This is a genomic window from Pseudomonas sp. P1.8 (assembly GCF_001269805.1).
Lineage (GTDB): Bacteria > Pseudomonadota > Gammaproteobacteria > Pseudomonadales > Pseudomonadaceae > Aquipseudomonas.
The window spans coordinates 114,263-229,605 of the sequence record NZ_LHVM01000013.1; the positions used below are offsets into that span (position 1 = coordinate 114,263).

Sequence of the window (115,343 nt, forward strand, 5' to 3'; positions counted from 1 at the left end):
GCGATCCAGTTGGCCGTCGGGTGTGAAGCGATGAATCAGTCCTGCGTCGTTGGCGCAAATCCAGTAGCAGCCATCGGCATCGACAGCCGCGCCGTCGGGGCGTCCACAGAATTGATTCATGTCCACGAACACGCGGCGATTGGAGGGCGTGGCGCTGTCGATGTCGTAATCGAAGGCCCAGATCTGCTGGACTTGCGGATGGGAGTCGGAGAGGTACATCGTGCGACCGTCCGGGCTGAAACCCAAACCGTTGGGCACGATGAACCCGCTCAACTGTGCGTCGACCGGGCCGCGTTGCCCGGCGCTGTAGCGGTAGAGGGTACCGTCGGCCGCGTTGTCGCCCATGTTCAACACCATGCTGCCGGCCCAGAAACGCCCCTGACGATCGCATCGGCCGTCGTTCAGACGCATGTCGGGTCGGGCGTGGTCGACGTGAGCCAACAGCTGAATGTCGAGGTTGCCGTCGTCACGCGGGTGCAGATGAAAAAAACCGGTCTCCATGCCGGCGACCCAGCCGCCGTCGCGATGCCGAGTGATACAGGCGAGCATTTGCGGGGCTTTCCAGGCATCGACCTGCCCGCTGTCGGCGCTCCAGCGTTGCAAGGTGCCCGCCGGGATATCGACCCAGTACAGAGCGTTTTCTTCAGGCACCCAGACCGGGCTTTCACCTACTGCGTTGCGGGCATCGACGATCAGTTCGGCTTGCATGGCAACTCATTCCCTTGGTTTGTGGTGGGGATCAAGCGAGACGCGCAGGCTTAGTCGCCGAACGGCCCGGCTGTGCAAAAGGCGCCGCCCTGATAGATCCGCGCCGGATCATCCGCCGCCGGAAACGGCTGGGCTTCGATTTTTTCGCGGAACACTTCAGAGCTGTCCTGTGCGACATAACCCAAGGCCGAGGCGTAGCGGTTGTCCCACCAGATGTCCTTGTTGTCGGACATGCCGTACACCACCGTGTGGCCGACATTCGGCGTGTACAGCGCGCGTTCGAGCAGTTGGGTCAGGTCGCTGAAACTCAGCCATGTGCTCATCATCCGGCGGTTGTGCGGTTCCGGGAACGAGGAGCCTATGCGCACGCTGACGGTCTCGATGCCATACCGGTCGAAGTAGAACGTGGCCATGTCTTCACCGTAGGACTTGGACAAGCCGTAGTAGCTGTCCGGGCGGCGAGGAGAGTGGGCGTCGATGACTTCGTCCTGCTTGTAGAAGCCGATGACATGGTTGGAACTGGCGAAGATCACGCGTTTCACGCCATGGCGGCGCGCGGCTTCGTAGATGTGGAACACGCCGCAGATGTTGGCGCCGAGGATCTCTTCGAACGAGCGCTCGGTCGACGCGCCGCCAAAGTGCAGGATCGCGTCCACGCCTTCGACCAGTTGATGCACCGCTTGCTTGTCGGACAGATCGCAGGGGACCACTTCTTCACGGTCATCGATGGCCGGGGCGATGTCGGCGATGTCCGACAGGCGAATCACATTGGCGTAAGGGCGCAGGCTTTCTCGCAAGACTTTACCAAGGCCACCGGCGGCGCCGGTCAGCAGCAGGCGATTGAAGGGCGTTTGGGCGGTTGCAGTGGTCGTCATGGGAATCCCTGGAAGCGGTTATTGTTCTTGATTTGTTGTAGGTTGTCGTATGACTTGAGCGAAGTATTGTTAAGCATTCCGGTTCTTGTCAACGCGACATTGGTGGAAATTGACGGAGGGTCGTTTTCTGCCCCGCAGACACAAATCTCCAGACTGACCCGCACCCTGTAGAGCGAGCCTGCATTTACAGCAGGCTGATCGGGTAGCTGATAAACACCCGGTTTTCATCGAACTCGTTCGTGCTGAAGCTCTTGCGGATGCTCGCGTTGCGCCATTTGACGTTGAGGCTTTTGAGCGGACCGCTCTGCACCGTGTAGGCCAGTTCCGATTCACGGCCCCATTCCGTGCCGTCGGTGATGGTCCCGGTGTGCACGTTGTCGCCGCTGATGTAGCGGTTCATCAGGGTCAGGCCAGGCACACCGAGGGCGGCGAAGTTGTAGTCGTGGCGCACTTGCCAGGATTTTTCCCGGGCGTTGTCGTAGCTGGAGTTGTAGCTGTCGTTGGCCAGGGTGCCGCCGCTGGTGCCATTGACGCGCATCCACACATCGTCGCCGCTGAGTTTCTGCAGGCCGACATAGAAAGTGTTGCCGCCGTACTTGGCCGAGAGCAGCGCGAACGCGGTCTTGTTGTCGAGGTCGCCGGCCAGGGCACTGCCGTCTTCCTTGCCGATGAAGTAACCGAGGTTGGCGCCCAGGGTCCAGTCGCCGATGGGCTGGCTGTGGCTCAGGTTGAAATACTGCTGCTGGTAGATGTCGCTGAGTTCCGCGTACCAGACGCCAACCTGAGTGCGCTTTTCGTTGAAGGCGTATTCACCGCCACCGAAGTTGAAACGGTCCGAGCTGAAGGCCGCCGATTTGCCGTTCATGAACATGTCTTCCATGCTCGCATCGTTGCGCGGGCTGTTCTGGCGGAACTGGCCGCCGTAGAGGGTCAGGCCGCTGATCTCGGTGGAGGTCAACTGGCCGCCCTGGAAGGTTTGCGGCAGCGAACGGCCGTCGTCGGAACGCAGGATCGGCAGCACCGGCATCCACTCGCCGACCTTCAATTCGGTCTTGGAGATTTTGCCTTTCAGCGCCACACCGAGGCGGCCGAAGCTGTCGGCAGGGCGGCCATCATCATGAATCGGCAACAGCTGCGTGCCGCCGGTGCCTTTGCCGCCATCGAGCTTGACCGAGACCAGCCCCAGCACATCGGCACCAAAGCCGACTGGGCCTTGGGTGAAACCGGACTTGGCGTCGAGGATGAAGCTCTGGGTCCACTCTTCGGCCTTGCCCTGGGGGTAGGCCGGGTTGGTGTAGTTGCGGTTGAAGTAGGCGTTGCGCAGGTTCAGCGCGGCTTTGGCGTCATCGGTGAAACCTTCGGCGTGGCAGGTCAAGGGCAGGGCGAGGGCCAGACTGCCGCAACCGATCAGGCTTAGCGTCTGCAAACGGGCGAAGGTTGGGCGTGGGGTACGGGCGGACGAATTGCGGACGAGTTGGCTCACTGTGACGCTCCCTTGCTGCATTTTGTTTTTATTTTTGTCATACGTCGTCGTACAACGTTGGCGCGAATATTTGCGGGATTTTCGAGGGATGTCAATCGGAAGTTATACGATGACTAACCCATGAGTGGAATTCGAGGAAACCCCTGAGCTTGCTCCCACAGGGGGCCGGGCGTGTCAGCTTGTTTCGTTTTCCCTTGTCGCCGCGATCCAGAGCGGATGCTAGTCTTGTTTAACGCTGTCGTCAGGGAGCCCTCATGGGCAATCACAAGATCGAGATTCGTCGCAGTAACGTCGAGAAAATCCTGCTGGGGGCAGAAAAAGTCTTCGCTGAAAAAGGCTTCGGCAGTACCGCCATGGCCGACATCGCGGCCGAAGTGCAACTGCCGCGCTCCAACCTGCATTACTACTTCAGCACCAAGACCGAACTGTACAGCGCCGTGCTGTTCGATTTGCTGGAGGTGTGGAAACAGGACGCGATGTGCTTCGAGATGTTCGACGATCCGCGGGTGGTGCTCAGCAGCTATATCCGCGCCAAGATGAACCACTCGCGCAGCCGGCCCTATGGGTCGAAAGTCTGGGCCAACGAAATCATTCACGGCGCGCCGACCCTGGGCGAAGCACTGGACGCCAGCCTGTACGACTGGGCCAAGATGAAAGAAGCGAAGATACGCCAGTGGGTGGACGACAAGCGCATCCTGCCGGTTGAGCCATCAAGCCTGCTGTACATGATCTGGGCTTCGACACAGCACTACGCCGATTTTGATCATCAGGTGAATATTCTCAATGATCATCAGCCGCTGTCGGACAGGCAGTTCGAGAAAGCGGTGCAGACGGTGACGAGTGTGATTTTGCGGGGGATCGGGCTGGAGCCTTGAGTTTTGTGGTGGCTGTTCGGGGCCCATCGCTGGCAAGCCAGCTCCTACAGGAGTATCGCTATCCTTGTAGGAGCTGGCTTGCCAGCGATGGCGTCAGTTCAGACACCGCCGAAGTCAGACGACAACGTGATACGGATTCCTCGGATCATGATTCCAGTCCAGAAACGGCTTGCCGTTCTCCATGGGCACCATCTCGATACAGTCCTGCACCGGGCAGGTGATCTGGCACAGGTTGCAGCCCACGCATTCCTCTTCGATCACTTCATAGCGGTGGGTTCCATCCGGTTTTTTCAGGCTGGCCACGGCCTGGTGCGAGGTGTCCTCACAGGCGATATGGCAACGGCCACAACCAATGCACGCCTCCTGATCGATTTTCGCGATCACCTGATAGTTGATGTCCAGGTACTTCCAGTCCGTGGTATTGCCCACCGCTCGCCCGGAAAATTCCGAGATGCTGGCGTAGCCCTGGCTGTCCATCCAGCGCGAAAGCCCGTCCTTCATCTCCTCGACAATCCGGAAACCATGCAGCATTGCTGCCGTGCACACCTGTACCGAACCGCAGCCCAGCGCGATGAATTCCGCGGCATCGCGCCAGTTGCCGATGCCGCCAATCCCGCTGATCGGCAGGCCTTGTGTCTGCGGGTCGCGGGCGATTTCGGCGACCATGTTCAAGGCAATCGGTTTGACCGCTGAGCCGCAATAACCGCCGTGGGTGCTTTGGCTGCCGACCATGGGGTTGGCGACCATGCGTTCCAGGTTGACGCTGGTGATCGAGTTGATGGTGTTGATCAGCGACACCGCATCGGCGCCACCGCGATGGGCCGCCCGGGCGGCGACGCGGATGTCGGTGATGTTCGGTGTGAGTTTGACGATCACCGGCAGCGAGCAATACGTCTTGCACCAGCGGGTGACCTGCTCAACATACTCCGGCACCTGACCGACTGCCGCGCCCATGCCACGTTCCGGCATGCCGTGGGGGCAACCGAAGTTCAGCTCGATCCCGTCGGCACCGGTGGCTTCCACCAGCGGCAGGATGTTTTTCCAGGACTCTTCGACACACGGCACCATCAACGAAACAATCAGCGCACGGTCCGGCCAGTCTTTTTTCACCTGGGTGATTTCCCGCAGGTTGATTTCCAGCGAGCGGTCGGTGATCAGTTCGATATTGTTGAAACCGAGCACTTCCCGGTTAGGTCCGAAATGAGCCGAGTAGCGCGACGACACGTTCACCGCCGCCGGGTCTTCACCCAGGGTTTTCCAGACCACGCCGCCCCATCCGGCCTCGAAGGCGCGGACCACGTTGTAGGCTTTGTCGGTCGGCGGCGCGGAGGCCAGCCAGAACGGATTCGGGGATTTGATGCCAGCGAAGACAATCGACAGATCGGCCATTTACGCAGCCTCCACGTTGAGCATCAGTTGAGCATTGATCGCCTCGGCGGCGCGTTTGCCGTGCTGTACCGCCTGCACGGTCAGGTCTTGATCGAGGCTGGTGCAGTCGCCGCCGGCATACACGCCGGCAATGCTGGTGCGCAGGTTCTCGTCGACCTCGATTCGTTCGCCCTGGCGCTTGAGTTCCCGGGCCAGCGGGTCGGCGAGGGCGCTGCTGTCGAAGGCCTGGCCGATGGCTTTGAAGATCGCGTCCGCCGCCAGCTCGAAGGACTCGCCAGTGGTTTGCAGACGACCGTCAACCAAATGTGTGCGCGCAAAGCGCATGCCGCGAACCCGCCCGTTGGTGTCGAGCAGGACTTCTTCGGGTTGGGCCCAGGTCAACAGGCGCACCTGATTGGCCTTGGCGATGTCCTGTTCATGATGAGTCGCGCCCATGTCCTCGACGCCCCGGCGGTACACCAGGTTGACGTCGCGCGCACCGAGGCGGGCCATTTGCACGGCCATGTCGATGGCGGTGTTGCCCGCGCCGAGGACGATGCAGTGATCGGCCAGTGGCAGTTGCGTCAGGTCATCGGCCTGGCGCAGTTCGCGGATGTAATCGGTGGCAGCGAGCAACCCGGGGGCGTCTTCGTGGTCCAGTCCCAGTTGTTTGCTGGCGTTGAGCCCGAGCCCGAGGAACACCGCGTCGAATTGTTGATGCAAATCGCTGAGGGTCAGGTTTTTCCCGAGCTTTTGCCCATGACGGATTTCGATACCGCCAATTTCCAACAGGAAGTCGAGTTCCTTCTGGGCGTAATCGTCCACCAGTTTGTATTTGGCAATCCCGTACTCGTTGAGGCCGCCAGCTTTTTCCCGCGCCTCGAAAATCACCACGTCATGCCCATGCATGGCGCTGCGGTGGGCGCAGGACAATCCGGCCGGGCCGGCACCGACGACGGCGATGCGTTTTCCTGTCGCAGCCGCACGTGCAAACGGGTGCTCGCTGAAATGCGCATTGTCCACGGCATAGCGCTGTAACAGGCCGATCAACACCGGCGCGCATTCGTGGGCGTTATTGCGCACGCAGGCCTGCTGACAAAGGATCTCCGTCGGACAGACCCGGGCGCAACTGCCACCGAGGATGTTGGCCGAGAGGATTGTCTGCGCCGCCCCCTGTACGTTGTCCTGATGGATGTTACGGATGAACGAGGGAATATCGATCTCGCTCGGGCACGCATTCACGCAGGGTGCGTCGTAGCAGTACAGGCAGCGCGAGGCCTCAAGGTGCGCCTGGCGGTCGTTGAGCGGTGGCGCCAGATCGGTGAAATGGCCGGCGAGGGCGGCCGCATTCTCGTAAGGATGCGGGAGGTGAGTCAGGGTCTTGATCACGGTATTGGCCTCACGGTTATTTGAGGTGCTGCCTCTGATGGGCATTGGTTTTTCGTTGCCTGCGAGGACGCCTTCGCTGGCAAGCCAGCTCCTACAGTTTGAAATGCGATCCCTTGTAGGCGCTGGCTTGCCAGCGATAGGCCGAAGGCCGATCTCAGCGTTTCACGGCAACCGGCTGATTCAACTCGGCCCGCTTGCTCAGCAAATCGAACACCGCCGGATACGCCGGCCGTTCTATGTACCGCCCGGCACCGCGCTCGGCCCGCAGATCGCCATCGGCCCAGACAACCTTGCCCTGACTGATGGTATGGCTCGGAACACCGCGCACGGTCTTGCCTTCGAAGATGTTGAAGTCGACCTGCTGGTGATGAGTCTTGGCGGAAATGGTTCGCGTGCCCTGCGGGTCCCACAGGACGAGATCGGCGTCGGCACCGACACGGATCGCACCTTTGCGCGGGTAAAGGTTGAAGATCTTCGCGGTATTGGTCGACGTCAGCGCCACGAATTGCTGCATCGAAAAGCGCCCGGTGTTGACGCCTTCGTCCCAAAGCACGGCCATGCGGTCTTCGATACCGGCGGTGCCGTTGGGGATTTTGCTGAAATCGTCCTTACCGGCCGCTTTCTGCTCAGCACAGAAACAGCAGTGATCGGTGGCGGTGGTGTGCAGATTGCCCGCTTGCAGACCATGCCAGAGTGCCTCCTGATGACCACGGGGACGGAACGGCGGGCTCATCACGTAACCGGCGGCGGTCTGCCAGTCCGGATGCTGGTAGACGCTATCGTCCAATAGCAAGTGTCCGGCCAGCACTTCGCCGTAGACCGGTTGCCCCTTGGCCCGGGCATAAGTGATTTCGTCGAGGGCTTCCTTGGTCGAAACGTGCACCAGGTACAGCGGCGTGCCGAGGGTTTCGGCAATACGGATCGCCCGACTCGCCGCTTCACCTTCAACCTGGGATGGGCGCGACAGTGGATGCGCTTCCGGCCCGGTCATGCCCTGGGCCATCAGTTTGCGTTGCAGGTGGTAGACCAACTCGCCGTTTTCGGCGTGGACGGTGGGCACGGCCCCCAGTTCAAGGCAGCGCTCGAAGCTCGCCACCAGCGTGTCATCGGCGGCCATGATCGCGTTTTTGTAGGCCATGAAATGCTTGAAGCTGTTGACCCCGTGTTGGCTGACGAGCTCGGCCATCTCTTCGCGGACCTGCTCGCTCCACCAGGTGATCGCCACATGAAAACCGTAGTCGGACGCCGACTTCTCGGCCCAGCCACGCCACTGATGGAACGCCTCCATCAAAGACTGCTGCGGGTTGGGAATCACAAAATCGATGATCGACGTGGTGCCACCGGCCAGTCCTGCCGCTGTGCCACTGAAGAAGTCTTCACTGGCCACGGTGCCCATGAAGGGCAGTTGCATATGCGTGTGCGGGTCGATGCCGCCGGGCATCAGATACTGGCCGCTGCCGTCGAGTACTTCGGCACCTGCGGGTATGTCCAGGTTTTCGCCGATAGCCTTGATCACGCCCTCTGCGCAATACACATCGGCGCGATAACTTTCATCATGGGTAATAACGGTAGCGCCACGGATCAACAGAGACATTCCGGATTCCTCGCAGGCAGTGACCGGCTGATGCCGGTTCTAGATGTTTTATATGAAGCGAGTGTCAACAAGCTTATTCCTGTCAACGTTGTCAGGATTAAACGCTAGCTGCAGTTCATGGAATCAGCAAGAATATTTTTTATAAGCTTATTACTATTGTAACTTATTGAAAAATAACAATTAAAAACCATATTCACCAAAATGGTGAGGCTGCTCACCATTTTGACGCACTTGACAGGATCGAAATATGGTCAAGATTTCTTAAGTGGAATCAGGCGTTTGAGCAGGGTCCATGTTTAATGCAGGCGTTTGAAAAAAAGATCGACGCACCAGATTGAGTCCTGACGGTCCGGACAACTTGCCTGGCATTCGGCCTGAGTGGCTGCGCAAGAACAAGTGGACGGTTTGGTTGAATATATAAAGCTGATAGACATCAGCAAGTTACAAGGTTGTATTGGCACTGCCCGATGCGTAAGCGGGGCACCCGGCACGTTTATTGATGCCGCCGCTGACACCTTGGCCGGTCCATGAAAGTTGTCAGTTCCTCCGGCCATCGTCGGGTCAGCGCTTAAAGCGTCGACCCCCTGATGAGCAACAATAATCAAAAGAACAGTGGAGCGGCCATGCAACAGATCAGATCGCAAGTGACCGAGCGCGACGGCTTGTTTGAGCTGGAAGCCGGTAGCGATGTCCTCGACAGTCCCCGATACAACCACGACATCGCACCGACCAAGGTGCGTGAACGAACCTGGAACAAATGGCACATCACCGCGCTGTGGGTCGGTATGGCGATTTGCGTGCCGACCTACACCCTCGGTGGCGTACTGACGGCCTACTTCGGTTTGAGCGTCGGCGAAGCACTGCTGGCGATTCTGTTTGCCAACATTATCGTGTTGATTCCGCTGACGCTGAACGCGTTCCCCGGCACCAAGTACGGGATTCCGTTTCCGGTGCTGCTGCGTTCGTCCTTCGGCGTCCTTGGTTCCAATATTCCGTGTCTGATCCGCGCCCTGGTGGCGTGCGGCTGGTTCGGCATACAAACCATGTTCGGCGGCCTGGCGATCCACCTGTTTCTGGGCTCGGTGTTCGATGGCTGGAAATCCCTGGGCGGCACCGGCGAGGTGATCGGCTTCATGGTGTTCTGGGCGTTGAACCTGTGGGTGGTGATACGCGGCGCCGAGTCGATCAAATGGCTGGAAACCCTGTCGGCGCCGCTGTTGGTCGCAGTCGGCGTGGGCCTGCTGGTGTGGGCGATGCCGAATGTGTCGATGACCGAACTGCTGGCGATTCCGGCCAAGCGTCCCGAAGGTGCTGGAGTGGCCAGTTACTTCGCCGCCGGATTGACGGCGATGGTGGGGTTCTGGGCCACGTTGTCGCTGAACATCCCCGACTTCAGTCGCTACGCGAAAAGCCAGAAGGATCAGATTGTCGGGCAGATCATCGGCCTGCCGCTGACCATGTTCCTGTTTGCTTCCCTCGGTGTGGTGATGACCGCCGCCTCGGTCAAACTGGTTGGGGTAACGGTGTCCGATCCGGTGACCCTGATCGGTCATATCCAGAGTCCGTTCTGGGTGGCGATTGCCATGGCGCTGATCATCATCGCCACGCTGTCGACCAACACGGCGGCCAATATCGTATCGCCAACCAACGACTTCCAGAACATCGCACCCAAGGCGATCAACCGTACCAAAGCGGTCATTCTTACCGGGCTGGTGGGGCTGGGATTGATGGCCCACGAACTGCTGAAAAAGCTTGGTTTGATCGTTTCCGACGTCAGCCTCGAAACGGTCTATTCCAATTGGTTGCTCGGTTACTCCAGCCTGCTCGGGCCGATCGCCGGGATCATGGTGGTGGATTACTTCCTGATCAAAAAGCAGCAGCTTGACCTCGCGGGCCTGTACCGCGACGACGTGTACCCGGCGTGGAACTGGAGCGGTTTCATCGCGTTTGGTGTGCCGGTGGTGCTGACGTTGCTGTCGTTGGGCAGCGACGCGTTCAGCTGGTTTTACAGCTATGGCTGGTTCACCGGTTCGGCGTTGGGCGGGGTGATTTATTACGGGTTGAATGTGATGCGGCCCAGCCCGTCTGTTGCTAAATCGGCGGTGTAAGGGAGGGCCTCATCGCTGGCAAGCCAGCTCCTACAATTGAAATGCGATCCCCTGTAGGAGCTGGCTTGCCAGCGATGGCGGCCTCCAGCACGCCGACAAACTGCCTGAAGAAATCCATAAGAACAGCCTGAGGAGATCATTCATGAACGCGGCCATAGACGTTCTGCAATCCACCCATCAGCACATCAACCGCGACCGGCTGTGGCAGTCGCTCATGGAACTGGCCAAACTCGGCGCGACGGTCAAGGGCGGCGTCTGTCGCCTGGCCCTGACTGACCTGGATCGGCAGGCCCGTGACATCTTCGTCAATTGGTGTACCGATGCAGGCTGCACCGTCAGCATTGACGCGGTAGGCAATATTTTCGCCCGGCGCCCGGGACGCAATCCGGATCTGCCGCCAGTGATGACCGGCAGCCACATCGACACCCAACCCACTGGCGGCAAGTTCGACGGCTGCTTCGGTGTGCTGGCGGGCGTCGAAGTGCTGCGTACCCTCAACGACCTGAACATCGAAACCGAAGCGCCGCTGGAGGTGGTGGTCTGGACCAACGAAGAGGGCTCTCGCTTCGCCCCGTGCATGATGGGCTCCGGCGTCTTCGCCGAGAAATTCACCCTGGAGGAAACCCTGGCCAAGGTCGACGCCGAGGGCGTGACAGTTGGCGAAGCGCTCAACGCCATCGGTTACGCGGGACCGCGCAAGGTCAGCGGGCACAAGGTTGGCGCTTACTTTGAAGCGCACATCGAGCAAGGCCCGATCCTTGAAGACGAACGCAAAACCATCGGCGTGGTGATGGGCGCACTCGGGCAAAAATGGTTTGACCTGAAACTGCGCGGCGTCGAAGCGCATGCCGGTCCGACCCCCATGCACTTGCGCAAGGACGCCCTGGTCGGCGCTGCGGTGATCGTCGGTGCGGTCAATCGCGCAGCACTCGCTCATCAGCCTCACGCCTGTGGCACGGTCGGCTGCCTGCAAGCCTATCCCGGTTCACGTAACGTCATCCCGGGTGAAGTGCGCATGACCCTCGATTTCCGGCACCTGGAACCGGCCCGGCTGGATTCGATGATTGCCCAGGTGCGCGAAGTCATCGAGACCACCTGCGATGAACACGGCCTGACCTTTGAACTCACGCCAACCGCCGATTTCCCGCCGCTGTACTTCGACAAAGGTTGCGTCGAAGCCGTACGCGGTGCCGCCCAGGGGTTGGGACTGTCGCACATGGACATCGTCAGCGGTGCCGGGCACGACGCGATCTTCCTCGCCGAACTCGGCCCGGCCGGGATGATTTTTGTGCCATGCGAGGGCGGCATCAGCCACAACGAAATCGAAAACGCCGCGCCGGATGATCTGGCCGCCGGGTGCGCGGTGTTGCTGCGAGCGATGCTGGCGGCGTCGGCAGCGTTGGCTGCGTGAGGAAAGCAAAGATCGCAGCCTGCGGCAGCTCCTACAGGGGGTCGAGTTCCCCGTAGGAGCTGCCGAAGGCTGCGATCTTTTGATCTTCCTCTTCAAACCCAAATCGCATCCCACAACGGATAATCGCCAATCCGTTGCACCAGCCCAGCGCGCAAGGGGTTCATGATGATGTAGCGGGCAGCGTCTTTGATGTCTTCCTCTTTGCGTAGTGCTCGATCGTAGTAGCCACGTTGCCACACTTGGCCCAAGTCTCTTTGCATCAGATTGATAGATCGACCACTTCTGGATTTGATCCGACACATAAGATCGGCCAATGTGCCGTTATTGAGCTCGATCAACCAATGCAAGTGGTCTGGCATCACTACCCAAGCCATTGAGGTTGTTGCGGAGCTTTCATCGGCACAACGCAGTTGATTGACTAGCTGACGTCCTAAACGCAAATCTGAGAAAACGGGTCGACGCTGATGGGTAACTGCAGTTAGTAGATAGATACGCCCTGGTTCAGAAATCCGAGCGTTGCGTAGGCGACATCCTTTTGCAGCAGCAGGCATTCCTTTGCCCTCTTTTAAAAGTGTGAGTCATGAACAGTAGTCGAGTTTTTTTGGTTCATTGGCCCGAAGTTTTTCGGCTTGTTTCGAGAAAAGATCGCAGCCTTCGGCAGCTCCTACAGGGGATCGCATACACCGGAGCTGCCGAAGGCTGCGATCTTTTGATCTTCAAACCACCGCGACAATCTCAAGGTTTCCACTGACCACCAGATCCGCCTGATGAATCGGCTTGCGCCGGTGCCTGAGCATCCCGCCCTGGCGTTGGTTCAACACCGCCGTCATCTCCGCGAGTATCGACAGCGCCACACTTTCCGGGGCATCGCCGCCGAGGTCGAGACCCATTGGGTAATGCAGGGCTGACGAATTGCGGCCGATGTCCGCCAGCAGACGTTCGGTACGTTCCTTGGGGCCGAGTTGGCCGATGTAGGCGGGCGCGGCTTGCAGCACTTGACCGAGCCAATGGCGGTCCTGGCGGTAACTGTGGGTCATCACGGCCACCGCCGCGCCGTCGATCAGTGGGTGCAGGTCGAACGGGTTGTCGAGGTTGGCGAAGATCACGGCGTCTGCCTGCGGGAAGCGTTCGGGTCGGGCAAAGTGGCTGCGACTGTCGATGACGCTGACGTGCCAGTTCAGCAGTTTCGCCATGCGCACCAGCGGCTGCGCGTCATGACCGGCACCGAAGATCACCAGGCGTGGTGGCGGGGCGATGTATTCGAAGAACACTTCGACTTCGCCACGGGCGTCGGTGTAGAGCCGAATCGATGATTTTTTCTGTAGAAGTGTCTTGTGCAGGTCATTGCGGATGGCGCTGCGTAATGGCCGGTTGTGCAGGGCGTCATCGCAGTCCGAGTGCAACCGGTCACCGACCCGCGCCGTGGCATTGCGTGAGGTCGCAATGACCGTGGCCATGGCGGCCGGTTGTTGGCGTTCGCGGACGCGGCGCAACAGGTCGATGACAGGTGACGGGTTTTTCGCCCGAAGGCGTTCAAGCAGCACGAACACCGTGCCGTTGCAGCCGAGGCCAAAGGTCAGGGCGCTTTGCTCGTCGTCTTCGTCTTCGGTCGCGCCGGTACTGTAGCGACGCACCACGGGCTCGCCGGAGTCGGTCAGCCACCAGGCTTTTTTCGCCAGGTCCTGTTCCAGGCAACCGCCGCTGACGGTGCCGACGGTACGGCCGTGCAGCGGAATGAGCATGCGCGCGCCAGGGCGGCGATAGGCCGAGCCTTCGACCTTGACCACGGTGGCGAGGACGGTTTCTTCACCGGTTTGGGTGGCAGTGTCGATGGCTTGTAGCAGATCGTTGATACCGGACATGGCATTCACCTGAATATGACGCAATCCCCTGTAGGAGCTGGCAAGCCAGCTCCTACAGGGGGATTTGTGTAGGCAGTGGGTCAGTCGTCTACATTCATCAACTGCCTCACCCCATCCCACGCCTCGGCGCGCATTTGCTGCACGTCCAGCCCCGGAATCACGCCGTCATCCACCACCACGCGACCGCCCACCAGGCTGTAGCGCACGGCAATCGGTTCACCGGCCACCACGGGCGCCACGGCAATGTCGTGGAAACCGAAGAAGCGCGGATGGTCGAGGCCATAGATCACCAGATCCGCCGTTTGCCCGACTTCGAGGGTGCCGACTGCGCCCAGTCCCAACACCTGCGCACCACCGGCCGTGCCCCAGTGAATGACGTCTTCGGCGGTGGTTGCCGAGGCACCTTGTTCCGCGCGGTGAATCAACCACGCGGTATTCGCCTCGCCGACCATGCTCCCGGACTCGTTCGACGCCACGCCATCCACTCCAAGGGAAATCGGCACACCCGCCTCGAACATCTGCGGGATCGGCGCGACACCACTGCCCAGGCGCGCATTGCTCACCGGGCAATGGGAAACCCCGGTGCCGGTTTGCGCGAGCATGCGGATTTCACCGGGCTGCATGTGCACCGCATGGGCGAACCACACATCCGGGCCAAGCCATTCGTGTTCGGCGACGAACTCCACCGGCAGGCAGTTGTATTTCTCACGGCAGAAATTCACGTAGTTCTGCGTTTCGGACAAGTGTGTGTGCAAGCGCAAGCCGAGGCCACGGGCGGTGTGCGCCAGTTCGCGCAACAGCGTCGGCGGCAGCGAAAATGTCGGCGTGGTTGGCGCCACCACCACCCGACGCATCGCATCCGGGGTGTCCTGGTGATAAAGCGATTTCAGGCGTTCGATATCGCCGACCATCTGGTCGAGGGTTTCCGGTTGCAGCGCGGTTTTCGAGAAGCCCGGGTGGGCGCTGGCCGATTCCAGCGCGCCGCCCCGGCACAACACGAAGCGCAGGCCGAACTCATCGGCCATGTCGAACAGCAGGTCACCGGTCTCGGTGGTGCCGTTGGCGTGGTAGAGGTAATGGTGATCGGCGCAGGTGGTCACCCCCGACAGCAGCAGCTCGGCCATGCCCAGCCGTGCGGCGATCCGCGCCAGTTGCGGGGTGAAACGGTTGAGACGCGGGTAGGGCACGCTGGCCAACCAGCCTTGCAAGTCCTGATTCAACCCTTCAGGCACGGCTTTGAGCAAGTTCTGGAACAGGTGATGGTGAGTGTTGATCCAGCCCGGATAGACGATCGAATGGCGCGCATCGATCACCCGTTCGCCGGGTTGCGCTTCAAGGCCTGCGGCCATTTCGGCGATGCGACCGTTGACGATGCGGATGTCCACGGCACCGGCCCGCGCACGCGGGCCACGCAGGCCGGTCATCACTGCCACCGGTTTTTTGATCAGGATGTTTTGAAGTTGAGTCATGGGCGGCTCCAGTCAGAGGCTATGGGAAGCGGATTTGCTGGCGGCGGCATCAGGCACGCTGACACCGTTGAGGGCGGCGTTGAGCAACACCGACACCAGGCAGGCGATCACCACGCTGCTGTGCAGGAACGGTTGCGACCACTCGGGTAATTGCTTGAACAAGGCCGGTGCCAATACCGGCACCAACGCGGCGGCAATGGTGAAACCGACGATCAGCACGTTGTAGCGATTGCGCTCGTAGTCGACCTTGGCCAGGGTCTGAATCCCTGCCGCGGCCACCACGCCAAACATTGCGATCCCGGCACCGCCAAGGGCCGCGGTCGGCATCGCCGCAATGATTGCGCCGGCCTTCGGGACCAGGGCCACCGAGCACATCAGCAAGCCGCTGACAGCCACCACCCAGCGACTGCGCACGCCGGTGAGGATCACCAGCCCGACGTTCTCCATGAAGGCAATGAACGGAAACGCGGCGAACATCCCGGCAATGGTGCTGGCCAGACCGTTGGCGCGCAGGCCGTTGATCACTTGTTTTTCTTCCACCGGTTTGTCGACGATGTCGCCGATGGCCACGAACAACCCCATGGACTCGACCATCTGCACGATCATCACCACCACCATGGTGGCGATGGGGATCAGGCTGAAGGTCGGCAAGCCAAAGTAGAACGGGTAGGGTACGGTCAGCCACGGCGACTCCTGCACGCTGTGAAAACTGCCCATGCCCATCCCGTAAGCGAGCCCGGCCCCGACGAGCATGCCCACCAGCACCGCCATGTTGCGCAACATCGGGCTGCCAAAACGGTTGACCAGCAGGATGGTCAGTAACACCACCGCTGCGACCGCGAGGTACGCCGGCGCACCGAAATCGGCGGCATGACGCCCGCCACCCACCCACTCATAGGCAATTGGAAACAGCTGCAAACCAATCACCGTGACGATGCATCCGGTGACCACGGGTGGAAAGAACCGACGCAAGCGCCCCACGAACGGCGCGGCGAGCATGGTGAAAATCCCCGCGCCTATCACCGCCCCGCAAACCCCGGCAAAGCCGACCTCGGGGTTGCTGCCGATGGCAATCACCGGGCCCACGCTGCTGAAGGCCACGCCCTGGAGAATCGGCAGACGCACACCGAATTTCCAGAAGCCGACGGTTTGCAGGAGTGTGGCGATACCGGAGCAGAACAACGTGGTGCTGATCAGGACGACGGTATCGGCCTGGGACATTTTCAATGCACTGGCGACAATCAACGGCACGGCGATGGCACCGATGTACGACACGGCCATGTGTTGCAGGCCGAGGGTGAGCATTTGTCGCACCGATAACACCTGGTCGACGGGATGGAGGGTGACGATGGGTTTTGAAGGGGTAGTGGCTGACGACATGGGGAAACACCTCTTGCTGTTGTTATTCGGTAGAGAGGGGTATTCGTTCTGATGCCGGGCGCTGTCGCCCATGTAGGAGCCGGTTTGCTGGCGATGGCGGCCGACCAGTCGCCATCTTTGTTGGCTGACAGTCCGCTTTCGCTGGCAAGCCAGCTCCTACAGGTGTTGTGTGTTGCCCGATGCATCAGTCATTCATGTGCCCGGAACCGCCATCCACCGGCTCCGATGCCTTTTTCAGCCTGCCAGGCAGGCGGCAAAACCCTGGTTCAGCGCCGCGCGGTCCAGGTCGCGGCCGATAAACACGATCTTGCTCGAGCGCGGTTCGTTGCCCCACAAGGTGGAGGCACGAAACTCAACGAGGCTGTGCACACCTTGCAGTACATAGCGCTGGTCCTGATCGGCCACCGCCAGCACACCTTTCATGCGGTACAGGTTGTCGGCCTGCTCGGTGCGCAGTTGGGTGATCCAGCGATGGAAATCGCCCAGGTTGACCGCGCCATCCACGGCGATGCCCACCGACGACACACTTGGGTCGTGGTCATGGTCCAGGTCGTCATGGTCGTGGTGATGCTCATCGGCGTGGTGATCGTGTTCGGCACCGATCTCCATGAGTTTTTGCGTGGACTCGAAGGCGCCGATGCCAAGGATCTTCGACAGATCGATCTCGGCGTAGCTGGAGGTCACCAGATCCGCCGTGGCGTTCAACCCGCGGATCTTGTCGCTCAGGGACGCCACGTCGGCAGGGCTGACCAGGTCGACCTTGTTGATCACGATGCGGTCGGCGCAGACGATCTGATCCACCGCCTGGTTGTCCACGCCATCCAGTTGCAGGTCTTCCAGGTGTTGGGCGATGTGCTTGGCGTCGACCATGGTGACGATGGCGTCCAGTTCCACTTCATCGGCAATCGGGTCGTTGATGAAGAAGCTCTGGGCCACCGGGTACGGGTCGGCCAGACCGCTGGTTTCGATCAGGATGTGATCCAGCCGCACCGGCCGTGCCACCAGTTCGCGGACAATGCGCACCAGGTCTTCACGGACTTCGGCGGTGCAGCACACGCAGCCGTTGACCATTTCGTAGATTTCTTCGGTCTCGGAACTGAGCACCAGGTCGCCGTCAATGCCGACTTCGCCGAATTCGTTCTCGATCACGGCGATCTTGCGCCCGTGGTTTTCCTTGAGGATGTAGTTGAGCAGGGTGGTTTTGCCGGCGCCGAGGAAGCCTGTGAGGATGGTCACCGGGATTTTGGTGTTGGGGGTTGGGGCGTTGAATGGGGTGTTCATGTGATGCTCCTTAAAAAACTCAATGGTCGGAGTGCTCTCAACTGTAGGAGCAAGCTTGCTCGCGATGAGGGCGGATCAGCAGGCTTTGATGCTGCCTGACCCACCGCTATCGCGGGCAAGCCCGCTCCTACAGGGGGTTGTGGGTTCTCTCCAGCGTTGCGCAGTCCCGGCATCGAGGCCGAACAGGTCCAGGACACGGCCGAGGCTGTGGTCGACCATTTGCGCAAGGTCTTGGGGGCGGGCATAAAAGGCCGGCACCGGCGGGGCGATGATCCCGCCCATCTCGGTGACAGCGGTCATGTTGCGCAGGTGGGCGAGGGTCAGCGGGGTTTCCCGGGCCATCAATACCAGCGTGCGGCGTTCTTTGAGCGTGACGTCGGCGGCGCGACCGATCAGGCCCGATGAAGTGCCGGTGGCGATTTCCGCCAGGGTGCGCATGGAACACGGCGCGACCACCATGCCCAGGCAGCGGAACGAACCGCTGGCGATCCCGGCGGCCACGTCGTCGGCGCGGTGGTAATGGCTGGCCAGTGCGGTGACATCGGCCAGCTTGTAATCGGTTTCGTGGGCCATGGTCAGCAGCGCGGCACGGCTGATGATCAGATGGCTTTCGATATCAAGTTCGGCGAGCAACTCCAGCAGGCGCACGCCATAGATAAAACCGGACGCACCGCTGATGCCGACCACCATGCGCTGGCGGTTCATGGCAGATAGCTCTTGAGCAGATCGCGGGCACGCTCGATTACGTCCTGGTCCAGTTGCGCCTTGATCCCGTCGAATCCCGAGCCGCGTGTGGCGTCCAGGCCCATGCGCGAGGTGGTGCCGTTGACCGAGGACGACGGGTCCAGTGGGCTGCCAGGCAAACCGTCGATGACGAAGATGTCCTGATGCGGCTGGAAATGCGTGGCCAGCGCCCACAACACCTGGCTGTCGTCGCTGATATCGATATCACTGTCCACCGCGATCACGGTTTTCAGGTACGGGTCCCAGCCGAGCAGGGCCAACATGATCTGCCGCGCCTCCCCGTCACGGCTTTGGTCCAGCGCCACGTAACAGTGAAAATGCGTGCCGGAGTTCGGGTAATGCACGGCGGTGACGGCGGGGAAGCGTGCCTTGAGCTTTTCGCTCATTTCCGCTTCCCGCGGCAGCCGCGCCAGGGTCAGGTGCTCGGCGTAGCGCCCGCCGACCACGTCCACCAGCCAGGCGTCCTTGCGCCGCATCAGGGTGTCGACCCGCAGCACATTATTGGTCGAGCGATCCGAGGAATAACCGCTGAATTCCCCGAACGGGCCTTCTTCGGCATAGGCCGCTGGGTCAATCGCACCCTCCAGGACAAATTCCGCAGATGCCGGCACACCGATGCCATAACGCGGAGTTTTCACCAGCTCCAGCGGTGCGCCGAACAAGCCCCCGGCCACCGCTCGCTCATCACTGCCGAACGGCAAACGCGCCGCCGCTGCGAGCATGAACAGCGGATGTGCGCCGACCACCATGGCCACGCGTAATTCTTCGCCGCGTTCGCGAGCGGTTTGCAGCATGCGCCACAGGTGACCGCGTGAATGCAGGCTGGTGGCGAGGGTCTGGCGGGCATGGCGCATCGAGCGGTGGTAGCTCATGTTGGCGATGCCAGTGACCGGGTCTTCGGCAATGATGATCGCGTTGGTGATGTACGGGCCGCGGTCACTGTCGAAATGCTTGAGCATCGGCAGCAGCGCCAGGTCCACGGCTTCGCCTTCGTAGATTTCATCAAGCACCGGGCCGGTTTCCACGTAGCGCGGGGCGATGGGGTTGTTGGCGCGCTGTTGAAATGTCTCGTGCAGTTGCGCCGGGGCAACGCCAAACATCCGGGCGATACGGGTGCGGGAGGCGAACAGGTTGGTGACCACCGGCGCGCCGAAGTGGCCGACCTTTTCGCAGATCAGCAGTGGATCGCGGCCCTGGGTGGCGAGGGCATCGACCAGGGCGGTGACGTCCTGATCGGCTGAAAGGGAGTGCTGGACGGTGAGCACATCGTCCGGGTACTGCCGGCGATAGGCATCGAGAAAATCGTGAAAATCCTGGGTGTCGCCGAGCGTGGAGAGGGTCATGGTTTCACCTCGTGAAAAGCAGTGCTGTGCACCTGTAGGAGCCGGCTTGCTGGCGATGGAGTGTCAGCTGCATCGATTTCGACTGACACACCATCGCCAGCAAGCCGGCTCCTACAGAGAGGTCGAGGGTCAGAGGTACGTCGTGGTCAGCCGAATGTCCGCCTCGATCAGGTCTTTGGGCGGCGGTGTCGGTTCGATGCCGCACAACCGGGCGATGTTGTTGCCCAGGTAGTCCTCAAGGTGATCCTCATCGATGCCCAGCCCTTGCGGTGCCGGTGAGCACAACACCTCCAGTTCTCGCAGCCACATGCCCGGTTCGTTCGGCGGCGAGTCGGTGCCGAACACGATCTTGTTGCGCGGCAAATCCTTGGCGAACTCGACGATCCGCGACTGGAAGCACCAGCCGGATTCGCAGTACACGTTCGGCGTGTCCATGGCCATCCAGAACGCTTCGAACGAGTAGTTGCCCCCGGTCTGGATGCCGAAGTGACCGATGATGAAATTGACCATCGGGAACTCGCGGATGATCGGGTAGAACATCGTCGGAATGGTGTACGGGCCGTCACCGGTGTGGATCAGCACCACGATGTTGTACTTGGCGCAGACCTTCATCGCCGGGCGCAGCCAGTCCAGCGCCCGGTCCGGGCGATAGCCGTGCATGTTGGCGTGCAGCTTGAGCATCTTGAAACCGTATTCCTTGATGTGGAATTCCAGCTCCGCCGCACCGTTTTCCGGTCCCCAGCGCGGGTTGAAGTTGAAGTTGCCGATGAAGCGGTCCGGGTATTTCACGCAGAGTTCGGCAACGTAGGACATGTAGTCACGCACGCCCTCACGGCCCCGGCGGTTGCCGTCGCGATAGCCGGTGTTGCCCGGTGGCGGCTGGATGAAGCCCATGTCAATGCGGCGTGGCTTGCCGTTGATCATGTACGGGCCGTCCATCAGCTTGAGCATGCGCTCGCCGGTGAACGGTTCGCCGGTGTGGCGCCAGGCCTCGTCGACCAGGTTGGTAGGGTGCAGATGGGTGTCGATAATCATCGGTTCAGCTCCTGGCCAGTTGCGTGGTGACGGGGCGCTTGAGCTGCGCCTCTGCTTCGCAAACCGTGCGTGGCGGCGGGGTCGGTTCGAGGCCGATCATTCGTGCGGTGTTGTTGCCCAGGTACTCTTCGAGGGTGTCCTCGTCGAGGTTCAAACCCTGCGGCGGTTCGTGGCACAGCACTTCCAGCAGGCGCAGCCACATGCCCGGTTCGTTCGGCGGAGTGTCGGTGCCGAACAGGATTTTGTGCGTCGGCAGGACCTTGGCGAACTCGACGATCCGCGATTGCAGGCACCAGCCCGATTCGCAGTAGACGTTGGGCAGTTCCATCGCCCATTGCATCGGTTCGAACACATAGACTCCACCTGTCTGTACCCCGAAGTGGGCCATGATGAAATCGACATTGGGGAATTCCTTGATCATCGGCACCCATTCCGACGGGATACTGTACGGCCCGTCGCCGGTGTGCAGCTTGACCGGGATGCCCAGCTCGGCACATTTTTCGAAGCACGGGCGCACCCAGTCCAGCGCGCGGTCGGGACGGTAGGCGTGCATGTTGGCTTGCATCTGCACCATCTTGAAACCGTGTTCCTTGACGTAGCGCTCGATAGCCTCGACGCCGTTTTCCACGCCGCAGCGCGGGTTGTAGACGAAGCAGCCGATGAAGCGGTCCGGGTAGGTCTGAACCATTTTCAGGGTGTAGGCCATGTAGGCATCGATGGACTCGCGACCGGTCAGGTCGCCGTCGGTCCAGGTGTAGATGGTGTTGCCCTGCGGGGGCTGGATGAAGGCTTTGTCGATGCGGCGAGGCTTGCCGTTGACCATGTACGGGCCATCCATCATCTCCAGCAGACGCTCGCCGGTGAACGGGTCTCCGTCATGCCTCCAGGCGAGGTCCACGAGATCCGTGGGATAGCAGCTGATATCGATGATCATTGAAGTCGATCTCCTGATAGCGGGGTAGGGAACCTTGCGGTTCGCAGCAGCCACGTCCCGGGCAATCGGCCATTTCTATGCGCAAAGAATCACGCATTCCCTCGCCTGGTCGCATCCGGCTCGGGACGCTGGCTGCTTGGGGGGAAGTATTGGAAGGGGGTGTGAGGTTCGTACAATATTAATTGGGCGAGGGGTTGATATGTGTTCGATATGGCTTTGTGTTGGCTGGGCGGGCCTCATCGCTGGCAAGCCAGCTCCCACAGTGATCGATGGTGTTAACCCAATCTGTTACACACCACAAAACCCTGTAGGCGCTGGCTTGCCAGCGATGGCGTCAGGATTGTGTATGCAAAGCCAACTGCTTGACCGCTGCAACCACCGGCGCCACCCGCTCGGCCTGACCCGGTGGCCACACCGCATACAGGTTGTAATGCGCCGCAATCTTCGCATTGTTCAACGCCAGCAACCGCCCACTGCGCAGCGCATCTGCCGCCAACAAGCCACGCACCAGTCCTGCACCGACCCCGGCTTCGGCAGCCGCGATCAGATTGGCCGCGTTGTCAAACACCACCCGCGCCGGCGGTTCGGTGGGCTCCATGCCTGCCGCATCCAGCCACGGAATCCACGATCGTCGCGTATAACCCAGCAACGGTAATTCAAGGATCTGAACCGGACTCAGCGGCAACTGTAAACCATAACGTTCCAGCAGCGCAGGTGAGGCCACCGCCATCACCCGATCCCCGCAGATCTGCGTCATCTCGCAGTCTTCCCAGTCGCCATATCCGTAGCGCAAAGCCAGGTCCACGCGTTCGAACGCGCTGCGGTCGGAGCGTGGCATCGATAACAGCACCACCTCGTGGTCAGGCAGCAGATCCAGCAATTGCGGCAAGCGCGGGTTGAGCCAGCTCTGGGCCAGCTCACTGTCGACATCCAGGGTCAGGCGTTGCGCCACGCTGCGATTCCTCACCGAAGACAGCGCCCGGTCGATCTGCGCCAGGCCGTCGGACAGCACACTGGCGAACAACTGCCCGGCGTCGGTCAGGTTGCTGCCGCCGCCTTCACGCACAAACAACGGCTGGCCGATGAATTCTTCCAGCGAGCGAATCTGCTGGCTGATGGCGCTGTGGGTCAGGTCCAGCTTGCGCGCCGCGCTGGAGAAACTGCCGCTGCGCGCCGCCTGGATAAACGCATTCATGGACTGCACCGACGGGTATCGCTTGTACATGCTGTTAGTCCTACTTACACAGGATGGCAGAAATCGTCGCTGGCCCCGTTTTCACAAGGCTTCCAATAATCCGATCACCAGGCCTGCACAAAGACGGGCCGCTCTCTTGGAGCCTGACAATGATCGAATTCACGGTAAACGGCGAACGACACGAGCTGGTAGAGACATCGCCCTCCATGCCCTTGTTATGGGTGTTGCGTGACCACTTGAAACTCACCGGCACCAAGTTCGGTTGCGGCATGGGCCTGTGCGGCGCCTGCACCGTGCACCTGGATGGTGTCGCGGTGCGTTCCTGCCAGCTGCCGCTCGCCGCCGTGGCGGGGCACAGCATCACCACCATCGAAGGTTTGTCGCCGACCGAACAGCACCCGCTGCAACTGGCCTGGGTTGCCGAAGATGTCCCGCAATGCGGTTACTGTCAATCCGGTCAGATCATGTCCGCCGCTGCGCTGCTCAATACCGGCGCGGCGGTCACCGACGATTCGATCCGCAATGCCATGTCCGGCAACGTATGCCGTTGCGGCACTTACGGGCGCATCAACAAAGCGATCAAGCGCGCGGCTTCCGCGCCGAAGGAGGCGTGATGACGATCTCCTCGATGGATCTTTCGCGACGCGGTTTTCTCAAGCAAAGCGCGACCCTTGCTTGCGGGTTGGCCATTGCGTTTTACCTGCCTTCGAGCCTTGCTGCGACCGACCCGAAAGCCCCGGCGCCGGCTGGCGAGTTCGAACCCAACGCCTGGGTGCGGATCCTGCCGGACGGCACCGTGAAACTGGTGGTGCACAAGCACGATTCCGGCACCGGAACGCATACGGCCTTGGCCGCCTGCGTGGCCGAGGAGCTGGACGTGAACCCGATGACAGTGCAGGTGATCTCGCCCGAAGATCCGTTTTTCGAAACTTACATTCACCCGATCTGGAAAGTTTTTTCCACCGGCGGCAGCACCAGCGTTTCGCTGGAGTACGACCGCCTGCGCATGGCCGGCGCCACGGCGCGAGCGTTGTTGATCACGGCGGCTGCCAAACAGTGGAAAGTCAGTCCTGAGAGCTGCATGACCGAGGAGGGCCGCGTCGTTCATGCCGCGAGCAAGCGCAGCCTGGGTTATGGCGAACTGGTCGACGTTGCTGCGCATCTGCCTGCGCCCGCCAAGGTCACGCTCAAGGATCCGTCGCAGTTCAAATACATCGGCAAACTGCGGCACAAACGCGATGCCCAGGCCAAGGTCTGCGGACGCTTTCAGTACAGCATCGACGTAGTGTTGCCGGACATGCTGGTGGCGGTCATCCAGCGCACACCGGTGGTGGGCGCTAAAGTGCTGTCGGTGGACTCGGCCGCGACGCTGCAAGTACCGGGTGTACGCAAGGTGATTGTGGTGCCGGGGCGGCCGGATGTGCTCGGCGGCAACCTGGAAGGCGTCTCGGTGCTGGCCGACAACTATTGGGCCGCGCATCAGGGCCGGGCACTGCTGAAGGTGCAATGGAGCGATTCCCCCTTGGCCGGTTTCGACAGCGATGAACTGGTCAAGGCCCAAACGGCAGCGCTGAGCGACAAAGGCGCGCAACGGGTCTCTGCCATGGCTGCGGGAGATGTGAGTGCGCAATGGCCGGTCGCCGCGAAGCTGCTCGAAGCCGATTACCGCATGCCGTACAAAGTGCAGAACCCGCTGGAACCGATCTGCATCACTGCGCAGGTCAAGGACAACGCCATCACCTACTGGGGCGGGGTGCAGGTGCCGTCATCGGCGCTGGAAGCTGCGCACGTCGTGTGCAAGCTCGCCAAGGACAAGGTCACCATCAACGAGCTGGTGTCCGGTGGCAGCTTCGGTGCGCGGGAAGCCAAGTATTGGCTGTTTGAAGTGGCCTACCTGGCGCAACAGGCCAAGGTGCCGGTGAAGTTGATGAACAGCCGCGAAGATGAAATGCGCTCATTGTTTATGCACCCGGCCACATTGCACCGGGCGAAAGGGGCGCTGGATGCGCAGGGACGTTTGACCGCACTCCAGCTCAACGCGGTGTCGCCAGCCTCACCGGAACAATGGGAACCGGGCTACTTCGAGCGCCCGGACAAGATGGATTACAGCACCACCGAAGCCATCACCGCCTGGGATTTTGCCTATCGCCCGGCGAACCTGGACCTGGTCTGGGTCAAACACGAAAGCGACGTGCCCAGCGGCTGGTATCGCTCGGTGAGTTTCATTCCCAACGTGTTCGCCGTGGAAAGCTTCATGGATGAACTGGCCCATGGCGCAGGGCAGGATCCGTTGGCCTTTCGCCTGGCCCACATGCAAGACCGGCCAAGGCATGTCGCGGTGCTGAAAAGCGCCGCCGAACGCGCCGGTTGGGGTAAGCCATTACCGGAGGGGACATCGCTGGGGATCGCCACCAATCAGGGTTACACCAGTTTCATCGCAGTGGTCGCGCGCCTGTCGAAGAAGGACGGCGCGATCAAGGTCGACAAGCTCACCTGCGTTGTCGATTGCGGCCTCGCGGTGTCGCCCGGTGGCGTCGAAGAGCAAATCTACGGAGGCTTGATGTGGGGGCTCGGCCACGCGTTGTTCGATCAAATGGACATCAAACAGGGCAGGGTGGTGCAGAGTAATTTCCACGATTATCGGGTGCCGCGCATGTCGGACATGCCATTAGTGGACATTCTGGTCGTCGACGGCGAACCGACTAAACCGGGTGGTGTTGGCGAACTGGGCAGCCCTTCGGTGGCCCCGGCCATTGCCAACGCGTTGTTCAGCCTGACCGGGGTGCGCCAGCGCTCGACACCATTGATTTTGGGATAACCGGGTATGGACTTGCGCTTGCTGCGTTACTTCATGGCGCTGGCCGAAGAGCTGCATTTTGGCCGCGCCGCCACCCGGTTGCACATTTGCCAACCACCACTGAGTCAGCAGATTCGTCTGCTGGAGGAGGAACTGGGAACACCGCTGTTCGAACGCAGTCATCACCGGGTTGAGTTGACCGCTGCCGGGCAGATGCTCAAGGAACAGGCGCCGCTGGTGTTCGAACAGCTCAACCGCGCCTTGGACCTCACCCGCCAGACCGGCCGTGGCCAGTTGGGCGAGCTGGAAATCGGCATGATCAGCTCGGTGATGGTCGGTGTGCTGCCCCGGGCTTTGCACCTGTTCCGCGAGCGTTATCCCCACGTCAACTGGCGTCTGCATGAAATGACCCCGGCGGCGCAGGTCAAGGCGTTGAAGGAGAAGCGCATCGATGCCTGTGTGTTTCGGGTTGGTTACGACGATCCGCAGTTGCGTAACGAACTGTTGATCTACGAGCCGATCCGAGTGGTCATGCCGGCCGATCATCCGCTGGCAACACGGGAAACCCTGGCGCCATCGGACCTGGCCCGGGAACCCTTTGTGGCGCTGGAGCTGAAGCAGTCGCGGTTCGCCGATTTTCTGTTTCAGTGCTGTATCCAGGCCGGGTTTACGCCGCAGATCCGCCAGCAAGTGATCGAGGTGCAAACGCTGCTGAGTCTGGTCCGGGCCGGTTTCGGCGTGGCGTTGTTGCCGGCGTCCATCGAGCAATTGGCACCGGCCGGACTGGTGTTTCGACGCCTGACCCCGGCAATGCCGGAAGTGCCGTTGTACGCCACGTACCGCGCAGACGATGACTCGCCGGTGCTTAAGTTGTTCCTCGATACCTTACGCGAACTCGTCCTGCAGGACGCCGGGTAAACGCTGTACCTGTAGGCGCTGGCTTGCCAGCGAAGAGGCCGGCGAAATTGATGTAAAACTCAAGGCCGCCTTCGCCGGCAAGCCGGCTCCTACAGGGTATCTGGCGATCAGGAGAATCCTGCTCTTCGTAGGAGCTGGCTTGCCAGCGAAGAGGCCCCTGAGCTTGACGCAATATTCAAGGCCGCCTTCGCCGGCAAGCCGGCGCCTGCAAAGGTTCTTCGCACGATCATAAACACCTGCGGTCGTAGTCTTCACAAGGGAGCACAACACTGTGGAGCCGCAATGAGCCAGGACGTTTTGACCACCGAAACCAACCGTCGCCAGTTGCAGCAGATTATCGCCGGACTGTCCGACGGTGTGATCCTGCTTGACCCCGACCAGACTATCCGCTGGGCCAATGAAGCCGCTTTGGTCATGCACGGCGTCTCGCACGTCAGCGATCTTGGTCCCAATGCCAAGGCCTACGCCAAGCGCTTCGGCCTTCGTTATCGCAACAATCACCGGGTGCCGGTCGATAGCTATCCGATCAATCGTGTTGCCCGTGGTGAGACGTTCAGCGACGTGCTGGTGGAAGTGGCGTTGACGGGCGATGAAGAACAACGCGTCTGGGTTCACCGCGTCCGCAGCCTGGTGTTGGCGGACAGTCAAGGCGAGCCGGACTCATTGGTGTTGATCATGGATGACGTTACCGAATGGGCCAGCGCCGAACAGCGCTTCGAAAAGACATTCGCCGCGAACCCTGCGCCAGCAGTGATCTGTCGCCTCAGTGATTTACGCTATATCAAAGTCAATCCCGGCTTTCTGGAAATGACCGGGTACGCCCGCGATCAGGTGATCGGTGCCTCAACCTATGAACTGGACGTACTGGAACAGGCCTCCAACAAGGAGCTGGCCAAGCAGCGACTGCGCGAAGGGGTGACCATCCCGCAGATGCAGGCCGAGCTGCGGTTACCGGACGGGGGTAGCAAACAGGTGATCGTCGCCGGCCAGCCGCTGGAGCTCAACGATGAGCCTTGCATGCTGTTTTCCTTCGTCGACATGGAGCCGCGACACAAGGCCGAAGTGGCCTTGCGTCAAAGTGAGGAGCGTTTTGCAAAGGCGTTTCGTTTGTCTCCGGTACCGATTTTGCTGTGCGGCGCGGCTGACCAGCTGGTGCTGGACGTCAATGAAGCGTTTCTCGACACGCTGGGTTATTCGAGTGAAGAGGTGATCGGGGTCAGCATTGCGCAGATTGATTTCATCGACGATAAGTCGGCCCGCTCACGGTTGTTCGCAGCGCTGGAGAAAACCGGTCGCCTGGATCGCATCGACGTGCGCCTGCGCAAGAAAGACGCTGGGTCGATCGATTGCGCAGTCTCGGCTGACACCGTGAACATTGAGGACAATCCTTGCTTCCTGCTGGTGTTGATGGACATCACCGAGCGTAAGCGCACCGAGATTGAGCTGGTGTCGGCCATCGAAGAAGTGATGAAAGACGCCTCGTGGTTCAGTCGCACGCTGATTGAAAAACTGGCCAATGTGAAGCGCGTCAACTCGCCGAAATTGCCCAGCGTGTCGTTCGCTGATCTTACAGCCCGCGAGCGCGATGTCCTGGGCCTGATCTGCGAAGGCCTGGCCGACAAGGAAATCGCTGCGCGCCTGAAACTGGCGCCCAACACCGTGCGCAATCACGTGGCGACGGTGTATTCCAAACTCGATGTACACAGCCGCAGCGAGGCGATTGTCTGGTCCCGGGAACGCGGTTTGTTCTCCGGTGAATGGCGCTCCAGGGGGCAACGGTAAAGGTGCAAATGCACCAGGGTGCGGGGTGCAAATTCATGTGTTGAGCCGGTGCGGTCGTTTCTAGGCTGGAAGAGTGCGACAGGTCTCTTCGGATACCCGACGTGTCCCTTTCGAAACCGCCAAAGGAACAGCCCTATGAATCAGCAGCATGAAGTCTCTTGTGACCAGGACCCCTCCCGATGATCACGTTGGCGCAGCTAAGGATGCTGATTGAACAGAGTTTTTCGCCGTTGGCCTGTGAGTGCAGCGTCACTGGTGACCATTCCTTGACCGTGAAGCTCTATCACCCGGTCTCGGGCCAAGTGGATCTGGTGGTCAGTGGCTTGAACGTGGCGACCCTGCAGTCAGCCGAGTCCGTCGCTGCCTTGATTGAGGAACTGCGCTACGAACTCGAGAGCACCAGCCTGCACCGTTCCGATGAAGTGATGTAAGAACTGTCAGTATTTGCCCGCGTTGGTCATTGAACCGGCCATAAATAATGGAAAAATAATTTTTTTGTGACAGCCCTGTGGATTTTACGCGCAGGTTCTGTTGTCACAAAAAAGTGTCTTTTCACTTATCGCGGGTCGACCTATGAAAACGCTTGGGAAACGCGTCTGTACACCGCTGTCGCTGGTTTTCTGTGCGGCAATTCTCGCTGGCTGCTCCAGCCCACCGCCACCTCCACCCCCTCTTCCACCGCCTGAGCGCACCTGTGAAACCCAGGATAAGACCGATGTCCTGGGTGATGTGCGGGGCGAAAACGGCGAGGTGACAAGAATGACCACGACTACACGGTGTGTCACGCAGTAAGCCTGACGCACGGCTTCTGTAGGAGCGAACTTGCCCGCGATGGTGGGGTATCAGTCGACATCAACGTTGAATCTGATACTGCCATCGCGAGCAAGCTCGCTCCTGCGGGGATTTGTGGTGGGTCAGTCCATCAGGACAGGAAACCGCCATCGACATTCAGCGAAACACCAGTGGTGTAGCTGGACGCGTCGCTGGCCAGATACAACACCGCTCCCGCCATTTCACTCGGGTCCGCCACGCGTTTGAGCGGAATCTGCTGCAATGCGGTGTTGAGGATCGCCTCATTCTTCACCAGCGCCGATGCAAACTTGGTATCGGTCAGCCCCGGCAGCAAGGCATTGCAGCGAATCCCGAACTGCGCGCACTCCTTGGCGAAGACTTTGGTCATGTTGATGACGGCGGCCTTGGTCACCGAGTAGATGCCCTGGAAGATTCCTGGCGACACGCCGTTGATCGACGCGACGTTGATGATGCTGCCGCCGCCGTTTTCACGCATGAGCTTGCCGGCTTCGACCGACATGAAGAAGTAGCCGCGAATGTTCACGTCGACGGTTTTCTGGAAGGCGCTGAGGTCGGTGTCCAGCACGTTGCAGAATTGTGGGTTGGTGGCTGCGTTGTTGACCAGGATGTCCAAACGCCCGAACTGTTCCTTGATGCCGGCAAAGACCTGGCTGATCTGCTCCATCTCACCGATGTGGCAAGCGATGGCAGTGGCTTTGCCGCCGGCGGCGATGATCGCGTCGGCTACGTGCTGGCAACCCTCGAGCTTGCGGCTCGAAACGATGACGTGTGCGCCTTGCTGGGCCAGTAGTTTGGCGATGGCTTCACCGATGCCGCGGCTGGCGCCGGAGACGAAAGCGATCTTGCCGTCGAGGTCGAACAACTGAGTCTTGGACATGGGGTTCCCTTATAAAGGTCTTGTTATCGATTCAAATGCCGGGTTGCGGTTAACGCAGTACAGTTGGGGGCGGGCTTGCTGTGTTGGTCAATGAGCGAGCGTTATCGTTATCGACCTTCGCGAGCAGGCTCGCTCCTACAGGGGGATGGTGAGTAATGCGATAGAGTTACGGTCAGAGGCTGGATTTCTGGATGACCTGCAAGCTCATCTGCTCCAGCAGTTTGTTCATGTGAATGAACTGCGCGAAGCGTTTGTCCTGGGTCTGGCCGTGGTAGAAGCGGTAGTAGATCTGCTGCACGATGCCGGCCAGGCGGAACAGACCGTAGGTGTAGTAGAAGTCGAAATTGTCGATCTGGATGCCGGACCGCTGGGCGTAGTAATCGACAAATTCGCGGCGGGTCAGCATGCCCGGGGCATGGCTTGGCTGGCGGCGCATCAGTTGTACCGGCGCCGGGTCGTCGGCTTCGATCCAGTAGGCGAGGGTGTTGCCCAGGTCCATCAGCGGGTCGCCCAGGGTCGTCAGTTCCCAGTCGAGCACGCCGATGATCTGCATCGGGTTGTTCGGGTCGAGGATGACGTTGTCGAAGCGGTAGTCGTTGTGCACGATACTGGAGGTCGGGTGATCAGCCGGCATCTTGTCGTTCAACCAGGCCTTGACCGCTTCCCAGTGCGGAGCGTCCGGGGTGATGGCTTTTTCGTACCGATCACTCCAGCCCTTGATCTGCCGGGCGACATAGCCTTCGGGCTTGCCGAGGTCGCCCAGACCATAGGCGTTGTAGTCGACCTGATGCAGTTCGACGAACTTGTCGATGAAACTCTTGCACAGGGCTTCGGTTTTCTCCGAGTCCAGCCCCAGTTCCGGTGGCAGTTCGGAGCGCAGGATGATGCCATTGACCCGTTCCATCACGTAGAACTCGGCACCGATCACCGATTCGTCGGTGCAGTGCACGTAGGCTTTCGGGCAATACGGAAAACCGTCGCGCAATTGATTGAGGATGCGAAATTCACGGCCCATGTCATGGGCGGATTTTGCCTTGTGGCCGAAAGGCGGGCGACGCAGGACGAATTCCTGCTCGGGGTATTCCAGCAAATAGGTGAGGTTCGACGCACCGCCCGGGAACTGGCTGATCGTCGGCAAACCGCTCAAGCCCGGAATATGGGCCTTGAGGTATGGATCGATCAGGCTGGCATCGAGCTCTTCGCCGGTGCGGATACGGGTGGACTGGTCAGTAAGCGTCATGCTTATCCCTTCTGCTTATTCTGGAGGCCTGAAACTATTGGCTAATCTAATGCGCATACCCCCCAGCCACAACCGGCAACAGCTCTTATTGGTGAGCGTGTTGCCGGCCAATCATTGCTTTTGATACACACGTTTGAATTGTCCTACATAACGGCGCTACCGACGCTGATTGGCATTTCGATCGGGGTCAAAACCGGTTGACCGGCGAAAAATGCCGTGAGGTTCTTGCCCACCAGTTCGACAGTCGCTTGCGTGGCCTCCGGGGACAATCCGGCGACGTGTGGCGTGAGAATCACGTTGGTCAGGGTTTTCAGGGCATCCGGCACTTGGGGCTCTTCATCGAATACGTCCAGCGCGGCGCCGGCGATCCTGCGCTGCTCCAGGGCGGTGATCAGGTCGGCGGTCACAATCACGCTGGCCCGGGCGATGTTGACGATAAATCCGTTCGGACCCAGGGCATCGAGCACCTGGCGGTTGATCAGGTGTTTGGTACCAAGGCCTCCGGGCGTGGCGACGATCAGGAAATCCGAGGCGCGTGCCAGCTCGGTCGGGGTCGAGCAGAAGGTATAGGGCACGTCGCTGCGATGCTGGCGGTTGTGATAGCACACACTCATGTCGAATCCAGCGGCCGCGCGTTTGGCGATGGCCATGCCGACCGCGCCCAGGCCGAGGATGCCCAGACGCTTGCCGGCGAGGGAAGGGCGCATGATTTTCGGCCATTCACCGCGACGCACAGCGATATCGCAGCGCGGCACATCGCGCACCAGCGACAGCAGCAGCGCCATGGCGTGGTCGGCGACGGAAGACGCGTTGACCCCGGCGCCGTTGGTGACGCTGATTCCCCGGCTGGCAGCCGCTTGCAGGTCGACGTGCTCATACCCGGCGCCAATCACGCAGATAATCTTGAGATTGGGCAGTGCCGCAATTTCATCGGCATACAAGCCTAATGGCCCGCGGGTCAGTACGGCGTCGATCTGACCGGCATGCCGGCTGATGGCTTCGGCGCGCTCGGCGGGTGTGGGGGCCAGGATCAGGTGAAAGCCCTGATGTTCGAGGATGGGCAAGTAGTCATTGATGGTTTCAACCAGTACCAGAACGGTTGCGGGCATGCTTGGCTCCTTAGGGCATCGAAAAGTTGGCTCGAACGTCAATTTGAAGGCTGGCTGCGCGGTGTTTTGGTATTGACCAAAACCTGTCATCAGCAAGCCTCACTTTTGAGTGTAGGAGCTGGCGCAGCTTGCGAGGAATTTCTATTTGAGGCGAATTATCACTGAGCTAGGTCTGCTCCTCTATGAGAAAACGTGTTGCGGCCGCCAGGAGCTCCTCCGACAGCGCATCGCCGCGGGTTGCCCGGGCCAGGATCAGTGCGCCAACCATCAGCGAATATTGCACCAGCGCCTGTTGTCGCTTGAGCGGGGCATCGGGGGAATCCATCAGGCTGCCAAAGTTGTCGAGCAGCCGGTTCAGTCCGACCATGAAGGTTTGACGCAAGGGACTGTCTGCAGCTTCGTGGCACATGTCACCGGCGAAGGCCACCACTGGGCAACTGTCACCCGGGTTATCACGGCTGGCAGTGGAGAGGTACGGTTCGATCAAGGCGCGGCGTGCGGCGGCGTTACTGTCGGCCGCTGCAATTCGTTCTTTCCAGCGAGCCCCGGATTCTTCAAATGCGCGACCGCTGGCTTCCGTCGCCAACGCCTCCCTGGATTCGAAGTGCCCATAAAAGCCGCCATGGGTCAGACCGGCAGCGGCCATCACATCGACGACGCTGATCCCGTGCAAGCCACGTTCGCGAAACAATTTCGTTGCGGCCTCAACGATGGTTTCGCGGTTGAGGTCGGCTTGCTTGCGGGAAACTCGAGGCATTGAGAACTCACAGCTATCAAAGGTTTAATTCAGAGGGCGTACTGGGCGATGCCGTGGCCAAACGACCAATTCTCTTTTTTCACTTCCACCAGGTTGATGAACACATCCTCCAGGCGCACCGCCAGCTCGGACTCAAGGCTCTCGGCGATGGTCTTGTAGAGCAGTTTTTTCTGCTCGACCGTGCGGCCTTCGCTCAGGGTGATCTGGATCACAATCAGACCATCGGAGCGCGGGATGCCCAGGTAGCCGGGATCAAAAATGAAATGCTGTTCATCGTGCTCGTTGAGGATCTGGAAGTTGTCGTTCTCTGGCACACCAATGGTGCTGCGCATCGCGGCGTAGATCAGTTGGCCGACGCGTTTGGCGTGTGTGGGGTCCTGGTGTTTCTTGATGTCGATGCGAACCAGTGGCATGGGCAACTCCGAAAGGCATGCAGGTTCATTCAAAATACATGTCGATGGACCTTTATCAAGTTGCGGATGCTGTTTGGCGATGAAGTGCTCGCGAAACACCCTGTAGGAGCGAGTTTGCTCGCGGTGGTCGTAACCGATGACGCGCACTTGCAGCAGGCCGGTGTAGCCTTCGGATCAATCGCGAGCAAGCTCGCTCCTACAGAGGAGATTTTTACCAATCTGGCACCACCGTTCCTCACCTAACTCTTTGCTTCTGTTCACTAATCCTCCAGAATCGCGCCCCTGTTTCGACCAGGGCGCTGCCTGTCGGGTATTCCGACGCGTTGTGGTCGAGTGGCAAGTGACCGGAATGTGGAGATCCCACCGGATGAATGATCAGGCCAATAGCGTCAACAAACGCTATGTAGCAGCGACACCAACAACGCTTTCGAGCTGGAATCGTCAAGACACCACCTGGATGCTGGGCCTGTTTGGCACTGCAATTGGTGCGGGCACGCTGTTTTTGCCGATCAACGCAGGGCTGGGCGGATTCTGGCCGCTGCTGGTCCTGGCGTTGCTGGCGTTTCCGATGACGTTCTACGCCCACCGCGGCCTGACCCGCTTCGTCCTGTCCGGACGTGAAGGTGCGGACATCACGGAAGTGGTGGAAGAGCATTTCGGGATCAAGGCTGGCGCCCTGATCACCTTGCTGTATTTCTTTGCTATTTTCCCGATCCTGCTGATCTACAGTGTGGCACTGACCAATACCGTGGGCAGTTTCCTGCAGCATCAACTGCACATCACGCCACCTCCGCGCGCCGTGCTGTCGCTGGTGCTGATCCTCGGCCTGCTGGCGGTGGTGCGTTGCGGTGAGCAGATGATCGTCAAGGCCATGAGCCTGATGGTGTATCCGTTCATCGTCGCGCTGCTGTTTTTGGCGGTGTACCTGGTTCCGCACTGGAACGGCGGCATCCTCGCCACTGCAAGCCAGGTGCCTGCGCCTTCGGCGTTGCTGCATACCATGTGGCTGGCCATTCCGGTGATGGTGTTCTCGTTCAACCACTCGCCGATCATTTCGGCGTTCGCGGTGGACCAGAAGCGTCGTTATGGCGAACACGCCGAGGAGCGCAGCTCGCAAATCCTGTCCCGCGCCCACCTGTTGATGGTGGTGATGGTGTTTTTCTTCGTCTTCAGCTGCGTGCTGACCCTGTCGCCGGCACAACTGGCTGAAGCGAAGGACCAGAATCTGTCGATCCTGTCGTACCTGGCCAACCACTTCAGCAATCCGACCATCGCCTTTGCGGCGCCGTTGATTGCATTCGTGGCCATTTCCAAGTCGTTCCTGGGGCACTACATCGGCGCCAGTGAAGGTCTCAAGGGCTTGATCGTCAAGAGCGGCAAGCGTCCGTCGGCCAAGGCCCTGGACCGCATGACTGCGGCATTCATGCTGGTGGTGTGCTGGATCATTGCCACGCTGAATCCGAGCATCCTCGGCATGATCGAGACACTGGGTGGCCCGATTATCGCGGCGATCCTGTTCCTGATGCCGATGTACGCGATCCGCAAGGTGCCGGCGATGGCGCGTTATCGCGGTCAGGCGTCCAACGTCTTCGTGACGGCGGTGGGCCTGGTGGCAATCACGGCGTTGATCTACTCGCTGACCGCCTGATTTAAAGGTCAAGAGATCGCAGCCTGCGGCAGCTCCTACAGGATCGAATCATCCGTAGGAGCTGCCGCAGGCTGCGATCTTTTGATTTTCAGCTACAGTGGCCGCTGCACGTGATACGTGCAGCGGTTTTTTTTCGCCTGGAGACACCGGATTGGCCAGCGCTTCAACTTCCCATTCCACCGAGCGACCCAATCGTTGGCAGGACCTGCTGGCCGGGTTGTCGATTGCCGGCCTGTTGTTGCCCGAAGCGGTGGCTTATTCAAGCATCGCCGCACTGGCGCCTCAGGCCGGGGTGATCGCCTTGTTTGCCGGGTTGCTGTGTTATGGCCTGCTCGGCACCAGCCGTTTTGCGATTGTCTCGGCGACTTCGTCGTCCGCTGCGGTGCTCGCGGCGGCCACTGCGACGTTGGCCAATGGCGACCCTGCGCTTCGCTCGACGCTGGCTATCGGACTGGTGCTGATGACCGGCCTTTTCTTTTTGCTGGCCGGGCTGTTCAAGCTCGGCAGCGTGACGTCGTTTATTGCCAAGCCGGTGTTGCGCGGGTTTGCCTTTGGTCTGGCTCTGACCATCATTCTCAAACAGGTCGCCAGCGTGGTCGGGGTGCATCTGAGCGATGCCAATCTGGTGCGGTTTCTGCCGCAGTTGCTTGAACAATTGCCGCAATGGAATTGGGTGGCTGCGTCTGTCGGCGCAGTGGCATTGGCTTTGTTGTGGCTGTTTGGGCGGCTTCGGCGTTTGCCGGGCGGATTGTTGGTGGTGGTGATTGGCATTGCGGCGGGCCAGTGGCTGGAGCTGCCGGCCTACGGCGTAAAGCTGATCGGCGTGATCGACCTGGGCCTTGAGGTGCCAAGACTGCCGGTGCTGCCGTTTTCCGACTGGTTGCGATTGGGAGAATTGGCGTTCGCCATGGTGATGATCCTGTACGCGGAGTCTTATGGTTCGATCAGCTCCTATGCGTTAAAGCATGGTGATCGCGTCAAGTCGAACCGTGATTTGCTGGTCCTCGGCGCGTCCAATCTGCTGTCTGGCCTGTTCCACGGGATGCCGGCGGGGGCAGGCTATTCGGCAACATCGGCAAATGAAGCCGCCGGTGCAACTTCGCGCCTGGCAGGCCTCGTGGCGGCGTTCGTTGTATTGGTGATCGTGTTGACGGTGCTGCCTTACATCGCGCTGACGCCCGAACCGATTTTGGCGGCTATCGTCATTCATGCGCTGGGCCGTGGCTTGAGCCTGCAACCATTGGGACGTTATTTCATTTGGCGCCGTGACCGTTTGTTGGTGATCTGCGCTGTGGGTGCGGTCCTGATGCTCGGAGTGCTGGACGGCTTGCTGGTGGCGGTGGCGATCAGTGTGTTGCTGATGCTCAAGCAGCTGTCGGCGGCGGATATCCAGATACTCGGGCGCATTGATGGCGGTCACGATTTTGTCGACGTGCAACGCCATCCGACGGCGCGAACAGTGCCTGGCGTATTGATTGTGCGGCCGGGAGAAGCGTTGTTCTTTGCCAATGTCGAGCGGATTCTTGGTGGGGCCTTGCGCTTGATCCGGCATTCGCCAACGCCGATTCATACGGTCATTCTCAGCCTTGAGGAGTCCCCCGACCTGGATGGCACCAGCATCGAGGCATTGCAGGAGTTTTTTGAGCGGGTACATCAGGAAGGCAAGCGGTTGATGCTGGCGCGGCTTAAGGATCAAGCGCAGTCAGTGTTGGCAGCGTTGCCGGAGGTGGAGGCAAACGGGGCGGTGCTGAGTGGGTTGAGTGTGGATGGAGCGGTGCAGCAAGCGCTCAAAAGGAACACATAATCGGTGGGAGGGTTTGTGTGGCGAGGGGGCTTGCCCCCGTTGGGTCGCGCAGCGGCCCCAGTATTTTCATGACTAAACAGTGTTTACCGAATTTACGACTGCTACGCAGCCGAACGGGGGCAAGCCCCCTCGCCACAAAAAGCGCTCACTTCACTGGCGAATTTTCAGGCATAAAAAAACGCCGCTCATCTCACGATGGGCGGCGTTTTTCATTGCGTTGCTACGTTAGGCTTGAACGACCGGGATGTTGGCGTTCGCAGCAGCTTCACGGAACTCGGCGATCTGGTCGAAGGACAGGTAGCGGTAGATATCGGCCGCCATGCTGTCGATCTTGCCAGCGTATTCCATGTACTCCTCGACGGTCGGCAGGCGACCCAGGATGGAAGCCACGGACGCCAGCTCGGCCGAAGCCAGGTAGACGTTCGCGCCGTCACCCAGACGGTTCGGGAAGTTACGGGTCGAAGTCGACACCACGGTGGAGTTGGCTTCTACACGTGCCTGGTTACCCATGCACAGCGAGCAACCTGGCATTTCCATGCGAGCGCCGGCCTTGCCGTAGATGCCGTAGTAGCCTTCTTCGGTCAGCTGGTGAGCGTCCATCTTGGTCGGCGGCGACAGCCACAGACGGGTTGGCAGCTGACCCTTGACCTGTTCCAGCAACTTACCGGCAGCGCGGAAGTGACCGATGTTGGTCATGCACGAACCGATGAACACTTCGTCGATCTTCTCGCCAGCAACGCTGGAGAGCAGGCGAGCATCGTCCGGGTCGTTCGGCGCGCAGAGCACAGGCTCTTTGATGTCGGCCAGGTCGATCTCGATGATTTCAGCGTATTCAGCGTCTTTGTCCGCTACCATCAGCTCAGGGTTGGCCAGCCAGGCTTCCATTGCTTGAGCGCGACGTTCCAGAGTACGAGCATCGCCGTAGCCTTCGCCGATCATCCAGCGCAGCAGGGTGATGTTGGACTGCAGGTATTCGGCAATCGACTCTTTGGACAACTGGATGGTGCAACCGGCAGCCGAACGTTCAGCCGAGGCGTCGGACAGTTCGAACGCTTGCTCTACGGTCAGCTTAGGCAGACCTTCGATCTCCAGGATGCGACCGGAGAAGGCGTTTTTCTTGCCTTTCTTCTCTACGGTCAGCAGGCCAGCCTGGATCGCGTAGTAAGGAATGGCGTGAACCAGGTCACGCAGGGTGACGCCTGGTTGCAGCTCGCCTTTGAAGCGAACCAGAACCGACTCAGGCATGTCCAGCGGCATGACGCCAGTAGCTGCGGCGAACGCAACCAGACCGGAGCCGGCCGGGAACGAGATGCCGATCGGGAAACGGGTGTGGGAGTCACCACCGGTGCCGACGGTGTCCGGCAGCAGCATGCGGTTCAGCCACGAGTGGATGATGCCGTCGCCCGGACGCAGGGAAACGCCGCCGCGGGTCATGATGAAGTCAGGCAGGGTGTGGTGGGTGTTCACGTCGATCGGCTTAGGGTAAGCCGCGGTGTGGCAGAAGGACTGCATCACCAGATCGGTCGAGAAGCCCAGGCACGCCAGGTCTTTCAGTTCGTCACGGGTCATAGGACCGGTGGTGTCCTGGGAACCCACGGTGGTCATCTTCGGTTCGCAGTAGGTGCCCGGACGAACGCCGGTCACGCCGCAAGCCTTGCCGACCATTTTCTGCGCCAGGGTGAAACCCTTGGTGCTTTCAACAGGAGCTTCTGGCTTCTTGAACAGGTCCGAAGGTGGCAGGCCCAGCTCGGCACGCGCCTTCTCGGTCAGGCCACGGCCGATGATCAGCGGGATACGGCCGCCAGCACGTACTTCGTCCAACAGGACCGGGGTCTTCATTTCGAAGGTGGTCAGGACTTCGTCGGAGCCGTGCTTGCAGACTTTGCCAGCATGCGGGTACAGGTCGATCACGTCGCCCATGTTCATGCCGGACACATCGAATTCGATCGGCAGTGCGCCGGCGTCTTCCATGGTGTTGTAGAAAATCGGTGCGATCTTGTTGCCGAAGCAGAAACCGCCGGCACGCTTGTTCGGCACGTAAGGAACGTCGTCGCCGAAGAACCACAGTACGGAGTTGGTGGCCGATTTACGCGAAGAACCGGTACCGACCACGTCGCCCACGTAGGCGATCGGGAAGCCGGCGTTGCGCATTTCTTCGATCTGCTTCATCGGACCGGTGACGCCTTGCTCGTCCGGCACGATGCCGTCACGGGCCATTTTCAGCATGGCCAGGGCGTGCAGCGGGATGTCTGGACGGGACCAGGCATCAGGAGCAGGGGACAGGTCGTCGGTGTTGGTTTCGCCGGTAACCTTGAACACACGCAGGCTGATCTTGTCGGCCAGGGTCGGGCGCTTCACGAACCATTCGCCGTCAGCCCAGGATTGCAGGACGCCTTTAGCGTGAACGTTGCCGTTCTTGGCTTTTTCAGCCACGTCGTGGAAGGCATCGAACATCAGCAGGGTGTGCTTGAGCTCTTCGGCAGCTACTGGGGCCAGTTCGGCGTCGTCCAGCAGGTTAACCAGAGTCACGATGTTGTAGCCGCCCTGCATGGTGCCGAGCAGTTCAACAGCGCGCTTCTTGTCGATCAGGGGGGAGTTGGCTTCGCCTTTGGCAATGGCGGACAGGAAGCCGGCCTTTACATAGGCTGCTTCGTCCACGCCTGGCGGAACGCGATTGGTGATCAGGTCAACGAGGAATGCTTCTTCGCCAGCCGGGGGATTTTTCAGCAGCTCGACCAGGCCTGCAGTTTGTTCGGCGTTAAGCGGCTGGGGAACGATACCCAGTGCTGCACGCTCTTCGATATGTTTGCGGTAGGCTTCAAGCACAGTTATTACCCTCATCAGTGGTCCCAAATGGGTGTCCGGGACGCTCATCCCGAAATTGCCGTACTCATGCGCTGCATGGCGTTGTGAGCCACTTAGCCAGAATTACCGACAATTCCTTACAGAAGCTGCTTTCAAAGTTTTACGCCTGCAGAACGGGAGCTGATGAGGGTTGGCGTTGGGCTTTTCCCCGCTGGAAAAACCCCTCGCCAACACCGCTCTGAAGGAACGACTGTGCTCGTGACGCTTTGAAAACAGCTTCTAACGGACATTGGCGCCTAAAAAGGCAGGCTGATTCTACGGCAAAAAAAAATTAAAGGTAAGTCAGTGTTTATTGGACTTTGGTGGTGGCCGTCGGCAAAGAGCCACCGAGCGCTTTGGCCCCGAACTTTGAGGGGTGATGAATATTCGACAAAGGGCTACCATGCCGACCTGTTTTGCTTTTTCGCGTTTTGCCTACCTATGCCCAATCAGACCATCAAGACGCCCTGCGTCGGCCTTTGCTCCACTGTCTACGGTGACCTGGTGTGCCGTGGCTGCAAGCGGTTCCACCATGAAGTGATTCACTGGAACGGCTACAACGAAGAAGAAAAACGCGCGGTGTGGCTGCGTCTGGAGCAGCTACTGTCCCAGGTGATGGCCGCCAAGGTGGAAATTTTCGACCCGGCGCTGCTCAGAATGCAGCTGGAACAACGCAAGATTCGCTTCGTGCCCCATCAGTCGGAATATTGCTGGGCTTATCAATTGATCGCCCGGGGCGCGCGGGTCATCAACAATCTGGAAGCCTACGGTATGGTGTTGTTGCCGGAATTCCGCGACTGGAACCTGCCGGAACTGCGCGATGCCATTGATCGGGAATTTTTCCTGCTGTCCGAGGCCCATTACCAGCGCTATATCGCGCCGGGGTTTCTGAAAGACGCCTTTGGCGGTTGAAAAGATCGCAGCCTGCGGCAGCTCCTACGGATATTCGGTGTAGGAGCTGCCGCAGGCTGCGATCTTTTTATTGGCTTCAATGCCTGTCGATCAATTCATCAAGATGATCCGCCACTTCCGCTGGCTTGAGCACCAGCACATCACTCTCCACCTTATCCAGCACGACTTCCGCCGTATTGCCGATCAATGCCCCTGACAACCCGGACCGCGCCACGGTGCCGATCACGGTAACGGCGGCCTGCAGCTTGTGCACCATGAAGGGAATCAGCACATCCGCCGGGCCTTCCTCGATATGCAGGTGTTGATCGTCGATGTCGAATTCCGCCTGGAACGCCTTGCACTGTTCGCGATAACGCGCGGCGATGGTTTCGCTCAGTTGAAGCGTCGGGTCGGCGGCCGACAGCATCGGTGACGGATGGGCGCTGATGACGTGCAGGTGGGCCTTGGCGAGGCTGGCGATGTCGTAGCCATGATCGATGATGGTGTTGTGCAGGTGACGGTGTTCAAGGTCGGAGTTGCCGACATCCACGGCTGCCAGGATCACCTTGTCTTTCCACGAGCCCGCGGTTTTCACCAGCAGTACCGGCGTCGGGCATTCGCGCAACAGTTTCCAGTCTTCCGGCGTGAGCAGGGCCTTTTTCAAGGGGTTATCGGGGAAGTGCTGCTTGACCACCAGCCCGCAGCCTTCGGCCTGCTGCACATCGACGATGGTTTTATGCTGGCTGTCATTCCAGGCCTGCTCGGTGGTGACGCTGTAACCATCTTCAAGCAAGCCAGCCTTGAGCACAGTGAGCATGGCGCTGTGATCATGCTTGGGGTCGCAGACCAGCAGGTGCAAATGTGCCTGGGTCACGCCGGCAATCAATTTGGCTCGCTTGAGCGCCAGGCTTTCCGAGTGCTGGGGTTCGATGACCACCAGGATGCTGCGAATGGCTTGCATGATCGGGATCTCCTGAAATTAAAAACGCACGGCGTTGCACAACTATAGTTGTTGCCCGGCATTCGGGGACTTGATGCATATCAACAGTTGGTGTCTGGTGGTCTGCGGGCAGGCCGGTATAATCGGCGCCCTTCGTTTTGAACCTTTTATCCGTGAGCCCCATGATCCTTCCCGAAATTCACGAGTTCCTTGGCTGCCGCACCCCCGACGGCTGGGTTCAAGCCGCGCTGGCCGATCAGGAAACCCTGTTGATCGATCACAAGAACTGCGAATTCAAAGCCGCCAGCACGGCATTGAGCCTGATCGCCAAGTACCACTCCCACGTCGACCTGATCAACATGATGTCGCGCCTGGCCCGGGAAGAGTTGGTGCACCACGAACAGGTGATGCGTTTGATGAAACGGCGCAAGATCGAACTGCGTCAGTTGTCCGCCGGACGCTACGCCTCGGGGCTGCGCAAGGTGGTGCGCAGCCACGAGCCGGTCAAGCTGGTGGACACGCTGGTGGTCGGCGCGTTCATCGAGGCTCGCAGTTGCGAGCGTTTCGAGGCGCTGGTGCCGCATCTGGATGAAGAGCTGGGCAAGTTCTATTTCGGTCTGCTCAAGAGCGAGGCCAGACATTTCCAGGGTTACCTGAAGCTGGCCTACCAGTACGGGGACGCGAAGGACATCGCCCAGGTGATCGACAAGGTTCGCGCCGCCGAGCAGGAACTGATCGAATCGCCGGATGTGGAGTTCCGCTTCCACAGCGGCATACCCGCCGCCGCATAACCCCTGTAGGAACGAGCCTGCTCGCGAAGAACTCAAGCGCGGCGCGTGCATTCAGACAGAGCGCGTTATCGTTGACGTCCATCGCGAGCAAGCTCGCTCCTACAGGTTTTTTTGGTTTAGGCGTTCAGCTTAGAAATCCCACTTGGTGGTCAGCATCACGTTGCGTGGCTCGCCGTAGTAGGTGGTGTCGAAGTTGCCCAGACCCGTCAGGTAACGCTTGTCGAAGACGTTGTTGGCATTGAGGGTGAAGCTCAAGTGCTCGTCGTATTTGTAGCGGCTCATCAGGTCGACGAGGGTGTAGCCACCTTGTTTGATCCGCGTGTAGTCGCCCACGGTCGGGCTGTAGATCTTGCCATAGAACTCGCTCTGCCAACTGATGCCGCCACCGACAGTCACCTGATCCAGTGCGCCTGGCAGCCGGTAGGTGGTGAACGTGCGGACGACGTGTTCCGGTTTGGTGGTCGACAACGGGAAGCCATAGATCCGTTGTTCTTCAGCGTCACGGGTGCGGGCGTAGGTGTAGCCGGCCGACACGTTCCAGCCATCCGCCACTTCACCGGCCAGTTCCAGCTCGACGCCCTTGGTGGTCGCGCCGTCGATGGCTTTGTAGATGCCCTCGTTGGTGACCGCATTGGTGCCGATCGATTCGGCGACGTTGTCTTGTTCGATGCGGAAGAAGGCCAGGCTGGCGTTCAGTCGACCGTCGAAGTAGGCGGCTTTGAGCCCTGCCTCGTAGCTGTCGCCTTCGACCGGTGCCAGGGTCGAACCCGCAGCATCCTTGTAGGTTTGCGGCTGGTAGATGCTGGTGTAGCTGGCGTATACCGAATAGGTGTCGTCGAGGTCATAGACCACACCGGCGTAAGGCGTGACCACACCATGTTCCTTGTAGCTGGCGTGGGTGTCATCGAGCCCGGCACCCGGATAATACGAATAGTCTTCGTTGTACTTGAACGTGCTCAAGCGGCTGCCGAGGATGATCGACAGGTCGTCGGTCGCGTGCAGGCGCGTGGCCAGGTACAGGCCGTTCTGGCTTTGGGTGCGCTCGTATTTGCCGTTTTTCGGGAAGTCCTGTTCCGGCAGATCGCCGTTCCAGTCATAGATGCTGCCCGGGACCATTTCGAAGGCGCTGGTGTCGTAGGTCGCGCCGGTCTGGCGTGAGTGCGACGCCATGAACCCGGCCACCAGTTCGTGCTCTCGACCACCGAGGCTGAATGGACCGGTGACGTTCACGTCGGCGGTGTTCTGCACGCGATGGCCTTCCCAGCGCCCCCAGTACAGGAACATGCCTTCACCGGTGGCGCGGTCCGGGTTGCCGCCGCTGGCCGAGGCCAGGCGCGTGTCGTGATCGGTGGTTTTCTGGTCGAGGCTGGCCTTGAATTTCCAGTCGTTGGCCAAGGCTTGTTCCAGGGACGCGAAATAGGTGATGTCGTCGAAATCGCGTCGGCTCCAGTCGGCACCGGGGTTGAAGTGACGGGAGAAATCGGTACGGCCACCGTCCGAGAAATACACCGGGTTGCCGGTCCAGGACGAACCTCGCGGCGTCGTGCTCGACTTGTCGATACCGAACGTCAGCAGGGTGTCGGGCGTCAGGTCGGCTTCGAGCACACCGTAGAACAGGTCCTTCTTTTGGCTGTAATGATCCTGGTAGGAATTCTTGTCCGAATAGGCACCGACGAAGCGGCCCCGCACGCTGCCAGTCTCGTTCAGCGAACCGGAAATATCGCCGACGCCGCGATAGGCATCCCACGAGCCGACGGTGCCGCTGATGGACGCCTTGAACTCCTTGGTCGGCTTCTTGCGGATCAGGTTGACGGTGGCGGACGGGTCGCCCGAGCCGGTCATGAGGCCGGTCGCACCCTTGACGATTTCGATGCGATCCAGGCTGGATGCGTCGTCGCCATTGTTCGGGTTTTCACCGTACACGCCGTCGTAGGGAATGTTGACGCCGTCGTACTGGAAGTTGGTGATGGCAAATCCACGGGCGGAAAACTCGGTGCGGTCACTGTCGTACTTCTGTGTCGAAATGCCAGGTGTGTTGCGCAGCGCGTCGCTAATGCTCTGCACGCCGCGGTCGTCCATCTGCTGACGAGTAATGACGGTCACCGATTGCGGCGTCTCGCGAATCGACAGGGGCAGGCCGGTGGCCGAAGACGTCGAGCCGGTGGTGTAGGAGCGGGTGCCTTCGGTGGTAGCGCCCAGTGCCTGGCCGGAAATGGTGGTCGCGCCCAGTTGCAGGACGCCGTCGTCCTTGGCCGGTTTTTTCTCGGCCTCGGTGTCAGCGGCGTAGGCAGCGGGGGCGAGGCTCAGCAGGGCGGCGGGCAGGGCCAGCGCCAGAGGGCACAAGGCAAATCGAAAACGGGCGGCAAGCTGGTGCGACATGGGGATCCCTATGCGTCGAATCGGTCGGTAGTTGAAGTGCTTCTGAGGGGTTAACCGAACGAAAAACGCAAAGGGGAACTGCCACGTGAAAAAAATTGATAATTATTCTCAGCAGGCCAGTCCGAGCCGCTCGTGCCACTGGGCGATGGACTCTTGCGGGTAGGCATCGAACTGCTTGTCGCCGGGCTTCACCTCGGCCTCGACCCACGATGCCTTGGAGTCCAGCAACAGGTGCGTGTGTTCCGGCGGCACCGGCAGCGGGGTATCAATGGCTGAAGCGAACGGGTGAATCAGCTCCGGCCATTGCGGGCTGAAGAGCCATAGACCCGAGCCGCAGACTGAACAGAAATGCCGCTCGGCGCTGCTGCGGTGGGCGCGCTTGTCGCCGTCGCTTTTGATCAGCGCGTGGTAGATCGCGATCTGTTTGCGCCCGCGCACTTTCAGGCTGTTGGCGTCACCGGCAATGTTGATCGCAAAGCCGCCGCCGCCCTGGGTCTTGCGACAGATCGAGCAGTAGCAACGCTGGTAAGGGTAGGGATGGGCGCTGGTGAGGCTGAACGACACCGCGCCGCAATGGCAGGAACCTTCGAGTTGCATGAGAGCCTCCGGCGGTCTTGAACGTACTCAAGACAGCCTAGACCGTCAGGGTTATTCGACGGGCACCAGAATCGCGTCGCCGGTCGCCACCAGTTTCAACTGATCGCCGGTTTGCGCGAACAACTCGGCCCGGGCGAACACCTGCTTCTTGCCGCCCTTCACCACGCGTCCCCGGGCGATGAACACTTCACCGACCGCAGGCGAAAGGCAATTGACCGAGAAGTGCGACGCCAGCACGTTGCCGGCGACCGTCCCGGCGGCGAATCCGCAGGCGGTATCGAGCATCGCGCCAATCAGCCCGGCATGCAGGAAACCGGCGTATTGCGCCATGTCTTCTTGCCGAAATGCCAGGGTGAGCTCGGCTTCACCGCTTTCGGCGCGGGTGACTTCAAAGCCGGCCCAGCGGTTGAAGGCTGAGGTCGAGTTGATCTGTTTGAGTGTGTTGAGCATGACGAATCCCTCCGTTTGAGGCATCAACATGCGCCGGGATGTGGGTGGTGTCATCGACCATAAGAGCCGGTGATAGGCAGGCGGATTTGTGGTGAATGGGCTGGCCCCTTCGCTGGCTTGCCAGCGATGAACCATCACGCGGTCTACCGGTTGGGTACCCGCCACAGATACCACGCCGCCACTGTCCGATACGGACTCCACGCCAGGCCGATCTCGATCATCTGCTTGCGCGTCGGCTGCACCTCCAGCCCTTTGAGCCGCCGATAACCCTCGCGTACGCCGAAGTCATCCGCGGGCAGAATGTCCGGCCGTTCGAGGCTGTAGATCAGCAGCATTTCGACCGTCCAGCGCCCCACGCCGCGCAGGGTGACCAGGCGTTCGATCAAGGCTTCATCGTCCATCGCCAGCGCCGAGGCGTAGTCGGGAACGATGCCGTCCAGCGCCGCTTGGGCGATGCCCTGAATGGTTGCAATCTTGCTGGCGGAAAAACCGCAACCGCGCAATGGATCGAAGCCTGTGGCGACAAGCTGTTGCGGTCGTGGAAAAGCGCCGGTGCCAAACAACGCCACCAATCGCCCGACAATCGCGTCCCCGGCCTTGGTGTGCAGTTGCTGGTAGGCAATCGCCCGGACCAGCGATTCGTAAGGATCACGCGCCGGATGCGGTTGATGCAGGCACGGACCGATGGCGTCGATATGGCGGCGCCAGTCGTCATCGAGGGCCGCCAGGAATTCACTGGCGGGGGAGTAGAGGTCGTGCCTGGTCATCGAATCCTTCTTGAGCAAAACGATCAGAACGCCAATTGACGGGTCATCTGCGTCTTCGCGTTTTCCAGCCTGAGCAAGCACGCCTTGCGCGGTTGGCCGCCGCCGTAACCGGTCAACGAACCGTCGGCGCCAATCACCCGGTGGCAGGGCACCACAATCGACAGCCGGTTGTGCCCGTTGGCCAGGCCCACCGCGCGACTGGCGCCGGGTTTGCCGAGAATCGCCGCGATGGCACCGTAGGTGGTGGTCTGTCCGTAAGGGATTTTCGCCAGTTCGGCCCAGACTTGCCGGAAAAACTCGGTGCCGGGCATGTGCAAGGGCACGCTGAATTCGGTGAGTTTGCCGGCGAAGTACGCCGCCAGTTGTTCCTCTATCTGTTGCAAATGCGCGTTGTGCCCCGGGGCCACGGCGTAGCCATGGTGGAGCTGCAGGGCTTCGATTTCACGGGTGAGGGCGGGGCGATCGAGAAACTCCAGCAGCACCAGTCCACGACGTTCGGCCATGGCGATCATTGGCCCCAGCGGCGTGGTCAGTCGCGTGAACAGCAAGGGCTCGCTGTGGGCGGCACGCCCCGGCGTGGTGTGAAAGGATTTCTGGAACGCGTCGCGAAAACCGCTCAGGGATTCGTAGCCTGAATCGAACGCGGCGCTGTCGATGGAATCGCCTTGTTTGATCCCGCCCAGTGCCATGCCCAGGCGTCGGGTGCGCAGCCAGGCGTGAAAGGTCATGCCGAAATGCTGCTTGAACCAGCGGCGCAGTTTCAGCGGTTCGATGCCTTGGGCTTGCAACTGGGCATCGGTCCAGCGCAGCTCGGGATCGGCGTCCACCGATGTGAGCAACCTCTGCACCCAGTCGGGGGCGATGGCAGCAGCATCCAACGGTTTGCAACGCAGGCAAGCGCGATAGCCGGCCGAGAGGCAGTCGTCGGCGTTGGCAAAGAACTCGACATTCTCTGGTTTCGGGCTGCGTGCGGTGCAACCGGGGCGGCAGAAAATGCCGGTGGTCCTGACCGCCGTAAAGAACACCCCCTCGTAGGCGGTGTCTCGTTCGAGCATGGCGCGGACCATCTCGGCATGGGGTGGAAGCTGCGTGGTTTGTAGGTTCATGGGCGCAGCATAGAACGCGTCACGTGCTGCCTCCACCGGAAAATCGACAGGGAATTTCGCGAGGCAGCGCAATTGCCCTGCAGGAGCGAGCCTGCTCGCGATGGCGTCATATCATTCGCTATTGCAGTGACTGACCTGACGCCATCGCGAGCAGGCTCGCTCCTACAGTTACAGGGTTACTTCAGGTACGTCGCGCCATCAGCAACACCGAAGCCGCCGCCGACAACAACCCCGCACAGCAGCGATTGAACATCCGCTTGCCCGACGGCTTGGCGAACCAGCGACGCATGTGCAGGCCCATGTAGGCGTAGGCGCCGATGGCAATCCATTCCAGCATCAGAAACAACGCGCCCAACACGAAAAATTGCGGCGCGATGGCCTGGGTCGAATCGACGAACTGCGGCAGAAACGCCGTGAAAATCAGGATCGCCTTGGGATTGCCGGCCGCCACCAGGAATTCCTGCCGGGCCAATGCCAGCGTACCCACGGGGGCGCTGGTCACCACGCTTTCAACGCCGGGATCGGCGCGCCACAATTGCCAGGCAAGGTAGAACAGGTACGCCGCGCCGAGAATCTTGATCGCGTAGAACAACAGCTCGGAGGTTTGCAGCACGACCGCCAGGCCGGCCGAGGCGAGAGCGATCATCCCGGCAAATGCCAGCAACCGCCCGATGCCGGCCACACACGCCGTGCGGTAGCCGTAGCGGGTCGAATTGCTGACCGACAGCAAGTTGTTCGGGCCTGGCGCCATGTTGAGGGCGAAGCAGGCGGGCAGAAACAGGGTGAGGGTGGCGATGTCCATCGGTGGCTCCTGAAGCAATCGCCGTATTTTTATCACAGCCCGGCGCTGGCTTGACCGATACAGTCATGGGCGCAAACCACCGTACAACGCCTATTTGGCGAATTTCTTCGCGCCGACGACACACAGGATCACCGCCACGGTGACGCCCAGCATGCCGATGCTGACCTGTTCGTGCAGTAAAGTGGCGGCCAGTGTCAGGCCAAAGAACGGCTGCAACAGTTGCAGTTGCCCGACGGCCGCGATTCCGCCTTGAGCGAGCCCGCGATACCAGAACACGAATCCGATCAACATACTGAACAGCGACACGTAACCCAGGCTGAACCAGGCCGGCGTGCTGATGCCGCTGAACGACGCGGGCATGCGCATCCAGGTCAGCACCGCCACCAACGGCAACGACAACACCAGTGCCCAGCAAATCACCTGCCAGCCACCGAGGGTGCGGGACAGCTTTGCACCTTCGGCATAACCCAGACCGCACGCCAGGATCGCCAACAACATCAAGAGGTCGCCCTCGGGTGAGGCGGTCAGCCCTTGGGACAGGGCAAATCCCACCACCAGCAAACTGCCCAGTACCGAGAAAATCCAGAACGCCGGCCGTGGCCGCTCGCCACCGCGTAACACGCCGAACACCGCCGTCGCCAGCGGCAGCAGGCCGACAAAGACGATGGAGTGTGCGGATGTCACGTATTGCAGCGCCAGTGCGGTCAGCAGGGGAAAGCCGATCACCACGCCCAAGGCGACAATGGTCAGGGGCACGAGCTGATCGCGAGCTGGACGTTTCTCCTTGAACAGCCACAACAAACACAGCGCCAGGATGGCGGCGATAGTGGCGCGGGCAACGGTCAGGAACACCGGGTCGAATTCGAGCACCGCCACCCGGGTCGCCGGCAACGAACCGCTGAAGATCACCACACCGATCAGGCCATTGATCCAGCCGCGGGTGGCGTTGTCCGATCGGTGTTTTTGCAGTTCCGAAGTCCGTTCCATTTCGTGCTCGCTCAGTGTTTTGATTGCATGTAATCCATCGTATGATCGACTCCCGATACAATCAAAAAATTGTCATGGATACATCTCCCCATGCCGCGATCACGCTATAAAACCCTGGTGGATGCCTTTGCCGCCGACATCCGTTCGGGGCGTCTGGCACCCGGCACACGCCTGCCAACTCACCGTCAACTGGCCACAGAGCACGGCCTGGCGCTGGTGACTGCCAGCCGGGTGTATGCAGAACTTGAAGGCATGGGGCTGGTCAGCGGCGAAACCGGGCGCGGAACCTTCGTCCGGGAGACATCGCTGCCGCCTGGTCAGGGCATTTCGCAGTCAGTGGTGGCGGCGGGGATGATTGACCTCAACTTCAATTACCCATCATTACCGGGCCAGGCTGATTTGTTGCGAAATGCCCTGCGTCAGTTGGCGTTGTCCGGTGACCTTGAATCCCTTTTGCGCTACCAGCCCCATGCGGGTCGCCTGCACGAGCGAGCCTCGGTTGCGCGACATCTGATGGAGCGAGGGGTGAACGTGCCGGCCGAGCAGGTGCTGATCGTCAGCGGCGCGCAGCACGGCCTGGCGGTGACGATGATGGCGTTGCTCAAGCCCGGCGACGTGATTGCCGCCGATGCGTTGACCTATCCCGGTTTCAAGACTCTGGCCGAAACCCTGCACCTCGAAGTCTTGCCCATTCCAGTCACCGACAATGGGCCGGATTTATCGGCGCTGGTAAAACTCTGTCAGAGCCGATCGGTTCGGGCGGTCTACTCGATTCCCACCCTGCATAATCCGTTGGGCTGGGTGATGGGCGCCGATCAACGCGAGCATTTAGTGGCGATTGCGCGCCAGCATGACCTGTTGATTATCGAGGACGCCGCTTACGCGTTCCTCGCCGAAAACGCCCCACCTCCCTTGGCCGAGATGGCGCCCGAACGGACGGTGTACGTGTCCGGTCTATCGAAAAATGTCGCCACCGGATTGCGCGTCGGATTCGTGGCGGCGCCCGCCAAATGGATGCCGGCGTTCGAGCGTACGATCATGGCGACCACCTGGAACACCCCAGGTGTGATGACCGCCATCGTCACTGCCTGGCTCGACGACGGCACCGTCAGACAACTGGAGGCGCAAAAACGCGCCGATGCGCAGGCCCGGCAAGCCTTGGCCCGCGAAGTCCTGCAAGGGCTCAACTGCATCAGCCATCCCTCTTCGTATTTCATCTGGTTGCCGTTGTCCGAAGACGCTCGGGCCGATCAGGTGGCCATGGCATTGATGCGTGAGCAGGTGTCGGTTTCGCCAGCCGAACCCTTTGCGATCACGACCCACGTGCCCCACGCGATACGTCTGGCGCTGGGTTCGGTGGACATGAACTCGCTGCGCGAGGCGTTGGTGAAGGTGAAGCGGATCGTCAGCCTGTACGCGTAGATTTTTCGGATTAATCCGCCGCAGGGCATTTTTCTTCAATACGGGGTTGCGGCAGGTCTTTACCTTCACGCCTGGTTCAACTCAATGGAAGAAGGTGTGTGATGAGTCTGATGATATCGATGGCGGCGTTTGCGTTGGTCGCTTCAATCACGCCGGGGCCGGTGAACATTGTGGCGTTGAGCTCCGGGGCACGGTTTGGCTTCAGGGCGAGCCAGCGGCATGTGGCCGGGGCGACGCTGGGGTTTGTCTTGTTGTTGGTGTTGATGGGCCTGGGGCTGCACGAGCTGTTGCAGTTATGGCCGGCGCTGACACAAGTGGTGCAGTGGGCGGGCGTGGCATTTTTGCTGTACATGGCCTGCAAACTCGCCGCCGACAATGGGCAGGTGGAGGCCAGGGAGTCGGCGCGAGCCCCGTCGATGTTGTACGGCGCCGTCATGCAATGGCTCAACCCGAAAGCCTGGCTGGCCTGTGTGGCCGGCATGGGCGCGTTTGTTGCCGACGGTGAAGCGCGGCTGGTGTGGCAGTTCGCGGCGGTGTACCTGGTGATCTGTTATTTGTCGGTCGGTTGCTGGGTGTATGCCGGGACGTTTCTGCGCGGGTATTTGAACAATCCGGCGGGGATGCGCTTGTTCAACCGGGTGATGGCGGGGTTGTTGGTGGGGAGTGCGGTGTATCTGGTGTTGCCCTGAACAGGGGGCTCACCCCCGATACTGCCCCGGCGTAGCCGCCAAATGCTGTTTAAACGCCCGCTGAAAATGCGCCTGATCGGCAAACCCCGCTTCCAGGGCCACGTCGGCGATCAGTTTGCCGCTGCGCAGTTGGTCCTGGGCGAACTGGATGCGGCGGTTGACCAGGAAAGCGTGAGGCGTCATGCCGAAGTGTTGTTTGAACGCCCGGATCAGGTAGGACGGTGACAGTTGTGCCGCTGTGCAAATGTCTTCGAGCTTGAGCATGTGCGTGCAATTGTCGCGGATGTACTCGGCGGCGCGTTCCAGCTTGAAATTGGGTTCACGCAGCGGTTGGGCCACCGGATTTAGCTGCAATTGCACCTCGCTGAAGAACTCCACCGCCAGGCTCTGTTTGCGCAAGACGTCCTGCTGCGGATCGACCAGCACCTCATACAAATCGTTGAGGCCGGCAAACAGACGGGCATCGCGCGTATGAGTGACCGAAAACCGACGAAACGCCAAGTCGTCACTGAACCCGAGTTGATGCTGCAAGTCGGTCAGCCACGGCGTATCGACGTACAGCATCACGTAGGACCACGGCTGGTCATCGATGGGATTGCAGGCGTGGACATCATCCGGGTTCATCAGCACGACTGTGCCGATGCTGACCGCAAATTCCGACTGCTCATGGATGTAGGTGCTGCTGCCTGCGGTGATCGCACCGATGGAAAAGTGCTCGTGGGAGTGCCGGGTGTAGCAGACCTCGCGCCCGTCGGCGATCGATCGGGCTTCGATGAAAGGCAAGGCATCATCGCGCCAGAAGCGTGGGGCCTTGTCAGCGTCTTTGGCGACGGTGTGTTTCATGCTCGGTTCTCGGCAGGTCAGGGGCCTGAGTGTATTAGCTCTCGCCGTCAAAGGCTCGTTGCAACGCCGCGATGTCGAGTTTTTTCATTTCCATCATCGCGGCCATGGCGCGCTGGGATTTTTTTGTGTCGGGGTCTTTGATCATGTCCATCATCGCGATGGGCACGATCTGCCACGACAGCCCGAATTTGTCTTTGAGCCAGCCGCATTGCTGCGCCTCAGGTACGCCCCCGGCCGACAGATTGCCCCAGTAATGGTCGACTTCTTCCTGCGTCTGGCAATTGACCTGGAATGAAATGGCTTCGCTGAACTTGAACAGCGGTCCACCATTGAGCCCGGTAAAGCTTTGACCGTCGAGTTCGAAGCTGACCGTCATGACCGAGCCTTCGGGGCGGCCGTGGAACTCGAACCCGGCGTGGCCGTAGTAGGTAAGGCCAGTGATTTTCGAGTGATCGAAGATCGAACAATAGAATTTCGCGGCGTCTTCGGCCTGATCGTCGAACCACAGGCAGGGTGTGAGTTTTTGTAGGCGTTGCATGGCAGGCACTCCTCGGCAGGTTATGCAGGCTGGATTTAAAGCGTAGCCAGCCTGAGCCCGTTCGGCAGTACCGTAGATCGACCCGTGGTCAGAATTGCCATTGGGTGGCCAGTTGCAGCGAGCGAGGTTCTCCGTAGAAGCCGGTGCCAAAGTTGCCCAGCCCGGTGTAGTAGGTTTTGTCGAACAGATTCTTCACGTTCAATGTGGTGCTCAGGTGCTCGTTGAACCGATAGCGCGCCATCACGTCCACCAGCGCGTAGCTGTGCTGGGTGATGGTCGAGTCCTGGCCGACGTTGACGCTGTCGGCGGGGTTGGGCTGGAACACGTTGCCGAAGAACTCGCTCTGCCAGTTCACGCCGCCACCGAGCGTCAGCGCGCTCCACCGGCCCGGCAGGCGATAGGTGCTGAACAGCCGCACCATTTGCTCCGGCGTAGTGGTTTGCAGGATCGAACCGTAAATGAAATCGCCCTGGGCATCGCGGGTATGGTTGTAGGTGTAGCCGGCCGAGAGGTTCCAGCCTTCGCTCACTTCCCCCGCCAGTTCGACTTCAAAGCCCTTGGTCGTCGCGCCCTGCACGGCACGGTAAACCGACTCGGCGTCGACGCCGCTGACGTACTCGGCGATGTTGTCCTGTTCGATGCGATAGACCGCAAACCTGGCATTCAGGCGACCGCCGAAGTACTCGGCCTTGATTCCGCCCTCGTAACTCTTGCCCTGCACCGGGTCGAGCAGTTGCCGATGGGCGTCCTTGCTCATTTGCGGCTGATAGATGCTGGTGTAGCTGGTGTACAGCGAGTAAGTCTCGTCGAGGTCGTAGACCAGCCCGGCGTAGGGCGTGACCACGCCAGTCTGACGATAGCTGTCACGGATGTCGGCGGTGTCCGGGTCGCTATAGTCCAGATCATCGTGGCCTTTGAAATCACTGACCCGCGTGCCGAGGATCAGCGCCAGGTCATCGCTGGGCTTGAGCCGGGCGGCCAGGTAGACGCCCGTCTGGCGCTGCTCGATGTCATTGTCGCCCACCCGTGGAATGTCCGGTTTCGGGAACTCGCCGTGCCAGTCGAAAATACTGCCGCCCACGGGTGGATAAACCGAGCCGTAGACCGGGATGTCCTGGCGAGTGTTCATCGACATGAAGCCTGCGATCAGTTGATGTTCGCGGCCCAACAGAGTGAAAGGGCCGTTCAGGTTGATGTCGATATTGTCCTGGACCTGATCGCCTTCGAACTTGCCCATGTACATGAACATGCCGTCGCCGGTGACCGGGTCCGGATTGCCGCCGCTGGCGGAGGCGAGGAAGGTGTCGTGCTGGCGATGCTTGCGGTCGTAACTGACTTTGAGGGCCCAGTCGTGGGCCAGTTGCTGATCGACCGAAGTGAAGAGTGTCTGGTTGTTGAAGTCACGACGGCTCCAGTCCGTTGCCGGGTTGAACGAGCGCGAGAAATCAGTACGCGAACCATCGCTGTTGTACATCGGGAAACCGGTCCAGCTGGCGCCCCGGGAGCGGGTGTGCTGTTGGTCGATGCCCAATGTCAGCAACGTATCCGGTGTCAGGTCGGCTTCGACAATGCCGTAGGCGATGTCCTTGGTGTTCTGGTAGTGGTCGGCGTAGGCGCTGCGGTCCTGGTACACCCCGACAAATCGTCCGCGCAGGTTCCCGCTTTCGCTCAGCGGACCGGTGATATCTGCCTCGCTGCGGTAACTGTCCCAGGATCCGGCGGCAGCGCTGAGCGAGGCTTTGAACGCCTGGGTCGGCCGCTTCCTGATCAGGTTGACCGTCGCCGATGGATCCCCCGAGCCGGTCATCAGGCCGGTCGCGCCCTTGATGATTTCGACACGGTCGAAGATCGCCATGTCGGTGCTGGTGGTGCCGTAATCGTAGACACCGTCGTAGTCGGTGTTGACGCCGTCGTACTGGAAATTGGTGATTGGCAGGCCGCGGCTGGAGAACTCCCAGCGCTCGCTGTCGTAGTTTTGTACGCTGATGCCGGGCACGCGGCGCAGTGCGTCGGCGATGCTGGTGGAGCCCTGGTCGTCCAGAAGTTGACGGGTGATGACCGTGACCGATTGCGGCGTTTCGCGCAGGGACAGGGGCAATCCGGTAGCCGAAGTGGTCGAACCGATGGTGTAGGAATGAGTGTCTTCGCTGGCCGGGCCGCAGGCTTGTCCGGATATGTTCGTGGCGCCAAGTTCCAGCGTGCCTGTTGCGGCAGGCGCGACACGCAACACGTAGCCGCCCGGGCCTTGGGCCTGCGCTTGCAAGCCACTGCCTTGCAGCACTTGATACAGCGCTTGCTGCTCGCTGTAGTCACCGTTCAGACCGGGGCTGCGTTTGCCGGCGGCAAGATCGTTATGGCCGGCAAGAAACACGCCCGCCTGCTCGGCAAAACGGTTGAGTGCGCTGACCAGCGAGCCGGCAGGGATCGCGAAATGGCGTTGATGCCCGCCCGCCAGTTCACTGTTCGAAAGGGTGTCGGCCCGCAGTGTCGTTGCTTCAAGCCCTGACAAGCCGAACGCCAGGGCCAGCACCGACAGGTGCAAAGGGCAGGGGCGGCGAGTAAGGGTGAAGCGCGACATGGAGTTCCCGGCAATCTGACGGCTTTAAGGGTTAACCGAGTGAAAATCCCAAAAGGGCACCGGCACGACGAAAAAAATCTGCTTCAAACCTTTGGGGCAACGTTGACCCACCAGTCCAACGGCTTTTCCACCCGTATCGGCAACGCCGCTTCCAGCAGTCGCAAGGCCTGGTCGGTGTCCTTGAGCGGGAACGAACCCATGACCGGCAACCCGGCAACGGCCGGGTCGCAGCCAAGATGTCCGGCGCGGTAGCGGCTCAGTTCTTCGAGCAACTGGCCCAGTGGCAGGTTGTCCGCCAGCAATAGTCCCCGACGCCAGGCTTCACGGTTTGGCGTGGCAGCGGTCGGGGCAGGGAGGTGGTGTTCGCTGAAGGACAGTTGTCGTCCGGCCTCGACGACCTGCACCCACCCTTGGTGGGTACGGACTTCGACGGCGCCTTCGTAGACGTTCAGCAGCGTTTGCCGGTCGTCCTGCCGGACGCTGAAACGCGTGCCCAGCGCACGCATTCGACCCTCGTTGGTTTGCACCAGCAGCGGGCGCAAGTTGTCCTTGGCGGTGTCGATCAACACTTCCCCAGCCTGTAACAGCAGCAAGCGTTGCGTGGCATCGAAACGTACATTCAGCGCGCTCAAAGCGTTCAGCCAGACCTGGCTGCCGTCACTGAGCTGTGTTTCGCGGGTTTCGCCAGTGCCGGTGGAGAGGTCGGCGTTCCAGCGCGCGAGCGTGAGCGGCAAGGCGTTTTTCCTCCAGGCGCTCCACCCCAAAAAACCGCCCGAGGCCAGGATCAGCAGGCTCTTCACGGTCTGGCGACGGCTGATTGGCGTGCGTGCGGCGTTGCGCAACACTTGACCGGCCGCTTGCTGATGATCGTCCTGCAACGCGGCAAAGCGCTGGCCAACCCGCTCGACATACTGCCAGGCCGCCTGATGCTCACCGCTTTGCGCCAGCCAGGCCTGCCAGAGCTGACGGTCCTGCTCGTCGACCTGTTCATCATTGAGCTGCACGTACCAGTGCGCCGCGCGCTCAAGGCTGGCATGGCTGATGGCGCTGGTGGCGGTCCGGCTCATTGAATCAGCAGACCGTCGAGTTCGGCCTCAAGGATCGCGCAGTGCGTCAAGGCCTGGGCCAGGTACTTTTTCACCATGCGCTCGCACACGCCGATTTCCTCGGCGATGACGCGGTAAGGCAGCCCGTGCAGTTGCGCCAGAATGAACGCCTCGCGCACACGCTGGGGCAGGCGTTGCAGCATGGCGTCCACTTCATACAGGGTTTCGACGATGATCGCCCGCTGCTCCGGCGATGCCTGCACCGCCTGGGGTTGCGCGGCCAACGTATCGAGCCAAACCTGCTCCAGTTGTCGACGTCGCCAGTGATCGATGCACAAGCCACGGGCGATGGTCGCCAGGTAAGAGCGCTCGTGGGTTTCGCCGTCGAATACCTGCGGGCGCTTGAGCACGCGGATGAAGGTGTCGTGGGCCAGGTCGGCGGCATCGAACGCGTTGTTCAGGCGTCGGCGCAGCAGCTCGTGCAACCAGCGATGATGGCTGGTGTAGAGGTTCTGGACGCTGGAAATGTCGGCAGCCGTCATCGTGAGTGCATATCCGTGGGCGATCCGCGCCCTTGTGCAAATAAGAATGGATCGCGATTAAAGCAAAAGGCCATGCACTGTGCAAATGATATTGGTTTGCTTTTAGGTGGATTTAGGTCTGGTGCAGTCTAAATGACTACGTATGAAGTCATAAAGACTAATTTTGATGGTGGTCATAATGACCTCTTGTGTCTGCAAGGCCCAATCTGCAAGGGCTGCTCACATGGCACGGATCGTGAAGCAGCAAGCGTACAACTGAACGACTTCAGGAGTACCGGAAAATGTCCCATTTCTTCAGCAACCCTCAGAATGTATTGCAGCTGTCCAGCCGAGTGCTCGGTGTAGGCATGGCCATGTTACTGGTTGGCATCTACGGGGCTTATCTGTACGCCGGCGCGCTATCGATCCCGGCCCTGGTGTCGATGCATGCAATGACCATCCTCGGTCCGACCTTGCTGAAAATCGGTTATGTGATGCGGTTGCTGTCGCAGTATCGACTTGACGCACGGGCAATCGGAGCGGCCGCTTGATGCGCCGGTTGGCCACCGCCCCTGTGTTCAGTCTGGGCTTTCGTCCATTCTTTCTGGCGGGTGCGGGGTTCGCGGCAATTGCCGTGGCGCTCTGGGCCGCCTGGCTGTACGGCCATTTAACCGGTCTGCAGCCGGTGGGCGGCATGCTTGCCTGGCATCGGCATGAAATGCCTTTCGGTTTTGCTGGCGCGATCATTGCCGGATTTCTGTTGACCGCAGTCCCGAACTGGACCGGACGGCCAGGGCTCAATGGCTGGCCACTGATCGGGCTGGTGCTGATATGGCTGCTGGCGCGGGTGGCGTGGTTTGTGCCGCTGCCTTGGGCGCTATTGTTCGTGCTGGAAATTGCATTTCTGCCCCTGCTCGCCTGGGTGCTTGGGCGAGATCTGGTGGCTGCCCGCAAGCGCGAGAATTATCCGATCCTGCTGATGATCACGTTGCTGGCTGGCTGTCAGGCATTGACGCTGACGGGGATCGCCCTGGAGGACGCCAATCTGCAACGGCACGGAGTGTTGGCGGCATTGTGGTTGATCGGCGCGCTGATGAGTGTGATTGGCGGTCGTGTGATTCCATTTTTCATCCAGCGTGGCTTGAATCGTCCTGCCGCGCCTGCGGTGAATCCGTTACCCGGCAAATTGCTTATGGTCGGCGTCATGCTCGCGGCGGTTTCGTTTGCCGGTGGTTTGAATGACGTCCCCCGGCTTTGGCTGGCCGGGTTGTTTGGGCTGATCAGCGTGCTGCACTTGCTGCGGCTGTGGCGCTGGCATGATCGGGGATTGTGGCGGGTGCCGTTGTTGTGGTCGTTGTATCTGGCCTATGCCTGGATTGTGGCCGCAACGCTGGCCATGGCGCTGTGGCATGCCGGTGTACTTGATCAGCAAACCCTGGCCACTCATGCGCTGGCGGTGGGCGGTATTGGCGGATTGATCCTGGCGATGATTGCGCGGGTCAGTCTTGGTCATACGGGGCGAGAGTTGAAACCGTCCAGGCTGATCGTGGCGGGTTTTGTCTTGTTGCTGGCGGCCGGGGTGTGCCGGGTTGTGCTGGTGGCATTCTCCAGCGATGGACTGGCACTGTCGGCACTGCTCTGGTGTACGGCGTTTGGCCTGTTCGTGTGGCGTTATGCCGCAATCCTGTGGCGCCCGAGGCTCTAAATCAGGCGTCCATAGCCGCCCATTGAGGCGGCTTTTTTGTGACCGGTGGTCGATGCATCAGGTCACCGGGAAAAATTGCGCTTAGCTAAAGGGATAACCCGAGGCGCGCGTAGGTGTTGCAAGGCCACAGCGACGCCCCTTCAGATCACCTTGAGTCTGAGGAAGTGCGCCATGCTGACCTTGAACATCAATGGCCAGGATCAGGAGCTGGATGTCCCCGCCGACATGCCGCTGCTGTGGGTCCTGCGCGACGTCGCTCATCTCACCGGCACCAAATTCGGTTGTGGCATGGCCCAGTGCGGAGCCTGCACTGTGCATGTCGATGGTGCGCCGCTGCGTTCCTGTATCACCCCTGCCACGGCCGTGGCCCATGGCCAGAAAATCCTCACCATCGAAGGACTCTCTGCTGATGGTTCGCACCCGGTGCAACGAGCCTGGGCAGAGCTGGACGTGGTTCAGTGTGGCTACTGCCAGTCCGGGCAGATCATGTCGGCGGCAGCCTTGCTGGCGAAAATCCCCAAGCCGAACGACAACGATATCGATCAGGCGCTCTCCGGCAACATCTGCCGCTGCGGCACTTATCCAAGGATACGTGCGGCGGTCAAGCGTGCGTCCGAGCTGGGTTGAGGGGCTGAATCATGAACGACATCAACGCTGTCTCGCGTCGTGGTTTTCTCAAAGGCAGTGCCGTGCTCGGCGGGGGGCTGGTGGTCGCGTTTGTCATGCCCGGCGCCCATCGTTTTGCCCTTGGCGCCGAGAACCAGGGCAATGTGTTCGCGCCGAATGCCTTCCTGCGCATCGGCAATGACAACAGCGTCACGGTACTGCTCGGGCATTCGGAAATGGGCCAGGGCATCTGGACTGGCCTGACCATGCTGATCGCTGAAGAGCTGGATGCCGACTGGTCGAAAATCCGCGTGGAGCATTCACCGGCATCGGCCGCCGATTACGGTATGGCCGGGTTTGGCGGGATGCAAATCACTGGTGGTTCGACCTCGACCTGGATGGAGTTCGACCGCTACCGTCAGGCAGGGGCGGCCGCACGAATGATGTTGATCGAGGCGGCGGCCAAGCGGTTCAACGTCGCGCCGTCCGAAATTCACACCGAATCGGGCGTGGTCATTGCCGGTGAACACCGCGCTACGTACGGCGAACTCGCCGATGACGCGGGTAAGCTTCCAGTGCCGGATCCCGCGTCGATCAAGCTCAAGCAATCGAAGGATTGGCGCCTCATTGGTAAACCCACCCCGCGCCTGGACACACCGGAGAAAATCACCGGCCGCGCGAAATTCGGCATGGACGTGCAGTTCGACGGGTTGATGACCGCCATGGTCGCCCGTCCGCCGGTGTTCGGCGCCAGCGTCAAATCCTTTGAAGGCGCCGATGCGCTGGCGATTCCTGGCGTGCACAAAGTGGTGCAAGTGCCGACCGGCGTGGCGGTGATTGCCGATCACTATTGGGCGGCGAAACTGGGGCGCGATGCGCTGAAAATCGAGTGGGAGCCGGGGCCGAACGCCGGACTCAACAGTGAGACATTGCTGGAAACCTTCCGCAAACTCGCCACGACACCCGGTTTGAATGCCGGGCAGTCGGGCGATACCAAGGCTGCGTTGGCCAAAGCGACGAAAACCATCGATGCCGAATACAGCGTGCCGTACCTGGCCCATGCGCCAATGGAACCACTCAATTGCACAGTGCGCATCACAAAGGACAAATGTGAAATCTGGACCGGTACGCAGTTCCAGACGCTGGACCAAATGATCGCGGGGAAAATCACCGGGCTCAAACCCGAGCAGGTCGAGATCCGCACCGAGTTTTTAGGCGGCGGTTTCGGACGGCGGGCCAATCCGACCTCGGATTTCGTCAGCGAAGCGGTGTACGTCGCGAAGGCCGCGGGTGGGCCGGTGAAAACCGTGTGGGCGCGGGAGGATGATATCCGTGGCGGTTATTACCGCTCGGCATTCCTGCACCATGCGCGCATTGGCCTGGGGGCAGACGGCCTGCCATTGGCCTGGAGGCATGTGATGGTCGGGCAATCGATCATGGCCGGTACTTCACTCGAAGCAACCATGGTCAAGGACGGCATCGACAAGACCTCCGTCGAAGGCGTGGCCGACAGCCCTTACATCGAGGGCTTGGCCAATCACCAAATTGAACTGCACTCGCCGAACACCGGCATCAACGTGCTTTGGTTGCGTTCGGTGGGGCATAGCCATACCGCGTTTGTCATGGAGTCGTTGATCGACGAACTGGCCACAGCGGCGGGCAAGGACCCGGTCGAGTACCGACGAACGTTGCTCAAGGACCATCCTCGTCATCTCGGCGTGCTGAACCTGGCCGTGGAGAAAGCCAACTGGAAGGCGCCGTTGCCAGACGGTCATGCGCTGGGTGTGGCGGTGCATGAGTCCTTCGGCAGCTACGTAGCGCAGGTGGCCGAGGTGTCCCAGGACAACCTGGCCATCCGCGTGCACCGCGTGGTGTGCGCGGTGGATTGCGGCATTGCGGTGAACCCGCAGAGCATCGCCGCGCAAATGGAATCGTGCATCACATTCGGCCTCGGTTTCACGTTGCACAGCAAGTTGACCCTGAAGAACGGGCAGGTGGAGCAGTCCAACTATCACGACTATCAAGTGCTGCGACTCAACGAAATGCCGGTGGTCGAAGTGCATATCGTGCCCAGCAGCGACAAGCCCGGTGGCATCGGTGAGGCTGGCGTGCCACCGACGGCGCCGGCAGTGGCGAATGCGGTGTTCGCCCTGACCGGGCAACGCTTGCGGGAACTGCCGCTGCAATTGTCGGGGGTGTGAGATGAGGCGACATCATTGGGTGCTCGGGTCGGTCGTTCTGATCTGTCTCGCAGCCTACGCATCACATGTATTCGCCCAGGACCGGGAAGCCTTGAAGGCGTTCGAGACCGTACAGAAAGTCTTTCAGAGCCCGCGTTGCCAGAATTGCCACATTCCCGGGGATTCGCCGCTGCAATTCGATGCGGGCGTGCCCCATGCCATGAAGGTCGTGCGCGGCCTGGACGGTAAGGGCTCGGCGGGATTGCCCTGCGCGACGTGCCATGCCCAAAGCAATCCACCGGCCAGCTACGGCCCCAATGCGCCACCCGGCGCACCGCACTGGAGCCTGCCACCGGCAACCCACCGCATGGCCTGGATCGGCCTGCCGCCGGACCGCTTGTGCGCGATGATCAAGGACCGCTCCAGCAATGGCGACAGGGACTTCGCCGCCCTGATCAAGCATGTCAGCGACGACAAACTGGTGCTGTGGGGCTGGAACCCGGGTGGCAATCGGGCGCCAGTGCCGGTGCCCCACGACATTTTTGTCACGCAATTCAAGCAATGGGCAGACGCGGGTGGGCCGTGTCCGGTTGCGGAAAGCTGACCAGCGGCGCGTAAACAGGGAGTCAATGCGGTTATGGGCGACTCTAAGTTACATAGCCGCCACGGGAGTCAACGATGTTAATTCCAGGCAAACCGGTAAAAACCGGCCGATATGCGAACCCGTTGCTTACGCCGCAACAGGAACGGGAACGGCTGCGCTACCTGGCGCGACAGGCTGAGCAAGCGTTGATGGGCGTGCAAATGGCGAGCATGGACGAGCTGACCTTGCTGTCCAATCGCCATGGCTTTATCGCGCTGGCCCAGCTCGGGCTCGACGCCTGCGAGCAGTTGGATACTCCGGCAACGCTGCTGTACTTCACCCTTGATGAGTTCAAGCACATCATCTACCTGTATGGTCGACACGAAGGCGATGATGTACTCAAGACCTTCGCCGATGTGCTGCGCATCGGTTTTCGCGAAAACGACGTTGTCGGACGTATTCAGGGGGGCCGGTTCGCCGTATTGTTGACCGGTTCCAGCGCGGTGGAAATTGCAGCCATCAAGATGCGGATTGACGAAATACTGGCTGAACGCAATGCCACAGCGCGCCGCAGTTATGACATTCGCTTCAGTGTCGGGCAGGTTGAGTACGACCCGACGCTTTATGGTTCGGTGGAGGATTTGTTGTCTGAGGCGGAGCGGGTGATGGGCCTGTAGTGCGATGTTGTCTGGGCTTGCCTCTTCGCCGGCAAGCCGGCTCCTACAGGGGGGCGCATTTCAAATGTGGGAGCGAGCCTGCTCGCGATGGCGTCGCTACAGACACCGACTATTTGGCAAACAACTGCCCAATATCCTTGAACGCCTTGAACTCCAGCGCATTGCCGCACGGATCAAACAGGAACATCGTCGCCTGTTCGCCCACCAACCCTTGAAATCGAATCCCCGGCTCGATCACGAAGCGAGTTTCCAGCGATTTCAACCGCTCGGCCAGCGCCTCCCATTCCTTCATCCCCAGGACCACGCCGAAGTGCGGCACCGGCACGTCATGGCCATCGACGGCGTTGGTATGAGCGGCTTCCTGAGACGCATTCTTCGGTGCCAGGTGAATCACCAGTTGATGGCCGAAAAAATTGAAGTCGACCCAATGGTCGCTGGACCGGCCTTCCTCCAGGCCGAATACCGAGCCGTAGAAGTGTCGCGCAGCGGCCAGGTCGTAGACAGGGATGGCCAGGTGGAAAGGGGATAGTTGCATTGGGTAGGGCTCGGCGATGGGTTGAGTTGATAAAAAAACAATAGCCGATCAAACACAATCCCTGTAGGAGCAAGCTTGCTCGCGATAGCGGTGTCTGAGCCACGACCGATGGTGAATGTGCTGACATCATCGCGAGCAAGCTTGCTCCTGCAGGGATTTCACAGCGTTCAAGAAATCACAGGGATAAAAAAACCCGCCAGGATTGGCGGGTTCTTTTATATGGCTAGCCGAAGATTACTCTTCGATGTTGCCCATGGCCGTGGTGTTGAAACCACCGTCCACGTACATGATTTCACCGCTGATGCCGGACGCCAGGTCCGAGCACAGGAAGGCGCCGGCGTTGCCGACTTCGTCGATAGTGACGTTGCGACGCAGCGGGGTTTGAGCTTCGTTCGCGGCCAGCATCTTGCGGAAGTTCTTGATGCCGGAAGCGGCGAGGGTGCGGATGGGACCTGCCGATACGCAGTTGACGCGGGTACCGTCCGGGCCCAGGGATCCGGCCAGGTAACGGACGCCGGCTTCCAGCGAAGCCTTGGCCATGCCCATTACGTTGTAGTTCGGCATGGTGCGCTCGGCGCCCAGGTACGACAGGGTCAGCAGGCTGCCGTTGCGGCCTTTCATCATTTCGCGGCCAGCCTTGGCCAGGGCCACGAAGCTGTAGGCGCTGATGTCGTGAGCGATGCGGAAACCTTCACGGGTGGTGGCTTCGGTGAAGTCGCCGTCCAGTTGGTCGCCCGGAGCGAAGCCCACGGAGTGCACGATGCAGTCCAGGCCGTCCCACTTCTTGCTCAGCTCTTCGAAGACCTTGGCGATTTCTGCATCGCTGGCCACGTCGCACGGGAAGCACAGCTCAGGGCTCGAGCCCCAGCCTTGTGCGAACTCTTCGACACGACCCTTGAGTTTGTCGTTCTGATAAGTGAAGGCAAGCTCAGCGCCCTCGCGATGCATGGCGGCAGCGATGCCGGATGCGATGGACAGCTTGCTGGCGACACCGACGATCAGTACGCGCTTACCGGCGAGAAAACCCATGTGTTGCTCCTCTTTTCAGGTTATTGCGCAGTGGCTGGTGCCAGGAAAGCGGCTTCCAGCAACTGCTGTGTATACGGATGTTGGGGGGCGGCAAAAATACTTTGCGCGTCTCCCTGTTCGACCACTTGGCCATGCTTGACCACCATCAGCTGGTGGCTCAGCGCTTTCACCACAGCCAGGTCATGGCTGATAAACAGATACGTCAGGTTGTACTTGGTTTGCAGTGAACGCAGAAGCTCCACCACCTGGCGTTGTACGGTGCGGTCGAGGGCCGAGGTGGGCTCGTCCAGCAAAATCAACGCCGGTTTTAACACCAATGCCCGGGCAATGGCGATTCTCTGCCGTTGCCCGCCGGAAAATTCGTGGGGGTAGCGGTGCCGGGTTTCCGGATCCAGACCTACCTCCTTCAGTGCCGCAATAATCGCCGCTTCCTGTTCTTCTGTGGTGCCCATCTTGTGAATCCGCAGGCCTTCGCCAACGATGTCGCTGACGCACATCCGCGGGCTCAGGCTGCCGAACGGGTCCTGGAACACCACCTGCATCTCCCGACGCAACGGGCGAACCTCGTTCTGCGTCAGGCAGTCTAGCTGCTTGCCTTCAAAGCGAATGACGCCTTTGCTGCCGATCAGCCGCAAAATCGCCAGACCCAGGGTCGATTTTCCGGAACCGCTTTCTCCCACAATCCCCAAGGTCTGACCTTGAGGCAGGCTGAAATTGATGCCATCGACCGCCTTGACGTAATCCACCGTGCGTTTGAACAGGCCTTTCTTGATCGGAAACCAGACTTTCAGGTCTTCGACCGCCAGCAACGGCGGGCCAATTATATTGGTCGCAGGCTTGCCGCTGGGTTCCGCTGCCAGCAGTTCCCGAGTGTACGGATGCTGCGGCGCGCGGAACAACTCTTCACACGATGCCTGTTCGACGATGCAACCTCGCTGCATGACACATACGCGATGCGCAATTCTTCGCACAAGGTTCAAATCGTGGCTGATCAGCAGCAATGCCATGCCCAGGCGAGCCTGCAATTGCTTGAGCAGTTCGAGGATTTTCAGCTGAACGGTCACATCCAGCGCGGTGGTCGGCTCGTCGGCGATCAGCAGTTCCGGCTCGTTGGCCAGGGCCATGGCGATCATCACGCGCTGACGCTGGCCACCGGACAACTCGTGGGGCAGGGCCTTGAGGCGCTTGTGGGGTTCGGGAATGCCGACCATCTCCAGCAGCTCCAGAGTGCGTTTGGTCGCCACTTTTCCCGTCAGACCCTTGTGGATGCCGAGCACCTCGTTGATCTGCTTCTCGATCGAATGCAACGGATTGAGCGAGGTCATCGGCTCTTGAAAGATCATCGCAATCCGGTTGCCGCGAATTTGGCGGATGGTTTTCTCGTTCAGGCCCAGCAGGTTCTGCCCGGCGTATTCGATGGTGCCGGACGGATGTCGGGCGAGCGGGTAGGGCAGCAGGCGCAGGATCGAGTGCGCGGTCACCGATTTGCCCGAGCCGCTTTCACCCACCAGCGCCAGGGTTTCGCCACGCTTGATGTCGAAACTCACGCCTTCGACCGCGCGTTGACAGCGTTTGCCGACGACGAATTCGACGGAAAGGTCGCGCACTTCGATCAGATTGTCCTGATTCATTTCACTTCCTCGGGTCGAAGGCATCGCGAGCGGACTCGCCGATGAACACCAGCAAACTCAGCATCACAGCCAGCACCGCAAAGGCACTGATGCCAAGCCACGGCGCTTGCAGGTTGGATTTGCCCTGGGCCACCAGTTCGCCCAGGGACGGGCTACCTGCCGGCAAACCGAAACCGAGGAAATCCAGGGCGGTCAGCGTACCGATGGCACCGGTGAGGATGAACGGCATGAAGGTCATGGTCGAAACCATTGCATTGGGCAGGATGTGGCGGAACATGATCGCACCGTTCTGCATGCCCAGGGCGCGAGCGGCGCGCACGTATTCCAGGTTGCGTCCGCGCAGGAATTCGGCACGCACCACGTCCACCAGGCTCATCCAGGAAAACAGCAGCATGATCCCCAGCAGCCACCAGAAGTTCGGTTGCACGAAGCTGGCGAGGATGATCAGCAGATAGAGCACGGGCAAGCCGGACCAGATCTCCAGAAAGCGCTGCCCGGCCAGATCGACCCAGCCGCCGTAAAAGCCCTGCAAGGCCCCGGCGATGACGCCGATGATCGAGCTGAACACAGTCAATGTCAGAGCGAACAATACCGAAATCCGGAAGCCATAAATCACCCGGGCCAACACATCGCGGCCTTGGTCGTCGGTGCCCAGCAGGTTATCTGCCGAGGGCGGTGCGGGCGCCGGGACTTTCAGGTCGTAGTTGATGCTCTGGTAGTTGTAGGGAATCGGCGCCCACAACACCCAGGCGTCCTTGGCCTTGAGCAATTCGCGGATGTACGGGCTCTTGTAGTTGGCTTCCAGTGGGAATTCGCCACCGAAGGTGGTTTCCGGATAGCGCTTGAGCGCCGGGAAATACCAATTGTTGTCGTAGTGCACCACCAGCGGCTTGTCGTTGGCGATCAGCTCGGCGCCGAGGCTGGCACCGAACAGGATCAAGAACAGCCACAGCGACCACCAGCCGCGCTTGTTGGCCTTGAACAGTTCAAAGCGTCGGCGATTGAGAGGGGACAGGTTCATCTCAATGCTCCCGGCTTTCGAAGTCGATGCGCGGATCGACAAAGGTGTAGGTGAGGTCGCCGATCAGTTTCACCACCAGCCCCAGCAGAGTGAAGATGAACAGCGTGCCGAAGACCACCGGATAATCGCGGTTGATCGCCGCTTCGAAACTCATCAGGCCGAGGCCGTCGAGGGAGAAAATCACCTCCACCAGCAACGAGCCGGTGAAGAAGATGCCGATGAACGCCGACGGGAACCCGGCGATCACCAGCAGCATGGCGTTGCGGAACACATGGCCGTACAGCACGCGATGGTTGGTCAGACCCTTGGCTTTGGCGGTGACGACGTACTGCTTGTTGATCTCGTCGAGGAAGCTGTTTTTGGTCAGCAGTGTCATGGTCGCGAAATTGCCGATGACCAATGCGGTGACCGGCAGTGCCAGGTGCCAGAAGTAATCGAGGATCTTGCCGCCCATGCTCAGTTCATCGAAGTTGTTCGAGGTCAGCCCGCGCAAGGGAAACCAGTCCAGGTAACTGCCACCGGCGAACACCACGATCAACAAAATGGCGAACAGGAACGCTGGAATCGCATAACCGACGATGATCGCCGAACTGGTCCAGACGTCGAAGTGGCTGCCGTGTCGCGTGGCCTTGGCGATCCCCAGCGGGATCGACACCAGGTACATGATCAGCGTGCTCCACAGCCCGAGGGAAATCGACACGGGCATCTTTTCCTTGATCAGGTCGATGACCTTGGCGTCGCGGAAGAAACTGTCGCCGAAATCCAGGCTCGCGTAGTTCTTGACCATGATCCACAGGCGTTCCGGCGCCGATTTGTCGAAGCCGTACATGTGCTCGATTTCCTTGATCAGCGCCGGGTCCAGGCCTTGGGCGCCGCGATAGGCGGAGCCGGCCACCGAGACTTCGGCACCACCACCGGCAATGCGGCTGGTGGCGCCTTCGAAGCCTTCGAGCTTGGCGATCATCTGCTCCACCGGACCGCCCGGGGCGGCCTGAATGATCACAAAGTTGATCAGCAGAATCCCGAACAGGGTGGGGATGATCAGCAACAGTCGCCGAAAAATATACGCCAGCATCTGATTACTCCGTGCCCACAGGGTCGGCTTGCAGTTTGGTTTCGACTTCTACAGCAGGTTTCGCATCGGGCTTGACCCACCAGGTGTTGATGCCGATGTCGTAGTCGGGGGAGTTTTTCGGGTGGCCGATGTGGTTCCAGTAAGCCACGCGCCAGGTCTTGATGTGCCAGTTGGGGATTACGTAATAGCCCCATTGCAACACGCGATCCAGCGCGCGGGCGTGGGCCACGAGGCCCTTGCGCGAGTCGGCATTGATCAGGTTCTCAACCAGTTGATCGACGACAGGATCCTTCAAGCCCATGGTGTTGCGGCTGCTGGGCTTGTCGGCGGCGGCGCTCATCCAGAATTCACGCTGCTCGTTACCCGGTGAGTTGGACTGCGGAAAGCTGCCGACGATCATGTCGAAATCACGGGAGCGCACGCGGTTGATGTACTGCGAGACATCGACACGGCGGATCACCAGATTGATGCCCAGGTCGCTGAGGTTGCGCTTGAACGGCAGGAGCACGCGTTCAAATTCGGTCTGGGCCAGCAGGAACTCGATGACCACCGGCTTGCCCGTGGCATCGACCATTTTGTCGTCGACGATCTTCCAGCCGGCCTCTTGCAGCAATTGATAGGCCTCGCGCTGCTGGTTGCGGATCATACCGCTGGCGTCAGTCTTCGGATTTTCGAAGGCTTCGCTGAACACCTGAGCGGGCAGCTTGCTGCGAAACGGCTCGAGGATCTCCCGTTGATCGGCGTCCGGCAGGCCGGTGGCGGCCATTTCCGAATTCTCGAAGTAACTGCGGGTGCGCGCGTAGGCACCGTTGAACAGTTGTTTGTTGGTCCATTCGAAGTCGAGCAGCAGGCTCAGCGCCTGGCGCACCCGCACATCCTGGAACACCGGGCGGCGCAGGTTGTAGACGAAACCCTGCATGCCGGTCGGGTTGCGGTTGGGGATCTGTTCCTTGATCAACCGACCTTCGGTGACCGCCGGGATGTTGTAGGCATTGGCCCAGTTCTTCGCGGTCATTTCCAGCCAGTAATCGAACTGCCCGGCTTTCAGCGCTTCGAGGGCGACGGTGTTGTCGCGGTAGTAATCGGTGTTCATGGTATCGAAGTTGTAGAAACCGCGATTGACCGGCAGGTCCTTGCCCCAGTAATCCTTCACCCGCTCGTAACGCACCGAGCGGCCAGCCTTCACGTCGGCCACTTTGTACGGGCCGCTGCCCAGCGGGATTTCCAGATTGCCCTTGTTGAAATCGCGGTCGGCCCACCAATGCTTGGGCAGCACCGGCAACTGGCCGAGAATCAGCGGCAGTTCGCGGTTGTTGCTGTGCTTGAACTTGAACAGCACCTTGAGCGGGTCTTCGGCGATGACTTCGGCCACATCGCTGTAGTAGCCGCGAAACAGCGGCGAGCCTTCCTTGGTCAGCGTGTCGAAGCTGAACACCACGTCTTCGGCACGCACGGGATGACCGTCGTGGAAGCGTGCTTCGGTGCGCAGGTAAAAGCGCACCCAACTGTTGTCCGGCGCTTTTTCAATCTTGCCGGCGATCAGGCCGTACTCGGTGAAGGGCTCGTCGAGACTGTGCCGGGTCAGCGTGTCGTAGATCTGGCCGATGTCATCGGCCGGTACGCCTTTGTTGATGAACGGGTTGAGGCTGTCGAAGCCGCCGAACCCGGCCTGGCGGAAGATCCCGCCTTTGGGGGCGTCAGGGTTGACGTAATCAAAGTGCTTGAAATCGGCCGGGTATTTCGGCGGCTCGTTGTACAAGGTCACGGCATGTTGCGGAGCGGCGCAGGCCAGCCCGGCGAACAGCAGACCACTGGCCTGCAGGAGCAGGGCACGTACGGGTTTCATCGATCTTTCTCCGAAGACTTCAGCCACCACGCGCTCAGGCCCAGGGTATAGGGCGGCGTGGTGACAAAGGCCAGCCGGTTGCGGTAGGCCAGACGGTGATAGTTGAGGTACCAATTGGGGATGATGTAGTGCTGCCACAGCAACACGCGGTCGAGCGCTTTGCCGGCGGCGACCTGCTCATCGCGGGTCTGGGCCGCGAGCAACTGATCGAGCAGGTGGTCGACCACGGGGTTGGCGATGCCAGCGTAATTCTTGCTGCCCTTGACCCCGACCTGACTGGAATGAAAGTACTGCCATTGCTCCAGCCCCGGGCTGAGGGTCTGGTTGAGGGTCATCAGAATCATGTCGAAATCGAACTGGTCGAGGCGTTGCTTGTATTGGGCGCGATCGACCGTGCGCAGGCTTGCGTCGATTCCGATGCTGGCGAGGTTCTCGACGTAAGGCTGAAGAATGCGCTCCAGGTTCGGATTGACCAGCAGCAGCTCCAGGCGCAACGGTTGCCCGGCCGCGTTTTGCAGGCGCTGGCCATTGAGCTTCCAGCCGGCTTCATCGAGCAGGCCAAGCGCCTTGCGTAGGGTTTCCCGGGGGATGCCGCGGCCGGCGGTCTGCGGCAGACTGAACGGCTCGGTGAACAGCCTGGCCGGTAGTTGCTCACGATAAGGTTTGAGCAGCAGCCATTCATGGCCGACTGGCACACCTGTGGCGGAGAATTCGCTGTTGGGGTAGTAACTCGTGGCGCGTTTGTAGGCGCCGCTGAACAGCGTGCGGTTAGTCCATTCGAAGTCGAACATCAGGCCCAGGGCTTCGCGGACCTTGGCATCGGCGAATGTCGGTCGGCGGCTGTTCATGAACAGGCCCTGACTCTGGGTCGGGATCTGGTGCGCAATCTGCGCCTTGATCACCTCGCCGCGACGTATCGCCGGGAAGTTGTAGCCGGTGGCCCAATTTTTCGCCTGATGCTCGATGTAAATGTCGAACTCATCCGCCTTGAAGGCTTCGAACGCGACGTCACTGTCACGGTAGTATTCGACTTCCATGCGGTCGACATTGTATTTGCCGCGATTGACCGGCAGGTCCTTGCCCCAGTAATCCTTGACCCGTTCGAAGACAATCTGCCGCCCTGGCGTGACCGACGTGATGCGGTACGGTCCACTGCCCAGTGGCGGCTCGAAGGTGGTGGCTTTGAAGTCGCGACCCTTCCAGTAATGCTGCGGCAGCACCGGCAATTCGCCCAGGCGCAGGATCAGCAGCGGATTGCCGGCGCGCTTGAACACGAAGCGAATGCGCTGCGAATTGAGAATGTCGACCCGCAACACTTCCTGAAGGCTGGTGCGATACAGCGGGTGACCTTCCTTGAGCAGCAAGCGGTAGGAAAACGCGACGTCGTAGGCGGTGATCGGTGTACCGTCATGGAAGCGCGCTTCGGGGCGTAGATTGAACACCACCCAGCTGCGGTCTTCGCTGTATTCGACCGACTGGGCGATCAGTCCATAACTGGACGCCGGCTCATCCCCGGACGGCGCATATTGGCCGGTACCGACCATTAACGGCTCGTTGAGCTCGTTGATGCCGTATTGCAGGAAACTCGGCGTGGTGACCGGGCTCGTGCCCTTGAAGGTGTACGGGTTGAGCGTATCGAACGTGCCAAACGCCATCACTCGCAACGTACCGCCCTTGGGCGCTTGCGGGTTGACCCAGTCGAAATGGGTAAATCGGGCCGGATACTTGAGCGTGCCGAACTGCGCATAACCATGGCTTTCGCTGATCGTCGCGCTTGCGCTGGAGCTTAAGGCCAGGCTGATCAGGAGCAGGAGGAGGGGACGCTTCAAATAGGGGATCCGATCCAGGCGGCTTGGGCTTTGTGGATCGTACAGTAACAGCTTGTCTTGGCAGGAAAAAGACGGGGGAGTAATCAGTCATTTCGGCCAGGCCACAATCCTTGTAGGAGCAAGCTTGCTCGCGATGAAGGTATGTCAGTCGCCATCGATGCAAACTGATAAGCCCTCATCGCGAGCAAGCTTGCTCCTACAGGTCTTGTGCTCTCCATGAAACTGCGCAGGCATAAAAAAGCCCCTGAATTCAGGGGCTGTTTTTTAGCGTGGATTGGCGACTGTCAACATCTGCCCCGGCTTCAACGCCTGGCCGACACGCGGGTTCCAGCGTTTGAGGTGCTGCATCTCAACGTTGAAGCGTTTGGCCACGATGTACAGCGAATCGCCTTGCTGAACCTTGTATTTGGTCTGCTGCTGCTTCTTGCTGTTGGCAGCGACCACGGTATTGACGCGACCGGAGTTGCTTTTGCGGGTGTCGCGCATGACCAGGGTCTGGCCGGCCTTGAGGTTCTTGCCGCTGAGGTTGTTCCAGCGTTGCAGATCCTTCACGTCGACGTCGTTGGCCTTGGCGATGGAGCCGAGGTTGTCGCCGCGCTTGACGCGATAACTGCGTTTGGCACTGGCGACTGCAGTCGTGTCCGCGCGGTCGAATACCGGCTTGAGCGGCTTTTTGCTGATCAACTCTTCAGGACGCATGGTCTGCAGGCTGGTGGTCAGCAGCTGTGCCTTGGAGGTCGGCACCAGCAGATGTTGCGGGCCATCAAGTGTGGTGGTGCGCTGTTTGAAGGCCGGGTTGAGCTGGAACAGTTCGTCTTCGTCGATATTGGCGACTTCGGCGACTTTGGACAGGTCCATGCGCTGATTGATTTCGACGGCCTGGAAGTACGGCTCGTTGGCAATCGGGTTCAGGTTGACGCCGTAGGCTTCGGGGGCCATGACCACTTGCGACAGCGCCAGCAACTTTGGCACGTAGGCCTGGGTTTCGGACGGCAGCGGCAGGTTCCAGTAGTCAGTCGGCAGGCCGAGCTTTTCGTTGCGCTCGATGGCTCGGCTGACGGTGCCTTCGCCGGCGTTGTAGGCTGCCAGGGCCAGCATCCAGTCGCCGTTGAACATGTCATGCAGGCGAGTCAGGTAATCCAGCGCGGCGGTGGTCGACGCAGTGATGTCTCGACGGCCATCATACAAGTTGGTCTGACGCAGATTGAAGTAACGCCCGGTGGAAGGGATGAACTGCCAAAGACCTACCGCGTTGGCCCGAGAATAGGCCATCGGGTTGTAGGCACTTTCAATCACCGGCAGCAGCGCCAGTTCCAGCGGCATGTTGCGCTCTTCAAGGCGCTCGACGATGTAGTGCATGTAGAGGCTGCCACGTTCGCCGGCATTTTCGAGAAATGAGGGGTTGCTGGCGAACCACAGGCGCTGTTGCTCGATGCGCGGGTTCACGCCCAACCCGTCCTGCAACTGGAAGCCCTGGCGCATGCGCTCCCAGACGTCCTGGGGGATTTGCGGACTGGGTTTTTCGCTGAGCCAGATCGGCTTCTGTTTGGCGCGTGCGGCGATGTTCGGAGTGTGCGTCGCATCAGTCTGCGGCGCATGGCTGGAACAGCCCGCCAATGTGGCGGACACAGCCACCGCTATGGCTTGAGCCAAGCGGGTCAATGCGTCTGAATTGATGGCTTTACGAATAGGTGACGACATTGGCTGGAAGTTAGTTCCGAACAAAAATGTCGGGCGATTCTAGAAAGCGCACCCCCTGCGGTCAACCTTTCAGAACTGCGAGACTCACAAGCAAGCTGTTTAGAACCGGTCTTTCCAAGCCCTTAGCGCAGCAAAAACCATATCCGGCGCCAAGTTATCGGTGCCGGTCCGTTCGTCCGCTTTTTCTTTAACGGATGTTTCACCGGTACGCAAAAACGGATTTGTGAGCTTCTCCAGTGCCAACGTCGAAGGCAGCGTCATGATCCCGGATTCCCGTTGCCGGGTGACTTTGGCCAGGCGTTCGGCAGTGTCCGGATTGTTCGGTTCGACCGCTGCGGCAAACTTCAGATTGCTCAGCGTGTACTCGTGGGTGCAATAGACCAGCGTGTCCTCCGGCAGCTCGGCCAGGCGGGTCAGAGAAGCGTACATTTGCCCAGGCGTGCCTTCGAACAGGCGTCCGCAGCCGGCGGCAAACAGCGTGTCACCACAGAACAACAAACCAGGGTGGTAATAGGCAATATGCCCCAGTGTATGGCCGGGAACGGCGAAGACATCGAACTCTCGTCCGAGCACGGTGACACGGTCGTTGTCCTGGAGCGCAACGTCCCGTGCCGGGATGTTTTCACTGGCAGGGCCATAGACCTTTGCGTTTGTCGCTTTCTTGAGCTGTTCGACACCGCCGACATGGTCATGATGGTGATGAGTGATCAGAATATCGCTTAATGTCCAGTCGGAATTGGCCGCCAGCCAGGCTTGCACGGGCGCGGCATCACCCGGATCGACGACCGCGCAGCGCTTGCTGACAGGGTCTTGTAACAACCAGATGTAGTTATCGGTGAAGGCGGGCAGGGCAGTGATCTGTATCATCGTCGGATTCGCCAAGCAGAAAACAAAGGCGCATCTTAGAACTTCCTGGCGCGTTGGAGAATGCAATGACTGATAAAGCGTTCGCACAGGCTGATCCCGACTGGCTGGCGTTGATCAGCGCCGCCCGCGACTGGCTGTCCGGTCCCATCGGGCAGTTTTTGCTGGACGAAGAACGGCGCATGCTCGAAGACGAGCTAGGGCGCTTTTTCGGCGGCTATCTCGTGCATTATGGCCCTTCTGCCCAGACACCGCCGTCGGCGCCGCAGGTGCAGCGCAATGTGCGGCTTGGTGCGCCGTTGCCGGGGGTCGAGATCGTCTGCGAAGAACAAGCCTGGCCGCTCAGCGAACATGCCGCCGACGTGGTGGTGTTGCAGCACGGGCTGGATTTCTGCCTGTCTCCCCATGGTTTGTTACGTGAAGCGGCCAGCAGCGTGCGACCTGGCGGGCACCTGCTGATCGTCGGAATCAATCCCTGGAGCAGTTGGGGCCTGCGGCATGTGTTCGCCCATGACGGGATGCGCAAGGCGCGCTGCATCTCCCCGTCGCGTGTCGCCGATTGGCTGAACCTGCTGGGCTTCGCGCTGGAGAAACGTCGCTTCGGGTGCTATCGTCCGCCGCTGGCTTCGCCTACCTGGCAGGCCCGTCTTGCCGGATGGGAGCGCAAGGCCGGTGACTGGCAACTGTCGGGTGGCGGCTTCTATTTATTGGTGGCACGCAAAATCGTGGTCGGTCTGCGCCCGCTCCGACAGGAGCGTCGTGAAACGATGGGCAAACTGATTCCGTTGCCAATGGCCAAGGTCAATCGGCGCAACATCGAGCCATAACCCCTTCTTCAATTTCTGCCGGGCGAGTCCCGGCTTCGGGCGTCGTCGATCCTCGATCGACGAGCCACCGCATTTTCTGGATAGATTGGCATGAGTGATAGCGTAGAACTCTTTACCGACGGCGCCTGCAAAGGCAATCCCGGCCCTGGTGGCTGGGGTGCATTGCTGGTGTGCAAAGGCGTTGAAAAAGAACTCTGGGGCGGCGAAGCCAACACCACCAACAATCGCATGGAACTGATGGGCGCCATTCGCGGCCTGGAAGAGCTCAAGCGCCCCTGCGAGGTGCTGCTGGTGACCGACTCCCAGTACGTCATGAAAGGCATCAATGAGTGGATGGACAACTGGAAGAAGCGCGGCTGGAAAACCGCTGCGAAAGAACCGGTTAAAAACGCCGACCTGTGGAAACTGCTCGACGAGCAGGTCAATCGCCATAAAGTCACATGGAAATGGGTGCGCGGACATATCGGGCATCACGGTAACGAACGGGCCGACCAGTTGGCTAACCGTGGCGTGGACGAAGTGCGCGGCTACAAACAAAGCTAAACAGCGATGTCTGCCCGTAGGAGCTGCCGCAGGCTGCGATCTTTTGACTTTGATTTTCAAGATCAAGAGCAAAAGATCGCAGCCTGCGGCAGCTCCTACTGGCACCGTGTTAACATCGCCGCTTTTGCACGATTGACCGATTGAGAGCTGAGCACTGATGGCCACCAGATCCGTTGTACTCGATACCGAAACCACCGGCATGCCGGTGACCGACGGCCACCGGATTATCGAAATCGGTTGTGTCGAGTTGATCGGCCGGCGCCTGACGGGGCGACACTTCCATGTGTACCTGCAACCGGACCGCGAAAGTGATGAAGGCGCCATTGGCGTGCACGGCATCACCAACGAATTCCTGGTGGGCAAGCCACGTTTTGCCGAAGTGGCCGAAGAGTTCTTTGAGTTCATCAAGGGCGCGCAGCTGATCATCCACAACGCGGCGTTCGACGTTGGCTTCATCAACAACGAATTCGCCTTGATGGGGCAGCGCGAACGTGCGGACATCACGCAACACTGCTCGATCCTCGATACCTTGATGATGGCCCGGGAACGGCACCCGGGCCAACGCAACAGCCTCGATGCCTTGTGCAAACGCTATGGCGTCGACAACTCCGGCCGTGAACTTCACGGCGCCTTGCTCGACTCCGAGATTCTTGCCGACGTCTACCTGACCATGACCGGTGGCCAGACCAGCCTGTCCCTGGCCGGCAATGCTTCCGATGGCAATGGTTCCGGAGAGGGTGCGGACAACTCCGCCACGGAAATCCGTCGTTTACCAGCAGACCGCCAGCCGACGCGCATCATCCGTGCCAGCGAAGATGACCTGGCACGGCACGCGGCTCGAATGGAAGTCATCGCAAAATCCGCTGGCGCTCCGGCGTTGTGGGTGCAGTTGGCTGAGGCGCAGGCGTAGATCCTTCGTGAAGATCGAGCTCCTACGAGGGAATGCGTAATCCTGTAGGAGCTGTCGAGTGAAACGAGGCTGCGATCTTTTGGAAGCCGACCCGCACCCCGGAAAGCATTCGCTGACCCATTTTAGGGCGTCGTGCTCGCCACATCCGTTTCAACCCTCTACCCTGAGGAGATTGGCAGGCTCTGGCCTGCCGCCTCAGGACACTGAGCCCCATGTATAAAGACTTGAAATTCCCGGTCCTGATCGTGCATCGCGATATCAAGGCCGACACCGTCGCCGGCGATCGCGTGCGCGGCATCGCCCGGGAGCTGGAACAGGAAGGTTTCAGCATCGTGTCGGCGGTGGACTACACAGAAGGGCGCCTGGTTGCGTCGACTTTTCACGGTCTGTCCTGCATGTTGATTGCATCCGAAGACGCCAGTACCCATTCCCATCTGTTACAGAATATGGCCGAACTGATCGGTCTGGCACGGGTGCGTGCGCCGGATTTGCCAATCTTCGCGCTGGGTGAAAAGGTCACCCTGGAAAATGCCCCGGCCGACGCCATGGCCGAGCTCAATCAGTTGCGCGGTATTCTTTATCTGTTCGAAGACACGGTGCCGTTTCTCGCCCGGCAGGTGGCGCGAGCTGCGCGCAAGTACCTTGATGGCCTGTTGCCGCCATTCTTCAAGGCTTTAGTTCAGCATACCGCCGACTCCAATTACTCCTGGCACACACCGGGGCACGGCGGTGGCGTGGCCTATCACAAAAGTCCCGTAGGGCAGGCGTTTCACCAATTTTTTGGCGAGAACACCCTGCGCTCGGATTTGTCGGTTTCAGTGCCGGAACTCGGTTCGTTGCTGGATCACACCGGTCCCCTGGCTGATGCGGAGGCCCGTGCTGCGCGTAATTTCGGCGCCGATCACACCTTCTTCGTCATCAACGGCACGTCCACCGCCAACAAGATTGTCTGGCACTCGATGGTGGCTCGCGACGATCTGGTGCTGGTGGATCGCAATTGCCACAAATCGGTGTTGCACTCGATCATCATGACCGGCGCCATCCCGCTCTACCTGTGTCCGGAACGAAATGAGCTGGGGATCATCGGCCCGATTCCATTGAGCGAATTCAGTGCGGAATCGATTCAGGCAAAAATCGATGCGAGCCCGTTGACCAAGGGGCGGGTACCGAAGGTCAAACTCACGGTTGTCACCAACTCGACCTACGACGGCCTCTGTTACAACGCCGAACTGATCAAGCAGCAACTGGGCAGCAGCGTCGAGGTATTGCACTTTGACGAGGCCTGGTATGCCTACGCAGCGTTCCATGAGTTTTTCGCCGGGCGATACGGTATGGGCACGTCCCGCAGTAAGGACAGCCCGCTGGTGTTTACCACCCATTCCACTCACAAGTTGCTGGCGGCATTCAGCCAGGCGTCGATGATCCATGTGCAGGATGGCGGGGCGCGGCAACTGGACCGCGATCGCTTCAACGAAGCGTTCATGATGCACATCTCTACGTCGCCGCAGTACGGCATCATCGCCTCGCTGGATGTTGCATCGGCGATGATGGAAGGTCCGGCCGGTCGTTCACTCTTGCAGGAAATGTTCGATGAGGCCCTGAGCTTTCGTCGTGCACTGGCCAATTTGCGCCAGCACATCGCCGCTGACGACTGGTGGTTCTCGATCTGGCAACCGCCGTCGGTGGAAGGCATTGAACGGGTCGTGACTGAAGACTGGCTGTTGCAGCCCGATGCCGACTGGCACGGATTTGGCGGCGTGACAAACGATTATGTGTTGCTCGACCCGATCAAAGTCACGTTGGTGATGCCGGGTTTGACAGCGGGCGGCACGCTTGGCGAACGCGGGATTCCCGCAGCAGTGGTCAGCAAATTCCTTTGGGAGCGCGGTTTGGTGGTCGAGAAGACCGGGCTGTATTCGTTCCTGGTGTTGTTCTCTATGGGCATCACCAAGGGTAAATGGAGCACGTTGCTCACTGAGTTACTGGAATTCAAGCGCAGTTACGACGCCAATATCAGTCTGGCGAGCTGCTTACCGTGTGTGGCTCAACCAAACATTGCACGCTATCAAGGCATGGGGCTGCGGGATTTGTGCGATCAGTTGCACGCCTGCTATCGCGCCAATGCGACGGCCAAGCACCTTAAACGTATGTACACGGTGCTGCCGGAAGTCGCGATGAAGCCGGCCGACGCCTATGATCAATTGGTGCGGGGGGACGTCGAGGCCGTGTCGATCGATGCACTGGACGGGCGCATCGCGGCGGTCATGCTGGTTCCTTATCCTCCAGGCATCCCGTTGATCATGCCAGGCGAGCGTTTCACCGAGGCGACGCGCTCGATCATTGACTACCTGGCGTTTGCCCGGACGTTCGATAGCAGTTTCCCGGGGTTCGTCGCCGATGTGCACGGATTGCAACATGAAGACGAGGGCAATGGACGGCACTACACCGTCGATTGCATCAAGGAATGAGGACTTTTCCCAGTATGCAGCCGGTCATGAATCCAACCCATCCAGGGCTGTCGGTACGCGTTGCCGACGAAGGTTTCGCCCCCTATATCTGGGGCAGCGATTTTAGTTTTGAAGTCGCCGCCTACGGTGCGCCTGAAATTGGTCAGCCTGTGGAGCATTGGCGAGTCACGCCTATCACCCCCTATCGCAAATGCTATGGCATTGATCCCGAGGAGTTCAGCAGCTTTCGCGATGCACCGGACAGCGCGATTTTCATGGCGTATCTGGATGACGAGCCGGTCGGACACCTGGTGGTGAGCACCAATTGGAACGGCTTTGCCCATATCGACGAATTGGCCGTGCACGCGCCAGCGCGAAGGCATGGAGTGGCCAAGGCGTTGCTGGACGTAGCGCAGTTCTGGAGCCGCAAGAAAAAGTTGCCGGGCATCATGCTCGAAACCCAGAACAACAACCTGGGCGCCTGTCGCCTCTATGAGCGGTGTGGTTACGTGATCGGCGGGATTGACCATCTGCGCTATCGCGGCATTGATCCGAACACCGCTGAAGTGGCGCTTTTCTGGTATCGAATGTTTGAAAATCCTTTGGAAAACCCGATCAGTTCGCCAGCATCGCCGCGGCTTGTTCCGTAAGGATGGCCAGCAAGGCCTGAACGGCTGCAGAGGGTTCGCCGTTTTTCAGGGTCAAGGCGTACAGGCAGACCGGCACGGCCGGTGCCAGCGGGCAGACATCCAGCCCCGTCGTTTTGGCCCCGAGCGCGGTGAAAGGGTCGACAATGGCCAGGCCTTCGCCGGCCTCGACCATGCTGCGCATCATCTGGTGCGTCTGCACGCGGGTCTGAATGACCGGGGCCGGGCGCAGGGCATGCAGTTTGTTTTCCAGTGCCGGGCTCAACGGGTCGTGACCTTCAAGGCCGATCATCGATTGGCCGGCCAGATCCTGTAGCGAGATGTACTTCTGTTTCGGTTGCAGCCAGCCATGGGGTGCGAGCAGTTGCAGCTTGCCTTGGGCAATCACCTGGCAGGCGATTTCGGCGCGATCGGGATCATGCAGGCTCAACCCCAGATCGCTTTCGCGCAATAACAGACTTTTGACGATGTCTCGGGTGGGTTGACTCAACAGCGTGCAGGGCGCGTCCGGCAGGTGTCGACGCAAGGCGGCGATGCTGTGGGGCAATAACTGTTGGGCCAGGGGCGGGGTGCAAATGATGCGCAGCGGTGGTGCCAGGTATTGTTTGAGGCTATTGGCCAGGCGCTGAACCGGTTCGAGCGCATCGTAGACCCGTTCGATTTCCACCTGCAGTTCCCGCGCTTCCCGGGTGGCCTGCAAGCGCCCGCGCACGCTGGCAAACAACATGAACCCCAGCTGATCCTCGGCGTCGCGCAGCAAATGCTCGACATCGGTCACCGGCATCTGCAGCCATTCGGCGGCGGTGCCCAGGTGACCGGTCTGCAGGAGCGCCTGGATCACTTCGATATGGCGTAAGCGCATACATGAAGTCCATGTTCATCAGGTGAAGGAGTCAGTGGCTGAATCCTACCCCAAGTTCGCGCATATGACTTCTGCTCATAACGACGAGTTATGAAACGCTGGCGGTTTGCGGTTCGCGGGTAATGGACACGCCGGTTTGCACTAGCATGAATTCATTGTCGTCGACCTTGTTGACACGGTCGCCAATGGCCAGCTTGTAGGTGGTGACAGGGCCTGAACCGTCTGCCGCCGGGGTGGAGTCCTGGAACTCGTGCACCGAATAAACACGGCCTTCTGCGTCTCTTGCATGGAACTGACCGACGAGTACTGCTGCCATCTGCTTAGAACCTCTGGAGATAAATCACTCAATTTGCGGCTCTGTAGACCGTGCCTGGGCGAAGTAAGTTTTCATACAGGAAAAAAATAGTCGGGAGCAGTGTTTTCGGCTGCCCGCCGGGTAAACGTCATCTATAACTACACACTCTTTCCAACGGACAGTCGAGAATCTCCCATGAGCAACGTCTATACGATCGCCGTCGTGGTCGGCAGCTTGAGAAAGGAATCGATCAACCGCAAGATCGCACTGGCTCTGGCTGATCTGGCACCGGCCAGTCTCAAGCTCAATATCGTCGAAATTGGCGATTTGCCACTCTACAACGAAGACATCGATGGTGTTTCACCGCCGGCAGCCTACAGCACTTTCCGACAACAGGTGAACTCATCCGACGCGGTGCTGTTCGTCACCCCTGAGTACAACCGCTCGGTACCGGCGCCGATGAAGAATGCAATCGATGTGGGGTCGCGCCCGTATGGCAAAAGTGCCTGGAGTGGAAAACCTGGCGCTGTCATTAGCGCATCGCCGGGTGCAATCGGCGGATTCGGGGCGAACCATCATCTGCGCCAGTCCATGGTGTTTCTCAATGTGCCATTGATGCAGCAACCAGAGGCCTATCTGGGCGGTGCAGGCTCAGCGTTTGACGAGGCGGGCAAGTTGTCGGAGTCGGTCAAGCCGTTCCTGCAAAGTTTCATCAATGCTTACGCTCAATGGGTCGAGCAACACAAGAAAGCCTGAGTTCGCGCTCCTTTTGTCTGTGGCGGGCGCAAGTCGGCTCGTCATGGACAAGCAGCCGATTGCTTCCTTCCTTGAAAGCCCCTATGTTCGCGCTTCCTTTTTTATCCCTCGTGTAAGGTTGCAGCGAATGCTGGCTGCGTCACTGATATTCTTGCTGACCATCACCTTGGTGATCTGGCAACCCAAAGGGCTTGGCGTAGGCTGGAGTGCATCATTGGGCGCCGTGCTGGCGCTGATATTTGGCGTGGTGCACCTGGGCGATATTCCACTGGTGTGGCAAATCATCTGGAATGCCACGGGCACCTTTGTTGCGCTCATCATTATCAGCCTGCTACTGGACGAGGCAGGGTTGTTTGCCTGGGCCGCGCTGCACGTGGCTCGATGGGGGCGGGGCAGTGGACGCAAGTTATTTGCTTATATGGTGCTTTTGGGTGCAGTGGTGTCGGCGTTGTTCGCCAATGACGGTGCGGCGCTGATTCTCACCCCCATCGTGATTTCCATGTTGCTGGCGTTGCGTTTTTCCCCGACAGCGACGCTGGCGTTTGTCATGGGCGCGGGTTTCATTGCCGATACGGCGAGCTTGCCGCTGGTGGTGTCGAACCTGGTGAACATCGTTTCGGCGGACTACTTCAACATTGGTTTCAATCGCTATGCCGCCGTGATGATTCCGGTCAACCTGGTCAGCGTTGCGGCGACCCTGGCAATGCTGATGTGGTTTTTCCGTCGCGATATCCCCGGCAATTACGACCCTCAGAAGCTGGATCACCCGGCCTTCGCGATCCACGACAAGGCGACGTTCTATGCCGGGTGGGTGGTGCTGGTGATTTTGTTGCTCGGCTGTTTCGCCCTGGAGCCGCTGGGTATTCCGATCAGCGCGATCTCGGCGGTATGTGCGGCATTGCTGCTGGCCATTGCCGCCCGCGGGCACAAGATCTCCACGCGCAAGGTGATGAAGGAAGCACCGTGGCAGATCGTGATTTTCTCGCTGGGCATGTACCTGGTCGTCTACGGCCTGCGCAATGCCGGACTCACCGGGTATCTGGCAGGTTGGCTCAATGGCTTTGCCGAGTACGGCGTCTGGGGCGCGGCGATGGGCACGGGTGTCCTGACCGCGCTGCTGTCGTCAATCATGAACAACCTGCCAACGGTACTGATCGGTCTGCTGTCCATCGATGCCAGCCAGGCGAGCGGTGTGGTCAAGGAAGCGATGATCTACGCCAACGTCATCGGCAGTGATTTGGGGCCGAAGATTACGCCAATCGGTAGCCTGGCGACGCTGTTGTGGCTGCACGTGCTGGAGCGCAAGAATATCCGGATCGGCTGGGGGTATTACTTCAAGGTAGGGATTGTACTGACGGTGCCGGTGTTGCTGGCGACGTTGGCGGCGCTGGCTGTGCGGTTATCCATCTAGACGGAGTGGCCCCTTTCGCGAGCAGGGGTATACATCTCGATGTGGGAGCCATCCTGCTCGCGAAAGGGCCAGTTCAAGCAGCACAACACTCAACCTAGCCCCGGAACATTCGGCCAAAGATCCGCCACCAGAAACAACCGCTCGGCTTCTTCCCAGTCGCCCTGGGCGTTTTCCGTCAGTCGCACCAACAATTGCGCCGGGGCGAGCGGGTCCAGGACGCTCAGCCATGTTTCCAGTTGTTCGGCGGTCCAGGTGTGCTCCTCGGTGTAGTGCGCAGGTGCCAGCCAGGCATGACGGGGCAAGGGTTGCCAACGACCGGCGGGGCTCTGAGCAACGAACTCCGTCCAATCCTTTTGATGCAACCAGCGTCCGCGCAAATGTCGCGGGTGCGCGCCGCGAGGTGAGTCAGAATGTCCTGGCCATGGATAAAGCAGATAGCCGCCCAGCCATAAATGTGCACTGAATTGGCGGATATCCAGCGCCGCGAGCACTTCGCGGCTCTCGGGGCGTGCGGAGATCGGCAACTGATGTTCGCTGAGGTGATTCAACTTGCGGTCCAGCCGGTCATGGCAACCTGGGCCGAGCCATTGCGCGGTGTCATGGCCATCGCCGGATTGCGGGCCGAGGTAAAGCTTGATTGCCAGTTCCAGGTGATGCACGCCGTCGCGATCGCGCAGCAACATGTCGAGCTCGCCCAGCGTGTGACCTTCGCGGCGGATCGGCATGTTGGCGGCGATCAATTCGATGCCAGGCGCATGCTGCACGGCAAATTGCCAAAGTCGTTCGTAATACAGTCCCAGGCGCCGAGTTCGGGCCTGGGCCAGCCAGTGCAGCAGCCCGTAACTGTCCCGGTCGAGCTGTCGCAGCCAGTGTTCCAGGCGCTCCGGCGTCTGTACCCAATCGCTGCCGGCCAGCGGATGCCGCTGTGGCCACGGCGTATCGCCAAGCATCGGCGGCGCGAGGATGACCCACGCCAGGTCGCGCACTTCAGGGTGGCGCAACTGATGGGGTAACTGGAGCAAATCTGGAAATAGGATCATCTTGCGAGCATAGCCCGAAACAAGAGCACACCCTTGAAGCTGAAAGGATTTTGTCTACGGCCGGCTTTCGCCCATAATCGTGCTTTTCGCCGCCACACAGATCCCGCAGGAGCCCCATGGAGCAATTTCGCAATATCGGCATCATCGGTCGCCTGGGCAGTTCACAGGTGCTGGATACCGTCCGCCGACTGAAACGGTTTCTGCTCGATCGTCACCTGCACGTGATCCTCGAAGACACCATCGCCGAAGTCCTGCCGGGCCATGGCTTGCAAACCTCGTCGCGCAAGATGCTCGGTGAAGTCTGCGACATGGTCATTGTCGTCGGAGGTGACGGTAGCCTGCTCGGCGCCGCCCGAGCGTTGGCCAAACACAATATACCGGTGCTCGGCATCAACCGGGGCAGCCTGGGTTTCCTCACCGATATCCGTCCTGATGAACTGGAAGTCAAAGTCGCCGAAGTGCTCGACGGCCACTATCTGGTGGAGAACCGCTTCCTGCTGCAGGCCGAAGTCCGCCGCCACGCCGAGGCTATCGGTCAGGGCGACGCGCTTAACGACGTGGTGCTGCACCCCGGCAAATCAACGCGGATGATCGAGTTCGAACTGTACATCGATGGCCAGTTCGTCTGTAGCCAAAAGGCCGACGGCCTGATCGTTGCCACGCCGACCGGTTCCACCGCGTACGCGTTGTCCGCCGGTGGGCCGATCATGCACCCCAAGCTCGACGCCATTGTAATTGTGCCGATGTACCCCCATACCTTGTCGGGTAGACCCATTGTGGTCGATGGCAACAGTGAGCTGAAAATCGTCGTGTCCAAGGATATGCAGATTTACCCGCAAGTCTCGTGTGACGGTCAGAACCACTTTACCTGTGCACCCGGCGACACCATTACCGTCAGCAAAAAAGCCCAGAAGTTGCGGCTGATTCATCCACTCGACCACAACTACTACGAAGTCTGCCGGACCAAGCTCGGCTGGGGTAGCCGGTTGGGTGGTGGAGGCGACTGATGCTCGATCCCGCGCGAAGCTACGACCTGATCGGTGACGTGCACGGTTGCGCAATGACCCTTGAGCATTTGCTCGACCGGCTCGGTTATCACAAGCAGGGTGGTGTCTGGCGACACACGTCGCGCATGGCTGTGTTCGTTGGCGATATCATTGACCGCGGCCCGCGGATTCGCGAAGCGCTGCATATCGTCCACGACATGGTCGAGGCCGGTCAGGCGCTGTGCATCATGGGTAACCATGAGTTCAACGCGCTGGGCTGGGTCACGCCGGCACTGCCCGGCAGCGGCAAGCAGTTCGTGCGCGAGCACACGCCACGCCATGCCCGCCTGCTGCACGAAACCCTGACTCAATTTGAACACCATCCGGGGGACTGGCATGACTTCCAGCAATGGTTCTACGAGCTACCGCTGTTTGTCGATGCCGGGCGTTTCCGTGTGGTGCATGCGTGCTGGGATGCGGGGTTGATCGAACCATTGCGAACACTGTTCCCCAACGGTTGCGTCGATGAGCATTTCCTCCAGGCTTCGGCGGAGCCGGGTTCGTTTGCCTGTACCGTGTTCGATCGTCTGCTGCGCGGCACCGACATGCGCTTGCCCCATGGTTTGACCATGACCAGCGGCGACGGATTGGTGCGATCGTTCTTCCGTACCAAATTCTGGGAAGACGACCCGAAGACTTATGGAGACGTTGTGTTCCAGCCCGACGCCTTGCCCGAACCCGTGGCCCGGACACCGCTGACGTCTACCGAAAAGAACAGCCTGCTGCGCTACGGTATCGATGAACCGTTGTTGTTTGTCGGCCACTATTGGCGCAGCGGCAAACCGGCACCGATCCGCCCGAACCTGGCCTGCCTGGACTACAGCGCGGTGCTCTACGGCAAATTGGTCGCCTATCGCCTGGATCAGGAAACCCGCCTCGATCCGCATAAATTCGTCTGGGTCGATGTCGAGCGGCCGGAGGTGCTGCAATGAGTGCTGTCGCGGTATTACGTCTGCCACTGGCGGTCGACCTGAGCGGGTTCGTCCAATTGCTCAAGCGCATGCAAGTGCCTCATCGGGTCAGCGAAGAGTCCGGTGAGCAAGTGTTGTGGGTGCCGCAGAACATCAGCGAAGACGTCCGCGCACTCTACGAACGCTTCCCGGCAGGCGATCCCGATCAGCAACTGGACATTCCGGTGGCGCAAACCGTCAAGCGCCCGGGCTTCGTCGAGCAGTTGAAATACGCGAAAGCTACCGCGCTGATATTGCTGTTGAGTGTGATCGTTGGCGCGGTCACGCTGCTGGGCGACAACCTGGAAACGATGCGCTGGCTGACCTTCCTCGAATTCCGCGTGGTCGGCGAGTACATCCATTTCACACCATTGGCCGACAGCCTCGCGGCAGGGCAGTGGTGGCGTCTGGTGACGCCTATGCTGATCCACTTCGGCATCCTGCACCTGGCGATGAACGGCATGTGGTACTGGGAGCTGGGGCGACGCATTGAATCGCGTCAGGGCAGTATCAACCTGATCGGCCTGACCTTGCTGTTCAGCCTCGTGTCCAACTTCACCCAGTATTTGTTCAGCGGGCCGAGTTTGTTCGGTGGCTTGTCCGGCGTGTTGTACGGCCTGCTCGGGCATTGCTGGATCTTCCAGATGCTGGCGCCCAACCCGGCGTATCGCTTGCCCCGTGGCGTATTGGTGATGATGCTGGTGTGGTTGTTGCTGTGTCTGTCGGGGCTGGTCTCGATGATCGGCTTCGGGGAAATCGCCAACGCGGCCCACGTCAGCGGGTTACTCATCGGATGCTTCACCGGTTTGTTGGGCGGTTTGTACAACCGCCGTAAACTGGCCGCCTAATTCAGATATGCAATAAAGAGCACGGAGACCCAATGTCCTCTTTTAACGAAATGATCAAGAACATCACCCCCGATATCTACGAAAGCCTGAAACTGGCCGTGGAAATCGGCAAATGGTCCGATGGCGGCAAACTCACCGCCGAGCAGCGTGAACTGTCGCTGCAGGCGATGATCGCCTGGGAAATCCAGAACCTGCCCGAAGATCAGCGCACCGGCTACATGGGGCCGCAGGAATGCAGCTCCAAGTCGATTCAAGTGCCCAATATCCTGTTCAAGTCGGATGCCATCCATTGATCGAGATTGGCCGCGGTGCAATCAGCAAAATGTCGGCGCGCCTGGACGGGCCGAACGTGCAATACGCATTTCGCCTGGGCGAAACCGAGGTCCCGGTCAATCCGTTGATCGGGACCACGGTGCGTCTCGAATATCTGGGTGCGATCCACTGCACCCATTGCGGGCGCAAGACCAAAACCAGTTTCAGCCAGGGTTACTGCTACCCGTGCATGACCAAGCTGGCCCAATGCGACATCTGCATCATGAGTCCGGAACGCTGCCATTTTGACGCCGGTACCTGTCGGGAGCCGGAGTGGGGCGAGAAGTTCTGCATGACCGACCATGTGGTGTACCTGGCCAATTCGTCGGGAGTGAAAGTCGGGATTACCCGCGCGACCCAGTTGCCGACTCGCTGGCTCGACCAGGGCGCCAGCCAGGCTTTGCCGATCATGCGCGTATCGACCCGGCAGCAGTCCGGTTTTGTCGAAGACCTGTTCCGCAGCCAGGTGGCTGACAAGACCAACTGGCGTGCTTTACTCAAGGGCGATGCGGCGGCGGTGAACCTGTCCGAGGTTCGCGATCAATTGTTCGCCAGTTGTGCCGAAGGTTTGCAAACCCTGCAGGAGCGATTTGGCCTGCAAGCGATCCAGACCATTTCAGACGTTGATCCGCTTGAAATTCGCTACCCGGTGGAGCAGTACCCGGCAAAAATCGTCAGCTTCAACCTGGACAAAAACCCGATCGCCGAAGGCACGCTGATGGGCGTCAAGGGGCAGTACCTGATCTTCGACACCGGCGTAATCAATATTCGTAAATACACGGCCTACCAGCTCGCCGTGCATCAGTAAGGACTCCAGCATGCGCACCGAACAACCGAAGATGATCTACCTGAAGGACTATCAGGCGCCCGAGTACCTGATCGACGAGACACACCTGACCTTCGAGTTGTACGAGGACCACAGTCTGGTCCATGCGCAACTGGTGATGCGCCGCAACCCCGAGCGTGGCCCGGGCCTGCCGCCGCTGGTGCTGGATGGCCAGCAGCTCGAGCTGTTGTCGGTCACCCTGGCCGACCAGGAGCTTTCTGATTCGCAGTACCAGCTGACCGAAAATCATCTGACCCTGCATCCGACCAGCACCACCTTCACGGTCGATACCAGCGTCAGGATCCACCCGGAAACCAATACCGCGCTGGAAGGCCTGTACAAGTCCGGCACGATGTTCTGCACCCAGTGCGAGGCCGAAGGCTTCCGCAAGATCACCTATTACCTCGACCGCCCGGACGTGATGAGTACCTTCACCACCACCGTGGTGGCCGAGCAGCACAGTTATCCGGTGTTGCTGTCCAACGGCAACCCGATTGCCTCGGGCCCGGGCGAAGATGGCCGGCACTGGGCGACCTGGGAAGATCCATTCAAGAAACCGGCGTACCTGTTTGCGCTGGTGGCCGGTGACCTTTGGTGCGTTGAAGACACCTTCACCACCATGACCGATCGCACTGTGGCGCTGCGCATTTATGTCGAGCCGGAAAACATCGACAAATGCCAGCACGCCATGAACAGCCTGAAGAAATCCATGCGTTGGGATGAAGAGGTCTACGGTCGCGAGTACGATCTGGATATTTTCATGATCGTCGCCGTGAACGACTTCAACATGGGAGCGATGGAGAACAAGGGTCTCAACATCTTCAACTCCAGCGCCGTGCTGGCCAAGGCCGAAACCGCCACCGATGCCGCGCACCAGCGGGTCGAGGCCATCGTTGCCCACGAATATTTCCACAACTGGTCGGGCAACCGCGTGACCTGCCGCGACTGGTTCCAGCTGTCGTTGAAGGAAGGTTTTACCGTTTTTCGTGATTCAGGCTTCTCCGCCGACATGAACTCGGCGACGGTCAAGCGAATCCAGGACGTGGCTTATCTGCGCACCCACCAGTTCGCCGAAGACGCCGGCCCCATGGCACACGCCGTGCGCCCGGACAGCTTCATCGAGATCTCCAACTTCTACACCCTGACCGTGTACGAAAAGGGTTCGGAAGTGGTCGGCATGATCCATACCTTGCTCGGTGCCGAAGGTTTCCGCAAAGGCAGCGACCTGTACTTTGACCGCCACGACGGCCAGGCCGTGACCTGCGATGACTTCATCAAGGCCATGGAGGACGCCAACGGTGTCGACCTGACCCAGTTCAAGCGTTGGTACAGCCAGGCGGGTACACCGCGTCTGGCGGTGAGCGAGTCTTACGACGCGGCGGCAAAAACCTACAGCCTGACGTTCCGTCAGAGCTGCCCGCAAACTCCGGACAAAGTCGAAAAACTGCCGTTCGTGATCCCGGTTGAACTGGGCCTGCTGGACAGCAAGGGCGGTGAGGTTGCCCTGCGGATTGCCGGTGAAGCCGCCGCCCAAGGCACGAGCCGAGTGATTTCGGTGACCGAAGCCGAGCAGACGTTCACCTTCGTCGATATCGCCGAGCAACCGTTGCCGTCGTTACTGCGCGGCTTCTCGGCACCGGTGAAACTGAGCTTCCCGTACAACCGCGACCAGTTGATGTTCCTGATGCAGCACGACAGCGACGGCTTCAACCGCTGGGATGCCGGTCAGCAACTGTCGGTGCAGGTGCTGCAAGAGTTGATCGGCCAGCAGCAGAAGGGCGAGGCACTGTTACTCGATCAGCGTCTGGTGTCGGCGCTGCGTTCTGTGCTCTCGGATGAGTCGCTGGATCAGGCCATGGTCGCGGAAATGCTGTCGTTGCCAAGCGAGGCGTACCTGACCGAAATCAGCGAAGTGGCGGATGTCGACGCCATTCACACTGCCCGCGAGTTTGCCCGCAAGCAACTGGCGGATGCGTTGTTCGAGGGTTTGTGGCTGCGTTATCAGGCCAACCGCGATTTGTCGAAGCAGACGCCGTATGTGGCCGAGGCCGAGCATTTTGCCCGTCGCGCCTTGCAGAATATCGCGCTGTCGTACCTGATGCTCAGCGGTAAACCTGAAGTGTTGGCGGCGACCCTCGAGCAGTTCGACGCCTGCGACAACATGACCGAGCGCCTGACCGCGCTGGCAGTGTTGGTCAATTCGCCATTCGAAGAACAGAAGGCCAAGGCGCTGGCGAGTTTCGCCGAGCACTTCAAGGACAACCCGCTGGTCATGGACCAATGGTTCAGTGTGCAGGCCGGCAGTGTACTGCCTGGTGGTCTGGATCGGGTCAAAGCGCTGATGCAGCACCCGGCGTTCAACATCAAGAACCCGAACAAGGTGCGTGCGCTGATCGGCGCGTTTGCCGGGCAGAACCTGATCAACTTCCATGCGGCAGATGGTTCGGGGTATCGCTTCCTGGCGGATCTGGTGATCGAGTTGAATGGGTTCAATCCGCAGATTGCTTCTCGCCAGTTGGCGCCTTTGACTCGCTGGCGCAAGTACGACAGTGCTCGTCAGATTTTGATGAAGGGGGAGCTGGAGCGGATTCGGGCTTCGGGGCAGTTGTCCAGTGATGTGTTTGAAGTGGTCAGCAAGAGTCTGGCTTGATCTTGGCTTTTGAACCTGGCGGCCTTTGGGCCGACCAGGTTCTTGGTTGATTGAGTACACCCGAACGTACGGCCCCTCGCTTAGGCTCGGCGATCCTTCGCTGCGGTATTGATCCGGGGGCATTGCCCTCCGGTCGGCTTCGCTTCGACCTACATGCAATGAGTTCGACTTCGTCGAACGGCGCTTTGCGCCAATCCCCGGATAATCACCTCCGCTCAGCCTTCCGAGGGGGCGGGTGGATCAAGATCAAAAGCTGAAGGGAGCTAACGCTCGGCCTGATGAGTGGTGAAGAGCGACGGGTGTACGCGGCTTTTGCTTTTGCCTTTTTGTGGGAGCCAGCCTGCTGGCGATGGCGGCCTGCCAGCCGACCAGTTTCTTTCAGATGTACTCAATCCCTGCAGGAGCTGGCTTGCCAGCGATGGCGGCGTGTCAGGTGCAGCAGGGTTGGCCGGGATGGCGCCATCGCCGGCAAGCCAGCTCCTACAGGGAGACGTGTACAGCCTAGCGATCAGGCCGGCCGCCTCGCTTTGGTTGGGCTTTTGATCTTCTTGCCCCCTCGTGAGGCCCACGGAGCAGGACCGGAGCGAGGGCATGCAGAGCCTAGGCGAGGCACCGAATGTCAGGGGCAAGAGCGTTTGGTTACTTTGCGCTTTTCAAAGTAACCCGCTGTAAGAGCGGAACCATAGGTAGCCGTTACCGAAGAAATGGATATGTACACCGAACGCCGAACGCCCCCCACCAAACCCGCAATCACCCCACCTGATACCCAATCATTCAGTACAACCCCACATCCCCCCCGGTTAACAAAAGATAACGTGGCGTCGATTGTCAGACATTCAAAAACACCGATAGGATAAGCCAGCTTCCGAAGGGGCTCTGGATTGCGGGTTTCAGGACTATGCTCTGAAACACCGCTCCAGACGAGCATCCTTGCGGCGCCCTGAAAGGTTGAATGACCTAACAATAATAATGGGGGAAGGTCTATGAGTGAGCCTGTCATGGGTGTGGGTATCTGCCGCCCGCCGGCATTACGCAAAATCGCGTTGCTGGCTACAGCGCTCTCGCTGTTGAGCTCTGCCATGCTGTCGGCACCTGTGCTGGCCGCAGCGGCGCCAGCATCCGACGTTGTTTATGCCACTGAATCTGCCAAGGCCGTCAAAAGCCTGATGCTCGATGTCGTCCACGCCGGCAAGCGCCTGGTGGCGGTCGGGGATCGTGGGCACATCCTTTATTCCGATGACCAGGGCGCCACCTGGACACAAGCCAAGGTGCCAACTCGGGCATTGCTGACGTCGGTATTTTTCGTCGATGACAAGCATGGCTGGGCTGTCGGCCATGACGCGCAGATCCTCGCCAGCGAGGACGGCGGTGTCAGCTGGACCAAACAATTCGAAGACCTGAAACGCGAATCTCCACTGCTCGATGTCTGGTTCAAGGACGTCAGCAGCGGCTTTGCCGTGGGGGCTTACGGCGCACTGCTTGAAACCACCGACGGCGGCAAGCATTGGGAAGACGTCAGCGACCGCCTGGATAACGAAGACCAGTACCACCTGAACGCAATCGCAGCGGTCAAGGATTCCGGACTGTTCATCGTTGGCGAGCAGGGCAGCATGTTCCGCTCCGCCGACTGGGGTCAAACCTGGGAAAAACTCGAAGGTCCGTACGAAGGCTCGCTGTTCGGCGTGATCGGCACGGCTCAAGCTTCCACGCTGCTGGCATACGGCCTGCGCGGCAATCTCTACCGTTCCGCCGACTTTGGCAGCAACTGGGAGCAGGTCGAGCTAAAAGCCGAACGTGGCGATCTGGAGTTCGGGCTTTCCGGCGGTACGTTGCTCGATGACGGTTCCATCGTGATCGTCGGTAACGGCGGCTCGGTGATTCGCAGCAGCGACAATGGCGAAACCTTCAAAGTGGTCAACCGTTCGGATCGTATCTCTGTCTCGGCGGTGACTTCGGCAGGCAATGGCAATCTGATTTTGGCCGGACAGGGTGGCGTTCGCGTCACTTCGCCTAACGGCACCGAGTCGGGCAAATGAGCCGGGTTAATAATAAGAAGGCGCAGCTATGACTTCCTTGAGCACTCATCACCAGGACAAGGCGACGTTTCTTGAACGCCTGATTTTCAACAACCGCCCGGCAGTGATTACCATCTGCCTGCTGGTCAGTATTTTCCTGTTCTGGCAGGCAACGCTGATTCGTCCGTCCACCAGCTTTGAAAAAATGATCCCGCTGGAGCATCCATTCATCCAGAAGATGATGGAGCACCGTAACGATCTGGCGAACCTTGGCAACACGGTGCGTATCTCGGTGGAGGCGACCGATGGCGATATTTTCTCCAAGGAGTACATGGAGACACTGCGTCAGATCAACGACGAGGTGTTTTACATTTCCGGTGTCGATCGTTCTGGTCTCAAGTCACTGTGGAGCCCGAGCATTCGCTGGACCGAGGTGACGGAAGAGGGTTTTGCCGGCGGTGAAGTGATTCCGCAAAGCTACAACGGCTCCCAGGCGAGCCTCGATCTTCTGCGCAACAACGTTCTCAAGTCCGGACAAGTCGGGCGGCTGGTATCCAACGACTTCAAGTCGAGCATCGTCGATATCCCGCTGTTGGAGTCCTATCCTGACCCGCAGGACCAGGGCAAGTTGCTGGCGCTGGACTACCGCAAGTTCTCCCACGAGCTGGAAGAAAAGATCCGCGACAAGTTTGAAAAACAGAACCCCAACGTCAAGATCCACATCGTCGGTTTCGCCAAAAAGGTCGGCGACTTGATCGATGGCTTGGTGATGGTGGTGATGTTCTTCGGTATCGCCTTCGTCATCACCCTGATTCTGTTGCTGTGGTTCACCAACTGCCTGCGCAGCACCGTGGCCGTTCTGAGCACAACGCTGGTGGCGGTGGTCTGGCAGTTGGGATTGATGCACTTCTTCGGCTTCGGGCTCGATCCTTATTCGATGTTGGTGCCATTCCTGATCTTCGCCATCGGTATTTCCCACGGCGTGCAGAAGATCAATGGTATCGCCCTGCAATCGAGTGAAGCGGACAACGCCCTGACCGCTGCACGACGCACATTCCGTCAACTGTTCCTGCCGGGGATGATTGCAATCCTCGCCGATGCGGTGGGTTTCATCACGCTGTTGATCATCGATATCGGTGTGATCCGTGAGCTGGCAATCGGTGCATCCATCGGCGTGGCGGTGATTGTGTTCACCAACCTGATCCTGCTGCCGGTGGCGATTTCCTACGTCGGCATCAGCAAGCGTGCCGTTGAGCGCAGCAAAAAAGACGCGGTGCGCGAACATCCGTTCTGGCGCCTGCTGTCGAACTTCGCCAGCGCCAAGGTGGCCCCGGTTTCCATCTTGCTGGCGCTGATCGCCTTTGGTGGCGGCCTCTGGTACAGCCAGAACCTGAAAATCGGTGACCTTGATCAGGGTGCTCCTGAATTGCGTCCGGATTCGCGCTACAACAAGGACAACAACTTCATCATCAACAACTACTCCACCAGCTCCGATGTATTGGTGGTGATGGTCAAGACCAAGTCCGAAGGCTGCTCGCGCTACGAAGCCATGGCGCCGATCGACGAGCTGATGTGGAAGATGCAGAACACCGAGGGCGTGCAGTCGGCGATTTCTTTGGTGACCGTCTCCAAGCAGATGATCAAAGGCATGAACGAGGGCAACCTTAAATGGGAAACCCTGTCGCGTAACCCTGACGTGCTGAACAACTCCATTGCCCGGGCTGACGGCCTGTACAACAACAGTTGCTCGCTGGCGCCGGTGCTGGTGTTCCTCAACGATCACAAGGCCGAAACCCTCGATCGTGCGGTGCATGCCGTGCAGGAGTTCGCCAAGGAAAACAACAAGGATGGCCTGGAGTTCATCCTTGCTGCCGGTAACGCCGGGATCGAAGCGGCCACCAATGAGGTGATCAAGAAGTCCGAGCTGACCATCCTGATCCTGGTGTACATCTGTGTGGCGGTCATGTGCATGATCACCTTCCGCTCATGGGCGGCGACCTTGTGCATCGTGCTGCCGCTGGTGCTGACCTCGGTACTCGGTAACGCCCTGATGGCCTTCATGGGCATCGGCGTGAAAGTCGCGACCCTGCCGGTGGTGGCACTCGGAGTGGGGATTGGCGTGGACTACGGGATCTACATCTACAGCCGTCTGGAAAGCTTCCTGCGTGCCGGTCTGCCGTTGCAAGAGGCGTACTACCAGACGCTGAAGTCTACCGGCAAGGCGGTGCTGTTCACCGGGTTGTGCCTGGCGATTGGCGTGTGCACCTGGATCTTCTCGGCCATCAAGTTCCAGGCCGACATGGGCCTGATGCTGACCTTCATGCTGCTGTGGAACATGTTCGGTGCACTGTGGCTGTTGCCGGCATTGGCGCGGTTCCTGATCAAGCCGGAAAAACTGGCTGGGCAGAAGGGTAATTCGCTGTTTGCCCATTGAGTCGATGGTGGATTGAAAAAACCGCAGCCTGAGCTGCGGTTTTTTTATGCATGAATCAAAGGTTCAGAAACAGCCTTTCGTCCAATGGCGGTTCAATGATGGATTTTCTCAGGTTGACGACAGTGGTGTTGTCGGCGGCGGCTTGCCTCAACAGATCCTTGTAGGTCTGAAAGCGTTGGGCTGGAATCTTGAGGTGGGCGAAACTGTAGGACGCATGCGGCGTATCAAGGCTTGGGTAGTGAAAGTGTGCAAACCACAGGACGTTTGGACTGTTCTTTTCCCGGATCGCGTATTCGGTAAGGTAATCGCCGGTCGCAAGCTTTTTCAGGCGGGTAACCTCGCTGATATCCACGAAGCCATAGCGCCAGAGAAAATCAACCTTTTGTACCTGAGGTCTCTGTTTTTTATAACCCTCGGCGCAATACTGACGGCCGATCCTGGTAACTTCGCTGGCTTCTTCTTGTAACGTCTTGGCCAGCACCGCAGCATCGTCACCGACGAGCGCCTCAGCCTCTTTGCTCAACGCCTCAAGTTTTTCGGCGTGATGGGCCAGCATATCGTCCCAGTCCCTGGGCTCAATGATTTCGAGGCGGGCAGGATCATTCATTTTCTTTTGCTGGAACTGGATGGAAAGTTCGATTTGCGCCTGCCTGGCTTTTAATGCCGAGCTTTCTTTCCTTACCGTCGTCAGCGATCGAGGGGGCCGCGGTGTAACGGCTTCTGGAGTCGAGGCTGTAAGCTGCTCTACGTAAACTTTTTCTGTCGGGTGTTTATGAAACCTGGCAACCACCTGACCACTCACCGGATCGCGGACTTCAATGCGTTCATCTGCCTCGCCTTCCGTGGCAGGTAAAAGGTCGCCAACAAGCGTGCCTTTGTTCCGGGTTTTGAAAACCCGCTTGGTCAAGGAGTGCTCACGTTGTGGTTTTGACACTGTCGTTTGCGCGGGAACATCCGTCTCGGAGCGGACGATTTCTGCCAATTCTGCCTCGGCATTACCGATGACTTCCGTGATACGAGAAATGAAGCGTTGCTGATAGTCTGCTCGCTCAGGACTCAACTTCATTTCGAGCATGTCATGGCAGGCGCTGAGTGAACGTTTGTAGCGGTCAATGATTGTCGAGAGAGCCTGCGCTCGCTCATCTGCAGTAAATCCTGCGGTCACCCGCAAGTTCATGTGGGACACCGTTATGGCATCCCGAAGATCGGAGACTTCCAGGTCAAACAGATATTGTTCGTAATCATTCATTGCATGGCTATGATCGAAGGTCAGCGTTTTCAATACCGCCAGGCTGTCGATCAGTGCGTTCGTCCTGTCGTTAAGCTGTGGCCGGACCAGAGTGTTTTTCAGAGCCTGACGTGCTTCTCGTCCAAGCCTGAACTGGTCCAGTTCGTTGTAAATGCGATCCAGTCTTCCAGCCAGGTCGATATTCTGTTCTTTAATCTGAAGCTTTTTCTGAAACAACTCGATCATTTCCCGGTAACCCGTTGGATTGCCTTCTCGAAGTTCGGCCTTCTGCCGCAAAAACAGTTTTTTGACAGGTTCGCCCTGTGAGGTCACCGAAGGCTTTTCTGCTTCCAGTCCAAACGCCATCGCAAGAATGTAGCCGGTCGCGAGGCCGGTGAGCAGTTCGGTTTGCCGTTGCGCATGGTCGACGGAAGGTTCCAATGCCTGGCTTCTTCGGCTCATATTCAAGAGCTCGCCACAGGTCAGTTCCAGTTGCTCGTTTATCCGCACCAGCAGTTCCGACTGGATAGCGCCGGTTCGATTGAGATCGGCATACAACCGGACAGCATTTGTGTACTGCAGATTCGTAGCCGCATGCGCTGGGCCTTCGGCTTGATCGAGTGCTGCCCACGCCGCCTGCAGACTGCGAGTGGCAGTCTCCAGTTGATTCACTGTTTCACCCAAGCTGGTCCGGGTCCGGGAAGACTGGGTTATTTGACGTTCTAGTTGTAGTTCCAGTGCTGGCTTGTTGAGGTTGATTTCTTCCAGCTGCTGGCGAATTTCAGCCAGCTTGGCCTGACGTCTATTTTTGGGACCTCCCCCCCTCAGTTTCAGTCCACGATCCAGTCGCCAGTGTCCTTGCCCATCGCAGCTGAGTTTAAAGCCGGGATGGTCAGGTCGGACCGGGTCGATCAGATACACCTCGCCAAAGCCGGGCACGATACTGACCTTGAACAGCAGCCCGCCGGTGCTTGCGTGCCAGATACCGTCGATTTGATACAGACCTTTGAACGGACCGCTTGCTTGCGCAGGTGGCAGATTCTCGGGCCACGGGACATGAAAGCTGAGCAGCTCATTCATCAGCTTCTGGGTCGACTTCGCACTGGCGGTGGAGGTGATGAAGTCCAGCGGTGTGCGGTCACTTCCTACCGGTTCTCCTGTCAAGGCGATGGTTTCGGGTCTGATTTGAACAGTTTCGGGTTTATGCGGATTAAGTTCAGAGCGCCAAGACGCCAGTGAGGGTTCGGTTTTGTCAGGCGCGGGTCGCCGCAACGGGGGCTGAGCAGGCTCTGTGGTCGGCGCAAGGTGAAGTAGCACCATTGCGGTATTGAGTAATAAATCGATCAGAGCGAGTTCCCTGACTTTCGGATCATCGCTACCCAGTCCGGAGAGATCTTTTTCCAGGCTGTCGATCAAGACGAGCATCCAGCCGACCAACATCAGCGGTCCGCGGGCCAGTGGCAGTAGCAGCGTGTTGAAAAGCAGGCCGGCACCTTCGAAAAAAACCTTCCAGCGACTTTCCGCATTCGATACCGAGTCTCGATCGGCCAGATTGACGAGGGCCCGAGCGTTGCTACCGTAGAGTTCACTGAGGATCGTTGCTCCCGACAGTGCCTGGAACAATTCGTCGGCCCCTTCATCTCCTGCAAGACACGCCGGTGCAGGTTTTTGCGGCAGGTTGAATTCATCACCGAGGTGAAAGTGGTTGATATGCGGTTCGTTGAAGCCGTTATTGGCATAAATACTTCTGGCGCGGTCCGGCAGCCAGGCAAGGATGCTGTCTTGCAGTTCCCCGGATTGGGCAATGGCTTCGAACAGCACCTCGCGGGTCGGGAACTCGAGAAGCGCGATGGCATATTGAGGGCGATAAAGAATGCAAGGGCCGGTATTCAGGTCCTTGGGCTCGATCAGGAACATGTCTTCGACAGTGTCCGGATCGGCCCCCGGCTTACGGTGAAAGGCCAAGGGGCGAAGGACAATCTCCTGCTCGTCGAATGTGCGGTCTGCCGTTGTATCGCCCACCAGGGCAGCGACGTATCGATGTCCCTTTTCAGTGAATCCGGACTGCTTGCGGATCTTTTGTTCAAGCGCCAGCATGGGTAACTGCACCCGAAGTTGACGGGAGTACATCTTTTCCCGCCGGCGGGCATCATCGGAATCAGAGAGCAGCAGATCCTTGATTTTCTCCGGATAGACCTTGCCGATATCAACCCGTTGAATCAATCCCTGACTGCCCAGCAAATAAGATTCGTCGAGCCATGCAGGCAAGGGCAGCCCCTGTTTGTGGCTCACGGTCATGCGTCCACCAGGTTTGCCCGCCAGGTTCTTCAATGCCAGGTCAGTCAGCGACAGGCGCACATGCTCGATAATGCCTGCGCCACCTGGATAGCCGGCAGCGACAGCGAACACCAGTTCGAGATCGTCAGGATCAAAGTTGGCCTGCTGGCCATGATCGATCTGCATTTGTGATCGCAAGGCTTTACGGCTGAAGGTGCGGATATCGTCCAGCTCTTCGTTCGGCGCAACGCTTTCGCCTTGCATAGCGACTTCAGCCAGATCCAGCAAATACTGGCGATAGGCCAAACGATCGCTCGGGGAGGTCTGTTGCAGCCAGCCCGGTAGTTGCATGTATACAGGAGTCAGTGGGGCTTCATCTGCCAGCGGTGTCTGTATGAACAGGATCGACGGGTCTGTGAGGGTTTGCGTGCGTTCGACCAGATCCAGTAGACCATTGGCGGAACTGGCTTGAAATGTCTCCAGCTCACCAAGCTGTCCGTTGAGGATGAGACCGGCCTGCACCTCGAAAAGACTGTCGTCAGGCTCGTAGCGTTTCCAGCCAATGTGATCGACCTGATACTGCTGCCGTAATACCCGGCCCCAGGCATCGTTGAAGGCTTGCATTGAATTGAATACCTCGACCCTCCCATCGACGTGGCAAAGCAGCACGTTGTTTTGCTGTTGCAACAGAATTTCAGGTCCCTGTCGGCGTATTTCCTGTTCCTCTTTAGTGAAGGTTGTTTCGAGAAACCAGGCGTCAACGGAACGGCCAGGCCTGGCATTTCGCTCCTGACGATCGGGCGTATTGGCCACCTGCAGCAACGCTTGCCGTTGCGCCTCGTTCAGGTTCGATGGACGAAGGCCCGCCGTTTTCAACTGGCCCTTCAGAACCTCACTTAACCATTGGCAGTGGCTGACGCCGTTTTCATCGGTCTGGTTCCAGTAATCCACCAGCGCCTGTTGATAGTCGATGTACAAGGTGAGGGGAAGGTCGGCAAGGATACGGGCTACCACCTGCATATCCAGGTAAGGCGCAGTGCGAGTGTTCAGGCGCTTCGACCCGTTCAGCGTCAAATAGAAGGGCAGTGGGTCACGGGGGCTGAAGTCCAGAGGGGCGGGGGCCAGCAGATGCTCGATGGCAACTTCAATCAGCAACTTGAGTGTCCAGCCACCTGAGGCGTGTGGGCTGGCAAGTTTGACCGCCATCGGGTCGAAGTCCAGGGTGGGGTAGTGTTCCTTCAGTCTGGCGAGCAAAGTATTTGCCACCACGGACGTTATGGTTGGACGCTGTGAAAATCGTTCCTGAACCGCACGGGCTGGAAGCTGGCTGGGTGCAAAGGGTGACAGAGTGTTCGGGTTGGGCATGGCGACGTCCTTTTCTTTTCGAATAATCAGTCCCCTTCCTGGAGACTGATCCACGGGCCGAATCCTTCGGCCTTACAGGAATCGCATTCTCTCATCAGTGGCGTGCCAGCCACTGATGGCAAGTCTTTACTCGGTGTGTCCGAGCACCACATTCAATGCGTTGCGAGCGTCGTCGAGCTGAACGAGCGTGGCATGTCGCGCGCCGAGGGCATCGCGGTTCTCGATAGCGGTCAGGATCGCCTTGTGCCGGGGCAGCGCCAGCTCATGCAGATTCGGCCTCTGATTGGAGTGCTTCAAGGCTTCGGCGATGGCCACCGAAAGCATGTTGCACAGGTTCGCCAACAGATCGTTGTGGGTTGCATCGGCGATGCGGCTGTGGAAATCGAGGTCCGGTTGCAACAGAGCTTCGGGCGTTGGAGCAGCTTCCATGCGTTGGTAGGCTTCACCGATGGATGCGATGTCCGCATCGGTCGCGAATTGCGCGGCCAGGGCCGCAGCGGCCGGCTCGATGATGCTGCGCACACTGGTCAGCAAATCGAAAAACTCGTTCTGCGGGCTGCTTTGCATCAACCAGTGCAAAACGTCCGGGTCCAGCATGTGCCAGTCCTTGCGCGGCTTGACCACCGTGCCGACTCGGGGGCGGGAGTACACCAGGCCCTTGGCGACCAGTACCCGGGTGGCTTCGCGCAAAACCGGCCGGCTGACCGCATATTCTTCGCACAACAGCGCTTCGGCGGGGAGTTTGTCGTCCGGCAGGAAACGTCCCGAGACGATCTGCATGCCCAGTTCCTGGACAATGCGCGAATGCATGCTTTTGCGGTCGGAGGGTTTGCGATAATCCATGGGGAGCGCTGCGGTCCTGGGCGATGGGGTGTCGCGCATGATAGCAGGCGCGGCGCAATCTTGAGGCAGATGGAAAGCAAATGTGTACAAGCGAGCCTGCTCGCGAATGCGACGTTTCAGCCAACATAAATGCTGAATGTACGACCGCTTTCGCGAGCAGGCCCCCACAGGGGATCTCTGCTGAACACAAAATTTGTGCATGACAGAAATTCAAAACTGTAGGAGCAAGCTTGCTTGCGATGACAGCGTGTCAGCCGCCATCAATATCGACTGATCCGCCGCCATCGCGAGCAGGCTCGCTCCTACAGGGGGACAGGCAGCGTTAGTGAGAATGACGCGGCACTTCAGCTCCGCGGCAACCGACCAGGAAATCGAAGTCGCAACCCTGGTCCGCCTGCAACACATGGTCGATGTACAGCTGACGATATCCACCCACCAGCAATTGCTGCGGCGGTTGCAGGTCGGCCATGCGCGCAGCCAGTTCTGCATCCGGGATGTCCAGGTGCAGGCGACCGCTGGCGCAATCGAGTTCGATCCAGTCACCTTCCTTCACAGTCGCCAACGGTCCACCCGCTGCGGCTTCAGGCGCCACATGCAAGACCACGGTGCCATAGGCGGTACCGCTCATGCGCGCATCGGAAATACGCACCATGTCGGTCACACCCTGGGCCAGCAGCTTGGCAGGCAAGCCCATATTGCCGACTTCGGCCATGCCCGGATAACCCTTTGGCCCGCAGTTTTTCATGACCAGAATGGAGTTGGCGTCCACGTCCAGTTCCGGATCGTTGATGCGCGCCTTGTACATGTCGAAATTCTCGAACACCACGGCGCGCCCGCGATGCTGCATCAGTTCCGGTGTGGCAGCGGAAGGCTTGAGCACTGCACCCAGTGGCGCCAGGTTACCGCGCAATACACAAATTCCGCCGTCGGCGCGGATCGGGTTGTCGAGGGTACGAATCACTTCGTCTTCGCCATAGATCGGCGCGTCCCTGGTGTTTTCGCCGATCGATCTTCCGTTGACGGTCAGGGCATTCGGGTTCGGGATCAGATTGGCCTCACCGAGTCGACGCAGTACCGCAGGCAATCCGCCGGCGTAGTAGAACTCTTCCATCAGGAAACGCCCGGACGGTTGCAGGTCGACGATGGTCGGCATGCCGCGCCCGATGCGGGTCCAGTCGTCCAGGTTCAGTTCTACGCCAATACGTCCGGCAATGGCCTTCAAATGGATCACCGCGTTGGTCGAGCCACCGATGGCGGCGTTGACGCGAATAGCGTTTTCGAAGGCTTCCCTGGTCAGAATCTTCGACAGTTTCAAATCTTCGCGAACCATCTCCACCGCACGCATGCCCGACATGTGCGCCAACACATAACGGCGCGCATCGACGGCCGGGATCGCCGCATTGTGGGGCAGGGAAGTGCCCAATGCTTCAGCCATGCAGGCCATGGTTGAGGCAGTGCCCATGGTGTTGCAGGTGCCGGCCGAGCGGGACATGCCACCTTCGGCCGCAAGGAAATCGTCGATGGTGATGGTGCCGGCCTTGACCTGCTCGCTGAGTTGCCAGACCACGGTACCGGAACCGATGTCCTTGCCTTTGTGCTTGCCGTTTAGCATCGGCCCGCCGGTGACGACGATGGCCGGGACGTCGCAACTGGCAGCGCCCATCAATAGGGCGGGAGTGGTTTTGTCACAACCGGTCAGCAGCACCACCCCATCAATCGGATTACCGCGAATGGCTTCTTCGACATCCATGCTCGCCAGGTTGCGGGTGAGCATGGCGGTGGGGCGCAGGTTGGACTCGCCATTGGAGAACACCGGAAATTCCACCGGGAAACCACCGGCCTCGATCACGCCGCGTTTGACGTGCTCGGCAATCTGGCGGAAATGCGCGTTGCACGGGGTCAGTTCCGACCAGGTGTTGCAGATGCCGATGATCGGCTTGCCATGGAACTGATGGTCGGCGATGCCCTGATTCTTCATCCAGCTGCGGTACATGAAGCCGTTCTTGTCGGCGGTGCCAAACCATTGGGCGGAGCGCAGGGTGGGTTTCTTATCAGACATGATCGATTCTCTTATTGTATGACTATATTGTTCTATCTGAGCGATAACATAAGCTCAAATTCGACTATTTGGAAGTGTTGTTGGATAAATAGTATTACTATATAGTCGTTTTCAGTGGAGGGATGACCCTGGCGATTTTCCGTGAGAGGCGTCCCCCGAGGTTCTATAAAAACAACAATCGGAGACCGATCTCATGAGCCAGGAACTGCGGCTTATTCGTCGCATCACGCGCAAACTGATTCCCTTTCTTGTCCTGCTGTACCTGATCGCCTACGTGGATCGCTCTGCTGTGGGCTTCGCCAAGTTGCACATGGGTGCCGACATCGGCCTTGGTGATGCGGCCTACGGTTTGGGTGCCGGGCTGTTCTTCATTGGCTACTTCCTGCTGGAGATTCCGAGCAATCTGATGCTCGACCGTTTCGGCGCACGGCGCTGGTTTGCGCGGATCATGGTCACCTGGGGCGCCATCACCATCGGCATGGCGTTCGTACAGGGGCCGAACAGCTTCTATCTGATGCGTTTTTTGCTCGGCGCCGCCGAAGCCGGGTTCTTTCCGGGCGTTTTGTACTACATCACCCAATGGTTCCCGGTGCGCCATCGCGGCAAGATCCTCGGGCTGTTCATCCTTTCCCAACCCATTGCCATGATGATCACTGGCCCTGTGTCCGGCGGTCTGCTGGGCATGGACGGCGTGCTCGGGCTGCACGGCTGGCAATGGCTGTTCATCGTCATCGGCACGCCAGCGATCCTGCTGACCTGGCCTGTGCTGCGCTGGCTGCCTGACGGCCCGCAACAGGTGAAGTGGATGGACCAGGCCGAGAAGGACTGGCTGTGCGGTGAACTGAAAAAGGACCTCGAAGCCTACGGTCAGACCCGTCACGGCAATCCGCTGCACGCCCTGAAGGACAAACGCGTGTTGCTGCTGGCGCTGTTCTATCTGCCGGTGACTTTGAGCATCTATGGCCTTGGTTTGTGGTTGCCGACGTTGATCAAACAGTTCGGTGGCAGCGATCTGGTGACCGGGTTCGTCTCCTCGGTGCCGTACATCTTCGGGATCATCGGCCTGCTGATCATTCCGCGCAGCTCCGACCGATTGAATGACCGGTACGGCCATCTGGCGGTGCTCTATGTGTCAGGCGCCATCGGCCTGTTCCTCAGTGCCTGGCTGTCGGTGCCGGTGCTGCAACTGGCGGCGCTGTGCCTGGTGGCGTTTGCGTTGTTTTCCTGCACCGCGGTGTTCTGGACCTTGCCGGGTCGATTCTTCGCTGGTGCCAGTGCGGCGGCGGGGATTGCCTTGATCAACTCGGTGGGCAACCTCGGCGGCTACATCGGCCCGTTCGTGATCGGCGCACTCAAGGAGTACACCGGCAACCTGGCGTCAGGGCTGTATTTCCTGTCCTGCGTGATGGTGTTCGGGCTGCTGCTGACGGGCGTGGTTTACCGGTTGCTGGAGCGCAAGCACGTATTACCGGCGGAGGAGTTTGCCGCCAGTGCGCGGGGTGCGACTCGTACCTGACTCGAAATAAGCATTACCACCGACCCTGTGGGAGCGGGCTTGCCCGCGATGACGGAGGCACATTCACCATTGATGTGCCAGACAGACTGCTATCGCGGGCAAGCCCGCTCCCACAGGGATCTGCGATTGTTTTCGAAATTTGCACTCGGGAGAAATTTCATGCGTTTGGTTCAATTCGAATTGAGTCACGGCGAGCGCCGTGTAGGCGTGGTCGAGGAAGGTCTGGTGCGTGAAGTGCAGGGCGCGCGTACGGTTCGCGATCTGGCGCTGGCGGCGATCGAGGCGGGCGTTGGTCTGGAACAACAAGTGGGGGACATGGGCCTGGGCGTCAGTCATGACTATGCCGAGCTGCTCACGCAACTGCGTATTCTGCCGCCACTGGACCACCCGGACCCGGCGCACATGCTGGTCAGCGGCACCGGCTTGACCCACCTGGGCAGTGCCTCGGCCCGGGACAAGATGCACCAGCAGGCCGGTGACGAAACTGCGATGACCGACACCATGCGCATCTTCAAGTGGGGCGTGGAGGGCGGCAAGCCGGCAGCGAATCAGCCTGGCGTGCAACCGGAATGGTTCTATAAAGGCGACGGCAGCATCGTCGTTCGTCCAGGCCAGCCATTCCCGCTGCCACCGTTTGCCGAAGACGCCGGTGAAGAGCCGGAAATCAGCGGCCTGTACGTGATCGGTCACGACGGCAAGCCGTATCGTCTGGGTTTTGCCGTGGGCAACGAGTTTTCCGATCACGTGATGGAGCGCAAAAACTACCTGTATCTGGCTCACTCGAAACTGCGCAGTTGTAGCTATGGTCCGGAGCTGCGGGTCGGCGAACTGCCTCAACATCTGGCCGGCACCAGCCGCATTCTGCGCGGCGGTGAGGTGCTGTGGCAGAACGAGTTTCTCAGCGGTGAGGCGAACATGTGCCACAGCCTGGCCAACCTTGAATTTCATCATTTCAAATACAGCCAGTTCCTGCGCCCGGGGGATGTGCACATTCACTTCTTTGGCACCGCAACCCTGTCGTTCGCCGATGGCGTACGCACGCAGCCGGGTGATGTGTTCGAGATCAGCCAGGCGGAGTTCGGCGCGCCGTTGATCAATGGCATTGCACCGGTTGCAGCAGCATTTGAACCCGGCACCGTCGGCACACTTTGAGGAGATTGGCATGACCCTGATTCTTGGCCACAACTACATCGGCGGACAGCGCAGCGCTGCCGGCAGTCTCACGATGCAAAGCGTCGATGCCGAAACCGGTGATGCATTGCCTCATGATTTCTTCCAGGCCACACCGGAGGAAGTCGACGCCGCCGCCAAGGCTGCCGCTGCCGCGTACCCGGCTTATCGCAGCTTGAGTGCCGAGCGTCGTGCGCAGTTTCTGGACGCGATTGGCGCTGAACTGGATGCCTTGGGGGATGATTTCGTGACACTGGTCTGTCGTGAAACAGCGTTGCCGGCGGCGCGGATCATCGGTGAGCGTGGACGCACCAGCGGCCAAATGCGCCTGTTTGCCAATGTGCTGCGGCGTGGCGATTTCTACGGTGCGCGCATCGACCAGGCATTGCCTGAGCGCCAACCGATGCCGCGTCCAGACCTGCGCCAGTACCGCATCGGCGTTGGGCCGGTGGCAGTGTTTGGCGCCAGCAATTTTCCCCTGGCGTTTTCAACGGCCGGTGGCGACACGGCTTCGGCGCTGGCCGCCGGTTGCCCGGTCGTGTTCAAGGCCCACAGTGGGCACATGGCAACCGCCGAATGGGTTGCGGACGCGATCATTCGTGCGGCGCAGAAAACCGGCATGCCGGCGGGTGTGTTCAACATGATCTACGGCGGCGGGGTGGGTGAAGCGCTGGTCAAGCATCCGGCGATTCAGGCGGTGGGTTTTACCGGTTCGCTAAAAGGTGGCCGCGCCTTGTGCGACATGGCGGCTGCGCGCCCTCAACCGATTCCGGTGTTCGCCGAGATGTCGAGCATCAACCCGGTGATCGTGCTCCCGCAAGCATTGCAAGAGCGCACCGAAACCATCGCCCGAGGGCTGACCGGTTCAGTGGTTCAGGGATGTGGTCAGTTCTGTACCAATCCGGGTCTGGTGATCGGCATTCGCTCACCGCAGTTCAGTGCTTTCCTGCAATTGGTAACGGACATGATGGCTGATCAGCCGGCGCAAACCATGCTCAATGCCGGGACACTCGGCAGCTATGGCAAGGGCCTGCAAAAGCTGCTTGATCATCCGGGTATCGAGCACCTGTCAGGCAATACGCAACAGGGACGACAGGCGCAGCCACAACTTTTCAAAGCCGATGTGAGCTTGCTGATCAACAGTGATGAAGTGCTGCAGGAAGAAGTGTTCGGCCCGACAACGGTGGTGGTTGAAGTAGCGGATCAAGCGCAACTGGTTGCGGCGTTGAATGGCTTGCACGGGCAACTGACGGCTACCGTAATTGGCGAGCCGGCAGACTTTGAACAATTCGCTGAACTGACGCCGCTGCTGGAACAGAAAGTCGGACGCATCTTGCTCAACGGCTATCCGACCGGCGTGGAAGTGTGTGATTCGATGGTGCATGGCGGCCCGTATCCGGCGACCTCGGATGCACGGGGCACGTCGGTGGGAACATTGGCCATCGATCGCTTCCTGCGCCCGGTATGCTTCCAGAACTACCCCGACAGTTTGCTCCCGGATGTGCTGAAGAACGCCAATCCGCTGCGCATTCAACGATTGGTGGATGGCAAGCCGTCGCGTGAGGCTTTGTAACAACCCGCGCCCTCCGTAGGAGCTGCTGCAGGCTGCGATCTTGTTCTTGAAAAACAACCTCAAAAGATCGCAGCCTGCGGCAGTTGCTACAAGGGAAGGGGTGGTCCAATGAGCTATCATTGCGTCTTTCCCATTCAAAGATTGACTGCCATGACTTCCCCAACCGACACCCTGCTCAACGTCCTCGAACACTGCGATATGGTGGAAATCGACGGCTTGCACGCTTTCGAATTCTCCCTTGATGAGTTCGACAACCTGCATATCGAATGCATGGATGGCCGTGCGGCCAAACACTGGGAGTTCACGCCGGCGCAGATCCAGGCGGCGACCTTCGATCCAACCCTGCAAAGCTGGCTGATCACAGGTGATTCCGGGGAGCATCGGTTGGTGTGCATGACCGCATTTCGCGGTGACAACGATGACGGCGAAGCCGTGAATGAAGATGCGTAATCTCTGGCCGCTGTTGATGGCCGGCAGCATTGGCGCCATGGGCGTGCAAACGGCGATGGCCGAAAATGTCGAATTGCTCGTGGGGTCTTACACCGCAGGCCAGAGCCAGGGGATATACCGTTTGGCGTTCGACAGCGCCACCGGGCAAATCAACCCGAAGCCGCTGCAGGTGATCAACAGCGAAAACCCGTCGTGGTTGACCCTGTCCAAGGATCAGCGATACCTGTTCGTGGTCAACGAAAACGGTCCGGGTCAAACCGATCCGGTAGGGCGTGTCAGCAGTTTTGCCATCGACCCCAAGAGCCATGAACTGAGCCTGATCAACCAAGTGCAAAGCCTGGGCAACGAGCCGACCCATTCGAGTCTCAGCGCCGATAGCAGGCATTTGTTCGTCAGCAACTACTCGGTGTCCGAAGACCCGGGCGGTACGCTGGCGGTGTTGCCGGTGACGGCTGACGGCAAGCTCCAACCGGTGGTGCAGATGAGCAGCCACCCGTCCAGTCGGGTCAATGCCGAGCGGCAGATGTCGGCGCATGTGCACTCCACGGTGTCATCGCCGGAGGGCAAGTACGTGTTTTCCAATGACCTGGGCGCCGACAAGGTCTTTGTTTACCGCTTCGACGCCAAGGCCAACCCTGAGCTGCCTCTGACTCCGGGCACCCCGGCGTTCGTGCAATTGCCGCCCGGCAGTGGGCCGCGTCATCTGTTGTTCAGCGCCGATGGCAAGCACGCCTGGCTGACCATGGAAATGAGCGCGCAGGTCGCCGTATTCGATTACCGCGATGGCAAGCTTGAGCAGACGCAGATGGTCGACCTGGCTGCCGGCCAACCGGTTTCAGACAAGGCAGCGGCGGCGCTACACGCCTCGGCTGATGGCAAGTTCCTCTATGTCAGCAACCGTGGCACGGCCAATCAGTTGCTGGTGTTTGCCGTCGACCCGGCAACCGGGCATCTCAAGGAGCTACAACGCAGGGCAGTCGAGGGCGATCATCCTCGGGAGTTCAGCCTCGATCCGAGCGGCAAGTTCCTGCTGATCGCCAACCAAAAGAGCAACCAGATTGTCGTCGTTGAGCGCGATGCCAAGACCGGGCTACTGGGTAAAACCGTGCAAAAACTGCCAATGGATGCGCCGAGCGATCTCGAGTTCATCCTGCGTCAATAGACCGCAGGCCCCGGCTGGCGGGGCCTGCATCCTTTTATCAATCACGCTGATATGTGGTAATGCTACAAAGCATTTCAAGGCGTCGACCCTCGAAGGTTAAGTTTGCTTCACGGCCCCACCGGGCAAGCAAGCCAACTGAATCCGAGGAATACCGCGATGAACTTCAACCTCTTCTCCGTCATAGCCGCCTCCGCCATCTCTGCCACCGTTGCACTGCCAGCCAGTGCCAATGTTGAAATCAGCGACAAAAAATCCCATACCCAGAGCTACACCCAGAAATACCTGGAACAGAGCGCCAACTTCTACGCTGCGCTGGATCACAAGACCCACGCCTGAAATTCCCTTCCTGCACCCTTTATGCAGGAGCGAACTCACTGGTTGATCGACGGCTGAACAGTCGATAACGATCAGAGTGATGTCGCTCCTGCATAACGCATTTGCGACAGTGTCAGGTGGCCATCAATGTATCGCTTGATATCACAAAGCCATGCGCCTAAATTTGACGCCGGTTTTTCGACTTCCTCTTCAGCAAGGATCGACGACATGGCGATGCGTCTGGCATTGGTTTTCCTGTTTCTTTATTCCACCCCTATTCTTTCCTCTATCGAGCCTGTATCCGGTGAACCTGAAGCGGCACGCGAACGCTTGATGAGCTTTATCGAAGACTGAAACAGTCTGGCTCAATGATCAACGCAGTTGATGGTCACTATGGATATCCCTGAGTGGTGACCTGCACGGTTTTGATCGATTCTGTGGGCATTGAAACATGCCTGCGGAGAACATCATGGCCAGCGCAATTCTCACTTCTGCCAAACACGGCGCGTACGTAGCGATCGGTCTTTACCTGGCGATGGTGCTGGTAGTCAGCCTGTCGATCCAGTCTCGAGACACCGCCGACGCTCCGATTGAAGTGGCTCATCCCGGCATTCAGTTTGAACACCTCTCACAAGATGCAACGGCGAATCAGCCGGAACTCGCGGGAGTCGTCGGAGCATGAAAGGGCGCAGACTCTGGGTCGTTGCCTTTCTGGCGTTCTTGACCAACGGCGCCTCTTTGCTAGGCATCGGGCAAGGATCGGCAGGGTCGGTTGCGCGAGCCATCGAAGCCAACCACAACATTGCACGCAGTATCGAAAACGCCATGGCGCCGGGGATGCTGGCCGGCAATCCGCCGATCAGAAACGAAGGTGTGGCGTTCGGGCCATTCCAGGTCGATTGCTCGGCGATCGGGATGTGCGGGGTGTTGGCTTAAACCTTGCTGCAAAGGGGGGCTTTTGTGGCGAGGGAGCTTGCTCCCGTTCGGCTGCGCAGCAGTCGTCAACCGGTTGATGTGGTTTACCTGAAAATTGAGTGCAAAGGATTTGAGGCCGCTCCGCAGCCCAGCGGGAGCAAGCTCCCTCGCCACAGGGTCGGTGTTCTTATTTGCGCATCACACCGGTAAACAAGTCCGACTCCAGAAACCGCTGCAACCAGTCCTGCAAGCGCCGATACGGCGTCTGCGCGAACCAGTCACGGTCGACGTGGGCGAACTGGCGCACGAACGGCATCAACGCCACATCGGCCAGGCTTGGATGGCTGGCCAGCAAGTAGCCGCGTCCCTCCAGCAATTCATCCAGTCTTTGCAAAAACACCTCGCCCTCGCCGCGATAAACCTCCATCGGCTGCTCGGGATAACGCTCGGCGTACTTGTAGCGATTCAAGTGCACCTTGAACACCTGATCGTTCTGTTCGATCAAAGGGGCGATTTGCACCGCTGCGCCAGGATCATCCTTGAGCAACCAGTCCTGCGGATCGTTCTGTGCCAGGGCCCAGCGCATGATGTCGAGGCTTTCGTCGATCACCCGGCCATCGGCGCTGAGCACCGGCACCGTGCCTTTGCCCGACAGCGCGAGCATTTCGGCGGGCTTGGCCTTCAGGCTGACTTCGACAATGTCCACGGCCACTCCCGAGTAGCGCAGGGCCATGCGTGCCCGCATGGCATAGGGGCAGCGGCGAAAGGAATACAGCGTGTTCATTTCACCTCCAGGGTGCTCAGGCCGTTGCCCTGGCGTTGGACCTGAATCTGCACCGGAATCCGTTCATGCATTTCCTGTACGTGGGAAATCACCGCGACCTTGCGGCCTTGGGCCTGCAAGCCGTCGAGGGCGTCCATGGCCAGTTGCAGGGATTCCGGATCGAGGCTGCCGAAACCTTCGTCGATGAACAACGATTCGATCTTCAAGGTGCTCGACGCCATCGACGCGAGCCCGAGCGCCAGTGCCAGCGACACCAGGAACGTTTCGCCCCCCGACAGCGAATGCACCGAGCGCAGTTCGTCGCCCATTTCGGTGTCCATCACCAGCAGGCCCAACATGCTGCCGCCGCGCTTTAGGCGATAGCGGCGCACCAGTTGCCGCAGTTGAACGTTGGCGTGGTGCACCAGCAAGTCGAGGTTGTAAGCTTGGGCGATCTTGCGGAAGGTGTCGCCGGTGGCGGAGCCGATCAATGCATTGAGACGTGCCCAGCGCTGGTACTCGCTGTAGGCATCGGCAATTTGCTGCGCCAGGGCTTGATTGGCGTTCTGTCGGCGCTGGTCTTCGGCCTGCTCGGCGCGCAGCTCGGCGCAGTGTTGCTCGCTGGTGGCGGCGAGGTTTTGCAGGTCGATCAGCGCACTGGCCAACTGCTCGGCGTCAAGGTTGCCGTTGTGTTGCGCCTGATGATCGAGCAGGCGTTTGTCGCGCTCCTGCACCAGGACGCCGGCCTGTTCGATGGCTTTTTCGCTGTGCTGCAAGCGCTGGCGCAGTTCGCTGACCTGGGTATCGTCGACGCGCAGCAGGTCTTCGAGGCCGCCGTCATCCAGCTCGGGATGACGGGCACGCCAGTCGCCGATCTTGCCGGTGAGTTCACGTTCTTCGCCTTCCAGTGCGTGCAAGCGCTCCTGCTGGGCCTTGAGCTCGGCGGCGAGTTGCACTGATTGCGTAAGGACGCTTTGCAGCGCCTGCGCGGTGCTGGCTTCGGCGCTGCGCGCCTGTTCCACGGCCTGTTCCAGTTGCTGCTGCCAATGCTCGGCGCTGCTGTGTTCGCCGAGTAATTGCCCGAGCGTATGCTGGCTCGCCTGTTGCTGCTCGGCCAGCCCGCTGAACTGCTGTTCGGCGGCCTGCAATTGCTGCACACGGCTGTGCTGGCGGTCCTGTTCTTTCTCCAGGTTTTGCTGACGTTGTTGCTGCTCGGCCAGTTCTTCCTTTTGTTGCTCGAGTTGCGCCAGGCGCTCGGCGATCTGCCGGTCGAGTTGCATGAAGGTCGCGGCCGGCTCGACGCGCAGCGCTTGCAGGGTTTCTGCCGGGAGCAGGTTGGCGAATGCGCTGAGTTCTTCGTCCAGGCGCTGGCGGTCGTTGCCCAGCTCGCGCTGTTGATTGCTCAGGTGCTGGGCCGCTTGCTGGTGCGCGGTTTCGGCATGGCGCAGTTGCTGGGTCAGGCGTGCGGCATCCTGTTGCAGGGTGAGCAGTGCACTCTGCCGTTGCTCGTCCTGGCTGATGCTCTGGTTGAGCTGAGTGTTTTGCTGGATGAGCCAGGCGTCGCGTTTGGCGGCATCCTGATTCAGCAGTTGGGTCGCCAGCGGATGCGCTTCCAGGCTCGGGGCGAGGGCTTGCTGCTGGTTCGCCAGTTGCTCCTGCTGTTGCAGCAGTTCCTTTTGCTGGGCGATCAACCCACCGACTTCGGCGCGCAAGTCAGTGAGTTTTTCCTTGAGCAGGTCGACGGCTTTCTGCGCGTTGGCCTGTTCGCTTTCATCAAAACGGCCGAGACTTTGCAGCAGCGCCTCCGGCTGATGATACGGATGTTCGTTGCTGCCGCAGACCGGGCAAGGCTGATCGTCCTGCAACTGCGCACGCAGCTCTTCGACACTGGCACTGCGCGCCAGACGCTGACGTTCCAGCAGGTCGCGAGTGACGTTGAGGGTCTGTTCGGCAACGCTCAGATCAGCCTTGGCCTTGACCCCGTCCTGAGTCAGGCGCTCACGTTCCTGTTGCGCGGTGAGCTGGCGTTGTTGCAGCTCGGCGCTGCGCTTGTCCAGCTCCTGCTGGCTGGCCCACAGGCGCGCAAGGTCTTCGACGGCGCGCAGTTGCTTGCGGTTGTCCTGCAACAGGCTGCCCAGGATGCCGATCTGCTCGGCGACGGCATCCGGTTCGGCGCCGGCCTCCTTGAACAGCACCTCCAGTTGTTGCTTCTGTGCAGTGAGCGCTTGTTCGGTGCTCGCGGCGTTTTGTTCGAGGCTGGCCAGTTCGGTCTGGCCCTGATTCAACCGGTTGCCGATCAGCATCAACTGTTGCAGGCGATCACGGTAGGCATTCCAGGCATCGCTCAGTGGAGCCAGATGCGTACTTTGTTCGAGCCCGGTGGCGATGCGCTGCAAGTCCCCGGCGCCACGGGCTTGCTGATCGAGCAAGGTCTGAATCGTGCCCTGGCCCTGGGTGCAGGCTTGTTGCGCCTGTTGCCTGGCTTCGGCGCTGAGGGCGGCATCCTTGGCCAGACGGGCGAGGGTGCTTCGCGCTTCGAAGGCCTGACGCAGCGATGGGGCGCTGTCGGTTTGCCGTTGTTGGGTTTCGCTCAAGGCAATCCGGGCGCTGCCGAGCTGTTGCTCAAGCTGTGTCTGGTGCTCGCCGAGTTCGCCATGTTGCTGCGTGTGCAAGGCAATTTGCGCCGCCAAGGGTGTCAGCAGCGCATCGACCTCGGCTTTACGGGCGAACTGGTGCCTTTGTGGGGCCAGTTGTTCGAGGCGGGTGAACCTCAAGCGCTCGCTGGCCAGGGCTTCCCAGTGGGTCTGCGCCGATTGCAGTTGTTCGCTGGCGGCCAGATGTTCGTCCTGCAAGCGACGCAGGTCCTTGAGCCAGGTGTCCTGCAGTTCAAGCTGTTTGAGCTGCGCCTGTTGGGTCTTGAGTTGTTGCTGCGCCTCGCTGAAACGCTGATCCAGTGCGGCGCGGGCTTCAGGTGACAGCGGTGTAACACCGCTGGCCTGATCCTGCAGCAGCTTGTGCGCCTCGCGAGCCTCCTTGGTCTTGTCGAAGGCGCGACGACCGAGGCGGGTGTAGAGCGCCGTGTCGGTGAGTTTTTCCAGCAGTTCGCTGCGGTCGTTGTCATCGGCCTTGAGGAATGCGCTGAACTCGCTTTGTGCCAACATCACCGCGCGGGTGAACTGTTCGAAATTCAGCCCCAGCGCGGCTTCGAGCTGAGTCTTGTATTCGCCTTTCTGGCTGGCGAGCAATTGATCCTGATCGATGTCACGCAAGCTCTGGCGGCTGGCCTGCAGCTTGCCGGCGGCCTTGTCCCGGGCGCGATTGGCTTCCCAGCGGGCGCGGTAGCGGCGACCGTCGACACCGACGAAATCCACTTCCGCATAGCCTTCACCCGTGCCGCGACGCAGCAGGGTACGCGGGTCGCCGGTAGCGATTTCGCCGTCGGCGTCCGGCACCTTGGCGTCGCGGCCGGTGTTGTTCAGGCGTGGTACGGCGCCAAACAGCGCCAGGCACAGGGCATCGAGCAAGGTGCTTTTGCCGGCGCCGGTGGGCCCGGTGATGGCGAACAGTCCGGCACTGGCCAGGGGTTCAGCGGTGAAGTCGATTTCAAACGGCCCGGCCAGCGAGGCGAGGTTTTTCAGGCGGATCGCGAGGATTTTCATGGTTGTTCGCTCTCCATCTGCACGTCTTGCAACAGCTCGGCAAAGTCCTTGAGGGTCTGTTCGTCGACCTCGCTGCCGTAGTTGTCCTGCCAGGCGCGGCTGAACAGTTCCTGAGGCGTGAGCTGGTCCAGTTCGATCAGCGTGCTGCCTTCGTCGGCACCGTCACGGCCGCCGTTGCCGGCGTACTCGGCGGCGATGCGCACCAGGCGTACGGCTTTACCTTGCAGGGCGGTTTCCACTTGATTGCGCAGGTCGGGCTGCGGCTCGTCGAGGCGCACCCGCACCTCCAGCCATGGCTGGCGCTGGATGTCGGCCAACAGGTCGATGTTCGGCAGGTCCGCCAGTTGCAGCAGGATCTCGCTCAATGGCGCCGGGCCGATGCGTTGCAGGTTGACCGCGCGGGGAATCAGTTTCGGCTCGACGCTGACCAGGGTGTCGCCGTCGAGTGTGACGTGAAGAATCTGATGCTGATAAGCGATCTCGGAGAACGACAACGGAATGGGCGAACCGCAGTAGCGAATGCGTTCTTCGCCGTTGACCTTCT

97 protein-coding genes (2 of these 97 running past the window's edge) are annotated in these 115,343 nt (G+C 59.8%); 44 read left to right on the plus strand and 53 right to left on the minus strand.

The genetic code is table 11. The annotated features are described in order from the left end of the window. From AD668_RS11440 to AD668_RS11450, 3 genes are all read right to left on the minus strand, one after another. Window positions 1-708, minus strand: the 5' portion of a protein-coding gene (locus AD668_RS11440) for an SMP-30/gluconolactonase/LRE family protein (RefSeq protein WP_053158598.1). Its footprint begins 180 nt before the window's first position; only the first 708 of its 888 coding nucleotides appear in the window; it begins with the start codon at window positions 706-708; its stop codon lies off the left edge, out of view. A 50-nt stretch (window positions 709-758) separates the two neighbouring features. After that, a complete protein-coding gene (locus tag AD668_RS11445; RefSeq protein WP_053158600.1) occupies window positions 759-1,583 on the minus strand; it encodes an NAD(P)-dependent oxidoreductase in 825 nt (274 codons plus the stop codon). 184 nt (window positions 1,584-1,767) lie between these two features. Further along, entirely contained in the window at window positions 1,768-3,066 is a 1,299-nt protein-coding gene (locus AD668_RS11450; RefSeq protein ID WP_053158603.1) for an OprD family porin, read from the minus strand. A 254-nt stretch (window positions 3,067-3,320) separates the two neighbouring features. Between AD668_RS11450 and AD668_RS11455 the strand changes: the two genes are divergently transcribed. Continuing rightward, complete coding sequence (locus tag AD668_RS11455; RefSeq protein ID WP_053158606.1) at window positions 3,321-3,941, plus strand: TetR/AcrR family transcriptional regulator; 621 nt, start codon at window positions 3,321-3,323, stop codon at window positions 3,939-3,941. Window positions 3,942-4,055: 114 nt separating this feature from the next. Here the strand turns inward: AD668_RS11455 and preA are convergent, their stop codons facing one another. The 3 genes from preA to hydA form a co-directional block, all read right to left on the minus strand. Then, entirely contained in the window at window positions 4,056-5,330 is a 1,275-nt protein-coding gene (gene preA, locus AD668_RS11460; protein WP_053158610.1) for an NAD-dependent dihydropyrimidine dehydrogenase subunit PreA, read from the minus strand. Next, the gene (locus tag AD668_RS11465; protein ID WP_053159839.1) at window positions 5,331-6,698 is read right to left on the minus strand and encodes an NAD(P)-dependent oxidoreductase; all 1,368 of its coding nucleotides are present in this window, start codon (window positions 6,696-6,698) and stop codon (window positions 5,331-5,333) included. 154 nt (window positions 6,699-6,852) lie between these two features. Then, complete coding sequence (hydA, locus tag AD668_RS11470; protein ID WP_053158613.1) at window positions 6,853-8,292, minus strand: dihydropyrimidinase; 1,440 nt, start codon at window positions 8,290-8,292, stop codon at window positions 6,853-6,855. A 623-nt stretch (window positions 8,293-8,915) separates the two neighbouring features. Here hydA and AD668_RS11475 point away from each other — a divergent pair. Further along, window positions 8,916-10,400: an NCS1 family nucleobase:cation symporter-1 gene (locus AD668_RS11475; protein WP_053158616.1), complete on the plus strand. Its 1,485-nt coding sequence runs from the start codon at window positions 8,916-8,918 to the stop codon at window positions 10,398-10,400. A gap of 142 nt (window positions 10,401-10,542) precedes the next feature. Beyond that, window positions 10,543-11,811 (plus strand): Zn-dependent hydrolase, encoded by a 1,269-nt coding sequence (locus AD668_RS11480; RefSeq protein ID WP_053158620.1) that lies wholly within the window; start codon window positions 10,543-10,545, stop codon window positions 11,809-11,811. Between the two features lie 92 nt (window positions 11,812-11,903). Here the strand turns inward: AD668_RS11480 and AD668_RS11485 are convergent, their stop codons facing one another. From AD668_RS11485 to AD668_RS11530, 10 genes are all read right to left on the minus strand, one after another. Continuing rightward, window positions 11,904-12,362 (minus strand): transposase, encoded by a 459-nt coding sequence (locus tag AD668_RS11485; RefSeq protein ID WP_053158623.1) that lies wholly within the window; start codon window positions 12,360-12,362, stop codon window positions 11,904-11,906. A 165-nt stretch (window positions 12,363-12,527) separates the two neighbouring features. After that, a complete protein-coding gene (locus AD668_RS11490; RefSeq protein WP_053158626.1) occupies window positions 12,528-13,673 on the minus strand; it encodes an XdhC family protein in 1,146 nt (381 codons plus the stop codon). 80 nt (window positions 13,674-13,753) lie between these two features. After that, window positions 13,754-15,142, minus strand: coding sequence for an amidohydrolase family protein (locus AD668_RS11495; RefSeq protein ID WP_053158629.1), 1,389 nt, complete (start codon window positions 15,140-15,142; stop codon window positions 13,754-13,756). Between the two features lie 12 nt (window positions 15,143-15,154). Further along, complete coding sequence (locus AD668_RS11500; protein WP_053158632.1) at window positions 15,155-16,522, minus strand: nucleobase:cation symporter-2 family protein; 1,368 nt, start codon at window positions 16,520-16,522, stop codon at window positions 15,155-15,157. A gap of 234 nt (window positions 16,523-16,756) precedes the next feature. Beyond that, window positions 16,757-17,803, minus strand: coding sequence for a GTP-binding protein (locus AD668_RS11505; protein WP_053158635.1), 1,047 nt, complete (start codon window positions 17,801-17,803; stop codon window positions 16,757-16,759). Window positions 17,804-17,878: 75 nt separating this feature from the next. After that, window positions 17,879-18,508, minus strand: coding sequence for a UbiX family flavin prenyltransferase (locus AD668_RS11510; RefSeq protein WP_053158638.1), 630 nt, complete (start codon window positions 18,506-18,508; stop codon window positions 17,879-17,881). Continuing rightward, a complete protein-coding gene (locus AD668_RS11515) occupies window positions 18,505-19,890 on the minus strand; it encodes a UbiD family decarboxylase (RefSeq protein ID WP_053158641.1) in 1,386 nt (461 codons plus the stop codon). Before AD668_RS11515 ends, AD668_RS11510 begins: the two co-directional genes overlap by 4 nt. 129 nt (window positions 19,891-20,019) lie before the next feature. Beyond that, a complete protein-coding gene (locus AD668_RS11520; RefSeq protein ID WP_053158646.1) occupies window positions 20,020-20,925 on the minus strand; it encodes an amidohydrolase family protein in 906 nt (301 codons plus the stop codon). A gap of 4 nt (window positions 20,926-20,929) precedes the next feature. After that, window positions 20,930-21,859 (minus strand): amidohydrolase family protein, encoded by a 930-nt coding sequence (locus AD668_RS11525; protein WP_053158649.1) that lies wholly within the window; start codon window positions 21,857-21,859, stop codon window positions 20,930-20,932. 334 nt (window positions 21,860-22,193) lie between these two features. Beyond that, window positions 22,194-23,084 carry a LysR substrate-binding domain-containing protein gene (locus AD668_RS11530; RefSeq protein WP_053158652.1) on the minus strand — a complete coding sequence of 297 codons (891 nt, stop codon included), beginning with the start codon at window positions 23,082-23,084 and terminating at the stop codon, window positions 22,194-22,196. 119 nt (window positions 23,085-23,203) lie between these two features. Here AD668_RS11530 and AD668_RS11535 point away from each other — a divergent pair, with 119 nt between their 5' ends. The 5 genes from AD668_RS11535 (at window position 23,204) to AD668_RS11555 (ending at window position 28,982) form a co-directional block, all read left to right on the plus strand. Further along, complete coding sequence (locus tag AD668_RS11535) at window positions 23,204-23,668, plus strand: (2Fe-2S)-binding protein (protein ID WP_053158654.1); 465 nt, start codon at window positions 23,204-23,206, stop codon at window positions 23,666-23,668. After that, entirely contained in the window at window positions 23,668-25,872 is a 2,205-nt protein-coding gene (locus AD668_RS11540; protein ID WP_053158657.1) for a molybdopterin cofactor-binding domain-containing protein, read from the plus strand. Before AD668_RS11535 ends, AD668_RS11540 begins: the two co-directional genes overlap by 1 nt. 6 nt (window positions 25,873-25,878) lie before the next feature. Beyond that, window positions 25,879-26,769: a LysR family transcriptional regulator gene (locus AD668_RS11545; RefSeq protein ID WP_053158660.1), complete on the plus strand. Its 891-nt coding sequence runs from the start codon at window positions 25,879-25,881 to the stop codon at window positions 26,767-26,769. 282 nt (window positions 26,770-27,051) lie between these two features. Then, a complete protein-coding gene (locus tag AD668_RS11550) occupies window positions 27,052-28,551 on the plus strand; it encodes a helix-turn-helix transcriptional regulator (protein WP_053158664.1) in 1,500 nt (499 codons plus the stop codon). A gap of 179 nt (window positions 28,552-28,730) precedes the next feature. After that, the gene (locus AD668_RS11555; protein WP_053158667.1) at window positions 28,731-28,982 is read left to right on the plus strand and encodes a DUF1652 domain-containing protein; all 252 of its coding nucleotides are present in this window, start codon (window positions 28,731-28,733) and stop codon (window positions 28,980-28,982) included. Window positions 28,983-29,473: 491 nt separating this feature from the next. On the opposite strand, the gene AD668_RS11560 is transcribed toward AD668_RS11555, so the two are convergent. The 5 genes from AD668_RS11560 to AD668_RS11580 form a co-directional block, all read right to left on the minus strand. After that, entirely contained in the window at window positions 29,474-30,241 is a 768-nt protein-coding gene (locus tag AD668_RS11560; protein ID WP_007976320.1) for an SDR family oxidoreductase, read from the minus strand. Between the two features lie 172 nt (window positions 30,242-30,413). Then, window positions 30,414-31,481 (minus strand): phosphotransferase family protein, encoded by a 1,068-nt coding sequence (locus AD668_RS11565; RefSeq protein ID WP_053158670.1) that lies wholly within the window; start codon window positions 31,479-31,481, stop codon window positions 30,414-30,416. Between the two features lie 143 nt (window positions 31,482-31,624). Continuing rightward, window positions 31,625-32,590 carry a 2-hydroxyacid dehydrogenase gene (locus tag AD668_RS11570; RefSeq protein WP_053158673.1) on the minus strand — a complete coding sequence of 322 codons (966 nt, stop codon included), beginning with the start codon at window positions 32,588-32,590 and terminating at the stop codon, window positions 31,625-31,627. Between the two features lie 166 nt (window positions 32,591-32,756). Beyond that, window positions 32,757-33,347, minus strand: coding sequence for a TetR/AcrR family transcriptional regulator (locus AD668_RS11575; RefSeq protein WP_053158677.1), 591 nt, complete (start codon window positions 33,345-33,347; stop codon window positions 32,757-32,759). Between the two features lie 29 nt (window positions 33,348-33,376). Beyond that, window positions 33,377-33,760, minus strand: a complete 384-nt coding sequence (locus AD668_RS11580) for a tautomerase family protein (RefSeq protein ID WP_053158680.1) — start codon at window positions 33,758-33,760, stop codon at window positions 33,377-33,379. A gap of 367 nt (window positions 33,761-34,127) precedes the next feature. Here AD668_RS11580 and AD668_RS11585 point away from each other — a divergent pair, with 367 nt between their 5' ends. Together AD668_RS11585 and AD668_RS11590 are read left to right on the plus strand one after the other, a co-directional pair. Next, window positions 34,128-35,408 (plus strand): serine/threonine transporter, encoded by a 1,281-nt coding sequence (locus AD668_RS11585; protein ID WP_053158683.1) that lies wholly within the window; start codon window positions 34,128-34,130, stop codon window positions 35,406-35,408. 151 nt (window positions 35,409-35,559) lie between these two features. Beyond that, entirely contained in the window at window positions 35,560-37,212 is a 1,653-nt protein-coding gene (locus AD668_RS11590) for a SulP family inorganic anion transporter (protein ID WP_053158685.1), read from the plus strand. Between the two features lie 225 nt (window positions 37,213-37,437). On the opposite strand, the gene acnB is transcribed toward AD668_RS11590, so the two are convergent. Next, on the minus strand, window positions 37,438-40,038 hold the full coding sequence (gene acnB / locus AD668_RS11595; protein WP_053158688.1) for a bifunctional aconitate hydratase 2/2-methylisocitrate dehydratase: 2,601 nt from the start codon (window positions 40,036-40,038) through the stop codon (window positions 37,438-37,440). 459 nt (window positions 40,039-40,497) lie between these two features. Between acnB and AD668_RS11600 the strand changes: the two genes are divergently transcribed. Continuing rightward, the gene (locus AD668_RS11600) at window positions 40,498-40,968 is read left to right on the plus strand and encodes a DUF1289 domain-containing protein (RefSeq protein WP_007937731.1); all 471 of its coding nucleotides are present in this window, start codon (window positions 40,498-40,500) and stop codon (window positions 40,966-40,968) included. Window positions 40,969-41,044: 76 nt separating this feature from the next. Here the strand turns inward: AD668_RS11600 and AD668_RS11605 are convergent, their stop codons facing one another. Continuing rightward, on the minus strand, window positions 41,045-41,908 hold the full coding sequence (locus tag AD668_RS11605) for a universal stress protein (RefSeq protein ID WP_053158691.1): 864 nt from the start codon (window positions 41,906-41,908) through the stop codon (window positions 41,045-41,047). A gap of 161 nt (window positions 41,909-42,069) precedes the next feature. Here AD668_RS11605 and AD668_RS11610 point away from each other — a divergent pair, with 161 nt between their 5' ends. Continuing rightward, window positions 42,070-42,678, plus strand: coding sequence for a tRNA-(ms[2]io[6]A)-hydroxylase (locus AD668_RS11610; protein WP_053158693.1), 609 nt, complete (start codon window positions 42,070-42,072; stop codon window positions 42,676-42,678). Window positions 42,679-42,807: 129 nt separating this feature from the next. Here AD668_RS11610 and AD668_RS11615 read toward each other — a convergent pair whose 3' ends face one another. The 7 genes from AD668_RS11615 to AD668_RS11645 form a co-directional block, all read right to left on the minus strand. Continuing rightward, a complete protein-coding gene (locus tag AD668_RS11615) occupies window positions 42,808-45,057 on the minus strand; it encodes a TonB-dependent siderophore receptor (RefSeq protein WP_053158695.1) in 2,250 nt (749 codons plus the stop codon). Between the two features lie 108 nt (window positions 45,058-45,165). Then, on the minus strand, window positions 45,166-45,654 hold the full coding sequence (locus tag AD668_RS11620; protein ID WP_053158698.1) for a GFA family protein: 489 nt from the start codon (window positions 45,652-45,654) through the stop codon (window positions 45,166-45,168). A 51-nt stretch (window positions 45,655-45,705) separates the two neighbouring features. Further along, window positions 45,706-46,104 carry a PaaI family thioesterase gene (locus AD668_RS11625; RefSeq protein ID WP_053158701.1) on the minus strand — a complete coding sequence of 133 codons (399 nt, stop codon included), beginning with the start codon at window positions 46,102-46,104 and terminating at the stop codon, window positions 45,706-45,708. A gap of 143 nt (window positions 46,105-46,247) precedes the next feature. Then, window positions 46,248-46,871, minus strand: a complete 624-nt coding sequence (locus tag AD668_RS11630; protein ID WP_053158704.1) for a DNA-3-methyladenine glycosylase — start codon at window positions 46,869-46,871, stop codon at window positions 46,248-46,250. A 23-nt stretch (window positions 46,872-46,894) separates the two neighbouring features. Then, window positions 46,895-47,977: a bifunctional transcriptional activator/DNA repair enzyme AdaA gene (locus AD668_RS11635; RefSeq protein ID WP_053158707.1), complete on the minus strand. Its 1,083-nt coding sequence runs from the start codon at window positions 47,975-47,977 to the stop codon at window positions 46,895-46,897. Window positions 47,978-48,158: 181 nt separating this feature from the next. Continuing rightward, the gene (locus AD668_RS11640; protein WP_053158710.1) at window positions 48,159-48,779 is read right to left on the minus strand and encodes a LysE family translocator; all 621 of its coding nucleotides are present in this window, start codon (window positions 48,777-48,779) and stop codon (window positions 48,159-48,161) included. Window positions 48,780-48,869: 90 nt separating this feature from the next. After that, window positions 48,870-49,766 (minus strand): DMT family transporter, encoded by an 897-nt coding sequence (locus AD668_RS11645; protein ID WP_053158713.1) that lies wholly within the window; start codon window positions 49,764-49,766, stop codon window positions 48,870-48,872. A 90-nt stretch (window positions 49,767-49,856) separates the two neighbouring features. Between AD668_RS11645 and AD668_RS11650 the strand changes: the two genes are divergently transcribed. Together AD668_RS11650 and AD668_RS11655 are read left to right on the plus strand one after the other, a co-directional pair. Then, window positions 49,857-51,188: a PLP-dependent aminotransferase family protein gene (locus AD668_RS11650; RefSeq protein ID WP_053158716.1), complete on the plus strand. Its 1,332-nt coding sequence runs from the start codon at window positions 49,857-49,859 to the stop codon at window positions 51,186-51,188. A 101-nt stretch (window positions 51,189-51,289) separates the two neighbouring features. Continuing rightward, window positions 51,290-51,877, plus strand: coding sequence for a LysE family translocator (locus tag AD668_RS11655; RefSeq protein ID WP_053158719.1), 588 nt, complete (start codon window positions 51,290-51,292; stop codon window positions 51,875-51,877). Window positions 51,878-51,886: 9 nt separating this feature from the next. On the opposite strand, the gene AD668_RS11660 is transcribed toward AD668_RS11655, so the two are convergent. The 5 genes from AD668_RS11660 to AD668_RS11680 all read right to left on the minus strand — a co-directional run bounded on the left by AD668_RS11660 (window position 51,887) and on the right by AD668_RS11680 (window position 57,424). Then, entirely contained in the window at window positions 51,887-52,720 is an 834-nt protein-coding gene (locus AD668_RS11660) for an AraC family transcriptional regulator (RefSeq protein WP_053158722.1), read from the minus strand. 34 nt (window positions 52,721-52,754) lie between these two features. Further along, window positions 52,755-53,258: a VOC family protein gene (locus AD668_RS11665; RefSeq protein WP_053158724.1), complete on the minus strand. Its 504-nt coding sequence runs from the start codon at window positions 53,256-53,258 to the stop codon at window positions 52,755-52,757. An 88-nt stretch (window positions 53,259-53,346) separates the two neighbouring features. Further along, the gene (locus AD668_RS11670) at window positions 53,347-55,836 is read right to left on the minus strand and encodes a TonB-dependent receptor (RefSeq protein ID WP_053158727.1); all 2,490 of its coding nucleotides are present in this window, start codon (window positions 55,834-55,836) and stop codon (window positions 53,347-53,349) included. 83 nt (window positions 55,837-55,919) lie between these two features. Further along, entirely contained in the window at window positions 55,920-56,903 is a 984-nt protein-coding gene (locus AD668_RS11675; RefSeq protein WP_053158729.1) for a FecR domain-containing protein, read from the minus strand. Further along, window positions 56,900-57,424, minus strand: a complete 525-nt coding sequence (locus tag AD668_RS11680) for a sigma-70 family RNA polymerase sigma factor (protein WP_053158732.1) — start codon at window positions 57,422-57,424, stop codon at window positions 56,900-56,902. The genes AD668_RS11675 and AD668_RS11680 overlap by 4 nt, the downstream gene beginning before the upstream one ends. A gap of 281 nt (window positions 57,425-57,705) precedes the next feature. On the opposite strand from AD668_RS11680, the gene AD668_RS11685 reads away from it, so the two are divergent. The 6 genes from AD668_RS11685 (at window position 57,706) to AD668_RS11710 (ending at window position 63,154) form a co-directional block, all read left to right on the plus strand. After that, a complete protein-coding gene (locus AD668_RS11685; protein ID WP_053158735.1) occupies window positions 57,706-57,954 on the plus strand; it encodes a hypothetical protein in 249 nt (82 codons plus the stop codon). After that, a complete protein-coding gene (locus AD668_RS11690) occupies window positions 57,954-59,108 on the plus strand; it encodes an NnrS family protein (RefSeq protein ID WP_053158738.1) in 1,155 nt (384 codons plus the stop codon). Before AD668_RS11685 ends, AD668_RS11690 begins: the two co-directional genes overlap by 1 nt. A gap of 171 nt (window positions 59,109-59,279) precedes the next feature. Then, window positions 59,280-59,735: a (2Fe-2S)-binding protein gene (locus AD668_RS11695; RefSeq protein ID WP_053158741.1), complete on the plus strand. Its 456-nt coding sequence runs from the start codon at window positions 59,280-59,282 to the stop codon at window positions 59,733-59,735. 11 nt (window positions 59,736-59,746) lie between these two features. Next, window positions 59,747-61,915: a xanthine dehydrogenase family protein molybdopterin-binding subunit gene (locus AD668_RS11700; protein WP_053158744.1), complete on the plus strand. Its 2,169-nt coding sequence runs from the start codon at window positions 59,747-59,749 to the stop codon at window positions 61,913-61,915. 1 nt (window position 61,916) lies between these two features. Further along, on the plus strand, window positions 61,917-62,498 hold the full coding sequence (locus AD668_RS11705; RefSeq protein ID WP_053158746.1) for a hypothetical protein: 582 nt from the start codon (window positions 61,917-61,919) through the stop codon (window positions 62,496-62,498). Window positions 62,499-62,572: 74 nt separating this feature from the next. Then, complete coding sequence (locus AD668_RS11710; protein ID WP_053158749.1) at window positions 62,573-63,154, plus strand: GGDEF domain-containing protein; 582 nt, start codon at window positions 62,573-62,575, stop codon at window positions 63,152-63,154. 109 nt (window positions 63,155-63,263) lie between these two features. Here AD668_RS11710 and AD668_RS11715 read toward each other — a convergent pair whose 3' ends face one another. The 9 genes from AD668_RS11715 to gloB all read right to left on the minus strand — a co-directional run bounded on the left by AD668_RS11715 (window position 63,264) and on the right by gloB (window position 74,688). Next, window positions 63,264-63,689, minus strand: a complete 426-nt coding sequence (locus tag AD668_RS11715; RefSeq protein ID WP_053158752.1) for a VOC family protein — start codon at window positions 63,687-63,689, stop codon at window positions 63,264-63,266. Window positions 63,690-63,923: 234 nt separating this feature from the next. Continuing rightward, window positions 63,924-64,718, minus strand: a complete 795-nt coding sequence (gene fabI, locus AD668_RS11720) for an enoyl-ACP reductase FabI (protein WP_034146538.1) — start codon at window positions 64,716-64,718, stop codon at window positions 63,924-63,926. 20 nt (window positions 64,719-64,738) lie between these two features. After that, window positions 64,739-66,349, minus strand: coding sequence for an ABC transporter ATP-binding protein (locus AD668_RS11725; RefSeq protein ID WP_053158755.1), 1,611 nt, complete (start codon window positions 66,347-66,349; stop codon window positions 64,739-64,741). A 1-nt stretch (window position 66,350) separates the two neighbouring features. Beyond that, complete coding sequence (locus AD668_RS11730; protein WP_053158758.1) at window positions 66,351-67,370, minus strand: ABC transporter permease; 1,020 nt, start codon at window positions 67,368-67,370, stop codon at window positions 66,351-66,353. A 1-nt stretch (window position 67,371) separates the two neighbouring features. Further along, entirely contained in the window at window positions 67,372-68,445 is a 1,074-nt protein-coding gene (locus AD668_RS11735) for a microcin C ABC transporter permease YejB (RefSeq protein WP_034146535.1), read from the minus strand. Window positions 68,446-68,449: 4 nt separating this feature from the next. After that, a complete protein-coding gene (locus AD668_RS11740; protein WP_053158761.1) occupies window positions 68,450-70,291 on the minus strand; it encodes an extracellular solute-binding protein in 1,842 nt (613 codons plus the stop codon). Beyond that, window positions 70,288-72,102: an extracellular solute-binding protein gene (locus AD668_RS11745; RefSeq protein WP_371259801.1), complete on the minus strand. Its 1,815-nt coding sequence runs from the start codon at window positions 72,100-72,102 to the stop codon at window positions 70,288-70,290. Before AD668_RS11745 ends, AD668_RS11740 begins: the two co-directional genes overlap by 4 nt. Before the next feature lie 282 nt (window positions 72,103-72,384). After that, a complete protein-coding gene (locus tag AD668_RS11750; RefSeq protein WP_053158767.1) occupies window positions 72,385-73,821 on the minus strand; it encodes a transglycosylase SLT domain-containing protein in 1,437 nt (478 codons plus the stop codon). A 99-nt stretch (window positions 73,822-73,920) separates the two neighbouring features. Next, on the minus strand, window positions 73,921-74,688 hold the full coding sequence (gene gloB, locus AD668_RS11755) for a hydroxyacylglutathione hydrolase (RefSeq protein ID WP_053158770.1): 768 nt from the start codon (window positions 74,686-74,688) through the stop codon (window positions 73,921-73,923). A gap of 65 nt (window positions 74,689-74,753) precedes the next feature. Here gloB and AD668_RS11760 point away from each other — a divergent pair, with 65 nt between their 5' ends. The 5 genes from AD668_RS11760 to AD668_RS11780 all read left to right on the plus strand — a co-directional run bounded on the left by AD668_RS11760 (window position 74,754) and on the right by AD668_RS11780 (window position 80,062). After that, a complete protein-coding gene (locus AD668_RS11760) occupies window positions 74,754-75,512 on the plus strand; it encodes a class I SAM-dependent methyltransferase (RefSeq protein ID WP_053158771.1) in 759 nt (252 codons plus the stop codon). 90 nt (window positions 75,513-75,602) lie between these two features. Next, a complete protein-coding gene (rnhA, locus tag AD668_RS11765) occupies window positions 75,603-76,055 on the plus strand; it encodes a ribonuclease HI (protein ID WP_053158774.1) in 453 nt (150 codons plus the stop codon). Window positions 76,056-76,212: 157 nt separating this feature from the next. Continuing rightward, on the plus strand, window positions 76,213-76,965 hold the full coding sequence (gene dnaQ / locus AD668_RS11770; RefSeq protein WP_053158776.1) for a DNA polymerase III subunit epsilon: 753 nt from the start codon (window positions 76,213-76,215) through the stop codon (window positions 76,963-76,965). A gap of 212 nt (window positions 76,966-77,177) precedes the next feature. Continuing rightward, window positions 77,178-79,433, plus strand: a complete 2,256-nt coding sequence (locus tag AD668_RS11775) for an arginine/lysine/ornithine decarboxylase (RefSeq protein WP_053158779.1) — start codon at window positions 77,178-77,180, stop codon at window positions 79,431-79,433. A gap of 14 nt (window positions 79,434-79,447) precedes the next feature. Then, window positions 79,448-80,062, plus strand: a complete 615-nt coding sequence (locus AD668_RS11780) for a GNAT family N-acetyltransferase (RefSeq protein WP_053158782.1) — start codon at window positions 79,448-79,450, stop codon at window positions 80,060-80,062. On the opposite strand, the gene AD668_RS11785 is transcribed toward AD668_RS11780, so the two are convergent. Next, window positions 80,028-80,921 carry a LysR family transcriptional regulator gene (locus AD668_RS11785; RefSeq protein WP_053158785.1) on the minus strand — a complete coding sequence of 298 codons (894 nt, stop codon included), beginning with the start codon at window positions 80,919-80,921 and terminating at the stop codon, window positions 80,028-80,030. The genes AD668_RS11780 and AD668_RS11785 overlap by 35 nt on opposite strands. A gap of 88 nt (window positions 80,922-81,009) precedes the next feature. Then, window positions 81,010-81,237, minus strand: a complete 228-nt coding sequence (locus AD668_RS11790) for a hypothetical protein (protein WP_053158788.1) — start codon at window positions 81,235-81,237, stop codon at window positions 81,010-81,012. Window positions 81,238-81,411: 174 nt separating this feature from the next. Here AD668_RS11790 and AD668_RS11795 point away from each other — a divergent pair, with 174 nt between their 5' ends. Together AD668_RS11795 and AD668_RS11800 are read left to right on the plus strand one after the other, a co-directional pair. Beyond that, window positions 81,412-81,972 (plus strand): NADPH-dependent FMN reductase, encoded by a 561-nt coding sequence (locus AD668_RS11795; RefSeq protein ID WP_053158792.1) that lies wholly within the window; start codon window positions 81,412-81,414, stop codon window positions 81,970-81,972. A gap of 127 nt (window positions 81,973-82,099) precedes the next feature. Next, window positions 82,100-83,383, plus strand: a complete 1,284-nt coding sequence (locus AD668_RS11800; protein WP_053158796.1) for an arsenic transporter — start codon at window positions 82,100-82,102, stop codon at window positions 83,381-83,383. Between the two features lie 89 nt (window positions 83,384-83,472). Here the strand turns inward: AD668_RS11800 and AD668_RS11805 are convergent, their stop codons facing one another. Continuing rightward, entirely contained in the window at window positions 83,473-84,423 is a 951-nt protein-coding gene (locus AD668_RS11805; protein ID WP_053158799.1) for a DUF1853 family protein, read from the minus strand. Window positions 84,424-84,539: 116 nt separating this feature from the next. Between AD668_RS11805 and AD668_RS11810 the strand changes: the two genes are divergently transcribed. From AD668_RS11810 to AD668_RS11845, 8 genes are all read left to right on the plus strand, one after another. Then, complete coding sequence (locus AD668_RS11810) at window positions 84,540-85,430, plus strand: NAD(+) kinase (protein ID WP_053158802.1); 891 nt, start codon at window positions 84,540-84,542, stop codon at window positions 85,428-85,430. Continuing rightward, window positions 85,430-86,401 (plus strand): metallophosphoesterase, encoded by a 972-nt coding sequence (locus AD668_RS11815; RefSeq protein WP_053158804.1) that lies wholly within the window; start codon window positions 85,430-85,432, stop codon window positions 86,399-86,401. The genes AD668_RS11810 and AD668_RS11815 overlap by 1 nt, the downstream gene beginning before the upstream one ends. After that, window positions 86,398-87,267 (plus strand): rhomboid family intramembrane serine protease, encoded by an 870-nt coding sequence (locus tag AD668_RS11820; protein ID WP_053158807.1) that lies wholly within the window; start codon window positions 86,398-86,400, stop codon window positions 87,265-87,267. The genes AD668_RS11815 and AD668_RS11820 overlap by 4 nt, the downstream gene beginning before the upstream one ends. Window positions 87,268-87,299: 32 nt before the next feature. Then, complete coding sequence (locus tag AD668_RS11825; protein ID WP_053158810.1) at window positions 87,300-87,560, plus strand: YeaC family protein; 261 nt, start codon at window positions 87,300-87,302, stop codon at window positions 87,558-87,560. Next, the gene (locus AD668_RS11830) at window positions 87,557-88,387 is read left to right on the plus strand and encodes a DUF2797 domain-containing protein (RefSeq protein ID WP_053158813.1); all 831 of its coding nucleotides are present in this window, start codon (window positions 87,557-87,559) and stop codon (window positions 88,385-88,387) included. The genes AD668_RS11825 and AD668_RS11830 overlap by 4 nt, the downstream gene beginning before the upstream one ends. 10 nt (window positions 88,388-88,397) lie before the next feature. Then, window positions 88,398-91,055, plus strand: a complete 2,658-nt coding sequence (gene pepN, locus AD668_RS11835; protein WP_053158816.1) for an aminopeptidase N — start codon at window positions 88,398-88,400, stop codon at window positions 91,053-91,055. 983 nt (window positions 91,056-92,038) lie between these two features. Then, entirely contained in the window at window positions 92,039-93,091 is a 1,053-nt protein-coding gene (locus tag AD668_RS11840; protein WP_053158819.1) for a YCF48-related protein, read from the plus strand. Window positions 93,092-93,119: 28 nt separating this feature from the next. Further along, complete coding sequence (locus tag AD668_RS11845; protein WP_053158821.1) at window positions 93,120-95,504, plus strand: RND family transporter; 2,385 nt, start codon at window positions 93,120-93,122, stop codon at window positions 95,502-95,504. 55 nt (window positions 95,505-95,559) lie between these two features. On the opposite strand, the gene AD668_RS11850 is transcribed toward AD668_RS11845, so the two are convergent. The 3 genes from AD668_RS11850 to AD668_RS11860 all read right to left on the minus strand — a co-directional run bounded on the left by AD668_RS11850 (window position 95,560) and on the right by AD668_RS11860 (window position 103,276). Beyond that, entirely contained in the window at window positions 95,560-100,374 is a 4,815-nt protein-coding gene (locus AD668_RS11850) for a dermonecrotic toxin domain-containing protein (protein ID WP_156322332.1), read from the minus strand. A gap of 126 nt (window positions 100,375-100,500) precedes the next feature. Further along, window positions 100,501-101,217 carry a FadR/GntR family transcriptional regulator gene (locus AD668_RS11855; protein ID WP_053158827.1) on the minus strand — a complete coding sequence of 239 codons (717 nt, stop codon included), beginning with the start codon at window positions 101,215-101,217 and terminating at the stop codon, window positions 100,501-100,503. Window positions 101,218-101,539: 322 nt separating this feature from the next. Beyond that, window positions 101,540-103,276 (minus strand): IlvD/Edd family dehydratase, encoded by a 1,737-nt coding sequence (locus AD668_RS11860; protein WP_053158830.1) that lies wholly within the window; start codon window positions 103,274-103,276, stop codon window positions 101,540-101,542. 193 nt (window positions 103,277-103,469) lie between these two features. On the opposite strand from AD668_RS11860, the gene AD668_RS11865 reads away from it, so the two are divergent. The 9 genes from AD668_RS11865 (at window position 103,470) to AD668_RS11900 (ending at window position 110,398) form a co-directional block, all read left to right on the plus strand. After that, window positions 103,470-104,792, plus strand: coding sequence for an MFS transporter (locus tag AD668_RS11865; RefSeq protein ID WP_053158833.1), 1,323 nt, complete (start codon window positions 103,470-103,472; stop codon window positions 104,790-104,792). 159 nt (window positions 104,793-104,951) lie between these two features. Continuing rightward, window positions 104,952-105,944 (plus strand): AraD1 family protein, encoded by a 993-nt coding sequence (araD1, locus tag AD668_RS11870; RefSeq protein ID WP_053158836.1) that lies wholly within the window; start codon window positions 104,952-104,954, stop codon window positions 105,942-105,944. A gap of 10 nt (window positions 105,945-105,954) precedes the next feature. Next, window positions 105,955-107,535 (plus strand): aldehyde dehydrogenase (NADP(+)), encoded by a 1,581-nt coding sequence (locus tag AD668_RS11875; RefSeq protein WP_053158839.1) that lies wholly within the window; start codon window positions 105,955-105,957, stop codon window positions 107,533-107,535. Between the two features lie 150 nt (window positions 107,536-107,685). After that, complete coding sequence (locus tag AD668_RS11880; protein ID WP_053158842.1) at window positions 107,686-107,985, plus strand: DUF5629 family protein; 300 nt, start codon at window positions 107,686-107,688, stop codon at window positions 107,983-107,985. Then, window positions 107,978-109,147, plus strand: coding sequence for a lactonase family protein (locus tag AD668_RS11885; protein ID WP_053159841.1), 1,170 nt, complete (start codon window positions 107,978-107,980; stop codon window positions 109,145-109,147). Before AD668_RS11880 ends, AD668_RS11885 begins: the two co-directional genes overlap by 8 nt. Before the next feature lie 156 nt (window positions 109,148-109,303). Continuing rightward, window positions 109,304-109,483, plus strand: a complete 180-nt coding sequence (locus AD668_RS11890) for a hypothetical protein (protein ID WP_053158845.1) — start codon at window positions 109,304-109,306, stop codon at window positions 109,481-109,483. Window positions 109,484-109,609: 126 nt separating this feature from the next. Next, window positions 109,610-109,816 carry a hypothetical protein gene (locus AD668_RS29480; protein ID WP_156322333.1) on the plus strand — a complete coding sequence of 69 codons (207 nt, stop codon included), beginning with the start codon at window positions 109,610-109,612 and terminating at the stop codon, window positions 109,814-109,816. Between the two features lie 115 nt (window positions 109,817-109,931). After that, window positions 109,932-110,144, plus strand: coding sequence for a hypothetical protein (locus AD668_RS11895; protein ID WP_053159843.1), 213 nt, complete (start codon window positions 109,932-109,934; stop codon window positions 110,142-110,144). Beyond that, window positions 110,141-110,398, plus strand: coding sequence for a hypothetical protein (locus tag AD668_RS11900; RefSeq protein WP_053158848.1), 258 nt, complete (start codon window positions 110,141-110,143; stop codon window positions 110,396-110,398). The genes AD668_RS11895 and AD668_RS11900 overlap by 4 nt, the downstream gene beginning before the upstream one ends. Before the next feature lie 166 nt (window positions 110,399-110,564). Here AD668_RS11900 and AD668_RS11905 read toward each other — a convergent pair whose 3' ends face one another. The 3 genes in view from AD668_RS11905 to AD668_RS11915 are tightly spaced (each overlapping or abutting the next) and all read right to left on the minus strand, a layout consistent with a single transcriptional unit that may run on beyond the window. Beyond that, complete coding sequence (locus AD668_RS11905; RefSeq protein WP_053158851.1) at window positions 110,565-111,161, minus strand: glutathione S-transferase; 597 nt, start codon at window positions 111,159-111,161, stop codon at window positions 110,565-110,567. Continuing rightward, window positions 111,158-114,799 (minus strand): AAA family ATPase, encoded by a 3,642-nt coding sequence (locus AD668_RS11910; protein WP_053158856.1) that lies wholly within the window; start codon window positions 114,797-114,799, stop codon window positions 111,158-111,160. Before AD668_RS11910 ends, AD668_RS11905 begins: the two co-directional genes overlap by 4 nt. Then, window positions 114,796-115,343, minus strand: partial view of an exonuclease SbcCD subunit D C-terminal domain-containing protein gene (locus AD668_RS11915; protein WP_053158859.1) — the final stretch only. Its footprint extends 697 nt past the window's final position; 548 of the gene's 1,245 nt are visible here — the last part of the coding sequence; the start codon falls outside the window, past its right edge; it ends in the stop codon at window positions 114,796-114,798. The genes AD668_RS11910 and AD668_RS11915 overlap by 4 nt, the downstream gene beginning before the upstream one ends.

Bases quoted from the DNA above. Each gene is read 5' to 3' on its own strand.
- AD668_RS11445 (WP_053158600.1), bottom strand. From the start codon at position 1,583: ATGACGACCACTGCAACCGCCCAAACGCCCTTCAATCGCCTGCTGCTG.
- AD668_RS11455 (WP_053158606.1), top strand. From the start codon at position 3,321: ATGGGCAATCACAAGATCGAGATTCGTCGCAGTAACGTCGAGAAAATC.
- preA (WP_053158610.1), bottom strand. From the start codon at position 5,330: ATGGCCGATCTGTCGATTGTCTTCGCTGGCATCAAATCCCCGAATCCG.
- hydA (WP_053158613.1), bottom strand. From the start codon at position 8,292: ATGTCTCTGTTGATCCGTGGCGCTACCGTTATTACCCATGATGAAAGT.
- AD668_RS11475 (WP_053158616.1), top strand. From the start codon at position 8,916: ATGCAACAGATCAGATCGCAAGTGACCGAGCGCGACGGCTTGTTTGAG.
- AD668_RS11480 (WP_053158620.1), top strand. From the start codon at position 10,543: ATGAACGCGGCCATAGACGTTCTGCAATCCACCCATCAGCACATCAAC.
- AD668_RS11485 (WP_053158623.1), bottom strand. From the start codon at position 12,362: ATGCCTGCTGCTGCAAAAGGATGTCGCCTACGCAACGCTCGGATTTCT.
- AD668_RS11490 (WP_053158626.1), bottom strand. From the start codon at position 13,673: ATGTCCGGTATCAACGATCTGCTACAAGCCATCGACACTGCCACCCAA.
- AD668_RS11495 (WP_053158629.1), bottom strand. From the start codon at position 15,142: ATGACTCAACTTCAAAACATCCTGATCAAAAAACCGGTGGCAGTGATG.
- AD668_RS11500 (WP_053158632.1), bottom strand. From the start codon at position 16,522: ATGTCGTCAGCCACTACCCCTTCAAAACCCATCGTCACCCTCCATCCC.
- AD668_RS11505 (WP_053158635.1), bottom strand. From the start codon at position 17,803: ATGAACACCCCATTCAACGCCCCAACCCCCAACACCAAAATCCCGGTG.
- AD668_RS11510 (WP_053158638.1), bottom strand. From the start codon at position 18,508: ATGAACCGCCAGCGCATGGTGGTCGGCATCAGCGGTGCGTCCGGTTTT.
- AD668_RS11515 (WP_053158641.1), bottom strand. From the start codon at position 19,890: ATGACCCTCTCCACGCTCGGCGACACCCAGGATTTTCACGATTTTCTC.
- AD668_RS11520 (WP_053158646.1), bottom strand. From the start codon at position 20,925: ATGATTATCGACACCCATCTGCACCCTACCAACCTGGTCGACGAGGCC.
- AD668_RS11525 (WP_053158649.1), bottom strand. From the start codon at position 21,859: ATGATCATCGATATCAGCTGCTATCCCACGGATCTCGTGGACCTCGCC.
- AD668_RS11530 (WP_053158652.1), bottom strand. From the start codon at position 23,084: ATGTACAAGCGATACCCGTCGGTGCAGTCCATGAATGCGTTTATCCAG.
- AD668_RS11535 (WP_053158654.1), top strand. From the start codon at position 23,204: ATGATCGAATTCACGGTAAACGGCGAACGACACGAGCTGGTAGAGACA.
- AD668_RS11540 (WP_053158657.1), top strand. From the start codon at position 23,668: ATGACGATCTCCTCGATGGATCTTTCGCGACGCGGTTTTCTCAAGCAA.
- AD668_RS11545 (WP_053158660.1), top strand. From the start codon at position 25,879: ATGGACTTGCGCTTGCTGCGTTACTTCATGGCGCTGGCCGAAGAGCTG.
- AD668_RS11550 (WP_053158664.1), top strand. From the start codon at position 27,052: ATGAGCCAGGACGTTTTGACCACCGAAACCAACCGTCGCCAGTTGCAG.
- AD668_RS11555 (WP_053158667.1), top strand. From the start codon at position 28,731: ATGATCACGTTGGCGCAGCTAAGGATGCTGATTGAACAGAGTTTTTCG.
- AD668_RS11560 (WP_007976320.1), bottom strand. From the start codon at position 30,241: ATGTCCAAGACTCAGTTGTTCGACCTCGACGGCAAGATCGCTTTCGTC.
- AD668_RS11565 (WP_053158670.1), bottom strand. From the start codon at position 31,481: ATGACGCTTACTGACCAGTCCACCCGTATCCGCACCGGCGAAGAGCTC.
- AD668_RS11570 (WP_053158673.1), bottom strand. From the start codon at position 32,590: ATGCCCGCAACCGTTCTGGTACTGGTTGAAACCATCAATGACTACTTG.
- AD668_RS11575 (WP_053158677.1), bottom strand. From the start codon at position 33,347: ATGCCTCGAGTTTCCCGCAAGCAAGCCGACCTCAACCGCGAAACCATC.
- AD668_RS11580 (WP_053158680.1), bottom strand. From the start codon at position 33,760: ATGCCACTGGTTCGCATCGACATCAAGAAACACCAGGACCCCACACAC.
- AD668_RS11585 (WP_053158683.1), top strand. From the start codon at position 34,128: ATGAATGATCAGGCCAATAGCGTCAACAAACGCTATGTAGCAGCGACA.
- AD668_RS11600 (WP_007937731.1), top strand. From the start codon at position 40,498: ATGCCCAATCAGACCATCAAGACGCCCTGCGTCGGCCTTTGCTCCACT.
- AD668_RS11605 (WP_053158691.1), bottom strand. From the start codon at position 41,908: ATGCAAGCCATTCGCAGCATCCTGGTGGTCATCGAACCCCAGCACTCG.
- AD668_RS11610 (WP_053158693.1), top strand. From the start codon at position 42,070: ATGATCCTTCCCGAAATTCACGAGTTCCTTGGCTGCCGCACCCCCGAC.
- AD668_RS11615 (WP_053158695.1), bottom strand. From the start codon at position 45,057: ATGTCGCACCAGCTTGCCGCCCGTTTTCGATTTGCCTTGTGCCCTCTG.
- AD668_RS11620 (WP_053158698.1), bottom strand. From the start codon at position 45,654: ATGCAACTCGAAGGTTCCTGCCATTGCGGCGCGGTGTCGTTCAGCCTC.
- AD668_RS11625 (WP_053158701.1), bottom strand. From the start codon at position 46,104: ATGCTCAACACACTCAAACAGATCAACTCGACCTCAGCCTTCAACCGC.
- AD668_RS11630 (WP_053158704.1), bottom strand. From the start codon at position 46,871: ATGACCAGGCACGACCTCTACTCCCCCGCCAGTGAATTCCTGGCGGCC.
- AD668_RS11635 (WP_053158707.1), bottom strand. From the start codon at position 47,977: ATGAACCTACAAACCACGCAGCTTCCACCCCATGCCGAGATGGTCCGC.
- AD668_RS11640 (WP_053158710.1), bottom strand. From the start codon at position 48,779: ATGGACATCGCCACCCTCACCCTGTTTCTGCCCGCCTGCTTCGCCCTC.
- AD668_RS11645 (WP_053158713.1), bottom strand. From the start codon at position 49,766: ATGGAACGGACTTCGGAACTGCAAAAACACCGATCGGACAACGCCACC.
- AD668_RS11650 (WP_053158716.1), top strand. From the start codon at position 49,857: ATGCCGCGATCACGCTATAAAACCCTGGTGGATGCCTTTGCCGCCGAC.
- AD668_RS11655 (WP_053158719.1), top strand. From the start codon at position 51,290: ATGAGTCTGATGATATCGATGGCGGCGTTTGCGTTGGTCGCTTCAATC.
- AD668_RS11660 (WP_053158722.1), bottom strand. From the start codon at position 52,720: ATGAAACACACCGTCGCCAAAGACGCTGACAAGGCCCCACGCTTCTGG.
- AD668_RS11665 (WP_053158724.1), bottom strand. From the start codon at position 53,258: ATGCAACGCCTACAAAAACTCACACCCTGCCTGTGGTTCGACGATCAG.
- AD668_RS11670 (WP_053158727.1), bottom strand. From the start codon at position 55,836: ATGTCGCGCTTCACCCTTACTCGCCGCCCCTGCCCTTTGCACCTGTCG.
- AD668_RS11675 (WP_053158729.1), bottom strand. From the start codon at position 56,903: ATGAGCCGGACCGCCACCAGCGCCATCAGCCATGCCAGCCTTGAGCGC.
- AD668_RS11680 (WP_053158732.1), bottom strand. From the start codon at position 57,424: ATGACGGCTGCCGACATTTCCAGCGTCCAGAACCTCTACACCAGCCAT.
- AD668_RS11685 (WP_053158735.1), top strand. From the start codon at position 57,706: ATGTCCCATTTCTTCAGCAACCCTCAGAATGTATTGCAGCTGTCCAGC.
- AD668_RS11690 (WP_053158738.1), top strand. From the start codon at position 57,954: ATGCGCCGGTTGGCCACCGCCCCTGTGTTCAGTCTGGGCTTTCGTCCA.
- AD668_RS11695 (WP_053158741.1), top strand. From the start codon at position 59,280: ATGCTGACCTTGAACATCAATGGCCAGGATCAGGAGCTGGATGTCCCC.
- AD668_RS11700 (WP_053158744.1), top strand. From the start codon at position 59,747: ATGAACGACATCAACGCTGTCTCGCGTCGTGGTTTTCTCAAAGGCAGT.
- AD668_RS11705 (WP_053158746.1), top strand. From the start codon at position 61,917: ATGAGGCGACATCATTGGGTGCTCGGGTCGGTCGTTCTGATCTGTCTC.
- AD668_RS11710 (WP_053158749.1), top strand. From the start codon at position 62,573: ATGTTAATTCCAGGCAAACCGGTAAAAACCGGCCGATATGCGAACCCG.
- AD668_RS11715 (WP_053158752.1), bottom strand. From the start codon at position 63,689: ATGCAACTATCCCCTTTCCACCTGGCCATCCCTGTCTACGACCTGGCC.
- fabI (WP_034146538.1), bottom strand. From the start codon at position 64,718: ATGGGTTTTCTCGCCGGTAAGCGCGTACTGATCGTCGGTGTCGCCAGC.
- AD668_RS11725 (WP_053158755.1), bottom strand. From the start codon at position 66,349: ATGAATCAGGACAATCTGATCGAAGTGCGCGACCTTTCCGTCGAATTC.
- AD668_RS11730 (WP_053158758.1), bottom strand. From the start codon at position 67,370: ATGAACCTGTCCCCTCTCAATCGCCGACGCTTTGAACTGTTCAAGGCC.
- AD668_RS11735 (WP_034146535.1), bottom strand. From the start codon at position 68,445: ATGCTGGCGTATATTTTTCGGCGACTGTTGCTGATCATCCCCACCCTG.
- AD668_RS11740 (WP_053158761.1), bottom strand. From the start codon at position 70,291: ATGAAACCCGTACGTGCCCTGCTCCTGCAGGCCAGTGGTCTGCTGTTC.
- AD668_RS11750 (WP_053158767.1), bottom strand. From the start codon at position 73,821: ATGTCGTCACCTATTCGTAAAGCCATCAATTCAGACGCATTGACCCGC.
- gloB (WP_053158770.1), bottom strand. From the start codon at position 74,688: ATGATACAGATCACTGCCCTGCCCGCCTTCACCGATAACTACATCTGG.
- AD668_RS11760 (WP_053158771.1), top strand. From the start codon at position 74,754: ATGACTGATAAAGCGTTCGCACAGGCTGATCCCGACTGGCTGGCGTTG.
- rnhA (WP_053158774.1), top strand. From the start codon at position 75,603: ATGAGTGATAGCGTAGAACTCTTTACCGACGGCGCCTGCAAAGGCAAT.
- dnaQ (WP_053158776.1), top strand. From the start codon at position 76,213: ATGGCCACCAGATCCGTTGTACTCGATACCGAAACCACCGGCATGCCG.
- AD668_RS11775 (WP_053158779.1), top strand. From the start codon at position 77,178: ATGTATAAAGACTTGAAATTCCCGGTCCTGATCGTGCATCGCGATATC.
- AD668_RS11780 (WP_053158782.1), top strand. From the start codon at position 79,448: ATGCAGCCGGTCATGAATCCAACCCATCCAGGGCTGTCGGTACGCGTT.
- AD668_RS11785 (WP_053158785.1), bottom strand. From the start codon at position 80,921: ATGCGCTTACGCCATATCGAAGTGATCCAGGCGCTCCTGCAGACCGGT.
- AD668_RS11790 (WP_053158788.1), bottom strand. From the start codon at position 81,237: ATGGCAGCAGTACTCGTCGGTCAGTTCCATGCAAGAGACGCAGAAGGC.
- AD668_RS11795 (WP_053158792.1), top strand. From the start codon at position 81,412: ATGAGCAACGTCTATACGATCGCCGTCGTGGTCGGCAGCTTGAGAAAG.
- AD668_RS11800 (WP_053158796.1), top strand. From the start codon at position 82,100: ATGCTGGCTGCGTCACTGATATTCTTGCTGACCATCACCTTGGTGATC.
- AD668_RS11805 (WP_053158799.1), bottom strand. From the start codon at position 84,423: ATGATCCTATTTCCAGATTTGCTCCAGTTACCCCATCAGTTGCGCCAC.
- AD668_RS11810 (WP_053158802.1), top strand. From the start codon at position 84,540: ATGGAGCAATTTCGCAATATCGGCATCATCGGTCGCCTGGGCAGTTCA.
- AD668_RS11815 (WP_053158804.1), top strand. From the start codon at position 85,430: ATGCTCGATCCCGCGCGAAGCTACGACCTGATCGGTGACGTGCACGGT.
- AD668_RS11820 (WP_053158807.1), top strand. From the start codon at position 86,398: ATGAGTGCTGTCGCGGTATTACGTCTGCCACTGGCGGTCGACCTGAGC.
- AD668_RS11825 (WP_053158810.1), top strand. From the start codon at position 87,300: ATGTCCTCTTTTAACGAAATGATCAAGAACATCACCCCCGATATCTAC.
- pepN (WP_053158816.1), top strand. From the start codon at position 88,398: ATGCGCACCGAACAACCGAAGATGATCTACCTGAAGGACTATCAGGCG.
- AD668_RS11840 (WP_053158819.1), top strand. From the start codon at position 92,039: ATGAGTGAGCCTGTCATGGGTGTGGGTATCTGCCGCCCGCCGGCATTA.
- AD668_RS11845 (WP_053158821.1), top strand. From the start codon at position 93,120: ATGACTTCCTTGAGCACTCATCACCAGGACAAGGCGACGTTTCTTGAA.
- AD668_RS11850 (WP_156322332.1), bottom strand. From the start codon at position 100,374: ATGCCCAACCCGAACACTCTGTCACCCTTTGCACCCAGCCAGCTTCCA.
- AD668_RS11855 (WP_053158827.1), bottom strand. From the start codon at position 101,217: ATGGATTATCGCAAACCCTCCGACCGCAAAAGCATGCATTCGCGCATT.
- AD668_RS11860 (WP_053158830.1), bottom strand. From the start codon at position 103,276: ATGTCTGATAAGAAACCCACCCTGCGCTCCGCCCAATGGTTTGGCACC.
- AD668_RS11865 (WP_053158833.1), top strand. From the start codon at position 103,470: ATGAGCCAGGAACTGCGGCTTATTCGTCGCATCACGCGCAAACTGATT.
- araD1 (WP_053158836.1), top strand. From the start codon at position 104,952: ATGCGTTTGGTTCAATTCGAATTGAGTCACGGCGAGCGCCGTGTAGGC.
- AD668_RS11875 (WP_053158839.1), top strand. From the start codon at position 105,955: ATGACCCTGATTCTTGGCCACAACTACATCGGCGGACAGCGCAGCGCT.
- AD668_RS11880 (WP_053158842.1), top strand. From the start codon at position 107,686: ATGACTTCCCCAACCGACACCCTGCTCAACGTCCTCGAACACTGCGAT.
- AD668_RS11885 (WP_053159841.1), top strand. From the start codon at position 107,978: ATGCGTAATCTCTGGCCGCTGTTGATGGCCGGCAGCATTGGCGCCATG.
- AD668_RS11890 (WP_053158845.1), top strand. From the start codon at position 109,304: ATGAACTTCAACCTCTTCTCCGTCATAGCCGCCTCCGCCATCTCTGCC.
- AD668_RS29480 (WP_156322333.1), top strand. From the start codon at position 109,610: ATGTATCGCTTGATATCACAAAGCCATGCGCCTAAATTTGACGCCGGT.
- AD668_RS11895 (WP_053159843.1), top strand. From the start codon at position 109,932: ATGGCCAGCGCAATTCTCACTTCTGCCAAACACGGCGCGTACGTAGCG.
- AD668_RS11900 (WP_053158848.1), top strand. From the start codon at position 110,141: ATGAAAGGGCGCAGACTCTGGGTCGTTGCCTTTCTGGCGTTCTTGACC.
- AD668_RS11905 (WP_053158851.1), bottom strand. From the start codon at position 111,161: ATGAACACGCTGTATTCCTTTCGCCGCTGCCCCTATGCCATGCGGGCA.
- AD668_RS11910 (WP_053158856.1), bottom strand. From the start codon at position 114,799: ATGAAAATCCTCGCGATCCGCCTGAAAAACCTCGCCTCGCTGGCCGGG.